Origin of the sequence: Rhodococcus sp. ZPP (assembly GCF_017656075.1) — a bacterium.
In the GTDB taxonomy this organism is placed as follows: domain Bacteria; phylum Actinomycetota; class Actinomycetes; order Mycobacteriales; family Mycobacteriaceae; genus Rhodococcus_F; species Rhodococcus_F oxybenzonivorans.
The window spans coordinates 6,138,987-6,254,329 of the sequence record NZ_CP058638.1 but is presented as its reverse complement, the minus strand read 5'-3'; the positions used below and the strand labels follow the sequence as shown (position 1 = coordinate 6,254,329).

The 115,343-nt window shown below is 66.4% G+C and carries 106 protein-coding genes, 2 tRNA genes, 1 other RNA gene and 3 pseudogenes (2 of these 112 cut by a window edge); 40 read left to right on the top strand and 72 right to left on the bottom strand.

The annotated features are described in order from the left end of the window. The 4 genes from serA to HYG77_RS28780 all read right to left on the bottom strand — a co-directional run. A protein-coding gene (serA, locus tag HYG77_RS28795) for a phosphoglycerate dehydrogenase (protein ID WP_109331034.1) crosses the window boundary here: on the bottom strand, window positions 1–475 show its beginning. It extends 1,121 nt beyond the left edge of the window; only the first 475 of its 1,596 coding nucleotides appear in the window; it begins with the start codon at window positions 473–475; the stop codon falls past the left edge of the window. Between the two features lie 224 nt (window positions 476–699). Beyond that, complete coding sequence (gene ilvC / locus HYG77_RS28790; protein ID WP_172652251.1) at window positions 700–1,701, bottom strand: ketol-acid reductoisomerase; 1,002 nt, start codon at window positions 1,699–1,701, stop codon at window positions 700–702. A gap of 50 nt (window positions 1,702–1,751) precedes the next feature. Continuing rightward, on the bottom strand, window positions 1,752–2,255 hold the full coding sequence (ilvN, locus tag HYG77_RS28785; protein ID WP_109331036.1) for an acetolactate synthase small subunit: 504 nt from the start codon (window positions 2,253–2,255) through the stop codon (window positions 1,752–1,754). Then, complete coding sequence (locus tag HYG77_RS28780) at window positions 2,252–4,195, bottom strand: acetolactate synthase large subunit (RefSeq protein WP_109331038.1); 1,944 nt, start codon at window positions 4,193–4,195, stop codon at window positions 2,252–2,254. Before HYG77_RS28780 ends, ilvN begins: the two co-directional genes overlap by 4 nt. A 266-nt stretch (window positions 4,196–4,461) precedes the next feature. On the opposite strand from HYG77_RS28780, the gene HYG77_RS28775 reads away from it, so the two are divergent. The 3 genes from HYG77_RS28775 to HYG77_RS28765 all read left to right on the top strand — a co-directional run bounded on the left by HYG77_RS28775 (window position 4,462) and on the right by HYG77_RS28765 (window position 8,700). Further along, window positions 4,462–4,953, top strand: a complete 492-nt coding sequence (locus tag HYG77_RS28775) for a PH domain-containing protein (protein WP_208963553.1) — start codon at window positions 4,462–4,464, stop codon at window positions 4,951–4,953. Window positions 4,954–5,005: 52 nt separating this feature from the next. Next, entirely contained in the window at window positions 5,006–6,850 is a 1,845-nt protein-coding gene (ilvD, locus tag HYG77_RS28770; RefSeq protein WP_208961318.1) for a dihydroxy-acid dehydratase, read from the top strand. A gap of 314 nt (window positions 6,851–7,164) precedes the next feature. Then, window positions 7,165–8,700, top strand: a complete 1,536-nt coding sequence (locus tag HYG77_RS28765) for an amino acid permease (RefSeq protein WP_109331044.1) — start codon at window positions 7,165–7,167, stop codon at window positions 8,698–8,700. Between the two features lie 75 nt (window positions 8,701–8,775). Here the strand turns inward: HYG77_RS28765 and HYG77_RS28760 are convergent, their stop codons facing one another. Continuing rightward, window positions 8,776–9,639 carry a DoxX family protein gene (locus HYG77_RS28760; RefSeq protein WP_109331046.1) on the bottom strand — a complete coding sequence of 288 codons (864 nt, stop codon included), beginning with the start codon at window positions 9,637–9,639 and terminating at the stop codon, window positions 8,776–8,778. Window positions 9,640–9,737: 98 nt separating this feature from the next. Here HYG77_RS28760 and HYG77_RS28755 point away from each other — a divergent pair, with 98 nt between their 5' ends. After that, a complete protein-coding gene (locus HYG77_RS28755) occupies window positions 9,738–10,892 on the top strand; it encodes a PQQ-dependent sugar dehydrogenase (RefSeq protein ID WP_109331047.1) in 1,155 nt (384 codons plus the stop codon). Window positions 10,893–11,033: 141 nt separating this feature from the next. On the opposite strand, the gene gatB is transcribed toward HYG77_RS28755, so the two are convergent. From gatB to HYG77_RS28735, 4 genes are all read right to left on the bottom strand, one after another. Further along, window positions 11,034–12,545, bottom strand: coding sequence for an Asp-tRNA(Asn)/Glu-tRNA(Gln) amidotransferase subunit GatB (gene gatB, locus HYG77_RS28750; RefSeq protein ID WP_208961317.1), 1,512 nt, complete (start codon window positions 12,543–12,545; stop codon window positions 11,034–11,036). Window positions 12,546–12,587: 42 nt separating this feature from the next. Then, window positions 12,588–13,619: an ATP-dependent 6-phosphofructokinase gene (locus HYG77_RS28745; protein WP_109331051.1), complete on the bottom strand. Its 1,032-nt coding sequence runs from the start codon at window positions 13,617–13,619 to the stop codon at window positions 12,588–12,590. A 132-nt stretch (window positions 13,620–13,751) separates the two neighbouring features. Beyond that, on the bottom strand, window positions 13,752–14,414 hold the full coding sequence (locus HYG77_RS28740; protein ID WP_109331053.1) for a response regulator transcription factor: 663 nt from the start codon (window positions 14,412–14,414) through the stop codon (window positions 13,752–13,754). A gap of 10 nt (window positions 14,415–14,424) precedes the next feature. Next, entirely contained in the window at window positions 14,425–15,594 is a 1,170-nt protein-coding gene (locus HYG77_RS28735) for a histidine kinase (protein WP_109331055.1), read from the bottom strand. A gap of 165 nt (window positions 15,595–15,759) precedes the next feature. On the opposite strand from HYG77_RS28735, the gene HYG77_RS28730 reads away from it, so the two are divergent. Both HYG77_RS28730 and HYG77_RS28725 read left to right on the top strand, forming a co-directional pair. Further along, entirely contained in the window at window positions 15,760–16,401 is a 642-nt protein-coding gene (locus HYG77_RS28730; RefSeq protein ID WP_208961316.1) for a hypothetical protein, read from the top strand. Next, window positions 16,398–17,855, top strand: coding sequence for an alpha/beta-hydrolase family protein (locus HYG77_RS28725; RefSeq protein ID WP_208961315.1), 1,458 nt, complete (start codon window positions 16,398–16,400; stop codon window positions 17,853–17,855). Before HYG77_RS28730 ends, HYG77_RS28725 begins: the two co-directional genes overlap by 4 nt. Here HYG77_RS28725 and gatA read toward each other — a convergent pair. Together gatA and gatC are read right to left on the bottom strand one after the other, a co-directional pair. After that, window positions 17,829–19,325: an Asp-tRNA(Asn)/Glu-tRNA(Gln) amidotransferase subunit GatA gene (gatA, locus tag HYG77_RS28720; protein ID WP_109331059.1), complete on the bottom strand. Its 1,497-nt coding sequence runs from the start codon at window positions 19,323–19,325 to the stop codon at window positions 17,829–17,831. The genes HYG77_RS28725 and gatA overlap by 27 nt on opposite strands. Next, window positions 19,322–19,621: an Asp-tRNA(Asn)/Glu-tRNA(Gln) amidotransferase subunit GatC gene (gene gatC / locus HYG77_RS28715; protein ID WP_109331061.1), complete on the bottom strand. Its 300-nt coding sequence runs from the start codon at window positions 19,619–19,621 to the stop codon at window positions 19,322–19,324. The genes gatA and gatC overlap by 4 nt, the downstream gene beginning before the upstream one ends. 349 nt (window positions 19,622–19,970) lie before the next feature. Between gatC and HYG77_RS28710 the strand changes: the two genes are divergently transcribed. Continuing rightward, on the top strand, window positions 19,971–20,621 hold the full coding sequence (locus tag HYG77_RS28710; protein ID WP_109335189.1) for an amino acid-binding protein: 651 nt from the start codon (window positions 19,971–19,973) through the stop codon (window positions 20,619–20,621). A gap of 21 nt (window positions 20,622–20,642) precedes the next feature. Here HYG77_RS28710 and HYG77_RS28705 read toward each other — a convergent pair whose 3' ends face one another. From HYG77_RS28705 to HYG77_RS28665, 9 genes are all read right to left on the bottom strand, one after another. After that, window positions 20,643–21,131 (bottom strand): GNAT family N-acetyltransferase, encoded by a 489-nt coding sequence (locus HYG77_RS28705; protein WP_109331063.1) that lies wholly within the window; start codon window positions 21,129–21,131, stop codon window positions 20,643–20,645. A gap of 57 nt (window positions 21,132–21,188) precedes the next feature. Further along, a complete protein-coding gene (gene ligA / locus HYG77_RS28700; RefSeq protein WP_109331064.1) occupies window positions 21,189–23,279 on the bottom strand; it encodes an NAD-dependent DNA ligase LigA in 2,091 nt (696 codons plus the stop codon). Window positions 23,280–23,320: 41 nt separating this feature from the next. Continuing rightward, window positions 23,321–24,343, bottom strand: a complete 1,023-nt coding sequence (locus HYG77_RS28695; RefSeq protein ID WP_208961314.1) for a methionine synthase — start codon at window positions 24,341–24,343, stop codon at window positions 23,321–23,323. Continuing rightward, window positions 24,340–25,434 carry a tRNA 2-thiouridine(34) synthase MnmA gene (gene mnmA / locus HYG77_RS28690; RefSeq protein WP_208961313.1) on the bottom strand — a complete coding sequence of 365 codons (1,095 nt, stop codon included), beginning with the start codon at window positions 25,432–25,434 and terminating at the stop codon, window positions 24,340–24,342. Before mnmA ends, HYG77_RS28695 begins: the two co-directional genes overlap by 4 nt. Continuing rightward, complete coding sequence (locus tag HYG77_RS28685; RefSeq protein ID WP_109331070.1) at window positions 25,434–26,654, bottom strand: cysteine desulfurase family protein; 1,221 nt, start codon at window positions 26,652–26,654, stop codon at window positions 25,434–25,436. The genes mnmA and HYG77_RS28685 overlap by 1 nt, the downstream gene beginning before the upstream one ends. A gap of 17 nt (window positions 26,655–26,671) precedes the next feature. Further along, a complete protein-coding gene (locus tag HYG77_RS28680; RefSeq protein WP_208961312.1) occupies window positions 26,672–27,592 on the bottom strand; it encodes a lysophospholipid acyltransferase family protein in 921 nt (306 codons plus the stop codon). Continuing rightward, window positions 27,589–28,422 (bottom strand): GNAT family N-acyltransferase, encoded by an 834-nt coding sequence (locus tag HYG77_RS28675; protein ID WP_159926063.1) that lies wholly within the window; start codon window positions 28,420–28,422, stop codon window positions 27,589–27,591. The genes HYG77_RS28680 and HYG77_RS28675 overlap by 4 nt, the downstream gene beginning before the upstream one ends. Window positions 28,423–28,556: 134 nt before the next feature. After that, the gene (locus tag HYG77_RS28670) at window positions 28,557–29,513 is read right to left on the bottom strand and encodes an electron transfer flavoprotein subunit alpha/FixB family protein (protein ID WP_109331078.1); all 957 of its coding nucleotides are present in this window, start codon (window positions 29,511–29,513) and stop codon (window positions 28,557–28,559) included. A 46-nt stretch (window positions 29,514–29,559) separates the two neighbouring features. Then, window positions 29,560–30,360 (bottom strand): electron transfer flavoprotein subunit beta/FixA family protein, encoded by an 801-nt coding sequence (locus HYG77_RS28665; protein WP_109331080.1) that lies wholly within the window; start codon window positions 30,358–30,360, stop codon window positions 29,560–29,562. 239 nt (window positions 30,361–30,599) lie between these two features. On the opposite strand from HYG77_RS28665, the gene HYG77_RS28660 reads away from it, so the two are divergent. Genes HYG77_RS28660 through HYG77_RS28650 form a run of 3 tightly spaced genes read left to right on the top strand, consistent with a single transcriptional unit; the run spans window position 30,600 to window position 34,260 of the window. After that, a complete protein-coding gene (locus tag HYG77_RS28660) occupies window positions 30,600–31,403 on the top strand; it encodes a class I SAM-dependent methyltransferase (RefSeq protein ID WP_208961311.1) in 804 nt (267 codons plus the stop codon). A 14-nt stretch (window positions 31,404–31,417) separates the two neighbouring features. Beyond that, entirely contained in the window at window positions 31,418–33,019 is a 1,602-nt protein-coding gene (locus HYG77_RS28655) for a glycoside hydrolase family 57 protein (protein ID WP_208963552.1), read from the top strand. Next, window positions 33,016–34,260, top strand: coding sequence for a glycosyltransferase family 4 protein (locus tag HYG77_RS28650; RefSeq protein WP_208961310.1), 1,245 nt, complete (start codon window positions 33,016–33,018; stop codon window positions 34,258–34,260). The genes HYG77_RS28655 and HYG77_RS28650 overlap by 4 nt, the downstream gene beginning before the upstream one ends. 57 nt (window positions 34,261–34,317) lie before the next feature. On the opposite strand, the gene HYG77_RS28645 is transcribed toward HYG77_RS28650, so the two are convergent. Both HYG77_RS28645 and HYG77_RS28640 read right to left on the bottom strand, forming a co-directional pair. Then, window positions 34,318–34,572, bottom strand: coding sequence for a DUF3253 domain-containing protein (locus HYG77_RS28645; protein ID WP_208961309.1), 255 nt, complete (start codon window positions 34,570–34,572; stop codon window positions 34,318–34,320). A gap of 21 nt (window positions 34,573–34,593) precedes the next feature. Next, entirely contained in the window at window positions 34,594–35,337 is a 744-nt protein-coding gene (locus tag HYG77_RS28640; RefSeq protein ID WP_109331088.1) for an acyltransferase, read from the bottom strand. Between the two features lie 139 nt (window positions 35,338–35,476). Between HYG77_RS28640 and HYG77_RS28635 the strand changes: the two genes are divergently transcribed. Next, a complete protein-coding gene (locus HYG77_RS28635; RefSeq protein ID WP_109331090.1) occupies window positions 35,477–36,784 on the top strand; it encodes a PQQ-binding-like beta-propeller repeat protein in 1,308 nt (435 codons plus the stop codon). A gap of 40 nt (window positions 36,785–36,824) precedes the next feature. On the opposite strand, the gene HYG77_RS28630 is transcribed toward HYG77_RS28635, so the two are convergent. The 5 genes from HYG77_RS28630 to HYG77_RS28610 form a co-directional block, all read right to left on the bottom strand. Beyond that, window positions 36,825–37,982, bottom strand: a complete 1,158-nt coding sequence (locus HYG77_RS28630) for a class I SAM-dependent methyltransferase (RefSeq protein WP_208961308.1) — start codon at window positions 37,980–37,982, stop codon at window positions 36,825–36,827. A gap of 1 nt (window position 37,983) precedes the next feature. After that, on the bottom strand, window positions 37,984–38,955 hold the full coding sequence (locus HYG77_RS28625) for a class I SAM-dependent methyltransferase (protein WP_109331093.1): 972 nt from the start codon (window positions 38,953–38,955) through the stop codon (window positions 37,984–37,986). Window positions 38,956–39,011: 56 nt separating this feature from the next. Continuing rightward, window positions 39,012–39,791, bottom strand: coding sequence for an enoyl-CoA hydratase-related protein (locus HYG77_RS28620; RefSeq protein WP_208961307.1), 780 nt, complete (start codon window positions 39,789–39,791; stop codon window positions 39,012–39,014). Window positions 39,792–39,802: 11 nt separating this feature from the next. Beyond that, on the bottom strand, window positions 39,803–40,693 hold the full coding sequence (locus tag HYG77_RS28615) for an NUDIX hydrolase (RefSeq protein ID WP_208961306.1): 891 nt from the start codon (window positions 40,691–40,693) through the stop codon (window positions 39,803–39,805). 73 nt (window positions 40,694–40,766) lie between these two features. After that, a complete protein-coding gene (locus HYG77_RS28610) occupies window positions 40,767–41,588 on the bottom strand; it encodes an ABC transporter ATP-binding protein (RefSeq protein WP_208961305.1) in 822 nt (273 codons plus the stop codon). A gap of 50 nt (window positions 41,589–41,638) precedes the next feature. Here HYG77_RS28610 and glgX point away from each other — a divergent pair. Beyond that, window positions 41,639–43,633 (top strand): annotated as a pseudogene (glgX, locus tag HYG77_RS28605) (glycogen debranching protein GlgX); the annotation flags it as partial. Between the two features lie 20 nt (window positions 43,634–43,653). Here the strand turns inward: glgX and HYG77_RS28600 are convergent. From HYG77_RS28600 to ctaD, 4 genes are all read right to left on the bottom strand, one after another. Further along, the gene (locus HYG77_RS28600; RefSeq protein WP_230989881.1) at window positions 43,654–44,355 is read right to left on the bottom strand and encodes a membrane protein; all 702 of its coding nucleotides are present in this window, start codon (window positions 44,353–44,355) and stop codon (window positions 43,654–43,656) included. Window positions 44,356–44,424: 69 nt separating this feature from the next. Continuing rightward, a complete protein-coding gene (locus HYG77_RS28595) occupies window positions 44,425–45,195 on the bottom strand; it encodes an aminoacyl-tRNA hydrolase (protein ID WP_208961303.1) in 771 nt (256 codons plus the stop codon). Next, window positions 45,192–46,412 carry a phosphoserine phosphatase SerB gene (gene serB / locus HYG77_RS28590; RefSeq protein ID WP_109331103.1) on the bottom strand — a complete coding sequence of 407 codons (1,221 nt, stop codon included), beginning with the start codon at window positions 46,410–46,412 and terminating at the stop codon, window positions 45,192–45,194. Before serB ends, HYG77_RS28595 begins: the two co-directional genes overlap by 4 nt. Before the next feature lie 163 nt (window positions 46,413–46,575). Then, on the bottom strand, window positions 46,576–48,366 hold the full coding sequence (gene ctaD / locus HYG77_RS28585; protein ID WP_208961302.1) for a cytochrome c oxidase subunit I: 1,791 nt from the start codon (window positions 48,364–48,366) through the stop codon (window positions 46,576–46,578). A gap of 299 nt (window positions 48,367–48,665) precedes the next feature. Between ctaD and HYG77_RS28580 the strand changes: the two genes are divergently transcribed. Genes HYG77_RS28580 through HYG77_RS28570 form a run of 3 tightly spaced genes read left to right on the top strand, consistent with a single transcriptional unit; the run spans window position 48,666 to window position 51,256 of the window. Continuing rightward, window positions 48,666–49,664 (top strand): iron-siderophore ABC transporter substrate-binding protein, encoded by a 999-nt coding sequence (locus HYG77_RS28580; protein ID WP_208961301.1) that lies wholly within the window; start codon window positions 48,666–48,668, stop codon window positions 49,662–49,664. Between the two features lie 35 nt (window positions 49,665–49,699). Next, window positions 49,700–50,773, top strand: a complete 1,074-nt coding sequence (locus HYG77_RS28575) for an ABC transporter substrate-binding protein (RefSeq protein ID WP_208961300.1) — start codon at window positions 49,700–49,702, stop codon at window positions 50,771–50,773. A 9-nt stretch (window positions 50,774–50,782) separates the two neighbouring features. Then, the gene (locus HYG77_RS28570; protein WP_208961299.1) at window positions 50,783–51,256 is read left to right on the top strand and encodes an NUDIX domain-containing protein; all 474 of its coding nucleotides are present in this window, start codon (window positions 50,783–50,785) and stop codon (window positions 51,254–51,256) included. 96 nt (window positions 51,257–51,352) lie between these two features. On the opposite strand, the gene nrdF is transcribed toward HYG77_RS28570, so the two are convergent. From nrdF to HYG77_RS28550, 4 genes are all read right to left on the bottom strand, one after another. Further along, the gene (gene nrdF / locus HYG77_RS28565) at window positions 51,353–52,318 is read right to left on the bottom strand and encodes a class 1b ribonucleoside-diphosphate reductase subunit beta (protein WP_015890191.1); all 966 of its coding nucleotides are present in this window, start codon (window positions 52,316–52,318) and stop codon (window positions 51,353–51,355) included. Window positions 52,319–52,395: 77 nt separating this feature from the next. Continuing rightward, window positions 52,396–54,477: a class 1b ribonucleoside-diphosphate reductase subunit alpha gene (gene nrdE / locus HYG77_RS28560; protein WP_230990246.1), complete on the bottom strand. Its 2,082-nt coding sequence runs from the start codon at window positions 54,475–54,477 to the stop codon at window positions 52,396–52,398. 59 nt (window positions 54,478–54,536) lie between these two features. Continuing rightward, window positions 54,537–55,013, bottom strand: a complete 477-nt coding sequence (nrdI, locus tag HYG77_RS28555) for a class Ib ribonucleoside-diphosphate reductase assembly flavoprotein NrdI (RefSeq protein WP_159926029.1) — start codon at window positions 55,011–55,013, stop codon at window positions 54,537–54,539. 88 nt (window positions 55,014–55,101) lie between these two features. Further along, a complete protein-coding gene (locus HYG77_RS28550; protein ID WP_109335193.1) occupies window positions 55,102–55,335 on the bottom strand; it encodes a redoxin NrdH in 234 nt (77 codons plus the stop codon). Between the two features lie 540 nt (window positions 55,336–55,875). On the opposite strand from HYG77_RS28550, the gene HYG77_RS28545 reads away from it, so the two are divergent. Continuing rightward, complete coding sequence (locus tag HYG77_RS28545) at window positions 55,876–56,709, top strand: siderophore-interacting protein (RefSeq protein WP_208961298.1); 834 nt, start codon at window positions 55,876–55,878, stop codon at window positions 56,707–56,709. 22 nt (window positions 56,710–56,731) lie between these two features. On the opposite strand, the gene HYG77_RS28540 is transcribed toward HYG77_RS28545, so the two are convergent. Further along, on the bottom strand, window positions 56,732–57,295 hold the full coding sequence (locus HYG77_RS28540; RefSeq protein WP_109331117.1) for an NAD(P)H-dependent oxidoreductase: 564 nt from the start codon (window positions 57,293–57,295) through the stop codon (window positions 56,732–56,734). Between the two features lie 100 nt (window positions 57,296–57,395). Between HYG77_RS28540 and HYG77_RS28535 the strand changes: the two genes are divergently transcribed. Further along, window positions 57,396–57,995: a TetR/AcrR family transcriptional regulator gene (locus HYG77_RS28535; RefSeq protein ID WP_109331118.1), complete on the top strand. Its 600-nt coding sequence runs from the start codon at window positions 57,396–57,398 to the stop codon at window positions 57,993–57,995. Window positions 57,996–57,998: 3 nt separating this feature from the next. Here the strand turns inward: HYG77_RS28535 and HYG77_RS28530 are convergent, their stop codons facing one another. Then, complete coding sequence (locus tag HYG77_RS28530; protein WP_208961297.1) at window positions 57,999–58,550, bottom strand: nucleosidase; 552 nt, start codon at window positions 58,548–58,550, stop codon at window positions 57,999–58,001. Window positions 58,551–58,615: 65 nt separating this feature from the next. Here HYG77_RS28530 and nadE point away from each other — a divergent pair, with 65 nt between their 5' ends. Both nadE and HYG77_RS28520 read left to right on the top strand, forming a co-directional pair. Then, entirely contained in the window at window positions 58,616–59,455 is an 840-nt protein-coding gene (gene nadE / locus HYG77_RS28525) for an ammonia-dependent NAD(+) synthetase (RefSeq protein ID WP_208961296.1), read from the top strand. A gap of 4 nt (window positions 59,456–59,459) precedes the next feature. Next, window positions 59,460–60,239 carry an NAD(P)H-binding protein gene (locus HYG77_RS28520; RefSeq protein ID WP_208961295.1) on the top strand — a complete coding sequence of 260 codons (780 nt, stop codon included), beginning with the start codon at window positions 59,460–59,462 and terminating at the stop codon, window positions 60,237–60,239. A 26-nt stretch (window positions 60,240–60,265) separates the two neighbouring features. On the opposite strand, the gene HYG77_RS28515 is transcribed toward HYG77_RS28520, so the two are convergent. Both HYG77_RS28515 and moaA read right to left on the bottom strand, forming a co-directional pair. Further along, window positions 60,266–60,526, bottom strand: a complete 261-nt coding sequence (locus HYG77_RS28515; protein WP_109331130.1) for a MoaD/ThiS family protein — start codon at window positions 60,524–60,526, stop codon at window positions 60,266–60,268. Then, entirely contained in the window at window positions 60,519–61,574 is a 1,056-nt protein-coding gene (gene moaA / locus HYG77_RS28510) for a GTP 3',8-cyclase MoaA (RefSeq protein ID WP_208961294.1), read from the bottom strand. The genes HYG77_RS28515 and moaA overlap by 8 nt, the downstream gene beginning before the upstream one ends. Before the next feature lie 98 nt (window positions 61,575–61,672). Here moaA and glp point away from each other — a divergent pair, with 98 nt between their 5' ends. From glp to HYG77_RS28490, 4 genes are all read left to right on the top strand, one after another. After that, window positions 61,673–62,857 carry a gephyrin-like molybdotransferase Glp gene (glp, locus tag HYG77_RS28505; protein ID WP_208961293.1) on the top strand — a complete coding sequence of 395 codons (1,185 nt, stop codon included), beginning with the start codon at window positions 61,673–61,675 and terminating at the stop codon, window positions 62,855–62,857. Next, a complete protein-coding gene (gene moaCB / locus HYG77_RS28500) occupies window positions 62,854–63,825 on the top strand; it encodes a bifunctional molybdenum cofactor biosynthesis protein MoaC/MoaB (protein ID WP_109331133.1) in 972 nt (323 codons plus the stop codon). The genes glp and moaCB overlap by 4 nt, the downstream gene beginning before the upstream one ends. Further along, window positions 63,818–64,231, top strand: a complete 414-nt coding sequence (locus tag HYG77_RS28495; protein ID WP_109331134.1) for a molybdenum cofactor biosynthesis protein MoaE — start codon at window positions 63,818–63,820, stop codon at window positions 64,229–64,231. The genes moaCB and HYG77_RS28495 overlap by 8 nt, the downstream gene beginning before the upstream one ends. Window positions 64,232–64,492: 261 nt before the next feature. Further along, window positions 64,493–65,923, top strand: coding sequence for a DEAD/DEAH box helicase (locus tag HYG77_RS28490; protein WP_204164770.1), 1,431 nt, complete (start codon window positions 64,493–64,495; stop codon window positions 65,921–65,923). On the opposite strand, the gene bluB is transcribed toward HYG77_RS28490, so the two are convergent. The 3 genes from bluB to HYG77_RS28475 form a co-directional block, all read right to left on the bottom strand. Further along, window positions 65,920–66,537 carry a 5,6-dimethylbenzimidazole synthase gene (bluB, locus tag HYG77_RS28485; RefSeq protein WP_208963551.1) on the bottom strand — a complete coding sequence of 206 codons (618 nt, stop codon included), beginning with the start codon at window positions 66,535–66,537 and terminating at the stop codon, window positions 65,920–65,922. The two genes, HYG77_RS28490 and bluB, sit on opposite strands and share 4 nt — an antisense overlap. A 38-nt stretch (window positions 66,538–66,575) precedes the next feature. Next, window positions 66,576–67,625 carry a GTP-binding protein gene (locus tag HYG77_RS28480; protein ID WP_208961292.1) on the bottom strand — a complete coding sequence of 350 codons (1,050 nt, stop codon included), beginning with the start codon at window positions 67,623–67,625 and terminating at the stop codon, window positions 66,576–66,578. Window positions 67,626–67,691: 66 nt separating this feature from the next. Then, complete coding sequence (locus HYG77_RS28475) at window positions 67,692–68,531, bottom strand: alpha/beta hydrolase (RefSeq protein ID WP_208961291.1); 840 nt, start codon at window positions 68,529–68,531, stop codon at window positions 67,692–67,694. Between the two features lie 74 nt (window positions 68,532–68,605). On the opposite strand from HYG77_RS28475, the gene HYG77_RS28470 reads away from it, so the two are divergent. Next, a complete protein-coding gene (locus tag HYG77_RS28470; protein ID WP_208961290.1) occupies window positions 68,606–69,121 on the top strand; it encodes a MarR family transcriptional regulator in 516 nt (171 codons plus the stop codon). On the opposite strand, the gene HYG77_RS28465 is transcribed toward HYG77_RS28470, so the two are convergent. After that, the gene (locus HYG77_RS28465) at window positions 69,061–69,546 is read right to left on the bottom strand and encodes an acyltransferase (RefSeq protein WP_109331142.1); all 486 of its coding nucleotides are present in this window, start codon (window positions 69,544–69,546) and stop codon (window positions 69,061–69,063) included. The two genes, HYG77_RS28470 and HYG77_RS28465, sit on opposite strands and share 61 nt — an antisense overlap. A gap of 157 nt (window positions 69,547–69,703) precedes the next feature. Between HYG77_RS28465 and HYG77_RS28460 the strand changes: the two genes are divergently transcribed. Next, a complete protein-coding gene (locus HYG77_RS28460; protein ID WP_109335195.1) occupies window positions 69,704–70,069 on the top strand; it encodes a PAS domain S-box protein in 366 nt (121 codons plus the stop codon). A 244-nt stretch (window positions 70,070–70,313) separates the two neighbouring features. Here the strand turns inward: HYG77_RS28460 and HYG77_RS28455 are convergent, their stop codons facing one another. The 17 genes from HYG77_RS28455 to prfB form a co-directional block, all read right to left on the bottom strand. Further along, the gene (locus tag HYG77_RS28455; protein WP_109331143.1) at window positions 70,314–70,520 is read right to left on the bottom strand and encodes a hypothetical protein; all 207 of its coding nucleotides are present in this window, start codon (window positions 70,518–70,520) and stop codon (window positions 70,314–70,316) included. Window positions 70,521–70,576: 56 nt separating this feature from the next. Next, window positions 70,577–70,903 (bottom strand): hypothetical protein, encoded by a 327-nt coding sequence (locus HYG77_RS28450; protein ID WP_244373293.1) that lies wholly within the window; start codon window positions 70,901–70,903, stop codon window positions 70,577–70,579. A gap of 923 nt (window positions 70,904–71,826) precedes the next feature. Beyond that, window positions 71,827–71,899, bottom strand: a tRNA-Ala gene (locus HYG77_RS28445). A 163-nt stretch (window positions 71,900–72,062) separates the two neighbouring features. Next, complete coding sequence (locus HYG77_RS28440) at window positions 72,063–72,794, bottom strand: DsbA family protein (RefSeq protein ID WP_208961289.1); 732 nt, start codon at window positions 72,792–72,794, stop codon at window positions 72,063–72,065. A gap of 41 nt (window positions 72,795–72,835) precedes the next feature. After that, complete coding sequence (locus HYG77_RS28435) at window positions 72,836–73,324, bottom strand: MauE/DoxX family redox-associated membrane protein (protein ID WP_208961288.1); 489 nt, start codon at window positions 73,322–73,324, stop codon at window positions 72,836–72,838. A 26-nt stretch (window positions 73,325–73,350) separates the two neighbouring features. Then, entirely contained in the window at window positions 73,351–74,577 is a 1,227-nt protein-coding gene (locus HYG77_RS28430; RefSeq protein WP_109331147.1) for an MFS transporter, read from the bottom strand. Between the two features lie 66 nt (window positions 74,578–74,643). Then, a complete protein-coding gene (pgm, locus tag HYG77_RS28425; RefSeq protein ID WP_109331148.1) occupies window positions 74,644–76,275 on the bottom strand; it encodes a phosphoglucomutase (alpha-D-glucose-1,6-bisphosphate-dependent) in 1,632 nt (543 codons plus the stop codon). A gap of 74 nt (window positions 76,276–76,349) precedes the next feature. Continuing rightward, window positions 76,350–76,694, bottom strand: coding sequence for a fluoride efflux transporter CrcB (gene crcB, locus HYG77_RS28420; protein WP_109331149.1), 345 nt, complete (start codon window positions 76,692–76,694; stop codon window positions 76,350–76,352). Continuing rightward, a complete protein-coding gene (locus HYG77_RS28415) occupies window positions 76,691–77,056 on the bottom strand; it encodes a CrcB family protein (protein WP_208961287.1) in 366 nt (121 codons plus the stop codon). The genes crcB and HYG77_RS28415 overlap by 4 nt, the downstream gene beginning before the upstream one ends. Before the next feature lie 66 nt (window positions 77,057–77,122). Continuing rightward, window positions 77,123–77,494, bottom strand: a transfer-messenger RNA (tmRNA) gene (gene ssrA, locus HYG77_RS28410). 92 nt (window positions 77,495–77,586) lie between these two features. Then, window positions 77,587–78,441 carry a DMT family transporter gene (locus HYG77_RS28405; RefSeq protein WP_109331151.1) on the bottom strand — a complete coding sequence of 285 codons (855 nt, stop codon included), beginning with the start codon at window positions 78,439–78,441 and terminating at the stop codon, window positions 77,587–77,589. Between the two features lie 8 nt (window positions 78,442–78,449). Then, entirely contained in the window at window positions 78,450–78,923 is a 474-nt protein-coding gene (smpB, locus tag HYG77_RS28400; RefSeq protein ID WP_109331155.1) for an SsrA-binding protein SmpB, read from the bottom strand. Window positions 78,924–78,996: 73 nt separating this feature from the next. Next, complete coding sequence (gene ftsX / locus HYG77_RS28395; RefSeq protein WP_109331156.1) at window positions 78,997–79,902, bottom strand: permease-like cell division protein FtsX; 906 nt, start codon at window positions 79,900–79,902, stop codon at window positions 78,997–78,999. A 63-nt stretch (window positions 79,903–79,965) separates the two neighbouring features. Next, window positions 79,966–80,655 (bottom strand): cell division ATP-binding protein FtsE, encoded by a 690-nt coding sequence (ftsE, locus tag HYG77_RS28390; protein ID WP_109331159.1) that lies wholly within the window; start codon window positions 80,653–80,655, stop codon window positions 79,966–79,968. 55 nt (window positions 80,656–80,710) lie between these two features. Beyond that, a complete protein-coding gene (locus HYG77_RS28385) occupies window positions 80,711–81,181 on the bottom strand; it encodes a hypothetical protein (protein ID WP_208961286.1) in 471 nt (156 codons plus the stop codon). Further along, the gene (locus HYG77_RS28380; RefSeq protein ID WP_109331161.1) at window positions 81,178–82,074 is read right to left on the bottom strand and encodes a mechanosensitive ion channel family protein; all 897 of its coding nucleotides are present in this window, start codon (window positions 82,072–82,074) and stop codon (window positions 81,178–81,180) included. Before HYG77_RS28380 ends, HYG77_RS28385 begins: the two co-directional genes overlap by 4 nt. A gap of 6 nt (window positions 82,075–82,080) precedes the next feature. Then, window positions 82,081–83,187 carry a peptide chain release factor 2 gene (gene prfB, locus HYG77_RS28375; RefSeq protein WP_109331164.1) on the bottom strand — a complete coding sequence of 369 codons (1,107 nt, stop codon included), beginning with the start codon at window positions 83,185–83,187 and terminating at the stop codon, window positions 82,081–82,083. A gap of 160 nt (window positions 83,188–83,347) precedes the next feature. On the opposite strand from prfB, the pseudogene HYG77_RS28370 reads away from it, so the two are divergent. The 5 genes and pseudogenes from HYG77_RS28370 to HYG77_RS28350 all read left to right on the top strand — a co-directional run. Next, a pseudogene (locus HYG77_RS28370) lies at window positions 83,348–83,497 on the top strand (carbonic anhydrase); the annotation flags it as partial. Window positions 83,498–83,532: 35 nt separating this feature from the next. Further along, a complete protein-coding gene (gene hisN / locus HYG77_RS28365) occupies window positions 83,533–84,336 on the top strand; it encodes a histidinol-phosphatase (protein WP_208961285.1) in 804 nt (267 codons plus the stop codon). Between the two features lie 153 nt (window positions 84,337–84,489). Then, window positions 84,490–85,902, top strand: coding sequence for an acyl-CoA dehydrogenase family protein (locus HYG77_RS28360; RefSeq protein WP_208961284.1), 1,413 nt, complete (start codon window positions 84,490–84,492; stop codon window positions 85,900–85,902). A gap of 29 nt (window positions 85,903–85,931) precedes the next feature. Then, entirely contained in the window at window positions 85,932–87,137 is a 1,206-nt protein-coding gene (locus HYG77_RS28355) for an acyl-CoA dehydrogenase family protein (protein ID WP_159925977.1), read from the top strand. Between the two features lie 167 nt (window positions 87,138–87,304). After that, complete coding sequence (locus HYG77_RS28350) at window positions 87,305–88,930, top strand: acyl-CoA synthetase (protein ID WP_208961283.1); 1,626 nt, start codon at window positions 87,305–87,307, stop codon at window positions 88,928–88,930. A gap of 71 nt (window positions 88,931–89,001) precedes the next feature. Here the strand turns inward: HYG77_RS28350 and HYG77_RS28345 are convergent. Both HYG77_RS28345 and HYG77_RS28340 read right to left on the bottom strand, forming a co-directional pair. Continuing rightward, a tRNA-Met gene (locus HYG77_RS28345) sits at window positions 89,002–89,078 on the bottom strand. Between the two features lie 91 nt (window positions 89,079–89,169). Further along, the gene (locus HYG77_RS28340) at window positions 89,170–89,625 is read right to left on the bottom strand and encodes an SRPBCC family protein (RefSeq protein WP_208961282.1); all 456 of its coding nucleotides are present in this window, start codon (window positions 89,623–89,625) and stop codon (window positions 89,170–89,172) included. Window positions 89,626–90,008: 383 nt separating this feature from the next. Between HYG77_RS28340 and HYG77_RS28335 the strand changes: the two are divergent. Both HYG77_RS28335 and HYG77_RS28330 read left to right on the top strand, forming a co-directional pair. After that, window positions 90,009–90,338: pseudogene (locus tag HYG77_RS28335) on the top strand (transglycosylase family protein); the annotation flags it as partial. 477 nt (window positions 90,339–90,815) lie between these two features. Then, complete coding sequence (locus HYG77_RS28330) at window positions 90,816–91,364, top strand: transglycosylase family protein (RefSeq protein WP_208961281.1); 549 nt, start codon at window positions 90,816–90,818, stop codon at window positions 91,362–91,364. A gap of 73 nt (window positions 91,365–91,437) precedes the next feature. Here HYG77_RS28330 and HYG77_RS28325 read toward each other — a convergent pair whose 3' ends face one another. Beyond that, the gene (locus tag HYG77_RS28325; protein ID WP_204164771.1) at window positions 91,438–94,416 is read right to left on the bottom strand and encodes a UPF0182 family protein; all 2,979 of its coding nucleotides are present in this window, start codon (window positions 94,414–94,416) and stop codon (window positions 91,438–91,440) included. A gap of 161 nt (window positions 94,417–94,577) precedes the next feature. Here HYG77_RS28325 and HYG77_RS28320 point away from each other — a divergent pair, with 161 nt between their 5' ends. Continuing rightward, entirely contained in the window at window positions 94,578–95,183 is a 606-nt protein-coding gene (locus tag HYG77_RS28320) for a PPA1309 family protein (RefSeq protein WP_159925965.1), read from the top strand. Between the two features lie 38 nt (window positions 95,184–95,221). On the opposite strand, the gene HYG77_RS28315 is transcribed toward HYG77_RS28320, so the two are convergent. After that, a complete protein-coding gene (locus tag HYG77_RS28315; RefSeq protein WP_208961280.1) occupies window positions 95,222–96,244 on the bottom strand; it encodes a PDZ domain-containing protein in 1,023 nt (340 codons plus the stop codon). Window positions 96,245–96,357: 113 nt separating this feature from the next. Here HYG77_RS28315 and HYG77_RS28310 point away from each other — a divergent pair, with 113 nt between their 5' ends. The 3 genes from HYG77_RS28310 to HYG77_RS28300 all read left to right on the top strand — a co-directional run bounded on the left by HYG77_RS28310 (window position 96,358) and on the right by HYG77_RS28300 (window position 100,147). Continuing rightward, a complete protein-coding gene (locus tag HYG77_RS28310; protein ID WP_109331186.1) occupies window positions 96,358–97,785 on the top strand; it encodes a zinc-dependent metalloprotease in 1,428 nt (475 codons plus the stop codon). Between the two features lie 120 nt (window positions 97,786–97,905). Beyond that, a complete protein-coding gene (locus tag HYG77_RS28305; RefSeq protein ID WP_109331187.1) occupies window positions 97,906–98,799 on the top strand; it encodes a hypothetical protein in 894 nt (297 codons plus the stop codon). A gap of 7 nt (window positions 98,800–98,806) precedes the next feature. Continuing rightward, a complete protein-coding gene (locus tag HYG77_RS28300) occupies window positions 98,807–100,147 on the top strand; it encodes an AarF/UbiB family protein (RefSeq protein WP_208961279.1) in 1,341 nt (446 codons plus the stop codon). Between the two features lie 73 nt (window positions 100,148–100,220). On the opposite strand, the gene HYG77_RS28295 is transcribed toward HYG77_RS28300, so the two are convergent. Both HYG77_RS28295 and HYG77_RS28290 read right to left on the bottom strand, forming a co-directional pair. Then, window positions 100,221–100,541, bottom strand: coding sequence for a WhiB family transcriptional regulator (locus HYG77_RS28295; protein WP_269467591.1), 321 nt, complete (start codon window positions 100,539–100,541; stop codon window positions 100,221–100,223). A gap of 470 nt (window positions 100,542–101,011) precedes the next feature. Continuing rightward, a complete protein-coding gene (locus HYG77_RS28290) occupies window positions 101,012–103,147 on the bottom strand; it encodes an ATP-dependent DNA helicase UvrD2 (protein WP_208963550.1) in 2,136 nt (711 codons plus the stop codon). Window positions 103,148–103,227: 80 nt separating this feature from the next. Here HYG77_RS28290 and HYG77_RS28285 point away from each other — a divergent pair, with 80 nt between their 5' ends. Continuing rightward, the gene (locus tag HYG77_RS28285) at window positions 103,228–103,482 is read left to right on the top strand and encodes a mycoredoxin (RefSeq protein WP_109331191.1); all 255 of its coding nucleotides are present in this window, start codon (window positions 103,228–103,230) and stop codon (window positions 103,480–103,482) included. Here HYG77_RS28285 and nudC read toward each other — a convergent pair. Together nudC and HYG77_RS28275 are read right to left on the bottom strand one after the other, a co-directional pair. Next, window positions 103,479–104,393, bottom strand: a complete 915-nt coding sequence (gene nudC, locus HYG77_RS28280; RefSeq protein WP_208961278.1) for an NAD(+) diphosphatase — start codon at window positions 104,391–104,393, stop codon at window positions 103,479–103,481. The genes HYG77_RS28285 and nudC overlap by 4 nt on opposite strands. A gap of 19 nt (window positions 104,394–104,412) precedes the next feature. Then, window positions 104,413–105,480 (bottom strand): potassium channel family protein, encoded by a 1,068-nt coding sequence (locus HYG77_RS28275; protein WP_109331193.1) that lies wholly within the window; start codon window positions 105,478–105,480, stop codon window positions 104,413–104,415. Between the two features lie 193 nt (window positions 105,481–105,673). Here HYG77_RS28275 and HYG77_RS28270 point away from each other — a divergent pair, with 193 nt between their 5' ends. Further along, window positions 105,674–106,072 carry a hypothetical protein gene (locus HYG77_RS28270; RefSeq protein ID WP_208961277.1) on the top strand — a complete coding sequence of 133 codons (399 nt, stop codon included), beginning with the start codon at window positions 105,674–105,676 and terminating at the stop codon, window positions 106,070–106,072. Here the strand turns inward: HYG77_RS28270 and HYG77_RS28265 are convergent. After that, window positions 106,063–109,383 carry a UvrD-helicase domain-containing protein gene (locus HYG77_RS28265; RefSeq protein WP_208961276.1) on the bottom strand — a complete coding sequence of 1,107 codons (3,321 nt, stop codon included), beginning with the start codon at window positions 109,381–109,383 and terminating at the stop codon, window positions 106,063–106,065. The genes HYG77_RS28270 and HYG77_RS28265 overlap by 10 nt on opposite strands. Continuing rightward, entirely contained in the window at window positions 109,380–112,679 is a 3,300-nt protein-coding gene (locus HYG77_RS28260) for an ATP-dependent DNA helicase (RefSeq protein WP_208961275.1), read from the bottom strand. Before HYG77_RS28260 ends, HYG77_RS28265 begins: the two co-directional genes overlap by 4 nt. A gap of 63 nt (window positions 112,680–112,742) precedes the next feature. On the opposite strand from HYG77_RS28260, the gene HYG77_RS28255 reads away from it, so the two are divergent. Beyond that, window positions 112,743–113,519 carry an alpha/beta hydrolase gene (locus HYG77_RS28255; RefSeq protein WP_208961274.1) on the top strand — a complete coding sequence of 259 codons (777 nt, stop codon included), beginning with the start codon at window positions 112,743–112,745 and terminating at the stop codon, window positions 113,517–113,519. Then, window positions 113,519–113,815, top strand: a complete 297-nt coding sequence (locus HYG77_RS28250; protein ID WP_109331198.1) for an MGMT family protein — start codon at window positions 113,519–113,521, stop codon at window positions 113,813–113,815. The genes HYG77_RS28255 and HYG77_RS28250 overlap by 1 nt, the downstream gene beginning before the upstream one ends. An 8-nt stretch (window positions 113,816–113,823) precedes the next feature. On the opposite strand, the gene HYG77_RS28245 is transcribed toward HYG77_RS28250, so the two are convergent. Beyond that, window positions 113,824–115,074 carry a lipase family protein gene (locus HYG77_RS28245; protein WP_208961273.1) on the bottom strand — a complete coding sequence of 417 codons (1,251 nt, stop codon included), beginning with the start codon at window positions 115,072–115,074 and terminating at the stop codon, window positions 113,824–113,826. A gap of 145 nt (window positions 115,075–115,219) precedes the next feature. Continuing rightward, a protein-coding gene (locus HYG77_RS28240; RefSeq protein ID WP_208961272.1) for a PLP-dependent aminotransferase family protein crosses the window boundary here: on the bottom strand, window positions 115,220–115,343 show its end. Its footprint extends 1,322 nt past the window's final position; the window shows 124 of its 1,446 coding nt (coding positions 1,323–1,446); its start codon lies beyond the right edge, outside the window; it ends in the stop codon at window positions 115,220–115,222.

Below are 115,343 nucleotides of genomic sequence, written 5' to 3'. Positions count from 1 at the left end.
AGAGCTGACCGATCCGGCCGAGCCCGACGACGCCGACGGTCTTGCCGAAGATTTCGACACCGTTGAACTTGCTGCGCTTCCACTCACGGTCACGCAGGGTGGAATCGGCTGCGGGGATCTGGCGGGCCGCGGCGAGCATCAGCGCGACAGCGTGCTCGGCTGCAGTGTGAATATTGGACGTCGGCGCGTTGACCACCATGACACCGCGCTCGGTGGCGGCCGGGACGTCGACGTTGTCGAGCCCGACACCGGCGCGGGCGACGATCTTCAGCTTGGTACCGGCGGCGAGCACCTCGGCGTCGACGGTGGTGGCGGAGCGGACGAGGATCGCATCGGCCTCGGGCACCGCCGCGAGCAGGGCCGGGCGATCAGGTCCATCGACCCAACGCACCTCCACACCGTCGCCCAATGCCTCGACGGTGGACGGCGCGAGCTTGTCGGCGATCAGAACAACAGGACGGCCTGGCTGGCTCACGTGCAAACTCCCTGATTAGGTGGGTGTGGAGGTGTTTTAACCACACACAGCTTAGTCCGCCCTCACCGGGAATCCGCATCCCGGTAGGCAATACCACATAGTGGACGCCCGCGACACCGGAAACGGTCCGATACGACGCCGGCCCAACGCCACACCCGGGTGCTCTGTCGAGACCGAGGTGACATTGGGCCGGCGTCGTGCGCGCAACGGTAAAGCGATGAAACCTAAGCGGTTTCGGTGATCGGCCGGTCGACCCAGCTCATCAGGTCGCGCAGCTTCTTGCCGGTGACCTCGATCGGGTGCTCGGCGTTGGCCTTGCGCAGGCCCTCGAGCTCGGTGTTGCCGTTCTCGACATTCGCGACGAGGCGGCGGGTGAACTCACCGGACTGGATGTCGGCGAGGATCGCCTTCATGCGCTCCTTGGTGCCGGCGTCGATGACGCGCGGGCCGGAGAGGTAGCCGCCGAACTCCGCGGTGTCGGACACCGAGTAGTTCATGCGGGCGATGCCGCCCTCGTACATGAGGTCGACGATGAGCTTGAGCTCGTGCAGCACCTCGAAGTACGCCATCTCGGGCGCGTAGCCGGCCTCGACCATGACCTCGAAACCGGTCTTGACCAGTTCCTCGGTGCCGCCGCAGAGCACTGCCTGCTCGCCGAAGAGGTCAGTCTCGGTCTCTTCCTTGAACGTGGTCTTGATGACGCCGGCCCGGGTGCCGCCGATGGCCTTGGCGTAGGACAGCGCGAGCGCCTGGCCCTCACCCTTGGGGTCCTGGTCGATCGCGATGAGCGCGGGAACACCCTTGCCGTCGACGAACTGACGGCGAACCAGGTGGCCGGGTCCCTTCGGGGCGACCATGCCGACCGTGACGAACTCCGGGGCCTTGATCAGGTCGAAGTGAATGTTGAGGCCGTGTCCGAAGAACAGCGCGTCGCCGTCCTTCAGGTTGGGCTCGATGTCGTTCGTGAAGATCGACGCCTGAGCGGTGTCGGGTGCGAGCACCATGATCACGTCGGCCCACTCGGACACCTCGGCCGGCGTGCCGACCGTCAGGCCCTGCTCCTCGGCCTTGGCGCGCGACTTCGAGCCTTCCTTCAGACCGATGCGGACATCGACGCCCGAATCGCGCAGGCTCAGCGAGTGCGCGTGGCCCTGGCTTCCGTATCCGATCACAGCGACCTTACGGCCCTGGATGATCGACAGATCGGCATCGTCGTCGTAGAACATCTCGACTGCCACAGTTCAACCTCTTTCTTGGAATTTGCGTATCTAAAGTACTAGCGAGTGGCCGTGATGGACTTCGGCCCCCGTCCCACGGCCACGACCCCGGACTGCACGATCTCCCGGATGCCGTACGGATCGAGCATCCGCAACAATGCATCCAGCTTGGATCGCGTTCCTGTCGCCTCGATCGTGACCGACTCCGGGGAGACGTCGATCACCTTGGCGCGGAACAGATTCACTGTCTCGATCACCTGAGTGCGCACGCTGGCGTCGGCACGCACCTTGATGAGCAGCAACTCGCGGGCGACGGAGGCGTCACCGTCCTGCTCGACGATCTTGATGACGTTGATCAGCTTGTTGAGCTGCTTCGTCACCTGCTCGAGCGGGAACTCGTCGACGGTCACGACGATGGTCATACGCGAGATCTCGGGGATCTCGGTGCCGCCGACGGCGAGCGACTCGATGTTGAATCCACGACGGGAGAACAGCGCGGCCACCCTGGCCAGCACGCCCGGCTTGTCCTCGACGAGAACACTGAGGGTGTGGCTGGTGCTCACTGATCTTCCTTCCCGGCCGCTGTGGCCGCGCCCGAACGCTGTTCGCGTTCCATGGCCTCGTGAATGACTGCGGGCTCCGCCGCGGCCTCGTCGTCGTCGAACAGCGGGCGGATGCCCCGAGCCGCCATGATCTCGTCGTTGCTGGTGCCCGCTGCGACCATGGGCCACACCTGGGCGTCGGCGCCGACGATGAAGTCGATCACCACCGGCCGGTCGTTGATGGACTGCGCCTCACGGATCGCCGCCTCGACGTCCTCCTCGCGCTCGACCCGGATTCCGTGACACCCCAACGCTTCTGCGAGCTTGACGAAGTCGGGGATGCGGATCGCACCGTGCGTACCGAGGTTGGTGTTGGAGTAGCGCTCGTCATAGAAGAGCGTCTGCCACTGGCGAACCATGCCGAGGTTGCCGTTGTTGATGAGCGCAACCTTGATCGGGATGCCCTCGAGCGCGCACGTCGCAAGTTCCTGATTGGTCATCTGGAAGCAGCCGTCGCCGTCGATGGCCCACACCTCGGTGTCCGGCTTGCCCATCTTCGCGCCCATGGCGGCAGGCACGGCGTAGCCCATCGTGCCGAGCCCGCCGGAGTTCAGCCACGTACGGGGCTTCTCGTAGTTGACGAACTGCGCAGCCCACATCTGGTGCTGTCCGACTCCGGCGCAGTAGATCGCGTCGGGACCGGCGAGCTTGCCGACCGCCTGGATGACGAACTCGGGAGACAACGCGCCGTCCGAGGGGCGGTCGTAGCTGAGCGGGTACGTCCGTCGGATCCCGTCGAGATACGCCCACCACTCGGTGAGGTCGAGAGTCGTCCCGGTCGCCCGGTCCGCCTTGATGGCCTCGATCAGCTCGACGATGACCTCTTTGCAGTCGCCCACGATCGGAACGTCCGCGTACCGGTTCTTCCCGATCTCGGCCGGGTCGATGTCGGCGTGGATGACCTTGGCGTCGGGCGCGAACGAGTCGAGCTGACCGGTGACGCGGTCGTCGAACCGCGCGCCCAGGGTGATCAGCAGATCACTGCGCTGCAAGGCGGCCACGGCCGCGACTGTGCCGTGCATGCCGGGCATGCCGCAGTTCAGGGTGTGACTGTCCGGGAACGCACCGCGCGCCATGAGGGTGGTGACCACCGGGATACCGGTCAGCTCGGCGAGCTCGAGCAGTTCGGGTGAGGACTCCGACTTGATCACACCGCCACCGACATACAGCACCGGCTGCTTGGAGTCGGCGATCAGGCGCGCTGCCTCACGGACCTGCTTGCCGTGCGGCTTGGTGACGGGACGGTAGCCGGGCAACCGCATCTCCGGCGGCCACGAGAACGTCGTCTGCGCCTGCAGGACGTCCTTCGGGATGTCGACGAGTACCGCACCGGGGCGCCCACTCGACGCGAGATAGAAGGCTTCCGCGATGATCCGCGGGATGTCGACGCCGTCGGTGATGAGGAAGTTGTGCTTGGTGATCGGCATCGTGATGCCGGAGATGTCGGCTTCCTGAAAGGCGTCGGTTCCGATCAGGCTGCGGCCCACCTGGCCGGTGATCGCCACGACCGGAACAGAGTCCATCTGAGCGTCCGCCAGTGGCGTGACCAGGTTGGTGGCACCCGGGCCGGACGTCGCCATGCAGACACCGACCTTGCCGGTCGCCTGGGCGTACCCGGTGGCGGCATGGCCTGCACCCTGCTCATGACGAACGAGGACGTGCCGGACCTTCTTCGAGTCGAAGAGAGGGTCGTAGACAGGCAGAACCGCACCACCCGGAATACCGAATACAGTGTCGACCTCGAGCTCCTCGAGGGCTCGGACCACGGACTGGGCGCCGCTGACCCGCTCTGGGGCGAGTTGGCGGCGGCTACCGGTCTGCGTCGCGGCGGCCGCGGTCGTAGGGCTGGCAGCCCCCGACTTGCGCGGCGTGGGTTGAGGCCGTGCGGTTGGTGCGCTCACTGGGAAATCCTCTGATTCTGGCTCCGGGCAACAAAAAACCCCCGTCAGCGAATGCTGTACGAGGGTGGCGCGTCGTTTCTGGCGAGTTGAAGAAATCGACTCAGGCGACGACGCGCCGGCCGATTACGAGCAACTCATTCTGTTTCACGCGCTCGACGGTAGGCGCGCTAATGGTGAACAGTCAACTTGGTGAGTCGGCCGTCCCAGAATGTGAGATACGTCGGCTGCGGTGCGAAGATGTAGAGGTGTCAACTCCGCAGCAGCCCGTGCCACCAGAGTCATCATCCCACACGACTGACATCCCCAAGCAGGTCATCCGAATTTCGCCACTCGCCTATATCGGATGCGCCTTTCTGCTCTTCGCCGTCTCGTTCCCCATCTTCGGTTGGCCGGCCGCCTTCGGGTGGCTCGTCGTGGCCCCGATCCTCGCCGCGGCGTGGGTCGCCCGGGTTCGGACCACCGTCACACCCGAGGGACTTCACGTGCGAAGACTGGTCGGCGGGCGGGCCCTCTCGTGGTCGGAGATCACCGGATTCCGCTTCCCGAAACGCGGCTGGGCGCGCGCCACGTTGACCGACGGCGGCGAGGTGGCTCTCCCTGTCGTCACCTTCGATCGTCTTCCCCAGCTCGCCGCGGCGAGCGGTGGACGGATCCCGGACCCCTACGCGGCGGCCGCGGCGGACGCGGAGCAGGCGCCAGACCCGACCTCCGACGGTGAAGACCCGGACAAGAACCAGCCGCGCACTGACGGCGGATAACGCGCGAGTAGCGTTGATCAGTACTTCCGTACGCTGACTAAGGAATACGCTCATGCCCCCGCTGAGGTCCCGAACCACCACCGCAGGACGAAATGCCGCCGGCGCCCGCGCGCTGTGGCGTGCCACCGGAATGACCGACTCCGACTTCGGTAAGCCGATCGTCGCGATTGCGAACTCCTACACCCAGTTCGTCCCCGGGCACGTCCATCTCAAGAACGTGGGTGACATCGTCGCCGACGCCGTGCGCGCTGCCGGTGGGGTACCTCGCGAGTTCCACACGATCGCCGTCGACGACGGAATCGCCATGGGACACGGCGGCATGCTCTACTCCCTCCCCAGCAGGGAAATCATCGCCGACTCCGTCGAGTACATGGTCAACGCCCACACCGCCGACGCACTCGTGTGCATCTCGAACTGCGACAAGATCACTCCGGGCATGCTCAATGCCGCACTGCGGCTGAACGTTCCCACGGTCTTCGTCTCGGGTGGGCCCATGGAAGCCGGCAAGGCGGTGGTCGTGAACGGTGTGGCCCAGGCTCCGACCGACCTCATCACCGCCATCTCGGCGAGCGCGAGCGACGAGGTCGACGACGAAGGGCTCGCCGAGGTCGAGCGCAGTGCCTGCCCGACCTGTGGGTCCTGTTCGGGCATGTTCACCGCCAACTCGATGAACTGCCTCACCGAGGCACTCGGACTCGCGTTGCCCGGCAACGGTTCCACACTGGCCACCCACGAGGCCCGGCGCGCGCTCTTCACCCGCGCGGGCACCACCGTCGTCGAAGCAGCCCTGCGCTATTACAAGGAGGACGACGAGTCGGTCCTGCCGCGCAACATCGCGACGCCCGCCGCGTTCCGCAATGCGATGGCCCTCGATGTCGCGATGGGTGGTTCCACCAACACGGTGCTGCACACCCTCGCCGCCGCCCAGGAGGGCGAGGTGTACGACTTCGATCTCGACAAGATCGACGAGATCAGCCGCAAGGTGCCGTGCCTGTCCAAGGTTTCACCCAACTCGGACTACCACATGGAAGACGTGCACCGAGCGGGTGGAATTCCCGCGATTCTCGGAGAACTCCGCCGGGCCGGGCTGCTCGAAAGCGACGTCTCGACCGTGCACACCAAGAGCTTCGACGAGTGGCTCGACACGTGGGACATCCGGTCGGGCAAGGCTTCCGACGAGGCCGTCGAGCTCTTCCATGCCGCACCCGGTGGTGTCCGCACCACCGAGCCGTTCTCGACGAACAACCGCTGGTCGTCACTCGACACGGACGCCGCGAACGGCTGCATCCGCGACTTCGAGCACAAGCACACGGTCGAGGGCGGTCTGGCCGTGCTCCGCGGCAACATCGCCGTCGACGGCGCGGTCATCAAGACGGCGGGAATCGACGAAGACCTGTTCCACTTCCAGGGGCCCGCGCGCGTCGTGGAGTCGCAGGAAGAGGCGGTGTCGGTGATCCTCGGTAAGAAGATTCAGCCCGGTGAGGTCCTCGTCGTGCGCTACGAGGGTCCCGCCGGCGGGCCGGGCATGCAGGAGATGCTGCACCCCACGGCATTCCTCAAGGGTTCCGGCCTCGGGAAGAAGTGCGCGCTGATCACCGACGGCCGGTTCTCCGGTGGTTCCTCCGGACTGTCCATCGGCCACATCTCCCCCGAGGCCGCCAGCGGCGGCGCCATCGGCCTCGTGGAGGACGGCGATCAGATCCTCATCGACATCGCGACCCGCACGCTGAAGCTCCTCGTCGACGACGAGGTGCTCGCCGAGCGCCGGGCGAAGATGGAGTCGTCCGAACGTCCGTGGCAGCCGGTGAACCGCGAACGCACGGTCACTACCGCACTGCGCGCCTACGCGGCGTTGGCGACCTCCGCCGACAAGGGAGCGGTGCGCCAGGTCCCCTGACCGACGATCTATTCGGGTGCACGATGCCGGGCACCGCTGCGGAGCTTCCTTCGCCGCGGTGCCCGGTTTCTTTCTGCCTCGGCGAGAGCCGATCCGCCGTGACGTGACCGCAATCACGAGGTAGTCAACTCGCTCAGAGCCTGAGCCGCTCGCACGACCTCCACTGACCATTCTGATCAGTTACCGGCCCGCTCCTTGCACACGGCGCTCAGTAGTGGTTCCCTCAGTTGGCCGATGAGACCTACATCACATCGGCGCACAGCCACCATCCTCCGGCCCACGAGGCCACCGGGAACACAACCTAGGAGCGACACATGCCAGGAGTCGGCATATGGCGAACGAAATCCGTCGAGCAATCGATCGCGGACACCGACGAGCCTGACACTCGGCTGCGGAGGGAATTGACCGCCAAGGATCTCACCGTCTTCGGCGTGGCTGTCGTGATCGGTGCCGGCATCTTCACGCTCACGGCCCGCACCGCAGGCAACGTCGCCGGGCCGTCCATCTCGCTCGCTTTCGTACTCGCCGCCATCGCGTGCGGGCTCGCCGCGCTGTGTTACGCCGAGTTCGCGTCCACCGTTCCGGTGGCCGGAAGCGCATACACCTTCTCGTACGCCACCTTCGGCGAATTCGTCGCCTGGATCATCGGCTGGGACCTCATCCTCGAATTTGCGCTCGCGTCGGCCGTGGTGGGCAAAGGCTGGTCGCTGTATCTGGGCAACGCGCTCGGCTTCAGCGGCGCCACCACAGCGCATCTCGGGCCGATCGACTTCGACTGGGGTGCGCTGATCATCGTCGGCGCCATCACCGCCGTGCTCGCCATCGGCACCAAGGTCTCCTCCCGCGTCTCTGCGATCATCACGGCCATCAAGATCGCCGTCGTTCTTCTCGTCATCGCGGTGGGCGTCTTCTACATCAAGAAGGAGAACTACGCGCCCTACATTCCGCCCGCCGAGGGTGCGTCGAGTACTGCGCAGGGCGTGCACCAGACCCTGTTCTCCTTCCTCACCGGCGCCGACGGCAGCAGTTACGGCTGGTACGGCCTGCTCGCCGCGGCCAGCCTCGTGTTCTTCGCCTTCATCGGGTTCGATGTCGTCGCCACCACTGCCGAGGAAACCAAGAACCCGCAGAAGGCTCTGCCCCGCGGCATCCTGGGCTCCCTTGCCATCGTCACCGTCCTCTACGTCGCCGTTACCCTCGTCCTCACCGGCATGGTCAAGTACACCGATCTGAAGACCGGGAGTCCGCTGGTCGGTGACAGCAGTGCCACTCTCGCCACCGCTTTCGAGGCACACGGCATCACCTGGGCGCAGACGGCCATCAACTTCGGCGGCCTCGCCGGCCTGACCACAGTGGTCATGGTCATGATGCTCGGACAGACCCGAGTGCTCTTCGCGATGTCTCGGGACGGATTGATGCCACGCGGGCTTGCCAAGACGGGCACCAAGGGGACGCCCGTTCGGATCACCCTGATCGTCGGGGCGGTCGTGGCTTTCCTCGCCGCGTTCTTCCCCATGGGCACGCTGGAAGAGATGGTGAACATCGGCACGCTGTTCGCGTTCGTGCTGGTATGCATCGGTGTGATCATTCTTCGCCGCACGCGGCCCGACCTGCCGCGTGGTTTCCGCGTCCCGCTGGTTCCGCTGGTTCCGATCCTCGCCGTCGCCGCCTGCGGATGGCTGATGCTCAATCTCTCGGTGGAGACGTGGATCCGGTTCGTCGGGTGGATGGCACTCGGTGTGCTGATCTACTTCGCCTACGGCCGGCGCAAGTCCGTCCTGGGCCGGCGTCTCGCCGCCGAGGCGGAGCCGCCGGAAGAGGAGAAGCTCCCCGAGTTCGCCCAGAACTGATTCGCACAGAACTGACCTGAGAGACACGACTCCGCCGCACCTCCATGAGGAGGTGCGGCGGAGTCGCCTGCGAAGTCAGATGAGCGGGTTGGCCCCGTTGAGAAAGATCCAGGTGCAGACGCCGGCAGCGACACCCAGGATCAGCGCGACGAACGAACCGATGAACGGACGGGTCGCCCAACCCCGGCGACCGTCGAGAGAGATACGACCGGGCCCGGTGAGAATGATGACTCCGGCGCACACACCGAGCAGGGTCTCGTACTCGGTTCCCGCAGGCGCGAAGTACTCGAGGCCCGGTTCCGCCGTCTGGCGGAACGCCCACGCGTTGATCATGACCGCGAGAACCGAAGCAGCGGCCAGTGGCGTCACCAGTCCGAGGATCAGCAACGCCCCACCGGCGACCTCACCGACAGCGCCCAGGATCGCAAGGAGCTTCGCCTGCTGGAATCCGGAGTTCGCCAGCATCTCCTCGAACCCGTCGAGACCCGGGCCGTTCCATATCCCCGTCAACTTCTGCAGTCCGTGCACCAGAGCCGTGCCGCCCACTGCCAGGCGCAGTGCGAGCAACCCGAGGTCCAGGGTTCCGCGACCGATTTTCACGTCACCGTCGCCCGCCGTCCCGACCGCGGTCGTACCCGGCGATGCGGCCGCTGCGGCGGAAGTGCCGCCGAGAACCTCCGTCGGCTGATCCGATCCGAACGACCCCGAGTCCCGGTAGGCGGGGATCTGCTCGGTCGGCAGACCCGCGCCCCGCGCGTCGCCGAAATCCAGTTCGTCGTCGGTGTGCGGAAGCGTGCGTCCCCCGGAACCCGCCGCCGGCGTGGCCGTCGGAAAACGCTCCGTCGGAGAGTCGTACGGGCTGGAGACCTTACCGTAGTCCGGTGAGGCGCCGTGGTCCGAGGCACCGGGGTCCGGCGACTCGCTGGGATCTTTCCGCATGTCAGTCACACCGTCCAGGGTAGGTCGGCGCAGGGAACATCGCGGGGAAGCAGGTGCGGCGTGGCGGTGACGCCGCACCCTTCCGTAACGTTTCACTCATGATGGTGGGTGGGCTGAGCCGCAGGACGACCGGCAGATCGACATGGATGGTGTCCGTGCTGTGTGTCACCGCGTTGCTCGCAGCAGGCTGTGCGAAGTTCGACGATTCGGCGTCCTCACCGTTCAGCCCCGAACCTTCCGAGGCGTCGGGTGCCGAGGTAGAGCCCGAGAGTCCGCCTCCGTCCACCACCACACCCCCACCGCCCAGCGGGCCGCTCGGACCGTGCCAGGATCCGGACCCCAGTGTGATCGCCACCTGTCTCGACACCACGGGCGGGCTCGTCGTCCTTCCCGACGCAGCCACCGCGCTGGTCGCAGAACGACGCACCGGACGCATCCTCGAGGTCGCGCAGGGCCGCCAGCCCAGAGAGATAGCGCACATCGACGTCGACGCCAGTTCCGACGGCGGACTTCTCGATATCGCCCTGTCACCGAGCTTCGTCGAGGACAACTTGATCTACGCCTACATCTCGACTCCCACCGACAACCGGGTGGTGCGCGTGGCACCGGGCGATACGGCCAAGGAAGTGCTCGGCGGGATACCACGGGGGAATGTCGGCAATGCCGGTTCACTCGAATTCTCCGGCGACGACCTCATGGTGCTCACCGGAAACGCCGGCAACCCGGCCGCCGCGTCCGATCCCGCCTCTCTCGCGGGCAAGCTGTTGAAGGTGACCGCGCTGACACCCGCCCCGACCCCCGCACAGCCTCGCCCGCAGGTCGTCCTGTCCGGCATCGGGACCGCCGGTGGGGTGTGCGTCGACCCCGGTGTGGCGGTCTGGGTCACCGACCGCACCCCCCTCGAGGATCGCCTGCAGCGCGTGAGTGCAGACGGTGCCGTGTCCTCCCCGGTGTGGACGTGGCCGGAGCGCCCCGGAGTGGGCGGCTGCGTGGCCGCGCAGGATGTCGTCGCGGTGTCGCTGAGCACGGCCAAGGCGATGTCGGCGCTCGCCGCCGACCCGAGCACCGGAGCGGTCACCACTGCCCCGGGCGTCATCGTCCAGGACCGGTACGGCCAGCTCGGTGGGGCCGCCCTCGGGCCGGACGGGCTGATCTGGGTCAGCACGGTGAACAAGACAGCCGGTCAGCCCGGCCCCAACGACGACCGTGTGATCAAGATGCCGTTGCCCTCAGGCGGCGGCGGGTTCGACTGATCGGCTCCGCTCCGCCCCGCGTGCACCCCTGCACACATGCACGAACGGGACGTTCGTTCGGTTGAACCGAACGAACGTCCCGTTCGTGCACCGGCGGGGTGTGGCTGACTCGCCCGCGGAGACCAGCGCAACAGTAAGGGTCTAGCTGCACGCCTCGATGACGAGTTCCTTGACGCGTGCGGGATCTGCCTGACCCCGCGTCGCCTTCATCACGTCGCCGACGATCTTGCCTGCAGCGGCCACCTTTCCGCCGCGAATCTTGTCGGCGATATCAGGGTTGGCTGCCAAGGCCTCGTCGACGGCCGCCTTCAACTTGGTGTCGTCCCGCTCGACCACGAATTCCGGATGGTTTGCGACAACCTGCTTGGGGTCGCCCTCGCCGTCGAGGACGCGGTCGACCACCTGGCGCGCCACCTTGTTGTTCAGTGTGCCGTTGTCGATGAGCGCGACCACCTCGGCCACCTGCGCCGGGGTGATCGGCAGGGCCGTCAACTCCACGCCGCGGGTGTTGGCCTGCTGGGCGAGGTACGACACCCACCACGACCGTGCGGCTTCCGGGGAGGCTCCGGCCTCGGCCGTGGCGATCACGAGGTCGAGGGCACCTGCGTTCACGAGGTCGCGCATCACCTCGTCGGAAACACCCCAGTCGGCCTGGATCCGGGCCCGACGGACCCACGGCAACTCCGGCAGTGTGCCGCGGAGTTCCTCGATCCATTCGGCGCTGGGAGCTACGGGCTCGAGGTCGGGTTCCGGGAAATAGCGGTAGTCCTCGGCGGTCTCCTTGCGCCTGCCCGGCGAGGTGGTGCCGTCCGCCTCCTGGAAGTGGCGTGTTTCCTGGATCACCGCACCCCCCGACTCCAGCACGGCGGCCTGACGGCGCATCTCGTACCGGACCGCCACCTCGACGCTCTTGAGGGAGTTGACGTTCTTCGTCTCGGTCCGGGTTCCCAGTTCGGTAGCACCGATCGGCATCAGCGACACGTTGGAGTCGCAGCGCATCGAGCCCTGGTCCATGCGCACGTCCGACACCTTCAGCGACTTCAGCAGATCACGCAGAGCGGTGACGTAGGCGCGGGCCACCTCGGGCGCTCGCGCACCGGCACCGCTGATGGTCTTGGTCACGATCTCGACCAGCGGCACGCCCGCCCTGTTGTAGTCGAGCAGCGAGTGGCTTGCTCCGTGGATACGGCCGGTCGCGCCACCGACGTGCAGCGACTTCCCCGTGTCCTCTTCCATGTGTGCACGCTCGATCTCGACGCGCCAGGTGGTGCCGTCGTCGAGAACGACGTCGAGGTAACCGTCGGTGGCGATCGGCTCGTCGTATTGCGAGATCTGATAGTTCTTCGGCTGGTCCGGGTAGAAATAGTTCTTCCGCGCGAAACGGCCCCACGGCGTGATCGAGCAGTTCAGCGCCAGACCGATCCGGATCGCGGACTCCACCGCCGCCTCGTTGACCACCGGCAACGACCCCGGCAGGCCCAGGCACACCGGGCATACCTGCGTGTTCGGCTCCGCACCGAACTCGGTGGGACACGGGCAGAACATCTTGGTGTTGGTGCCGAGCTCTACGTGCACCTCCATGCCGAGAACAGGCTCGTACTTGGCGAGCACATCGTCGTAGTCGAGGAGGGCCGGCGCGTCGACAGCAGTCATGCAGAAGAGTTTATGCGCCTGCTCGTGTGCCGAAAAACGCGGTCAGCCGAAAAAGGCGGCTGCCTCGTCGTACCGCTCGCGCGGCACGGTCTTGAGGTGACGGGTGGCGTCGGTGAGCGCCACCAATTCGATCGACGTGCCATGCAGGGCGACCATCTGCCCGAAGTCTCCGCGGTGGACCGCGTCCGTGGCGTGCACCCCGAAGCGGGTGGCGAGTACCCGGTCGTACGGGGTGGGAGTGCCGCCCCGCTGCACGTGCCCGAGAACCGTTGTCCGTACTTCCTTGCCGATGCGGCGCTCGATCTCGGCGCCGAGCTGCTGCGCGACACCGGTGAATCGTTTGTGCCCGAACTCGTCGATGCCGCCTTCGCGCAGCGTCATCGACTCGGGGGTGGGTGCCGCACCCTCGGCGACGACACAGATGAAGTGGGAGTCGCCCCGCTGGAACCGCTTCTTCACCATGTCGCACACCTCAGCGACGTCGAACGGCACCTCGGGAACGAGGGTGAGGTGAGCGCCCGTCGCCAGACCCGAGTGCAGCGCGATCCAGCCGGCGTGTCTGCCCATCACCTCCACCAGCATGACCCGTTGGTGCGACTCTGCCGTGGTGTGCAACCGGTCGATCGCATCCGTCGCGATGGACAGCGCGGTGTCGAAGCCGAACGTCACGTCGGTGCAGTCGATGTCGTTGTCGATGGTCTTCGGAACCCCGATGACCGGGACACCGCTTTCTGCCAACCATCCTGCGGCAGTGAGCGTTCCCTCACCTCCGATCGGAATGAGGGCGTCGATCCCGTTGTCGTCGAGGGTCTGCCGGATCTGGTCCAGTCCGGCTTTCAATTTGTCCGGGTTCACCCGGGCCGTTCCGAGGATCGTGCCGCCGCGGGTGAGGATGCGGTCGATCCGGTCGTCGTTGGACAACGGAACCTTGCGATCCTCGAGCAGGCCGCGCCACCCGTCCCGGAATCCGACCACCGAGCTGCGGTACCGACCGTCGGCAGTGCGCACCACCGCCCTGATCACCGCATTGAGTCCGGGGCAGTCGCCGCCGCCGGTCAGGATCCCGATCCGCATCCAAGCACCCCTCGTTCTCCCGTTGCGGCGCCGCGCCCCGGAGGGACGGCATCTCGTGTGGTGATGGTGGTTCTCCTTATCCATCTTGCCGCTCCGGCGCCGTGAGAGCACCTCGGACCGCCGGGTTCTTTTTCAGCCCGGTGTGACGAGGCCACTCTCGTAGGCGAGTACCACGGCCTGTGCGCGGTCGCGGAGATCGAGCTTGGACAGCACCTTTCCGACGTGCGTCTTGACGGTCTGCTCGGCGACGAACAGGCGGTCGGCTATCTCGGTGTTGGACATCCCGCGGGCGATGAGTTCGAGAACCTCCCGCTCGCGCGGGGTCAGCGCCGACAGCGCAGCGGGTTTACGACGGGTAGTGCTGCGGCGGCTGGTCACGTCGGCGATGAGACGCCTGGTGACGGTCGGCGCCAGAAGTGCCTCCCCATCGGCGACGACGCGGACCGCACGAACCAGTTCTTCGGCGGGCGCATCTTTGAGCATGAAACCGCTGGCTCCGATGCTGAGTGCTTCGTAGACATAGTCGTCGACGTCGAAGGTGGTGAGCATCAGCACACGCACCGGGGGGTCGAATCCGGCCGACAGGATCAGGCGCGCCGCATCGAGGCCGTTCATCTCCGGCATCCGGACATCCATGAGCACCACGTCGGGACGCAGACGTTTGACCTCGGTCACCGCCACCGCCCCGTCCGGTGCGTCGCCGATCACGCTGATGTCGGGCTGTGAGGAGAGGAGGGCGCCGAAGCCCTGACGGACCATGGCTTGATCGTCTGCGATGAACACGGTGATGGCCACGCCCGTCAGCCTAGGCTGACGCGGCCGCAAACTCGGCGTGCACCTCGAATCCACCGTTGTCGTGCATCCGGGTGGTGAGCACTCCCCCGACGGCCTGCGCACGCTCGCGCATGCCGATGATTCCGTTGCCTCCGGTGGATTCGTGCCTGGTCAGCGCGGATGCGAGACTCCGTTTCGCCGGACCGTTGACCACGGCAAGCGACACGATCGGAGATTGGTACGTGATCTTCACCTCGACCGCCGCACCCGATGCGTGCCGCGCGGTATTGGCCAGTGACTCCTGCAGGATGCGATACATCACCAATCCGACCGACTCGGACACGAGTGTCTGATCACCGGACACAGTCCAGGTGACCGGAATCCCGGCCCGCCGACTGCCCTCGAGCAACTCTCCGATCTGGTCCACCCCCGGCTGCGGGGCGTGCTCGGCGAGCTGGCCGTCGCTCCGCAAGACGCCGAGCAGTCCGCGCACCTCGTTCAGTGCGGCGCGCCCGGCGGCGCCGATCGACTCGAATTCCGCGCGGGTCTCGGCCGACACGTTCGCGATGCGGTAGGGAGCGCTCTGCGCCTGCACGACGACCATCGACATGTGATGTGCGACAACGTCATGCAGGTCGCGGGCGATGCGCGCCTTCTCCTCGAGAATCGTGCGACGGGTGCGTTCGAGCTCGCTCAACTCCTCCTGCCGGGCGAGTTGCCTGCGGGAGAGCACGAGCCAGCGGATCAGCAGGCCGAAGACGACGATCGCCGTGAGCCCGACGGCCCAGCCGCGGCCGTTGGTGCCGGGAGTGTCGGCAAGGAAGAGGAGCACCGTCGAGATCCACGCGACACCGACCACGGGAATCGCCGCCCGCATACTCACAGCCGCCAGGAGTGCGAGGATCACCAGGATATGGACTACCTGCCAGGGATAGTCGTAACCCTCCTGCAGTCCGAAGACTCGCGGAATGACCAGAGCCGACACTGCAGAGACAGCCCACCCGAGTGCAGGGTTGGCGCGGATCAGAACGAAGGGGAACGCTGCGAGCGCCGCAACGAACGGCTGAATCGGTGGGCTGACCTGGTGCGTCAATTGCAGTGTCGGCCACGCGACAGCGAAGAGAATCGCTGTGACCGAGACAATTGCCACGTTGAGCCACTGACCTCGAGCAACGCTCCGGATTCGCGTCTTCTTGTCCACACGTCGAGCGTAGGAGCTGCCTTCGCAGCGCGTCCTCACTCCGCGGGCCGAGGTACTTCTAGTACCGAGGTATGAGATTTCAGCCGACTGGTCCTCCGAAGCCAGGAATCGAACCGGACTCCGGTGTGATGTGGCTGCGTAACGCTTGTTCATACCGTCGTCCTCATGCGAACGACGGGGACACGGAGAACTACGTGGGCAGCGGTGGCCTGTGCCGCAACGGCACTTCTGACCACAACCGGGTTTTCCGGCACCGGGACCGCGGGCACACCCCGGGCGGAGAACACCGCCGCATCGGACGCGGTACGCACGCTCACCTCCGCCGAGGAGTTCGGCGAAGCGTCCATCCCCGAGGACTTCGAATCCGTCATGGGGTACACACCCCAGCGCGTCGAGGGAATGCTCGCCGACCCGGACGGCGACTGCTCGTCCCCGGTTCCGCTGCCGGTCGAATTCGTTGCGTCGTGCAAGGCCCACGACCTCGGATACGACCTCCTCCGTTACGCCTCCCGGTCCGGGAACGACCTCGAGCCGTGGGCCCGACAGAGCCTGGACGCACAGCTCGATCGACGCATGCACGCGGCCTGTGACACGCGCGTCGACGAACGGGCCCGCGCATCCTGCTCCGTCATGGCGAACATCGCGGCCACTGCCGTCACGGGAAACAGCTGGCGCCAGGGATATTCCGCGCCCGTCACGGAGTCCGGAGTCAAGTACGGGCTCGCAGGCGGTCTCGGTGTGACGCTTCTCGCGGGCGCCGTCTGGTCCCTCCGCCGCCGTCCGGAACCCGAGGGAGCCGTCGCATGAGCACGACCATCGTTTTGAGCACCCGACCTCCCGGGGACTACGGCAGCCCGGTACCGGCATCTGCGCTGCGCCGGGCCCTCGCCACGACGATTCCGGTATCGGCACTTCCTCGGGCGTCCTCCACGATCGTCGTCACTCTCTGCGTACTCGCCTCTCTCACACCGTCATTGCTCCCTCGAAGCGCCCTGACGCAGGCCCTGTTCACCGGGGTCCTCGCTGCGACGGGGCTCGGGATGCTCGTCCTCGCTCGTCGGCTGCGACAGGTGCTCACCCGCTCCTCCGGCTCCCGGGTACCACGGGAATCCGTTCGACTCCTCGCCTTGCTCGGCGCGATGGTCACCACCACCTGGGCGATGGTCGCGGCCGATCACTGGCAGGACTCCCTCCGACAGGTGATGGGGATGAGCAGCGTCGGCCCGGGCCACTGGATGCAGGTACTCCTCGGAGCCGTAACGACCTTCGTGGTCGTGGTCGTCGCCGGTGCGACCGTCTCCTCGGTGGCCCACCGTCTCGGCTGGATCGGCAGTGCTACGACGGCCGTCGTTCTCGCGACCGGTCTGCAACTGGTCGCCGGGCCCGCGGTATGGGAGATGATGTCGCGTTCCTACAGCGATTCCAATGACGTGGTCGACGTCTCGCTGCAGCGTCCAATGTCCGCCGCACGAGCGGGGAGCTCCGAGTCCGTCGTCAGCTGGGAGTCGCTCGGGCGGCAGGGACGTCGCTTCGTGGCGGCCGGTGAACAGTCCGGGAGTATCCGCACCTACGTCGGGATGAACTCGGCACCGGACGTGAAGTCCCGTGCGGCGCTGGCAGTCTCGGAACTCAAGAGGGCCGGTGGATTCGCCCGCTCGGCCATCGTCGTCACCGTCCCCACCGGCTCCGGCTGGATCGACGAGAACGCGGCGGAAGGATTCGAGGACCGCTTCGACGACGACGTCGCGATAGTCGGGCTCCAATATTCCTACGCACCGAGTTGGATCACCTTCGTCTTCGGCCGTTCGGCGGCCGACGAATCGGCGGCAGCCTTGTTCGATGCGGTCGCCGATCGCATCACGGCACTACCCGATGCGATCCGTCCCGCTCTCTACGTCTACGGTCAGAGCCTCGGATCCGTCGGCGGGAGCGCGCAATTCGCCGACGCGGCAGACCTCGGTCGGCGAGCATGCGGGGCGCTGTGGGCCGGACCGCCCGCCGGGTCCGTGATGACCGACGGCGCAACGGTTCTGGCCAACACGTCCGATCCCGTCGTGTGGTGGTCACCCGACCTGATCCTGCGCCGGCCCGATCTGTCACGGGCCGTGGCCGATGCTCCTGTCCCACAGTGGATTCCCGGCCTGACGTTCCTCCAGGCGAGCGTCGACCTGCTGTCGGCGCTGAATTTCCCCGCCGGGCACGGGCATCGCTACGGGAAGGAACAGGGCACCGCCCTACCCGACTGCGACCTCACTCGGTGATTCGAGGGGACCACGAGCAGCTTCGAACGCCGCACCCACCCGGTAGAGCCGCTCGTCGGCCAGCGCCGGCGCCATGATCTGCAACCCGACCGGGAGACCGTCGTCCGCCGACAGCCCGGACGGAACGGACATGGCGCAGTGGCCCGCGAGATTGGTAGGCAGGGTGCACAGGTCCGACAGATACATCGCGAGTGGATCGCCGACCTTCTCCCCCAGCTTCCAGGCCGTGAACGGACTGGTGGGCGACACGAGGACATCGACCTTCTCATAGGCCCTGTCGAAGTCGCGGGAGATGAGAGTCCGGACCTTGAGCGCCTGGCCGTAGTACGCGTCGTAGTACCCCGCCGAGAGTGCGTAGGTACCGATCATGATGCGACGCTTGACCTCCGGGCCGAAGCCCGCGGCACGGGTAGCTGCCATCACCTGATCCGCGCTCATGTCACCCTCGTCGATCCGCAGTCCGTAACGCATGGCATCGAACCGGGCGAGATTGGAGGACACCTCACTCGGGAGGATCAGGTAGTACGCCGCGAGCGCGTATTCGAAGTTGGGACACGACACTTCGACGACCTCGGCACCCAGTTCGGTGAGCTGTGCCACGGCAGCGTCGAACGAGGACAGGACGCCGGGCTGGTAGCTGTCGGAGTGCAGTTCCTTGACTACGCCGACCTTCACACCCCGCAGGTTGCCGCCCGCGCCCTCCCGCGCCGCGGCGACCACCGGGCGGACCGGCGCATCGATGGAGGTGGAGTCGCGCGGATCGTGCCCGGCGATCACCTCGTGCAGCAGGGCGGTGTCGAGAACTGTGCGACCACAGGGCCCACCCTGGTCCAGCGACGACGCACAGGCGACCAGGCCGAAACGGGACACCGTGCCGTAGGTCGGCTTGGTGCCCACCGTCGCGGTGAGGGCGGCGGGCTGACGGATCGATCCACCGGTGTCGGTACCGATCGCGAGCGGAGCCTGCCGGGATGCGAGCGCCGCGGCGCTGCCGCCACCCGAGCCACCCGGGACGCGTGTTGTGTCCCACGGGTTGCGGGTGGGGCCGTACGCGGAGTTCTCGGTGGACGAGCCCATGGCGAACTCGTCGAGGTTGGTCTTGCCGAGGATCGGGATTCCGGCGGCGCGGAGCTTGCTCGTGAGAGTCGCGTCGTAGGGGGCCACCCAGTTCTCGAGGACCTTCGAGGCACACGTGGTGGGCATGTCGGTGGTCGTGAAGATGTCTTTGAGCGCCAACGGAACTCCCGCCAACGGCGAAACAGGAGCCTCACCGGCCGTGAGTGCGCCGTCCACCTCCTTCGCCGAAACGAGGGCCTGCTCCCCCGCAACGTGCAGGAAGGCTCCGAGTCCGCCGTCGACCTCCGCGATGCGGTCGAGATGTGCCTGGGTGACCTCGACGGACGACACCTCACGGCTGTGAATCTTCGACGCCAGTTCTGCCGCGTCGAGTGTGGTCAGTTCGGCGCTCATTCGCCCTCTCCGAGAATCTGCGGGACGGCGAAGCGATCCTGTTCGACAGCGGGCGCGCCGGACAGCGCCTGCTCCGGGGTGAGCCCGGGAACGATCACATCCGGACGGGTCACGTTGGTGACCGCGTTCGGGTTCGCCATCGGCTGGACGTCTTCTGCGGGAACCTCGGTGACCACCTTCACGTGGCTGAGAATCGAGTCCAGCTGACCCGCGAACTCGTCGAGTTCGGCGTCGGTCAGGGCGAGTCGAGACAGCCGCGCGAGGTGCGCGACCTCGTCACGGGAGATGGCAGGCACCGCGGGGCCCCTTTCAGGTCGGACGTACACAATGTCCTTCCCAGCCTAGAGCGTGGCCGGATCAGCCGTGCAGCCAGCGCCGCTTCCCGACGGTCGGGAAGGGTGGGGAACCACGAAGACCACGACCGGTGTGGTGGTGACGGGCCCAGGTTTCGAGTCGACATGTTTCGCGAATGAGGCGATTCGGTATCGGGGGTGTCAACTAATCGAGCGCGACCAGCAACTCCCGCGCAGCCGGTCCCCGAAGGCGGAGGGGGGACCGCATACTCGGAACCGAAAGTGCAAGGATGGTCGTGACGGGGGTCGCAGGTAGCACTCCCGCGTTTATCTCGTGGTGAAAGGGACGCACGTGTCGTATCTGCTTCGCGTCCAGCTCCCCGACCGACCAGGTAGCCTCGGCTCGCTCGCCGTCGCCCTCGGTTCGGTGGGCGCTGACATTCTGTCGCTCGACGTTGTGGAGCGGGGTGCAGGATTCGCCATCGACGACCTCGTGGTCGATGTCGAGCCGGGGTCCCTCCCCGACACCCTGATCACCGCCGCCGAGGCCCTCCCCGACGTCACCATCGATTCCATTCGTCCCTACGCCGGAATACTCGACACCCACCGCGAACTCGAGTTGATCGATCAGGTGGCCACCGCGGCGGACGACCGTCTGCAGGTTCTGGTCGACGGCGCTCCGCGGGTGCTGCGCGTCGGCTGGTCCGTGGTCGCGGACCTGGGACCGCGGGGCGCTTACCGCGTGGTCGGCAGTTCCGGAGCTCCGGAAACCCATGCCACGGACATCCCGTGGATGCCCCTCGAGAAGCCGACGGCGCTGGACGGTGAGGGTGACTGGGTACCGCGGGTGTGGCGCGATATGAACACCACCCTGGCCGCGGCCCCACTCGGCGCCACCGGCCGCGTGCTGATGCTGGGCCGGCCCGGGGGTCCGGAGTTCCGCCCTTCGGAAGTCGCGCGGCTGGGATATCTGGCCGGCATCATCGCAACCGTGCTGGGCTGAGGGCCTGACCCGCGGCCTGCCTCACACCAGTTCGCGGACCAGGACGGTCAACTCCACGCCGGGTACCGGATGCCAATTCCGTTCGGCCACAGGAACAAATCCGTTGCGGTCGTAGATGCGCCGGGCAGCTTCCATCGACGGCTGCGTCGACATCACAACGGCGCGGTCGCCCCGGTCGTAGGCGGTGTCCAGTACGTGCCGCACCAACGCCGAACCGACGCCGGAGCCGCGCGCGTCCGGCGACACCGCGAGCATGCGGAACTCGAGTTCGCCCGGCTGTGCCACATCCGCGTAGGGCGACGTCGGATCCGCGATCGTGACGGAGCCGACGACCCGGCCGTCGATGACGGCAACCCGGACATCCGCCTTCTCCACACGTCCGGCCGTATCACGCAGGCGTTCGGTGTACGGATCGTGCGCTTCGACGAATCCGCCGCCGACGTACGCGATCACCGTCAGGTCGCCGACGACCTCGTACTCGTCCGGGGTCACATCCCGTATTTCGATCATGTCCAGAACTATGGCAGTACACCTCACGGTGCCCAAAAAACGGGAGTGAGGAACCGGTCACATCTCCGAATCGGCCACAGCCTCCGGCCCACCTTCGAGCAGTCGCCGGAATCCGTCCTCGTCGAGAACAGCAACACCGAGTTCGACGGCCTTGTCATGCTTCGAGCCCGGTGATTCCCCGACCACCACATAGGCCGTCTTCTTCGACACCGAACCCGCGGCCTTGCCGCCTCGGACGAGGATGGCTTCCTTGGCCTGATCACGCGAGAACGTCTCGAGTGATCCGGTCACCACGATCGACAAGCCTTCGAGGTTGCGCGGGATCGATTCGTCACGTTCATCTTCCATGCGCACCCCGGCCGCCGCCCACTTCTCGACGATCTGCAGATGCCAGTCGACTCCGAACCATTCCGCGACCGCGGCGGCGATGGTGCCGCCCACGCCGTCAACTGCCGCCAACTCCTCGACAGAACTCTGGCGGATCCGATCGAGCGAACCGAACTCGCCGGCAAGCGCACGGGCAGCCGTGGGTCCCACATGACGAATCGACAATGCCACGAGCACCCGCCACAGCGGTTTGTCCTTCGCGGAGTCGAGGTTGTCGAGGAGCCGCCGGCCGTTGGCGGAGAGAGCCCCCGCCTTGGTTCGGAAGATCGACGTCTTCAGGAGATCGTCCTCCGTGATCGAGAACAGGTCACCCTCGTCCTCGATCGCCCCGGCCTCGAGCAGCCCCGTCGCGGCCTCGTAACCGAGCACCTCGATGTCGAACGCGCCGCGGCCCGCGACGTGGAAGACCCGCTCGCGGAGCTGCGCGGGACAGTAGCGCTGATTGGGGCAGCGGATGTCGGCATCCCCCTCCTTGGCCGGGGCCAGGAGGGTGCCGCACTCGGGGCAGTGCGTCGGCATGACGAACTCGTGCTCGTCGCCAGTACGCACGTCGACGACGGGGCCCAGAACCTCTGGGATGACGTCACCAGCCTTGCGGATCACCACGGTGTCACCGATCAGGACACCCTTGCGCTTGACCTCGGAGCCGTTGTGCAGGGTGGCGAGTGACACGGTGGAACCGGCGACGGTGACCGGTTCCATGTAGGCGAAAGGTGTAACCCGTCCCGTCCGCCCCACATTGACCCGGATGTCGAGGAGCTTGGTGGTGGCTTCCTCGGGCGGGTATTTGTACGCGATCGCCCACCGCGGGGCTCGCGAGGTGGAACCGAGCCGGCGTTGCAGCAACATCTCGTCGACCTTCACCACCAGTCCGTCGATTTCGTGCTCGACGTCGTGCCGGTGTTCGCCCCAGTACTGGACCTTCGCCACCACCGCGTCGGCGCCCACGACACGGGAGGTGTGTGAGGAGACGGGCAGACCCCACGCGGCCAGCGCCGTGTAGGCGTCGTACTGCGAGACGGGCTCGAACCCTTCGATCCGGCCGAAACCGTGACAGATCATTCCGAGACGGCGACGGGCAGTGACCGCGGGATTCTTCTGCCGCAGCGAGCCGGCTGCGGAGTTGCGGGGATTCGCGAAGGGCGCCTTGCCTTCGTCGACGAGCGCGGCGTTGAGAGCCGCGAAATCCTCGAGCCGGAAGAACACCTCGCCGCGCACCTCGAGCAAGGCGGGAACCGGGTATTCGTCTGTGCCGGTGAGTCTTTCCGGAATATCGTCGATCGTGCGTGCGTTGAGTGTGACGTCCTCGCCCGTGCGCCCGTCACCGCGAGTGGCTGCGCGCACGAGTCGGCCGTTCTCGTACACGAGGTTGAGTGCGACGCCGTCGATCTTCACCTCGCAGAGGTAGGGCAGATCGGCGCCCGCCTCCTGTTCCACCCGGCTGATCCAGGTGCGCAACTCGTCGGTGGCGAACACGTTGTCGAGACTGAGCATGCGCTCGAGGTGGTCGACGGAGGTGAAATCGGTCGCGAAGCCGCCGCCGACGAGTTGGGTCGGCGAGTCGGGGGTGCGCAGGTCCGGGTATTGGTTCTCGAGGTCGTTCAACTGTCCGAGCAGCGCATCGAACTCACCGTCGGAAATGACGGGCGCGTCGCGGACGTAGTAGCGGAACTGATGCTGCCGCACTTCCTCGGCCAGTTCGTTCCACCGCTCCCGTACGTCGCCGGGGGCGGGTGTCGGGGCTTCGGTCGATTCAGTCACGTCCGAAGATTAACCGGTCGGGCCGACAGCCAACCCGCGAGTCACAGTGATTCGGGGTCGTCGGTGAACGCACTACTCACTTCAGTGCTCAGACGCAGGGCCTCACGACTCCACTGCTCGTCTGCTCCGGCGAGCCCACATGCCGGCGTGACCGCCACCTGGGTGCGCAGTGTCGTGCGGGGAAAGCCGAGTCGGTCGATCAGCGTCACGGCCGGTGCGGCGAGGTCACGCCACGTGGTGGGGATCGACGGCGCCACGCTGGGGATCAATCCGAGAGCCAGCTCCTTCCCGGCGTCGAGCAGTTCCCCGATGCCGTCCAGATCGGCTGCTGTCAGCTGCGCCACGTCCAGGCCGACTGCTCGTGCCGTACTGCGCCGCAGCAGGTCGGTGGGTATCCCCGCGGCGCAGCAGTGCACCATCGTGACACCACCGGAGCCGGTGAGAGCCGCCTCGAGCACCGCGAGGGCCTCCGGCTCGGGCAGCGCGCGAACCGTCTCGAGACGGGTCCGGCCGGACAACGTGCCAGCCAGCACCGCAGGCAACCGCGGTTCGTCGAACTGGATCAGGACCTGCGCACCGAGACGCCGGGTTACCTCGGCGGCATGCCGGGCCACACCCTCGCCCAGCGACTCGGCGAAGTCCCGCACCGCGCCCGGATCGGTGAGGACGCGGCGGCCCGTGCCGAACTCCACTTCCGCGGCCAAGGTGAGCGGTCCGACCGCCTGCACTTTCACCACATGGTCGGCGCCGACCAGACCGGCTGTCTCCCAGGCTTCTTCGAGCGCGTCGAGGTCCTGGTTCAGCAGGTCGGTGGCCCGCTTGGCCACCGAACCTCTCCGCGAGACCACCCGGTACGCCGTCGTGGATACGTCCAGCTGCAGATCGACGAGAAGTGCGCTCGCACGGCCGATCATGTCTGCTCCGAGCCCCCGCGCGGGCAACTCCACCAGGTGGGGAAGCCTGCCCAGTTCACCGAGAACGATCGTGGCGGCTTCGCGTGCATCGGTTCCGGGCCACGAGCCGACGCCGGTGACGGCACCGGCCAGCGAAACAGTGTGTGTCACTGCGCGGTCGGACGGGAGTCGGTACCCGAGATCGTTCCACTGCCGAGGACGATGTCGCCCGCCGGATCCGTTCGGTAGAGGACCACTGCCTGACCCTTGGCCACACCGGTGAGGGGTTCGCGCAGCGAAATGGCGATGCCGCCGTCGACTGCCTCGGCCACGGCCTCGGCCAGGCCGCCGTGCGCGCGTACCTGAACCGTGCACTCGATCGGCGCGTCCGGCACCCGGCCCGACGTCCAGACGGCTCGCTCGGCGCTGATCGTGTGCACCTCGAGGTTGCGAGCAGAACCCACCCGGACGGTGCCCGTCTCCGGCTCGATCGCCGTGACGTACCGCGGCTGTCCGTCCGCTGCGGGACCCTGGACGCCGAGACCCTTGCGCTGGCCGATGGTAAAGCCATGTACGCCTTCATGTTCCGCGAGAACTTCACCCGAGTCGGCGTCGACCACACTTCCCGGGCGCACACCGATCCGCGCGCCGAGGAACGCCCTGGTGTCGCCGGAGGGGATGAAGCAGATGTCGTGGCTGTCGGGCTTGTTCGCCACGGCCAGACCCCGCTCGGCCGCCTCCGCCCGGATCTGCTCTTTCGGGGTGTCACCTACCGGGAACATCGCCCGGGACAACTGCTCGGCGGTGAGCACACCGAGAACGTAGGACTGGTCCTTGTCGGCATCGACAGCGCGCCGGAGCACCCCGTCGTGAAGCTGCGCATAGTGACCCGTGGCCACTGCGTCGAACCCGAGTGCGATGGCGCGGTCCGCCAGCGCCGCGAACTTGATCTTCTCGTTGCAGCGCAGGCAGGGGTTGGGTGTCTCACCGGCGGCGTAGGACGCCACGAAGTCGTCGATCACGTCTTCCTTGAAGCGATCGGCGAAATCCCAGACGTAGAAAGGGATTCCGAGAACGTCCGCCGCACGCCTGGCATCACCGGCGTCCTCTTTGGAGCAGCACCCCCGCGATCCGGTCCGCAAGGTTCCCGGTTCGGCGGACAACGCAAGGTGCACACCGACCACGTCATGCCCTGCAGCCACAGCCCGGGCCGCAGCGACGGCGGAGTCGACTCCGCCACTCATGGCCGCCAGTACTCGCATCAACGATTCCCTCCACGCGCTCCGACACCGGCGAGCCCCGCGGCGCGGGCTCGCTCCACTACTTGCGGCAGCGCCGCGATCAACGCTTCCACGTCTCCCGCCGTCGACGTGTGCCCCAACGAGAACCGCAGCGAACCCCGCGCGGTGGCCGGGTCCACACCCATCGCCGTCAGGACGTGACTCGGGCGAGCCACGCCCGCCGTACACGCCGATCCGGTGGAGCACTCGATTCCCGCTGCGTCGAGCAACATCAGCAGGGAATCACCCTCACAGCCGGGGAAAGTGAAATGGGCGTTGCCGGGCAGGCGTGCAGCACCGACCGGCCCGTTCGACACGGCGTCGGGAAGAATTTCCTGCACTCGGGTGATCAGCTGGTCCCGCAGGACGGTCAACTCCTCGGCGCGCGCGTCGAGGTTCGCGGTGGCGTGCCGCAATGCCGCTGCCATCCCGACGACACCGGCCGTGTCCGGGGTACCCGAACGCACGTCGCGCTCGTGACCGCCGCCGTGCAGTAACGGAACGCATGCCACCTGCCGTCCGAGCAGCAGTGCACCGACTCCCTGCGGGCCGCCCACCTTGTGCGCGGCGATACTGAGCGCGGAGAGACCGCTCGCGGTGAAATCGACGGGCAGATGGGTGACGGCCTGGACCGCGTCGCTGTGCATGGGAATTTCGAACTCCGCCGCGACCGCTGCCAGTTCGGCGATCGGCATGATCGTGCCGACCTCGTTGTTGGCCCACATGATCGTGACCAGTGCGGTTTCGTCGGCATGGCGGGCTAATTCGTCGCGCAGCACGTGCGGGGACACCCGACCGCGTTCGTCGACCGGAAGCCACGAAACCTGGGCGCCTTCGTGCTGCTCGAGCCACTCCACCGCGTCGAGGACGGCATGATGCTCGACGGAACTCGTGATGATCCGCACCCGGGCGGGATCGGCGTCGCGGCGGGCCCAGAAGATGCCTTTGACCGCCAGGTTGTCACTTTCTGTTCCGCCGGAGGTGAAGATCACCTCGGACGGACGGGCCCCGAGGTCGGCCGCGATCGATTCGCGCGCCTCCTCGATACGCCGACGGGCGGCACGCCCCGAGCCGTGCAGCGAGGACGCATTGCCCACGGTCGAGAAGACGTCGGTCATCGCCTGGACGGCCGCGGGCACCATGGGAGTGGTAGCTGCGTGGTCCAGGTAGACAGGGCTGTCGGCACTGCGGGCAGAGGTCATGACCCGACCAGGATAACTCAGGCGATCAGGCGCTCTTCCGTCTCGATCCGGGTATCGGCCCGCTGGGCGGGCTCCCGCGTCGGATCGAGGATGTCGTGCGCTGCGAGATCGATGGGCTCGGAACCCCGCACGGCGCGCTCACAGCGGGCGGCAAGATCTCGGCGCGACTCTCCCGGGTACTCGATCGGCGCCAGCCGGACTTCGGCGACGACGCCTTTGTGCCGAATGATTCGCCGAATCGACCCGCCGATGGTCTCCTCACCCACGAAGCACGGCCCGGTGGTCAATTCTCCCCCGCGCATCGTGTACCGCAGGGACACCGGCTGCACCGGGCACTCCGCGTCGATCGCCGCCTGGAACAGCGCCGGGCGGAAACCTCCGTACGCGCGCCCGCACCACGTCGTCCCCTCCGGGAAGGCGGCCACCCTTTCGCCGTCCCGCAGTCGTGTCGCTGTTGCGGCCACGGTGCCCGGCAGCGCCCGCAGGTCGTGCCGGTCGATCGGGACGATCCGCATCCGCCGCGCGAGCGACCCCAGGATCGGCCAGTCGAGAAGGTCTCCCCGCGCAACGAAGCTCGCCGGGTGAAGAGCACTGAGAACCAGGACGTCGGTCCAGGAGACGTGACCCGCCACCACCAGGATGCCACCCTCGTGCCGCCGCTTCCCGCGGTGATCGACCACCTCGAGCCGCAGGCCCACACACCGCAGCAGCATTGCCGCGTACCGGCGTTGAAGACCGGTCCGCCACGTCTGTGGCATCACGCACCCGGCCGTCAGCAGCGGCGCGGTCACCAGGGCGGAGGCTACGAGGAACCAACGGATCGCGACGACAAGAGCCGAGACTCCCGGCGCCTCCGGGGGCAGGCATCCGCTGCCGCACGGACTCGACGGCATCCAGGCGTGGACGGGAACCGGCGTCTCGCTCGAGGTGGTGCTCATGCCTGGGTCCCGGTTTCGAGGTACGCCGATGCCGAACGCAGCCGTTCGAGGTAACGCTCGTTCGCGTGATGCAGTCCCTGCAGCGCGACGAAGTCGGCGACACCGAATTCCGGGTCGTGCGCCGGCTCCCCGCACACCTTCGCGCCCAGACGGAGGTACCCCCGCAGCAACGGGGGCAGCGAAGGCCGGGCAGGTGGCTCGATCTCGTCGAGGGATCGGCCGGCCACGCGGACCGGGTTGCGGGGAACGACCCGGGCCGCAGGGTCGTTGCCGTGCTTGCTCAGGAGCAGATCTCGCACGCCGCGCACGTTGGAGCCGGCCGGGACATCGGGATGCTCCTGCATGGGCACGGACACGCAGCCCATCACCCAGTCGTAGCCGGTCAGCTGCAGGTAGTGGAGAATTCCGGACCACATCAGGCTCAGTACCGAGCCGGAACGGTGGTCGGGGTCGACGCACGCCCTGCCCATCTCCACGATCCGATTGCCTCGCGGGTCCAGGGCCGAGATGTCGAACTCGGTGGCCGTGTAATAGCCACCGGCCTGCGCGGCGGCATCCGGCGGAAGCATGCGGTAGCAGCCGACGAATTCGCCGGTGGCCTCGTGGCGGACGAGTAGATGGTCACAGAATTCGTCGAATCGGTCGGCCTCGAGCCCAGTGGTGGTGGCGGGAACCGAGAAACCCGGCTCCGCGGCGAACACGCGGTAACGCAGCCGCTGGGCCGCCACCCGATGCTCGCGGTCGGAGGAGACTACGAGGGAGTACCGGGGTGGAACTACAACGGTATCGGCGGTGTCACTCGCTGCGCGAAGAACAGACGAAGTTGTCATGGCGCAGGTTTACCGAGCAGGGGCGGCGGCGGGGCATCGACGAGGTGTCGTGTCGATGCAGTCGGGGTGAACGGTATAGATACGACAGCGGCCCCGCTCCCTCGAGGGGAACGGGGCCGCCGACAAGGCGATTTCTAGCCCTTGTGGGTCTTGACAGCCTCGGTGAGCTGCGGAGCCACGTTGAACAGGTCGCCGACGATGCCGAAGTCGGCGATCTCGAAGATCGGCGCTTCCTCGTCCTTGTTCACGGCGACGATGGTCTTCGAGGTCTGCATACCTGCGCGGTGCTGGATGGCACCGGAGATGCCGAGCGCGATGTACAGCTGCGGGGAGACCGTCTTGCCGGTCTGACCGACCTGGAACTGGCCCGGGTAGTAGCCGGAGTCCACGGCGGCACGCGAGGCGCCCACCGCGGCGCCGAGCGAATCGGCGAGCTCCTCGACGACGGAGAACTTGTCCGCGCTGCCGACGCCACGGCCACCGGAGACGACGACGGTCGCCTCGGTGAGCTCGGGCCGGTCGCCGCCGACGATCGGATCACGCGAGGTGATCTTGACGACGCCCTCGTCCTGCGCGGGAACCTCGACCTCGACCTTTTCGCCCGCGCCTGCCTCCGGCTTCGCCTCGATGGCACCCGGACGCACCGAGATGACCGGGACGTCACCGTTGGCCTTCGCTTCGACGGTGAACGCGCCACCGAAGATGGAGTGCACAGCGCTGCCGTCGGACTTCACGTCGACGACGTCGCAGAGCAGGCCGGACCCGATGCGGGCGGCGAGACGTCCGGAGACCTCTTTGCCTTCGATGCTCGCGGCGGTGATGACCGCGGCCGGGGCAGCGGACTCGACGAGCGACGCGAGGACGTCGACCTTCGGGGTCACCAGATAGCCCTCGATGTCATCCGACTCGGCGACATAGATCTTGGCTGCGCCCGCAGCCGCGAGTGCGTCGGCGAGCTTGTCCGCGGTACCGGCGGGACCGGTGACCACTGCGGCCGGCTCACCGAGCGCGCGAGCGGCCGTGATCAGTTCGGTGCTGACCTTCTTCAGTGCACCCTCTGCGTGCTCGACGAGCACCAGTACTTCTGCCATGTCTAACTCTCCCTGTATATGTCTGCTGGTCTGTGGAGGGCGCGGATCAGATGATCTTCTGGCCGACGAGGTATGCGGCGATCTTGCTGCCGCCGTCGCCCTCGTCGACGATGCGCTCACCAGCGGTACGCGGGGGCTTGGGCGTCGAGGCGGTGACGGTGGTGCCCGCGTTCGCGACACCGACGGTCTCCGGGTCCACCCCGAGGTCGGCCAGGGTGTAGGTGATGACTTCCTTCTTCTTCGCGGCCATGATGCCCTTGAAGGAGGGGAAACGGGGCTCGTTGATCTTCTCGGTGACGCTCACGATGGCAGGCAGGTTCGCCTCGAGGCCGAACACACCCTCGTCGGTCTCCCGCTCACCGGTCGCGACACCGTCGGCAACCGTGAGCTTGCGCAGCTGCGTGAGCTGCGGGATGCCCAGGTATTCGGCGATGATCGCGGGAATCGCGCCCATCCGGCCGTCGGTGGCCTCGTTGCCGGCGATGATCAGGTCGGCGGGCTCGTCGTTCTCGAACGTGATCTGTCCGAGAGCGGCCGCAAGCGTCCACGCCGTCTGGATCGCGTCGGAACCGTGGAGTGCGGGGTCATTGATGTGCACAGCCTTGTCGGCACCCATGGACAGGGCCTTGCGGATGGCGTCGGTGGCGCGGTCCGGACCTGCGGACAACACGGTCACCTCGCCGCCCTGCGCTTCCTTGATGAGAAGCGCCTCTTCGACGGCCCGCTCGTTGATCTCGTCGAGCACGGCGTCGGCGGCCTCGCGGTCAAGCGTGTAGTCACCGTCGGTCAGCTTGCGCTCGGACCATGTGTCGGGGACCTGCTTGATCAAAACAACGATGTTCGTCATGGGTCTTCGTCGACCTCCTGTGTGTACTTGCCTGGTTATCGCGAGTTGCTCCGCATGAGCGGAGCTCTCGTCTTCGTATGTCCTCGCACAATTGCTCTGCGACAGATTACCTCACGCTAAGTTACCCGCTGGTAACTTGCGTGAAAGCCTCGTTCACCATAAGCCTGAACATCACTTTCGGTGCTGTGATGTGGACCACCTGGACGAGCGACCTCGTCGGTGGCACTAATCTCGCACCGGTGAGCGAATCATTTGTCGGCGACCGCGAGAACGCACCGCTGCCCGCAACCGGAGACGAGCAACTGCCCCTCACGGGCGAGCGGACCGTGCCCGGCATCCCCGAGGAGAACTACTGGTTCCGGCGTCACGAGGTGGTCTACCGCGACCTCCTGCCCCGCTGCGCCGGCCGGACCGTCCTCGAAGCAGGATCGGGAGAAGGCTACGGCGCCAACATGATTGCCGACGTGGCGAAGCGCGTCACCGGGCTCGACTACGACATTTCCGCAGTCGAACACGTTCGGGCCCGGTACCCCCGGGTCGAGATGTTGCACGGCAACCTGGCCGAGCTTCCCCTCGACGATGCCTCGGTGGACGCCGTCGTCAATTTTCAGGTAATCGAACATCTCTGGGATCAAGCGCAGTTTCTGCGGGAGTGCTTCCGCGTGTTGACGCCGGGCGGCGAACTTCTCGTCAGCACCCCCAACCGAATTACGTTCTCGCCCGGTCGGGACACACCGCTCAACCCTTTCCACACCCGTGAACTCGACGCCACCGAGTTGACCGAGCTGCTCGAGGAAGCGGGGTTCACGGTGTCGCTGATGACCGGCGTCCACCACGGTGAACGGCTGAAGGCCCTCGACGCCAAGCACGGTGGTTCGTTCATCGGCGCCCAGATCGACCGGGCCCTCGCGGGCGAACCCTGGCCACCGGAACTCACCCGTGACGTCGAGGGCATCACGGTCGACGACTTCGTCTTGCGCGAGGGCAACATCGACGACAGCCTCGACCTCGTAGCCGTCGCGGTGAAGGATCCCGTGCAGTGACCGATTCCACACGAATGGGGGGCGTGGGAAGCGGGACGCGCCCGCCCGACCACACGGAGCCGGGCATGTTCTGCCTGGTTCTGCACTCGCACCTGCCCTGGCTCGCCCATCACGGCCGCTGGCCCGTCGGAGAGGAGTGGCTGTACCAGTCGTGGGCCGCGTCGTACCTTCCCCTCACGGCCATGTTGCGGCGACTGTCCGACGAAGGCCGCTCCCACCTCCTGACTCTGGGGATCACCCCGGTCCTCGCCGCACAACTCGATGATCCGCACTGCCTGTCGGGCATGCATCACTGGCTGGGGAATTGGCAGATCCGAGCTCACGAAGCTGCCGGAATGCCCGATGCCGCACACCGCGATCTCGGCGCCCGGGAGCACCGCGCCTCCGCCGATGCCCTCACCGATTTCGAACTGCGGTGGCGGCACGGCGGCTCGCCCGTCCTACGCGATCTTCTCGATCGGGAAGCCTTCGAGCTTCTCGGCGGCCCCCTCGCGCACCCGTTCCAGCCGCTGCTCGAGCCACGACTGCGCGAATTCTCCTTGAGGGAAGGACTCGCCGACGCGAAGAACAGGTGGAACACCACACCCACGGGCATCTGGGGTCCCGAATGCGCCTACACCCCGGGCATGGAGATCGGCTACGCCGAGGCGGGGGTCACCCACTTCATGGTCGACGGTCCCGCCCTGCGCGGGGACACCTCCCTCGGCCGGCCGGTCCGAGACTCCGACGTGGTCGCGTTCGGCCGCGACCTGCAGGTCAGTTACCGGGTGTGGTCGCCGAAGTCGGGTTACCCCGGCCATGGCGCCTACCGGGACTTCCACACCTACGACCATGCCACCGGACTGAAGCCCGCCCGGGTCACCGGCCGCACGGTGGACTCGGCGGACAAGGCGCCGTACGACCCGGAACTGGCGTCCGCCGCCGTCGACCGGCACGTCGCCGACTTCGTTTCCACGGTCCGCAGGCGACTGCGCGGAGAGGCCGAGCGAATCGGGCGCCCAGCGGTCGTCGTTGCGGCCTTCGATACCGAGTTGTTCGGGCACTGGTGGCACGAAGGGCCCGAGTGGCTCGAGAAGGTGCTGCGCGCTCTCCCCGAGGCGGGAATCCGGGTCGGCACCCTCGAGGACGCCCGCACCCAGGGATACGTCGGTGCGCCGGTCCCCCTGGAGAACTCGTCGTGGGGGTCCGGCAAGGACTGGCGGGTGTGGGCGGGCGAGAAGGTGTCCGATCTGGTGGCACTCAACTCGGAGGTGGTCGCGGCCGCACTGGACACGGTCGACAAAGCCCGTAGCCTCGGTTCTGCACCCGGAAGACCCGAACTCCGCAACCGCGTCAACGATCAGATTCTGCGAGAGGCACTCATGACGGTGTCGAGCGACTGGGCATTCATGGTCAGCAAGGACTCTGCGGCGGAGTATGCGCGCGACCGGGCACACAAGCACGCGCACGCGATGCGCGAGATCGCGGCCGCGGTGGCTGCGGGCAACGACGCGTCGGCGGCGCGCCTCGCGGCCGGATGGAACGCGGCCGACGGCCTGTTCCCCTGTCTGGACGCCCGGCGCCTGCCTGCCCGTTCCGCAGCATCGGCGGTCGGCGTCTCGGGAGTGGCCTCGTGAAGATCCTCATCGTGTCGTGGGAGTACCCGCCGGTGGTCGTGGGCGGCCTCGGCCGCCACGTGCACCACCTCGCGACCGCTCTTGCCGCCGCCGGCCACGAGGTGGTGGTGCTGTCGCGGCGGCCGTCGGGAACCGATGCGTCCACGCACCCCGCCGTCACCCACATCGAAGAAGGCGTACTCGTCGTCGCCGTCGCCGAGGATCCGCCGCATTTCGTGTTCGGCGAGGACATGCTGGCGTGGACACTTGCGATGGGGCATGCCATGGTGCGGGCCGGCGTCGCCCTGCACAAGCCGGGTGTCGGAGAAGGCTGGCAGCCCGACGTGGTGCATGCCCACGACTGGCTGGTGGCACATCCGGCCATCGCACTCGCCGAATTCTACGATGTGCCTTTGGTATCCACGTTGCACGCCACCGAAGCCGGCCGCCACAGCGGCTGGGTGTCGGGCCGCATCAACCGTCAGGTGCATTCGGTCGAATGGTGGCTGGCCAACGACTCCGATGCGCTGATCACCTGCTCGGCATCGATGCAGGACGAGGTGACCACCCTGTACGGTCCTCAGCTCCCGCCGATCACTGTGATACGCAACGGGATCGACGTGACCACGTGGAATTTCCGTCGGCGCGCGCCGCGATCGGGTCCACCCAAACTGTTGTTCGTCGGCCGCCTCGAGTACGAGAAGGGGGTGCAGGATGCGATCGCCGCGCTTCCCCGTATCCGCCGGAGTCACCCGGGGACCACGCTGTCGATCGCGGGTGAGGGCACCCAGTTCACCTGGCTCTATCAGCAGGCCCGCACTCACCGCGTTGCCCGTGCCGTCAACTTCCTCGGCAATCTCGACCACTCCGAACTGCTGAGCTGGCTCCACGGCGCCGATGCGATCGTGCTGCCCAGCCGTTACGAGCCGTTCGGCATCATCGCGCTCGAGGCTGCCGCCTCCGGAACTCCGCTGGTGACGTCTACTGCCGGTGGTCTCGGCGAGGCGGTCGTAGACGGAGTGACCGGCATGTCCTTCCTCCCCGGCGATGTCACGGGACTCACCTCCGCGGTTCGGGAGGTCCTCGACGATCCCGCGGCGGCGCAGCAACGAGCAGTGGCCGCCCGCGACCGCCTCACCGCGGATTTCGACTGGCACACAGTGGCCGAGGACACGGCACACGTTTACGCCGGTGCCAAACGCCGCGTGCGACATCCCTTGGCGCGCCCGGTTATTCCCGAGCGCCCCCTACCCGGACGCTGAGTCGCGAGGGCGAATGTACCGCCGGACGCCTCCAGCGCGCCGAACGGTACATTCGCCTCACTCACGGACACGGCGAATCCGGATCGGACCGCGCACCGAGTCCGGATCCACCACCGCACCCCTCTGGGTGATCTCGACTTCACCTGCCGCGACAAGGCGTCGGGCGGCCTGCCGCACCGGCTCCATGAGAGGTCGCCACTCGTCGGGGGCGATCGCGCGGGCCACGTCCGACGGGCAGATACTCGAATCCGCCGCCCGCGCATACAGCAGCTCGCGGATACGATCCTCGAGTTCGCGGTCCGAGACGCCCATGGGTCGACTATGCCACCCGGCTCAGCCCTCCCGGGCGGCCTTCTTGCGGGCAATGTCCTCGAGTGCGGCGATGTACTTGGCCCGCTCCTCGGCGCCGGCCTCCCACTCGGCCCTGCGATTCTTCACGGCCTTCGCGGGCGATCCCACTGCGATGCTGAAATCAGGGATGTCGCCCTTGACGACGGCGTGGGCGCCGAGCACGCAACCGCGTCCCACCCGGGTGTTGCGGAGCACCGTGACCTTCGCGGCCACCCAGGTATCGGGACCGATGCGTACCGGGCCCTTCACAATGCCCTGATCCTTGATGGGCACGTTGATGTCGTCCATGCGGTGATCGAAGTCGGTGATGTAGCACCAGTCGGCGACGAGCGTGGACGCTCCGATCTCGATGTCGAGGTACGTGTTGACCACATTGTCCTTGCCGAACACCACCTTGTCGCCGATGCGCAGCGACCCCTCGTGGCACCGGATCGCGTTGCCGTCACCGATGTGGACCCAGCGACCGATTTCGAGGCGGGACAGATCCGGAGTCGAGTGGATCTCCACGCGCTTGCCGAGGAACACCATGCCCCGCAGGATCACGTGCGGGTTGGCGAGCTTGAACTTGGCCAGCCGGTAGTACCGCACCAGGTACCACGGGGTGTACGCCTTGTTCGCCAGCACCCAGCGCAGCGAGTCGAGGGTCAGGAAGCGGGCCTGCTCGCTGTCCTTCCGCCGGGATCCCTTCCACCTCGTACGCAACGGTGCGCCCCACATGCTCGTCATAGCCCGTCAGCCTACGTTCACCCGCCGGAGCCGTGCGCGGGTGTGTCCGGACACCGACACCGTTCGGGGTGTGCCGATCGTGCGTGCCTCGGCGGGATAGTCTCTGGGCCGAGCGTTTGTCGAAAACTGAGGAGATGTAATGCGGCGGGTCCTACGTTCGTCAGTACTGGCGCTGGCGACGATCTCGGCTGTCGTCCTCAGCGGCTGCGGGGGCGGGGCGCACGTCGACGACATCTTCTCCGCGGGCGGGTGGCCGGGGATGCATGCGGACGCCCGCAACAGTGACACCAGTCCGGTGACAGGGTCGCGCGACATCTCACTCGCGTGGTCGCGGCCCCTCGGTGGGCCGGTGGCGAACTACGCATCCGTGGCGGCAAGCGGCCAGATCTTCCTCACCGCTCGCACCGAGAAGGGGTGCAATCTCTTCTCCTTCCAGATGGAGAGCGGCCGCAAACGCTGGTGCCGCCAGCTTGCCCCCGGAGTCGTGGCGTCCACCCCGGTGGTCGACGGCGCCGCCAATGTCTACGTGGGCGAGAACGGGGCCATGAACTCGTTCAACGAACACGGCCAGTTACGTTGGCGCACACCGGTGGTCGGAACCCCGCTGTCGGCACAGTTCACAGGCGACGGCAACCTCCTGTTCATCACCCAGCTCGGGCAGATCAGCGTGCTCGATCCGCAGACCGGGCAGAAAGTGGTGGCGTCGTACGACCTCATCCCGCCGCCGTCCGTCGCCGACGGCGCGAACGTGGACATCCTTCCCGACGACAAGGGCCTCAGCGGCTGCTTCTTCGGCTCCCCCGACTGCCCGGTGGCCAACATGCCGGCCATCGACCTGGCGTCCGGCACGTTCTACTTCACGTTCTATGCGCCCGGCGCGACCGAGGCCGACCTCGTCGCGATGAAATACTCCGGCGGCGACAATCCCACGATCAGCCAGGAATGGTCCAGCGACACCCTGCCGGGGGGCAGCGCATCGAGCCCCGATCTGTCGGCTGACGGTTCCGTCGTCTACATCAACGACAACTGGGGCACGGTGTGGGCGATCGACGCTGCGACCGGTGATCCGAAGTGGAGTTACGACATCGGGTACGCCGCAGCAGGTAGCCCGTCGACGTCCGCGGACGGTCTGATCATTCCCGCGGGCGGACTCGACGGCCACCTCCTCGCACTGCAGGACAAGGGCGACCACGCCGAACTCGTTTGGGAGCGCAAGGATCTACGGCATTTGGGAGTCCCCGCCCAGACGGCCGGATCCACCGGCTACTCGGTGGTCCGCGAGGGTGTCGACGGACTGGCGGTGCTCACGTTCGACACCTCCACCGGCGAAACGCTCGATCAGGACACCCTGCCGGGGGCGAAGGGATTCACCGTCGGCACGTCCATCGGCCCTGAGGGTGAGGTCCTCACTCCGACTCTGCTCGGGGAGCTGTTCGTCCTCCGCTGACCCCGTGAGTACTTATTAACGTCCGGCGGTTAATAAGTACTCACGGGCGCGAAGCGCAGATGAAGGCGACGCCCGATCGGCCGATCCGCGTGATCACCACACTGAGTGAGCGGCTTCCGCGGAGCTTCAACTTGGGACGCAGCACGGCCGGATCGACGTCGACGCCGCGCACGAGGATCTCCGCCGCACCGCAGTCGTGGCGGGCGAGCTCCTGCCGCAGCGACTTCTCCGAATATTTCACCTGCTCGAGTATTCGAAAGCCCCGCACGCCCGCGGGAACCGAATCGCCCGTGAGATAAGCGATCCGAGGATCGAGCTGCCACAGTCCGTGCCGGGCGGCGTAGTGCCGCACCAAACCCGCCCGGACAACAGCCCCGTCAGGATCGACGATCCACTCCCCCGGCGCGCGTTCGGGGATGTCGTCGTCCTCGGCGTCCGTCACCGTCCACACCGCGCCTCCGGAGTCGAGGACGCTTGCCCGGCGAGTGACTCCGGCGCCCGACAGTCCGGCCGACCACAGGCACGCCTCACGGACGCCACCGTCGAGGGACACGACCTCGACCTCGCCTTCCCAGTCGAGCCGATCGAAAGCGAGGCCGGGAGCGCATTTCACCGCGAGATCACGGCCTCGGTACGCGTCGATGAGGTCGGGTAGTGGCGGCTCGAGAGCAGCGGGATCATGTGTGCGCCTGCCACCCGACCGCCGCGCCGGATCTGCGAGCACGACGGTGTCGCGGGTACACGGCACCAATGCGTCTGCGCGCACGATCGCCGCAGCGGGCACATTGTGCCGGGCCATGCGCAGCCGGACGGGATCGATGTCGCTGCCGACCACCGTATCGGCCGTCCCGATGACAGCAGCGAGTTCCGCACCGATCGAGCAGGTCACGTCGTGAACGTTCCGCTCTGCCAGGCGCCTCGCGCGGTGGGCTGCCACGGCACGCGGAGTCGCCTGTTGCAGTGCATCATCGGTGAAGAGCCAGTGCTCGCTGCCGGGCAACTTGGCCGAGGCCTTGCGCCGCAACAGCACCGTCTCCACCAGCATGGCTACCCGAGAGCCGAAACGCGAACGCGCCCGGCCGATATCGGCCAGGTGCGTCGACGTGGTCAACGCAAGTTCGTCTACCTCGGCGAGAGCTGCTGCGCCTGCAGCACTCTGCAGGAACTCCACGTCTTCGGGAGTGAACGCATAGCCCAATTCAGTTGCCGGGCTTCACGCCGGTGATCATGACGTTGTAGAAGAAACCGCGCGGCACCACATGGCGGAGGATCTTCTCGTCGACCCAGCTGAGCGTCTTCCATCCGGTGAACGCGAAACGGCCCCAGCCCCAGCCCAACTTCTCCGGCGGAACAGCGGCCTCGAAGGTGCGGACGGGCCACCCGAGCAGGGCGGCTGCGAATTCCTCGGTGGCGGCGTGCACCTGCGCGGCGCCCGCGGACTCGGCGATCTTCTCGAGATCACTCGGATCGAACGTGTGGAGATCGACGACGGCTTCCAGTGCCGCAGCGCGGGAGGATTCGTCCAGTTCCGCCTGCGGGCGACGCCAATCGGCAAGGAAGGGCAGCTTGGTGACACGCGTCGTGGTCTCCCAGGTGACGCGTCCGAGCCAGCGGGCGTAGAAGTTGCCGATGGTGGTGGGCTCGCCGGCGAACACGAAGCGCCCACCGGGCTTCAGCACCCGCAGTACCTCGCGGAGCGACTGCTCCACATCCGGGATGTGATGTAGCACAGCGTGCCCGACCACGAGGTCGAACGTGTTGTCTTCGTACGGAATCGTTTCGGCGTCGGCGACACGACCGTCGACGGGCAACCCGAGACCCTCGGCGTTGCGCAATGCCACCTTGACCATGCCTGGCGAGAGGTCGGTCACCGAACCGGTCTTCGCGACCCCGCCCTGCATCAGATTGAGAAGGAAGAAGCCGGTCCCGCAGCCCAGTTCCAGCGCCCGCTCGTACGGAAGGGGCTGATCTCCCGCGACGGCGTCGAAGCGGCCCCGCGCGTAGTCGATGCACCGCTCATCGTACGAGATGGACCACTTCTCGTCGTACGTCTCGGCTTCCCAGTCGTGGTAGAGCACCTGGGCGAGTTTGGTGTCCTTCAGCGCCGCCTCGACCTCTTCGGCGGTGGCGTGCGGATGAGGAGCGGGGTCGTCGTGGGCGCTAGCAGTCATGCGGCAAATCCTACTCGCTGGTAAGAGTGAACAGGTTCTAGTTTTCCGGGCTCAGACTACTCGCCGGCGAACTGAGCCTTGCCAGGGCCGTTCTCGATGAACGATTCCATCCCGATCTTGCGGTCCTGGGTGGCGAACAGGGACGCGAACAGCTGGCGCTCGACCGCCAGTCCGCTGTGCAGGTCGACGTCCAATCCCTGGTCGATGGCGGCTTTCGCCGCGGCCAGCGCGCGGCCGGCGCCCGTCGTGAACTGGGACGCCCATCGTCGAGCTGCCTCGTACACGTCGTCGGGCGCCACCACCTCGTCGACCAGACCGATCGCCAGCGCCTCGTCGGCGTTGACGAAGCGCCCGGTGAACACCAGGTCTTTCGCTTTCGAGGGACCGATCAGCCGAGCGAGACGCTGAGTGCCGCCACCACCGGGAATGATACCGAGAAGGATCTCGGGGACACCGAGCTTGGCGTTGTCGCCGGCGATCCGCCGGTCCGCCGAGAGTGCGACCTCCAGGCCGCCGCCGAGCGCGTACCCCGTGATCGCGGCGACGGTCGGCTTGGGAATCTCCGAGACCGCGGCCAGGTCCGATTGCAGATCGGTGATGACATCGGTCATCTGGCCGAAGCTCATCTCGGCCATCTCCTTGACGTCGGCGCCTGCGGCGAACACCTTCTCTCCGCCGTACACGATCACTGCCTTGACGTCGGGGTGCACTGTCGCTTCCCGTGCGGCGGCCCGCAACTCCTGTTGCACCTGCCGATTCAGTGCATTCATCGGGGGACGCGCGAGTCGAATGGTGCCGATGCCTTCGGAAACCTCGAGAGTGACGAATTCAGCCATGAGGCAAGAGGCTACTTGCTCCGCTCGGCCGACTCGGCGCGACCCGGCGGTGTCCGCTTCCGTCCCCGCACCGACCACGGGTGCGGGCCTGCCTCGTAATAACCGTCCTGCCCGGGAAACTCGACCCGAATCGTTTCCTCGTCCGTGATGAGGGTCGGCAGGATCACCGGGATCTCCGGCTCCGCGGCGAGGACCTCTGCCACCGAATCGAAGTTCTGCAATGCCGTCAGCTGACTCCACGTGGGTGGGAGCAGGACGCTGCCGCCCCCCTTCCATGCGTCCAGGGCCGCCGCGGGGCTCAGCCAGGTCACTTCCTCGGCTTCGGACGTGGCCCCGTCCGCGATCTGCCCGTCGGGAGCCGCCGCGACGAAGAACCGGGTGTCGTAACGCCGCCCTTCGCCGATCGGCGTGATCCAATTCGCCCAGGGGCGCAGGAGGTCGGCTCTGAGCACGAGTTCCTCGCGCGCCAGGAACTCACCGAAGGAAAGTTCACGTCGTTCGAGCGCAATGCGCGCGTGCGCGTAGTGCGACGTGTCGGCCACTACCGTGTCCGTGCTTCCGCCCGCGAGCAGCACCCCACATTCCTCGAAAGTTTCACGTACCGCCGCGCACACCAGAGCCTTCGCCCGGGCGGGATCGGTGGAGAAGCGTTCGGCCCACCACTCGACGGGAGGTCCGGCCCACTGCACCTCCGCCACGGCATCCGACGGGTCGACACCACCTCCCGGAAACACCGTCATACCTCCGGCGAACGCCATGCCCTTGACGCGGCGCAGGAGGAATACCTCGATGCCGCCCCCCGCGAGTTCCGGTGTTGCATCCCTGATCAGGATGACCGTCGACGCGTCCTTCGGTGACACGTCGTCGGCGTCGACTGCCGCCTGTTCTTGCTTCGAGACCATGATCTTGGAACCTACGCCTCCGGTGATGTGCGTCGCACCGGCACCCCACTGGAACAGGTGCCCGTTTCGACCCTCACGCCCGGTGGGCGCCCGGGACCCGGCTGCGCCGCGCGAAGTACCGTCCATCGACCTTGTCGAGGCTGATGGACTGGCTGAAGGCCTCACTGAGGTTCTCCGACGTGATCACGTCGTCGAGCAGACCCTGCGACACCACGCGGCCCTCGTTCAGGAGCAGCGCGTGGGTGAAGCCGGGTGGGATCTCCTCGACGTGGTGGGTGATGAGAACGGTTGCGGGAGCGTCGGGATCTGCGGCCAGGTCGGTCAGTCGCGCGACGAGTTCCTCTCGCCCGCCGAGGTCGAGTCCGGCGGCGGGTTCGTCGAGGAGGAGAAGTTCGGGGTCGGTCATCAGCGCACGGGCGATGAGCACGCGCTTGCGTTCCCCCTCGGACAGGGTGCCGTAGCTGCGATGGGCCAGGTGCTCGGCCCCGAGACTTTCGAGCATCTCGACCGCCCGCTCGGTATCCATGTCTTCGTACCGCTCCCGCCAGCGACCGAGTACGGCGTAGCCGGCGGACACGACGAGATCGCTCACCACCTCCTCGGCAGGCACCCGGTTCGCCAGCGCCGACGACGACAGCCCGATTCGCGGTCGTAGCTCGTTGATGTCGACTCGCCCGAGCCGTTCCCCCAGAAGGTGTGCGCTACCGCTCGTCGGATGCAGTTCGGCAGCCGCGATGCGGAGCAACGACGTCTTGCCGGCTCCGTTCGGGCCGAGGACCACCCATCGCTCGTCGAGCTCCACTTTCCAGGACACCGGCCCCACGAGAGTGTTACCCCCGCGCCGGAGGAGGACGTCGTCGAAATCGATGAGGAGATCAGGATCAGGTTGAGGCACGGATCCATCTTCCCGCACATCTTCGGCGCATTCGCGGCAGGATCAGTTACGTGTCGTCTCACATCGATTCACGTGCCGGCGAGAGAGCGTCGTTCCCGCCGAGCCTGCGCCTGCCCGGATCGCCGTTTCCCCTGGGAGCACACGTGCGAGGCACCGGCACCCAGTTCTCGGTCCACGCTCCGGACGCGGACCTGGTACAGGTGTGCCTGATTTCTCCGGACGGTGCGGAGACACGAATCGACCTCGTGCAGCGGACCTACGGAATCTGGCACGGGGTGGTCGACGGCGTCGGTCCCGGCCAGCGCTACGGCTACCGGGTGCACGGAGAGTGGAACCCGCGCGCGGGAGTCCGGATGAACCCGGCCAAACTCCTCGTAGATCCGTGGGCGAAACGCATTACCGGCGGGACCGGCGACCACCGTGCCCTCATCTCGCATGCCGGAGACCCGTTCGGCGAACCTTCGCCGCTCGACAGCCTCGGCCACGCGCCGCTGTCCGTGGTCACGCCCGCCGTCCCCCGGACCACCGGTCCCAGGATCGAAAGGCCCTGGGAGGAAACCGTCCTCTACGAACTGCACCTCGGCGCGTACACCGCCCGACATCGGGGCGTCCCTCCCCAGTACCGCGGCACGTATCTGGGGCTGGCAGAGCCCGCCGTCATCGGTCACCTCGTTCGACTCGGGGTGACCGCGGTCGAGCTACTTCCGGTACATGCACACCTGACCGAACAGACGGTGCGTGAACGGGGAATGCGTAACCACTGGGGCTATTCGACAGCGTCGTTTTTCGCGCCCCATCCCGGCTACGCGGCAGTGGCCGGCGAGGAGATCGCCGAATTCCACACCATGGTCGACGCCCTGCACGCTGCCGGAATCGAGGTGATCCTCGACGTCGTCTACAACCACACGTGCGAAGAGGGCGTCGACGGGATCAGCCTCAGCTGGCGTGGTCTCGACGCCCCGGGTTACTACCTTCTCGATGCCGACGGCCGCGACGTCGACCTCACCGGATGCGGCAACACGGTGGACGCGCACTCCCCCATCGTCGTCCGGATGATCTGCGACAGCCTTCGGTACTGGGCAAACGAAATGGGGGTCGACGGCTTCCGTTTCGACCTGGCCTCCGCCCTCGGCCGACCCGGAGGAGGCCGATTCGACTCTCGCGCTTCGGTGTTCTCCGCCATCACCGCGGACCCTGTTCTGTCCCGCTGCAAACTCATCGCCGAACCCTGGGACGCCACCTCCGATGGATACCGGGTCGGGCACTTCGGCGCCCAGTGGTCGGAGTGGAACGACCGATACCGCGATACTGTCCGCCGCTTCTGGAACGGCAACACCGGCGTTCGCGAACTGGCCTCCAGAGTGGCCGGCTCGGAGGACCTGTTCCACAGTCGCCGGCCCTGGGCCTCCATCAACTTCGTGACCGCACACGACGGCTTCACCGCGGCGGACCTCGTCGCGTACCGGCGCAAGCACAACGATGCCAACGGGGAGGACAACCGGGACGGCGCCGACCACAACGACTCCGTCAACCACGGCGTGGAAGGCCCCACGGACGACCCGTCGATCACCGACGCCCGCAAGCGTCATGTCCGCGCTCTGCTGGCCACCCTCGCCCTCTCCACGGGCACCCCGATGTTCACGGCAGGCGACGAATTCGGCCATTCGCTGGGCGGGAACAACAACGCGTACTGTGTCCCCGCCGACACTGCTCGCGAGGATTCCTGGGCGCTCGACTGGAGCACCGGTGACCGGACGCTCACCGCGTTCGTCACGCGCGCTCTCGATCTGCGCCGCGCGTCCCCCGCACTGCGGCAACCGGAATTCTTCGAAGGACGGCATACTCCCACCGGTCACCCGGACCTCGTGTGGTTCGGTGCCGACGGTGCGGAGATGGACGACGATGCGTGGCACGACGACTCACGCCGCACCCTGCAGGCATGGATCGACGGATCCGACATCCGATCCCACACCGAGGACGGATTTCAGCTCACCGACGACAATTGGCTCCTCGTCTTCCACTCCGGCGGACCGGTCGAGGTGGCATTGGGCAGCCCCGACTGGTTCTACGGAATCCTGCTCGCCGAATTCGATTCCAACTCCCCTGACGGCGCGCCGGAACCGGGTGGCCCCATTTCGGGAGACTCGACGATCAGACTGTCCGGACCCGGACTGCTCGTCTTCCGAGCGGTCGGATAGAGACCGCCGGCGCGCATCATCAACTGGATCAGCGGACCGATCCCCAGTGCGTAGACCACGGTCCCCACTCCCACGGTGCCGCCGAGCAGCCACCCGGTCACCAGCACCGCAACTTCGATCGACGTCCGAATGAGGCGCACGGACAATCCGGTTCGTCGAACCAAACCGGTCATCAGTCCGTCCCGCGGTCCCGTACCCATACCGGCACCGATGTACAGCACGGTCGCCAGAGCGTTGAGCACGACACCACCGACCATCATCGCCACCTGCACGGCCGGCGACCCGACGGGCCGGAGAAACACCAGTGAAGTGTCCACGGACACCGCGATGACCACAACGTTGGCGATCGTGCCGAATCCCGGCTTCTGACGCAGGGGAATCCAGAGCAGCAGAACACCGGCACCGGTGAGGGCGGTCACGGCACCGAAACTGAGCGACGTACGGCCCGCGACGCCCTGATGGAATACATCCCACGGATCGAGGCCGAGGCCGGCGGTGATCATCATGGCCATCGAGAAGCCGTACAACCAGAGTCCGGCGAAGAGCGTGATCACACGTCGAGCGAGCATGGGGGCCAGTGTTCCCCGATTGTTCCCGGCGCCCCATAGCCAAGCCGCGGGCACTGGACCCGCCGCGGCTCACAGGGCGGCGATCACCGTCACGGATCCGGGAGCCACCTCGGTGAAACCGGCATCGCGCACCGCGACCGCACGCCCCGCGGACTCGAGCTCGCGCAACGCCGTCCACCTCGCCGCATCGGCGTCACGGACGGCGCAGCGGTAACCCGTATCCGCCCAGTGCCTCGCAGCTTCGACGCTCATCGCTCCCGCGAGCAGCATCGACGCGTGGCCCACTTGTGCGGCGGCCTTCCCGACGGTCATGTCCAGGGTCGCGTCGATCCACAGCACGGGTGTCCCGCCGGGCGCCGGGCCGGGGTCGTCGTGCTCGAGGTCGGTTCCGCCGATCTGCAGCTTCTTGATGCGCGGGTCGAGCGCACCGACCGCGACGGGGACGAGTGCCCGCGCCTCGGCGCCGTCGACCTCAACGGTGATGCCGTCCACATCCTGCGCGGCGCGCCACTGGGCACCGCGAGCCCGGCGCGACACCTTGCGGATGCGAGACCCCACCCATGCGAGGTAGTCGGAGCGCCAGGGGCCCGGTTGCCCGTCTGCATCGACGCCGACCCGTGGGTCGAGGCACAGCGCCACCGACGCCGTCGCGGCCGCCGCCAGCACCGCACTACGCGCAGGCGGGTTCGACTTCGGGATGTGCAAGACGATCGGCATCGCGAGCACCAGGGCAGGATCCTCGGGATCGGACCGTCCACCGTAACCGGCCGCGAGGACCGCGTGGCGTGCCTCCCACAGCGCGGCGTCGCCGGCGATCGCGGCTGCACACGGTTCCGTCACGACAGGGGAACTCGTCTCACCACGCCGTCCACGGCGTCGGCGGCCTCGACCTCGTCCCGAGTGACGCCGAGGATGAACAGTACGGCGTCGAGGAAGGGATGCGAGAGCGCCGTGTCGGCGACCTCACGCAACGCCGGCTTCGCGTTGAAGGCGATACCGAGACCGGCGGCATTGAGCATGTCGATGTCGTTGGCGCCGTCACCGACCGCGACCGTCTGCTCCATCGGCACGCCCACCTGGGCAGCGAACTTACGCAGCGCTGTGGCCTTTGCGGCCCGGTCGACGATGTCACCCACGACTCGTCCGGTGAGCTTGCCGTCCACAATTTCGAGAGTATTGGCTTGAACGAAGTCGAGCTCCAGTTCGTGAGCGAGCCCCTCGATCACCTGACGGAAGCCACCCGACACCACCCCGCAGTGGAATCCGAGGCGTCGCAACGTGCGAATGGTGGTCCGGGCACCCGGCGTCAGTTCGAGGCCCTCGGCGACGTCGTCGATCACGGAGGCGTCGAGACCGGCGAGCGTCGCGACCCGCTGGTGCAGCGACTCGGTGAAGTCGATCTCGCCGCGCATCGCCGATTCGGTGACCGCACGGACTTCGTCCTCGACCCCGGCCCGCGCTGCGAGCATCTCGATGACCTCGCCTTGGACCAGGGTCGAGTCGACGTCGAAGACGATGAGCCGCTTCGCGCGGCGCGCAAGCCCACCCCGCTCGACCGCGATGTCGACGCTTTCCGCCACAGCAACCTCGGCCAGCACCGTACGCAGCCGCTTGTCCACCGCCGCCGTCGCGGGAGCACTGACGAGGAGCTCGAGACCGGTCACCGGATAATCGGCGACGCCGCGGATGGAGTCGATGTTGACACTCAGCTTCGCCATCTCACGAGCGACCGATCGCAGGGCCCGCGCGGACACCGGAGAACCGAGAATGACCACCGCGTGCGTGGACAGCGACTGCCGGCCGGGGTCCGCCCCGATCTCGACATCCACCGACATCCCGACGGTGGCCATCGCCTCCTCCAGTTCCTCCTGGAGGGCTTCCCCGTCCTCCGGGCACGCCACGAGCACGCCGAGGGTCAGGCGGCCACGGATCACCACCTGTTCCACATCGAGCAGGCTCACGTCGTGGCGGGAGAGCGCCGCGAAGAGCACCGATGTGACACCGGGGCGGTCGGGCCCCGTGACGGTCACCAGGACAGTCGTGTCAGCTGCGCCCACTACGAACTCCGTTCGTGTTACTCACGCTGGAAAGAACTCCGTTCGTCTCACGTGCGCAGAAGCACGGAAGGTCGTCGTGCTCGCGCAGCTTGTCCGGCACCCATTGTGCCAAGGGAAAGGCCCCGCCCGATGGTGGGGCGGGGCCTTTCGGCAACGATCTGTATCAGCGGCCGGAGTCGGTGCCGGGTTCGCCTTCACCTCTCACGGTGAGCGGTGCGTGGCGTTCCTCCTCCAGGACCGTGCTGGCGTGCTTGCCGCCGTGCCCGGGTCCGACGTGCGCTTCTGCCTTCATCCGCTCCACCATGTGCGGGTAGTGCAGCTCGAACGCGGGACGCTCGGAGCGGATGCGCGGCAGTTCCGTGAAGTTGTGGCGCGGCGGCGGGCAGGTGGTGGCCCACTCGAGCGAGTTGCCGTAACCCCACGGGTCGTCGACGGTGACGACCTCGCCGTACCGGTAGCTCTTGAAGACGTTCCAGATGAACGGGAGCGTCGAGGCACCGAGGACGAAGGCGAAGATGGTCGAGAACGAGTTCAGCATGGTGAACCCGTCGGACGGCAGGTAGTCGGCGTACCGGCGCGGCATACCTTCGGCCCCGAGCCAGTGCTGCACCAGGAACGTGCCGTGGAAGCCGATGAACGTGGTCCAGAAGTGCCACTTGCCGAGGCGTTCGTCCATCATCCGCCCGGTCATCTTCGGGAACCAGAAGTAGATGCCGGCGTAGGTGGCGAACACGACCGTGCCGAAGACCACGTAGTGGAAGTGGGCGACCACGAAGTAGCTGTCGGTGACGTGGAAGTCGAGCGGCGGGCTGGCCAGGATGACGCCGGAGAGGCCACCGAAGAGGAAGGTGATCAGGAACCCGACGGAGAACAGCATCGGCGACTCGAAGGTCAATTGCCCCTTCCACATGGTGCCGATCCAGTTGAAGATCTTCACACCCGTCGGCACCGCGATCAGGAAGGTCATGAACGAGAAGTACGGCAGCAGCACCGCGCCCGTGGCGTACATGTGGTGCGCCCACACGGCGATCGACAGGGCAGCAATCGCGATCGTCGCGTACACCAGACCGCTGTAGCCGAAGATCGGCTTACGGCTGAAGACCGGGAAGATTTCCGAGACGATGCCGAAGAACGGCAGCGCGATGATGTACACCTCGGGGTGACCGAAGAACCAGAACAGGTGCTGCCACAGCAGAACACCGCCGGTAGCCGGATCGAAGATGTGGCCGCCGAGGTGACGGTCGACGAACAGACCCAGCAGCGCGGCCGTCAGCAGCGGGAACGCCAGCAGGATCAGGATGCTGGTGATGAAGATGTTCCAGGTGAAGATCGGCATACGGAACATGGTCATACCCGGGGCGCGCAGGCAGATCACCGTGGTGATCATGTTGACGCCACCGAGGATGGTGCCGAGGCCACCGACCGCGAGGCCCATGATCCACAGGTCGGCACCGACACCCGGGGAGTGCAGGGCACTGGTGAGCGGCGTGTACGCCGTCCAGCCGAAGTCGGCCGCGCCGCCCGGAGTGATGAAGCCGGCGGTCGCGATGATGGCGCCGAACAGGTACAGCCAGTAGCTGAAGGCGTTCAGACGCGGGAACGCAACGTCGGGTGCACCGATCTGGAGCGGCAGGATGTAGTTGGCGAAGCCGAAGACGATCGGGGTCGCGTACAGCAGCAGCATGATCGTGCCGTGCATGGTGAACAGCTGGTTGAACTGCTCGTTCGACAAGAACTGCATACCGGGCACAGCGAGCTCGGCACGCATCATCAGGGCCATCAGACCGCCGATGAGGAAGAAGATGATCGAGGTCGTCAAATACATGATCCCGAGCACCTTGGGGTCGGTGGTCGTGATCATTTTGAAGATGAACGAGCCCTTGGGTCCCTGCCGCGGCGGGTAAGGCCTGGCTGCAGCTATCGCGGGGACTGGCTGGGGCGCTACGGCAGTCACTGATCCTCCTGAATGCGCGTCCGTCCCCGGGCTGCGAGGCGAACGGTCTCTGGCTTGCGCTCATCGAATCGTAGACGGTGCCCCGAGCGGCCTCGGACTCGGTCCTACCTCCTGTCGTACTTACCCCGGCTCAGCGCCCACGGGGGTATCGCCGACCAGCGGATTGTCTGCAGGAGCGTGCTCTTTCTCACCCGAGACGGCGTGTCGCGGATGTCGGCGGGAGGGACAGGGAGACCACCAGGATTCGGGCTTTTCCGGTGCTAAGGTTTCGCTCACCTAACTTCTACCAGGAGCTTCAAGTGAACATTCTTTCCCGACGCCGCGCCGTGGCCGCCGTCGTCGCTCTCGCGGCCGCGGTCGCCGTCACGTCCTGTTCCAGCAGCGACGACGCGTCCTCCACGTCCGACGCCGCCGCATCGGCGCAGTTCCCCCGCACGGTCGAACACTTCCGCGGCAGCACCGAGATTCCCGCGGCACCGCAGCGGGTCGTGGCCCTCGACAACAGCTTCACCGATGCCGTACTCCTCCTCGAGACGCCGCTCGTCGGGTATGTCGACTACCGGGACCCCGGGCTGCCCGACTACCTCGGCAGCACCCGCGACGAGTACGCAGCCGAAGCCGAGTCGGTGGGCACGGTGAGCACCGCGAGCCTCGAGAAGATCGCCGCACTGCAGCCGGACCTCATCATCTCGGCCGAGGTTCGCGACGGGAAGAACTACGAACAGCTGTCGGCCATTGCGCCGACCATCTTCACCGAGACGACCGGTCCCACGTGGAAGGAGAACATCCGTCTCGTCGGTCAGGCGCTCGGCAAGGAAGAGCTCGTCAACGAGAAGATCGCCGCCTACGAGTCGCGCGCCGCGGCCGTCGGTTCCGCCATCAACACCAAGGCGTCGAACCCGGTGGTATCGGTGATCCGATTCGCCGGTGAACCCACCGCCCGCCTCTATCGCACCACCTCCTTCAGCGGCATCGTGCTCGAGGATGCGGGCATTGCCCGGCCCGCCAGCCAGGGACCGGACCCCGCCGACCCGACCAGCATCATGCAGTCGATCAGTCCGGAGTTGCTCAGCGAGGCCGACGGCAACGTGATCTTCGTCAGCACCTGGCAGGATCCGGCGGGAAAGAGCGCCGAAGCCGCCCGCCCCTTCCTCGAAAGCCCGCTGTGGCAGACGCTGCAGGGCCGCAAGGTCGACGTCGACGACGCCCGCTGGATGTCGCCCGTCAGCATCCAGGGCGCGCACCTGATTCTCGACGACCTGTCGGACACGTTCGAGGTCGACAAGCACAGCGGCTAACCTGAACGCGCCCGCTCACACAGGAAGTCGCCGCATTGTCCCTTCGTAGGTTTTCGACCGTCCGCCGCGCGTCCATCGGTCTCGTTGCCGGTGTCGCCGCCTTCGCTCTCGCCGGCTGCTCCCAACCGGCCGACGACGACCCCGCGTCCTCGATAGTCCGGACCACGACGAAGATTGCGGGCGCGGCGGTGGTCGGCATCGAGAGGGACACCACGACGGCGTGCCCGGAGCCCGCACCAGTCGACCCGGAGCTGTCGGGGTCGACGACGCATCGGGTGGTCCATACGACGGGCACGAGTGAGGTGCCCGCCGATCCGCAGCGAATCGTGGTACTCGACAGTGCCGCGCTGGACGCGGTATGCGCACTCGGTCTGTGGGAACGCGTCGTCGGCGCCGCCACGAGCGGCGACGGCGACTCCCCACAGCCGGGGTACCTCGGCACGGGCATCTCCGAACTTCCGAGTGTCGGGCCGGCCGGCGCACCGGACGTCGCCCGGATCGCGCAGGCGGCACCGGATGTGATCCTCGGTTCGAGTCCGGCCACCGGCGCACTGTACGGCGAGCTCTCCCCCATCGCGCCCACCGTGTTCGTCGGTTCCGACCCCGTGTACTGGAAAACGCAGTTCCTCCTCGCGGGCAACGCCCTCGGCCGGGCCGATGCCGCCGCAGCCGCGCTCGAGCGATACCAGGCGGACGCGAAGCAACTCGGCATCGATATCGACGCCGCACAAACCCAGGCCTCCGTCGTGCGTTTCGACGCCGACAGTCTGGAGGTGGAGGGACCGGCGGCGTTCGCCGGTCAGGTACTCACCGACGCGGGAGTCCGTAGGCCCGCCTACCAGAACCTCGACGGTGCGGTGACCGAATCGATCGACGATGCCGAACTCGACCGCGCCGAAGGCGATCTCATCTACGCAGTCCTCGTCGGCAAGGACGGCACCGAGCATGCCGAGGACGTCATGTCCGGGCAAGCGTGGAAAGACCTCGGGGCCGCCGCCGACAGCCGCGTGTTCGCCGTCGAGGGCGAGGTCTGGAACGGCAACGGCCTGGTGGCCGCGCGGGCTGTGCTGACCGATCTCCGGAACACCCTGAACGGATACGCCGGCTAGGAGAACTTTGTGCCCGTCCCGGAGTTCGTGGCTGCACTACGCAGGCATGTCGGACACGCGCCGCTGTGGTTGTCGGGAGTGAGCGTCGTCGTCCGCGACGACGACGGGCGGCTACTGCTGACCCGCCGCGCCGACAACGGCCGGTGGGCGGTGGTGTCGGGCGTTCTCGAACCCGGTGAGGAACCCGGGCCCGCGGCGCTCCGGGAAGTACGCGAAGAGACCGGCGTCGACGCGGAACTGGAGCGCATCACCAGCGTCGATGTGACCGGACCCATCACCTATCCCAACGGCGATGTCGCGCAGTACCTCGACGTGTGCTTCCTCGCGCGATACGTCGGCGGAGCCGCGGCGGTGTCCGACGACGAGAACCTCGAGGTGGCATGGTTTTCCCCGGAGGCAGTGCCGTCCGACCTCACCCCGTCTTCGCGACTGCGACTCGAGAAAGCGCTGCAGGACGTGCCGGAGGCGTGGTTCCAGCGCTGAATGCAGTTCGCCCAATGCCGCACCGGTGCAGTCGAACTGCGCCGGTGCGGCATTGGGCGAAGCTGTCGGGGCGTTAGAAATCCCGAGCGGGTCGCTTTAAAAATCCCAGTCTTCGTCTTCGGTGTTGACGGCCTTACCGATGACGTAGGAGCTGCCGGAGCCGGAGAAGAAGTCGTGGTTCTCGTCGGCGTTGGGTGAGAGCGCGGACAGGATGGCCGGATTGACGTCCGTCTCGTCCTTCGGGAACAGACCCTCGTAGCCGAGGTTCATCAACGCTTTGTTGGCGTTGTACCGCAGGAACTTCTTGACGTCCTCGGTGAGACCGACCTCGTCGTAGAGGTCCTGGGTGTAGTCGACCTCGTTGTCGTAGAGCTCGAAGAGCAGCTCGAACGTGTAGTTCTTGAGGTCGTCGCGCTCGGCCTCGGTGAGCTGCTCGAGACCCTTCTGGTACTTGTAGCCGATGTAGTACCCGTGTACGGCCTCGTCACGGATGATGAGGCGGATGAGGTCGGCGGTGTTGGTGAGCTTGGCGCGCGACGACCAGTACATCGGCAGGTAGAAGCCCGAGTAGAACAGGAAGCTCTCGAGCAGGGTGGACGCCACCTTGCGCTTGAGCGGCTCGTCGCCCTGGTAGTAGTCCATGACGATCTCGGCCTTGCGCTGCAGGTTCGGGTTCTCCTCGGACCAGCGGAAGGCGTCGTCGATGTCGCGGGTGGAGCACAGCGTCGAGAAGATCGAGCTGTAGCTCTTGGCGTGCACCGACTCCATGAACGCGATGTTGGTGTACACCGCCTCCTCGTGCGGGGTGATCGCATCGGGGATGAGGCTGACCGCACCCACGGTGCCCTGAATGGTGTCGAGGAGCGTCAGCCCCGTGAACACCCGCATCGTGAGCTGCTTCTCCTGCGCCGTGAGCGTGCCCCACGACGGAATGTCGTTGGACACCGGGACCTTTTCGGGCAGCCAGAAGTTGCCGACGAGGCGGTCCCACACCTCGGCGTCCTTCTCGTCCTGGACGCGGTTCCAGTTGATCGCGGATACGCGACTCACCAGCTTGACCATTGAATCCTCACTTCGTTCGGCTGTGAGTACTTATTAACCGCCGCCGGTTAATAAGTACTCACGGGCGGCGGAGCCGCCTACAGCATGCAGGAAACGCAACCTTCGACCTCGGTGCCTTCGAGGGCCATCTGACGCAGACGGATGTAGTACAGCGTCTTGATCCCCTTGCGCCACGCGTAGATCTGCGCCTTGTTGATGTCGCGGGTGGTGGCGGTGTCCTTGAAGAACAACGTCAGCGACAACCCCTGGTCCACGTGCTGGGTGGCCGCGGCGTAGGTGTCGATGATCTTCTCGTAGCCGATCTCGTACGCGTCTTGGTAGTACTCCAGGTTGTCGTTGGTCAAGTATGGCGCCGGGTAGTAGACGCGGCCGATCTTGCCTTCTTTGCGGATCTCGATCTTCGACGCCACCGGGTGAATGGAGCTGGTGGAGTAGTTGATGTAGGAGATCGACCCGGTGGGCGGGACGGCCTGGAGGTTCTGGTTGTAGATGCCGTGCTTCTGCACCGACGCCTTCAGCTCACGCCAGTCGTCCTGGGTGGGGATGTGCACACCGGAGTCGGCGAAGAGTTGACGCACCTTGTCCGTCTTCGGCTCCCACACCTGATCGGTGTACTTGTCGAAGTACTCGCCGGACGCGTACTGCGACTGCGGGAAGCCCTTGAAGTACGTTCCCCGCTCGATGGCAATCCGGTTGGACGCCTGCAGCGCATGGAACACCACGGTGTAGAAGTAGATGTTCGTGAAGTCGATGCCCTCGTCGGAGCCGTAGTAGATCCGCTCGCGCGCCAGGTACCCGTGCAGATTCATCTGGCCGAGCCCGATGGCGTGAGAGTCGTTGTTGCCCTCCTCGATCGACGGCACCGAGTAGATGTGCGTCTGATCGGACACCGCGGTCAGTCCGCGAATCGCCACCTCGATGGTCCGCGCGAAGTCCGGCGAGTCCATCGTCTTGGCAATGTTCAGCGACCCGAGGTTGCAAGAGATGTCCTTGCCCACCTTGCTGTACGAGAGGTCGTCGTTGAACAGCGACGGCGTCGACACCTGCAGGATTTCGGAGCACAGGTTGGAGTGCGTGATCTTGCCTTCGATGGGGTTGGCCCGGTTCACCGTGTCCTCGAACATGATGTACGGGTAGCCCGACTCGAACTGCAGCTCCGCGATGGTCTGGAAGAACTCGCGCGCCTTGATCTTCGACTTCCGGATCCGCTTGTCGTCGACCATTTCGTAGTACTTCTCGGTGACGTTGATGTCCGCGAACGGAACGCCGTAGATGCGTTCGACGTCGTACGGCGAGAACAAATACATGTCCTCGTTCTTCTTCGCCAGCTCGAAGGTGATGTCCGGGATGACCACGCCGAGGGACAGCGTCTTGATGCGGATCTTCTCGTCGGCGTTCTCACGCTTGGTGTCGAGGAACCGGTAGATGTCCGGATGGTGGGCGTGCAGGTACACCGCGCCCGCACCCTGACGCGCCCCGAGCTGGTTGGCGTAGGAGAAGGAGTCTTCGAGGAGCTTCATGATGGGGATGACACCCGAGCTCTGGTTCTCGATTCGCTTGATCGGGGCGCCGTGTTCACGAACATTGGTGAGCAGCAACGCGACTCCGCCGCCGCGCTTGGACAGCTGCAGGGCGGAGTTGATCGAGCGGCCGATCGACTCCATGTTGTCCTCGATGCGGAGGAGGAAGCAGGAGACGGGTTCACCGCGCTGCTTCTTGCCGGAGTTGAGGAACGTGGGGGTGGCGGGCTGGAAGCGTCCGGCGATGATCTCGTCGACCAGCTTGGTGGCCAGGTCCTCGTCACCTGCTGCAAGGGTGAGCGCCACCATGCACACTCGGTCCTCGAACCGCTCGAGGTAGCGCTTTCCGTCGAACGTCTTGAGCGTGTACGAGGTGTAGTACTTGAAGGCGCCCAGGAAGGTCGGGAAGCGGAACTTCTTGGAATACGCGTGGTCGATCAGAAACTTCACGAAGGCACGCGAGTACTGGTCGAGCACCTCGGGCTCGTAGTAATTCTCCTCGACGAGATAATCGAGCTTCTCGTCGAGGTTGTGGAAGAACACCGTGTTCTGGTTGACATGCTGCAGGAAGTACTGGCGGGCCGCGGCGACATCCTTGTCGAACTGGATTTCGCCGTTCGGCCCGTACAAGTTGAGCATCGCGTTGAGCGCGTGGTAGTCGAGACCGTTCGTCGAGTCCCCACCGCGCGCGTCACGCTCTACGCTCCCCGCATCGATGGTGTCTGTGATGGTCGGCGCCACAGCTCCTGCTCCTTGTCGTCTAAGTGTTCCCAGAATTCACCCAGACCGACCTTCACCCGTTCGACGTCCTCGGCTGTGCCCATGAGTTCGAAGCGGTAGAGGTAGGGAACGTGACACTTCTGAGAAATGATGTTTCCTGCAAAGCAATAGGACTCACCGAAATTGGTGTTTCCCGCCGCGATCACGGCTCGGATCAGCGACCTGTTGTGTGGATTGTTGAGAAATCGGATGACGGGCTTCGGAACGTAACTGGTGTCCCTGCCCATCGCAGTGGTCCCGCCGCCGTACGTGGGGAGGATCAAGACGTAGGGCTCGTGCACCTCGAAGGTGCCGTCGCGGTCGTGGATGGGTATGCGCGTCGCAGGCACCCCGAGCCGCTGAACGAATCGGTGCGTGTTCTCCGAGGCGCTGGAGAAGTACACCAGCGAAGTCATCGGTACTCACCATCTCGAGTGGAACTGTCGGTCAGTGCTGCTCCGGAATCGGTTCGCTCTCGCTCGCGGAGGGTGCGATCGTGTCGCTTCAAGCAGCATTTGCCGAGAGGGTCTTGATGCGATCGGGCCGGAAGCCCGACCAGTGCTCGTCACCGGCTACGACCACAGGCGCCTGCAGGTATCCCAGCGCCATCACGTAGTCCCGGGCTTCGGCGTCTTCGGTGATGTCGACGACGGCGTAGTCGATACCCTCCTTGTCGAGGGCCCGGTAGGTGGCATTGCACTGAACGCAAGCGGGCTTGGTGTAGACGGTGATGCTCATGAAGTCCCTCTTTCCACTGCCGAAAATGGAGCTGACGAAGTGTGTGTTCAGCACCCGAGATCTCCCCTGATCGAGAGGACGGTCACCCCAGCGGAGGGGTTCACCGAGCCGATTCCCGTAGTGGTCTCTCAGTGCTCAAGACACTACACCTAGTGGCCGACAGAAACACTTAACCCGAGATGTTGTGAGTCACATCGATGAAATTCCCTGGTCGACTTCCGCTGGACGGCAAATTTCGTCATCCCGTCGGCGTGTCGCGCATCACTTTTTCGGCGAGCCTCGGAACGCTCCCGCCGGCAAGGTTCGTACACCCGAGGCTCGAGGAGCCTACGTCACCTGTGAGCAGGCTCCAGCATTCCCCAGCGCACCCCGAGCAGTGGACTGTAGCGGCCCTCATTTCAACCGGATTCCACTCGACCCGGTCGGCGGACGGCGGCCTTCGGCCGAGACCCGACTCCCCCGCCGCCGCGTGCACCTGGCGCCCCGCCTCCACCGCTGCTTGCCGGCCGGTAACTGCCTGCCTCCCGGTACCGTGACCGGATGCCCGTGCACTCCTCCGAGCAACCCGACCGCTGGGCGCCCGTCGTCCGCACGGAGCGGGTGACGCCGAACATGCAGAGGATCACCCTGTCGGGTGGTGATCTGACGGAATTCGAATCGAGTGGCGTGCCCGACGAGCGCGTATTGCTCGCATTTCCGCCCGGTGGTGCGGACCAGAGGAGCTTCACCGTCCGCCGCTGGGACCCGTCGGCCTGCGAGATGGACATCGATTTCGCCGTCCACGCGGGCGGCGCTGCGATTCGGTGGGCGCTACAGGCGTCGCCCGGCGAGGTTCTGGGGTTCTCGGCCGCCGCCGGCTGGTATTCACCGCCCAGCGATACGGCATGGCAACTTCTCGTCGCGGACATGACCGGTTTACCTGCCGTCGGCCGGATCGTGGAGGAATTGCCCGGTTCGGCGCACGTGCACGTGATCGCCGAGATCACGGCCGCCGAGGATCGGCAGCAGTTCACCACCGAGGCCGACGTGACGGTCAGCTGGTTGCACGGCAGCGGCAACGGCACCGGACGCAGCAGGCTGGCGGAGGCTGCACGCACCTGGCCGCGACCCTCCGAGCCGGGATACGTGTGGTTCGCGGGCGAAGCGCGTACATCCCGAGACGTACGCCACCGGCTGCGCCACGAATTGGGCTGGCCGGCGAATCGATATGACGTCATGGGTTATTGGCGCGCAAACAAGGAGGAATGGGTCGCGCGCTACGAGACGGTCCGTGAGCAGATAGAAGCCGCCAGGGACTCTGCCCTGGCGGCCGGTGAAGACTTCGACGCGGTGCGGGACGCCGTCGACGCAGCCCTCGAGAGATCCGGGCTGTAGCGACGGCGGTCCCGCGAGCGACTCAGGCGTCGACGAGCTGCTTGGTGGCGTCCACGAGGCTGGTCACGACATCGGCGACCTGCTGTGCGACCTCGGCGTTCTCCCGCGGGTGGCGGTCACCGAACTTGTCGATCGTGCCGCCGATGGCGAGCGTGACGTCCTCGAGCACCTTGCCGCCGGCGATACGGACGGCCTTGCGGGTGTCTTCGTGGGCCCACTGTGCGCCGTTGCCGCTGGGGGACGCGCTGATGACGGCGACCGGCTTGTCCTTGACGGCGCCGGTTCCGTACGGACGGGAGATCCAGTCGATGGCGTTCTTGAGCACGGCGGGAATCGTGCCGTTGTACTCGGGGGTGAGGATGAGAAGCGCATCGGCGCGGCCGGCGGCGTCACGCAACGCCTCGACGGCGGGGAGCGAACCTGCGACGTCGATGTCCTCGTTGTAGAAGGGCACCTCACCGAGCCCTTCGAACACGGTGACGTCGGTCCCTGCCGGAGAAACCGAGACTGCCGTCTCGGCGAGCTGGCGGTTGACCGACGCGGCGCGCAGGCTGCCGACGAGTACGAGAATGTTGGTCTTCGACATGTCAATTTCCTTCGATGGTGCGGTGGGCGACTCGGGAACAGGTATATCAACTAAACGGACCGTGGTCCACTTACATTCCCCGCGCGGTAGGATTGGCGCCGTGACCCGCCTCCTCCTTCCCCAGATCGGGGTCGAACCGCCCGAACGGTGTGATGCCGCACGTAATCGGCGGCTACTGCTCGATGCTGCGGCCCTCTTGGTGTCCGAGCGGGGCGTCGACGCGGTGACGATGGACGCCGTCGCCTGCAAGGCCGGTGTGGGCAAGGGCACAGTGTTCCGCCGGTTCGGAAGCCGATCGGGACTCATGCTCGCCCTCCTCGACCATTCCGAGCGCGAACTCCAGCAGGCGTTCATGTTCGGACCCCCACCCCTGGGGCCGGGCGCCGATCCGGTCGAACGGCTCATCGCCTACGGCCGAGCGCGCATCGCCACCGTCGAGGTCGAGGGCGAGGTCCGGCGGGCCGCGGAGAATTCTCCGGGCACCCGTTTCTCCGCGCCGGCTCGCGCAGTGTCGGTTACGCACGTCGTGTCGCTGCTCCGCGAGGCGGGCGTCGAAGGAGATCACGAACTGCTGGCGTGCTCGCTCCTCGCACCCCTCGAGGCGACGCTCGTACTGCACGAGATCCGCGACCTCGGGATGTCGACCGAGCGCCTCGAGGCTGCCTGGGAGGATCTCGTCAGGCGTGTCACCCGCGCCTGACGCTCACAGGGCGCGCAGCCACAGCGCCAATTCCCTGGCGCTCGCGTCGATGCGCGCCGGCCAGTCGAGCGCCGAGTCGTCAGCCGCATCGCTCACGTGCTTGACGAGGCGGCATTGTGCACCGACCTGCGCGCACGCGTAGGCGACGGCGAAACCTTCCATGTCGACGAGATCGGCCCGCTCCGCGAGCACGTCGCGCACCCCCGCGTCCGATACGAAGACGTCCCCCGTTGCCAGCACCGAGCCGTCCCCCTCCGGCATCTCGAGCCGGTCCGCGACCTCGTGCCCCAAGGCCCGGATGGCGTCGCCGCTGATGTCGTGGTTGAGCACGGTCGACGGCGTGAAGAGGCCACTGTGGTGTTCGTGCAGGGCCCCCGCGGTGCCGATGTTGACCACCAGCGGTTTCTGCGACGACGGGTAGTCGCCGAGCGCTTTCGCGACGGCCACCGCGGCGCTCACCTTGCCGATGCCCGTGATCAGCACGTCGAACTCCGGTGGGACGTGCACCGCCTCCGCCTTGGTGGCGCTGACGACGAGGATGTCCGATCTGCTCATGCGCGGAACCGTACCGGGCCTTCCCCATCCTGCGTCCCACGTGCCCACTCGCTACAGTTTCTGACATGGCGAATCTACGTGCGCAGATACTCGAGGAACTCGGTGCCCAGCCCACCATCGACGCGGCGAAAGAAATTCGCACCCGCGTCCAGTTCCTGAAGGAGTACCTCCTGTCGACGCCCGCGAAGGGGTTCGTCCTGGGCATCAGCGGCGGCCAGGACAGCACTCTCGTCGGGCGTCTCGCTCAACTCGCGGCGAGCGAACTGCGCGAGGAGGGACACGAGGCCGAGTTCGTCGCCGTCCGTCTTCCCTACGGCACCCAGGCGGACGAGTCGGACGCACAGATCGCGCTGAAGTTCATCCAGCCCGACCGGTCGGTGTCGGTCAACGTCAAACCCGGCGCCGACGCCACTGCCAAGGAATCGGCCTCAGCCCTGCGAGGCATCCTCGGCAATGGCGGCGAACTGCGCGACTTCGTCCGCGGCAACATCAAGGCCCGAGAGCGCATGGTCATCCAGTACTCGATCGCGGGGCAACTCGGCTACCTCGTACTCGGTACCGACCATGCAGCTGAAGCGATTACCGGGTTCTTCACCAAGTACGGCGACGGTGGCGTGGACCTCACTCCCCTGACCGGCCTCTCCAAGCGTCAGGGCGGCGCCCTGCTCCGCGAACTGGGGGCACCGGAGACCACCTGGAAGAAGGTGCCCACCGCCGATCTCGAGGACGACCGTCCGGCGCTCCCCGACGAGGAGGCGCTCGGTCTGACGTACACGCAGATCGACGACTACCTCGAGGGCAAGGACGTTTCCCGGGAGGTCGCCGAGAAGCTGGAGACCATGTACCTGAACACGCGTCACAAGCGCACGGTCCCCGTCACACCTCTCGACACCTGGTGGCGGTGATCCGGTGACCCTCGTTCTGGTCGCGGGCGGTACCGGTACAGCGGGTAGGCAACTCGTCAAGGAGTTACTTGCCCGCGGGCACTCGGTCCGTGTCCTCACCCGGCACGGTGGTGCACCGGGCACCGAGATCGTCCATGTCCACGGCGACTTGGTGGCGGGCGAGGGGCTCGCAGAGGCGCTGGACGGGGTCGACGTGGTGGTGGACACGACCGACGGCAAGACCCGCCGCACTCGGGCCGTGCTGGACGAGGGCGCCAGCAATCTGCTGGCGACAGCGGACGGTGCGGGTGTGCGACGCGCGGTCCTGCTGTCCATCGTGAACGTCGACCGCGGCGAGTTCGCCTACTATCAGGCCAAACGACGGCAGGAACGGGTCTACGAGAGCTCGCCGCTCGACACAGTCGTCGTGCGCGCCACCCAGTTTCACGACTTCATTCCCATGGTCGCGAAGCCGCCGAGTCATGTCGGGGTGATTCCGGCGTTCGCGAGAACGCGATTCCAGTCGATCGACACCCGCGATGTCGCGCGGGCGCTGGCGGACGCCGCTCTGGCGACCGAGACGGCGTCCGAAAATCTCATCACCATCGGCGGCCCGGAAGTCCGCACGGCCCGTGACCTCGTCGTCGCATGGAAGAAAGCCACGGGGACGCACGGACTCGTCATCGACGTGCCCCTGCCGGGAGCACTGGGTTCCTTCCTGAGGTCAGGGCACAACCTGGCTCCGGGGAAAGAGTTCGGGTCGATCACCTTCGACCGGTGGCTGGCCGACACGACGACGGCCTGAGCGGCTCCCGGCGTGCTGTAAATCCTCTAGCCTCCCGCGAACGGCGGCAGGACGTCCACCTGGTGTCCGGCGGTGCGCGTGAGGTCGCGCGTGAGCTCTGAATCGACGAGGAAGGCCGCCACCGACAGAACCCGCTCCATATCGGCTCCGTACTTGGCGACGAGGGCGATCTTCACCTGACCGAGTGGGGCGTCCGTCGGCAGATCGAGGGTTTCCTTCGTACAACCGGCGGCGTCGGCGGCCGCCGCGAAATACCGCACCGAAATGCCTGTCACCGTGTCAACCACCGATAGCTCCCATACTGCGCTGCGGCGGCGCGAATCCGTCCGCATTGATTCCGTGTCCCGCCCACTTGTTCCACATCGCGCCACGCCACAACTGGGCCAGGTCCTCGTCGCCGGCACCGGAACGCAGTGCTCCCCGCAGGTCGACCTCCTGGTCACTGAACAGGCACGACCGTACCGTTCCCTCGGCGGTCAGACGGGTTCGGTCGCAGTCGGAGCAGAACGAGCGGGTGACCGACGCGATAATCCCCACGGTGGCCGGACCACCGTTCACCAACCACTCCTCCGCCGGTGCGGACGCGTCCTCCCTGCCGTGTTCCACGAGGGTGAACCGCTCACCCAGAACCGACAGCAACCGGTCGGCGGACACCATCTGCTCACGAGCCCACTCGTGGTCCGCGTCGAGGGGCATCTCCTCGATGAAGCGGAGCGCAATCCCTTCGGTCAGGCACCATTCGAGGAGATCCGCCGCCCCCGTCAGTGTCTCGGGCATCAGAACTGCGTTCACCTTGAGCGGCGCCAGGCCTGCATCAGCCGCGGCCCGGATCCCGGCGATCACCGAAGGCAACCGATCGCGTCGCGTGAGCCTGGCGAAGTGCTTCCTGTCGATCGAGTCGAGGGAGACGTTGACGCGCGTGAGGCCGGCGCGGGCGAGTGCAGCAGCCCGGTGTTCGAGCCCGACTGCGTTGGTGGTCATCGACAGCGGCACACCCGGAACCCGTTCGGCGCACCCGGCGATCATGGCTTCGAGGTCGGCGCGCATCAGCGGCTCACCACCGGTGAACCGGACCTCCCGGACCCCGAGCTGATGCACCGCGATACCCACCAACCGGACGATTTCCTCAGCCGTGAGTAGATTCTGCGCCGGGATGGCGGGCAGGCCTTGCTCCGGCATGCAATAGGTGCAGCGCAACGAGCATTTCTCGGTGATCGACACCCGAAGGTCGCGCGCTACCCGACCGAATCTGTCGACGAGGTGCCCCACGTCGGGGCGGCCCGCGAGCGAGACGGCCGACCGCACGGTGGGAATACCCATCTCCACCATTGTCATCGCGTTGCCTTTCCCCGCATTGGTCCAGTATGCCGTGAGGCGGTGATCCGTGCCGCACCGCCGTGCATAGGATTGGTAACCATGGCCGGAGGAACGTCGTGACCACGCGGACGGTGGAGCAGCATGCTCAGCACGTCGCCGAACTTCTCGCACCGCTCCATACGCGCCCCGGCGAGGAGATTCCACTCGGTGAGGCACTGGGACGCGCCCTCGCCGCCGACGTCCATTCACCCGTCGATCTGCCCCTGTTCCGGAACTCCCAGATGGACGGCTACGCCGTCGACGCCGCATCCATCACGACGGTCCCTGTGATGCTGCCCGTGCGCGGGGTGATCGCGGCCGGGCCGGCCGAACCCGTCACGCACCTTCCCGGCACGGCCTACCGAATCATGACCGGAGCACCGGTTCCGCCGGGCGCCGACGCGATCGTCCCCGTCGAGGACACAGTCACCTCGGATGGCGAGGTGCGGATCGAAAAAACCCGCTCGGCCGGGGAATTCGTGCGCGAACGTGGCAGCGACGTCCGGGCGGGGACCCTTCTCCTCGCCGCGGGCAGCCTTCTCGCTGCCCGTCACATCGCCGTGCTCGCCGCTGTCGGGCTGCAGCGCGTATCGGTGCGCCCGCGGCCGCGTGTCGCGGTGATCACCACCGGCGCCGAACTCGTCGACGCGGGAAGCGCACTGCGTCCCGGCCAGATCTACGATTCGAACGGCATCGCACTGGCGTCGAGTGCACGAGCCAACGGTGCAGAGGTGGTCTCCATCGCCCGTAGCACCGACGACCCCGCCGAGTTCCGCACCCTGCTCGCCGAGGCGGTCCTCACCGCCGATGTGGTGCTGACTTCCGGCGGTGTATCGATGGGCGACTTCGAGGTGGTGAAGGAAACGCTGTCCCCGCTGGGCGCTCAATTCGCTCACGTGGCCATGCAGCCGGGCGGGCCGCAGGGGACAGCCGTGGTCAACGGCGTCCCGGTATTGAATTTCCCGGGCAATCCGGTGAGTACCCTCGTCTCCTTCGAGATCTTCGCCCGTCCGGACATTCGCCGCGCAGCGGGCCTTCCTCCCACGGAAGCCGTGGAGGGGCCGCTCGCGGCGCCGCTCACCTCCGTCCGAGGTAAGCGGCAGTTCCTCCGCGCCCGCCGCACCGACACCGGGGTAGAACTCGTCGCCGGTCCGGGCTCACATCTTGTCGCAGCGATGGCGTGGGCGGATGTCCTCGTCGATGTTCCCGCCGAAGTCACCGCACTCGACGCCGGCCAACTCGTGAAGGTGATTCCCCTATGAGCGATTTGACGCACCTCGACGGCGAGGGTCGTGCACGCATGGTCGATGTGAGCGCGAAAGCCGATACCACCCGGACTGCCGTGGCGGAAGGACGACTCGTCACGACCCCCGAGGTCATTGCGCTCGTCCGGGCCGACGATCTCCCCAAGGCAGATGTACTCGCGACTGCCCGGATTGCGGGTATCTCGGGTGCTAAGAAGACGTCCGAGCTCATTCCGTTGTGCCATCAGCTTGCGCTCTCGTCGGTCAAGGTGGAGTTCGGATTCGCCGACGATGCCATCACGATCGAGGCGACAGCGAAGACGAAAGGGCCGACCGGCGTCGAAATGGAGGCACTGACCGCGGTTGCCGTGGCCGGGCTGACTCTGCACGACATGGTGAAGGCCGTCGATCCCGCTGCCACCCTGGACGGTGTCCGCTTGCTCACGAAGGACGGCGGCAAGCGCGGGCACTGGACCCGGGAGCCGGCAACCGACTCGGCATCACCGAGAGGGCGCACTGCCGCGGTCCTGGTCGCCTCCACAGGCGGCGCCGCGGGCACGCGGGAAGACACGACCGGTCCGGCCATCACCGCCTGGCTAGACGAACGCGGGTTCCGGACACGCGGCCCCCTGGTCTACGCCGACGCCGAGATCGCGGCCGGCCTCGCCGACGCGCTGTCCGGCAACCCCGCACTGGTCATCACCACCGGCGGGACGGGTGTCTCCCCCACCGACGCCACTCCCGAAGCCACCCGGGCCGTACTCGACCGCGAACTGCCCGGCATCGCGGATGCCATCCGCAATCGGGGAACGACGGTGACTCCGCATGCGTCACTGAGCCGGGGACTCGCCGGTGTGTCGAACGGCACAGTGATAGTGAATCTGCCGGGTTCACCGGGCGGAGTGAAGGATGGACTTGCGGTGCTCGACCCCATCGTCGATCACCTTCTCGCACAGATCGCCGGTGGAGGTATGCACGATGAGTGACGTTCTTGCCCAGATTTCGGACCTGCCCCTGGACGCGGCCGTGGTCGATGCGGCCGTGGCGGGACCGGAACACGGCGCGGTAGTGGTCTTCACCGGGGTGGTACGTAATCACGATGCCGGACAATCCGTTTCGGCACTCGAGTATCAGGCGCATCCCGATGCCGAGCGCTTTCTCCGCACGTGTTGTGAGGAGGTTGCGTCGTCGACGGGACTGCCTGTTGCCGCGGTCCACCGGGTGGGTGCGCTGACCGTCGGGGACCTGGCGCTCGTGGCTGCCGTGGCCGCACCGCACCGGGCCGAGGCGTTCGCGGCCTGCGCCGAACTCGTCGAACGGATCAAGCACGAGGTACCCATCTGGAAGCGGCAGCATTTCGCCGACGGCGCGTCCGAATGGGTGGGACTGTGAGTCCTGAGTCGGACCGGCGTCGCATCACCGGGTAGACTCGGCGGCACTAGGTGACCATGACGGTCACCCAGCGTCGTAGAACGCATTCAGTTCGGGAACGTCCGAATCCTGTTGGGTGTGCACACGCGTGTGCATCCGCTCTTCTTACGGCGAAGAAGCTTGCCGACCGGCAACGCCGCCAACCTGTGCTCGAGCTCCGACGGGATCGCTTTTCCGTGTCGGCCCTCCGGGCACAACCCTGTGCCCGAAAGGCTCTGACACTTGTCTGACACGACGACACCCGACACCACCTTCGCCGCTCTCGGCGTCCGCGAACCGCTCGTGCGGGTGCTCTCCTCGCAGGGCATCACCGCGCCCTTCCCCATCCAGGTCGACACCCTCCCCGACACGCTGTCGGGCCGCGACGTGCTCGGCCGGGGCAAGACGGGCAGCGGTAAGACGCTCGCCTTCTCCATCCCGATGGTGTCCCGCCTCGCCGGTGAGTTGTCGGGCGGAAAGCGTCGGCCCGGCCACCCCGTCGGTCTGATCCTGGCCCCCACCCGCGAGCTGGCCACCCAGATCACTGCCACACTCGAACCGCTGGCGCAGGCGTACGACCTGAAGGTCACCACCATCTTCGGTGGCGTCTCCCAGAACCGCCAGGTGTCGGCGCTCAAGGCAGGTGTCGACATCGTCGTCGCATGCCCCGGCCGCCTCGAAGACCTGATGAAGCAAAGGTTCGTGAGCCTCGACGCCGTCGAGATCACCGTGCTCGACGAGGCCGACCACATGGCCGACCTCGGCTTTCTGCCCGTCGTCACGCGCATCCTCTCCGCCACGCCGCAGCAGGGCCAGCGACTGCTGTTCTCGGCCACGCTGGACAACGGTGTCGACAAGCTCGTCAAGCGGTTCCTGAAGAACGAGGTCCTGCACTCGGTCGACGAGGCGAACTCACCCGTCGCGGCCATGACGCACCATGTATTCGACGTCGACAGCCCCGAGACCAAGCGCAAGCTGGTCGAGAAGCTTGCGTCGGGCACCGGACGCCGAATCCTGTTCATGCGCACCAAGCATCAGGCGCGGAAGCTGGCGCGTCAGCTCACCGAAGCGGGTATCCCGTCGGTGGATCTGCACGGCAATCTGTCGCAGGCCGCCCGCGACCGCAACCTGGCCTCGTTCTCGGCCGGTGAGGCGCGCGTGCTGGTGGCCACCGACGTGGCGGCGCGAGGCGTCCACGTCGACGATGTGGAACTGGTCGTGCACGTCGATCCGCCCGCCGAGCACAAGGCTTACCTGCACCGTTCGGGCAGAACCGCACGCGCAGGCAGCGCCGGCGACGTCGTCACCGTCGTACTGCCCGAGCAGCGCAAGGATCTGTCCATCCTCATGCGGAAGGCAGCGATCAAAGTCACTCCCGTCCGCAGCACCGCGGACTCCGCCCACGTTCTCGAACTCGTCGGTGACCTCGCACCACATGTGACGCCGGCACCGAAGGCCACGCCGGTGTCCAGCACCGGCGGACGCACTCAGCGGCCCGGCGGTGGCCAAGGCGGCCAGGGTGGACGAGGCGGCCAGGGCGGACGCGCCCACGGTCAGGGCGGCGGCGCTCGTCGCTCCCGTTCCGGCGCTGCGGGCAGGCCACGGGCGGCGTCGTCCACGGGCGGCGGAACTCGTACCGCGTCGGCCGGCGCGTCACGCCGCCGTCAAGGCTAGAACTCGTCGAGGTGGATGGCGTCGGCCAATGGCCGGCGCCCCCGCCACCCGAAGCGCTCGAGGTCGGGTACCTGCTGGAACTCGGCGACGTGTCCCACACACAACCAGGCGATGGGACGCACCGGCTCGGGAATCCCCAGCAATTCGGTGAGATAGGGCTCGTCGTAAAAGGACACCCAGCCCACTCCGATGTTCTCGGCGGCGGCCGCGAGCCACAGATTCTGAATCGCCAGCACGGCTGAGAACAGGCCGGTGTCGTCGACCGTGTGCCTGCCGAGAATGTGCTCGCCGCCGCGACTGCGGTCATAGGTGACGACGACGCCCATGCCACTCTCACGTATTCCTTCGATCTTGATCGGATCGAACGTCGTCCTGCGATCGTCGGGTAGCGATTCGGCGAACCTTCTGCGAGCATCGGCAACGTGCTCGGCGAACACGTCGAGAGTCTCCGGCCTGCGCACGACAACGAAATCCCACGGCTGCGTGTTGCCGACGCTGGGGGCGCTGTGCGCTGCCCCCAGGATGCGGTTCAGAACCTCCTCCGGTACCGGCTCCCCCGTGAACTCCGCTCGCACATCCCGTCGGCGGCGAATCGCCTCATACACGGACAGCATCGGTTCGGGATACGACGGCGTGCTACACGCGGGCTCGGTCACGCCGTCACGGTATAGCGGTGCACCCCCAGCATCGCGCCGGGGTCGACATCTTCGCCCTCGGACACGATGCAGTCCTCGAGGCCCGCGCGGACCTTCTCCGGTTCGATGTCCGCACCGATGAGGACCAATTGCGTCGTGCGTTCCTCCCCCGATTCCCAGCGCGTGGAGGTGAACCGGATATGTGGCCCCACCGTCTGCACCTCGAACTTGCGCGACTGCCCCGGTACCGCGAAGTGCACGAATCCCTTGATGCGATAGATGCCGACGGGCCGGCTTTCGAGGAAATCGACCAATCGCCGTGGATCGATCGGATCGGCCGACGCGAAATCGACTGACTCGTACGACGAATGCAGGTGGTCGTGACCGCCACACCCCTCGTCGCAGTGCTCGTGCTGATCCAGCAACAGCCGATCGAGCGTGAGCTGTTCACCGGGGGCCGGATCGCGTCCCGGCTCCTGATCGAAGAGCAGTGTGGGCTCCATGCGCCCGTGCGCGGTCGCGAGAATCGGGGCACGATCGTTGTAGTCGCGGACCAGCTGCTTCACCGCACCGAGTCGTGGTTCGTCGATCCGGTCGGTCTTGTTGAGTACGACGAGGTCGGCCAGGGTCACGTGCTTCCCGAGATCAGGATGCCGGGCGGACGTTTCCTCGAACTGCTCACCGTCGACCATCACCACCAGCCCCCCGTACACGACGTGCGGATTCCTGCTGCCGAGTACGAGCCGAATCATGTTGCGCGGCTCGGCAAGCCCGCTGGCCTCGACGATCACCACATCGATCTGTGAAGTTGGATTCGCCAGACGATCGAGCATGTCGTCCATGTCGCTGACGTCGACGGCGCAGCACATGCACCCGTTGCTCAGAGACACCATCGAATCGACCTGCCCGGCCACCATCATCGAATCGATGTTCACGGCTCCGAAGTCGTTGACAATGACACCCACGCGGACACCGCGATTGTTGCGCAGGACATGATTGAGCAGGGTGGTCTTACCGGAACCGAGGAATCCAGCGACGATGACCACCGGAATCCGCTTCTTCGCCAACTGCCCCGACCTCCATGGATTTCGATGAGCCACCGGGCGCTTATGGTAGCGCCCGGCCGAACGATCTCAGCTCACCGCGCCGACTATCGCCGCGCCGATGGCGGCGGGCACCATCGGCATCGTGTGGTGAGTGGCTCCCTCGATTGTCGTGACCGTCGCCGAGGGAAGCCTGTGCCGGATCGTGGCCGCCACCGCCACCGCGTCGTGCGCGCGGCTACTTCCTGCCAGCAGCACGGTGGTCGGGATGGTCATCCGGGCGAATGCGGCAGGCTTCGGACGGCGCGGAACCACGACCTTCGCGCCGGCGAAGGCAACCGCCCCGAGGGCGGCCACCTCGAGCCATCGCTCGTCCAGGCCGACGCCACCTGTCTCCCAGCGGATCAGCGCGCGTTGACGCTCCACAGTGGGACGAAGCAGCAGCGGTGCGGCCCGAAGCAGGTAGCGGGTGCTCAGTCCCGCAAAACACGATGTCGGGTCGAGCAGCACCACACTGTCGACGTTTCCGCGTCCGCTCGACGTGTATCCGAGGGCGATCATCGCCCCGTAGGAATGTCCGACGAGTGAGGTCGATTCCAGACCTAACCCATCCAGTACCTCATCGAGCCAGGTGAACAAGTCGCTCGTGCTGCGCAACGGGGTGCCATCGCTTACGCTCCGCCCGGCGTCCTGCATGATGTCGACGGCATAGACGCGATGGCGACGCGCCAGGATCTCGACGTTGGCCGCCCAGACCGTGGAAGTCGCTCCGCCTCCGGGCAGGAGAAGCAGTGGTGCGCCCGATTCGGGACCGCACACGTTCACCCGAGTGATGCCGTAGGCCGTCGGCACGTCGACCGGTGTAGCCACCACCGGCCAACTGCCCAGCAGGACGTCGTATGCGCGATAGAAGTCATCGAGTTTCGCCACAGCGCCTCCTCCATTTATCTCGATGATCGAGATATTATCTCCTCGGCCGCGCTCCGGCAGTACATTCAGGTCTCGTGAATCTCGACGAAAGCGCTCAGACAGTGCACAAGCTGCGCGCTCTCGCGGTGGAGCTGAATCTGCTCGGCGCCGAGTTCGCCCAGCTGCACGGACTGCACACCACCGACCTCCGGGCACTTATCAGCCTCCTGGACGCCGGTCGCGCAGATATCGCTGCAACCCCGGGTTGGCTCGGCGACCGCCTCGGGATCAATTCGGCATCCGTCACTGCACTTCTCGACCGCATGGAGAAGGCCGGGCTCGTCCGTCGCACGCCGGACGCCGAGGACCGGCGCCGCTCCCGAATCACGGTCACTGCCACAGCGATAAACCTCGGTGAAACCTTCTTCGGCCCGCTCATCAACCGGACGACAACCATCCTCGAGGGGTTCGACCCCTCGGAGCGACAGACTATTTCACGATTCCTCGACGGCATGAACGCCGCTGTCGCCGTCGAACGACAAGTGGCCGTTCAGCCGAGCGAAGACTCGGTGTCGAGATCGCGGACGCGTCGGGCGGGTGAGCCGACGTAGAGTCCGTTCGGCGCGCAGTCGCGGGTGACTACCGCTCCTGCACCGACGACACAACCTTCGCCGACCGTTACTCCGGGCAGGATGATGGCCCCTGCGCCGATCCAGCAGCCGTCACCGACCACGATGGGAAGGTCTACCGCCGCCCCGCACCGCCCCGACACCGGACCCAGCCGATGTGTGCTGGTAATGAACTGGACGCGGTGACCGACCGCCACTTGCCGGCCGAGCGTGATGGATGCGGTGCCATCGAACAGCACGCCGCGGTTGATGAAGGTACCGAGACCCAGACTGACATCTTTGCTGCCGAAATAGCATCCTGAGTAGATTCCGGCACCCCACACCTTCGCCCCGGCAGCCAGCAACAAGAGAATCCGCAGCCAGACCGGCACAAATGCGGACGATTGGACGATCGTGACGAAGCGCACCCGCCAACCCTAGCCAGTGATCGCGCCCCGCGCTGGATGGCCATCTGCTCGGTCGGCACAAATGCGACTCGGTAACGGATCCGACACAGAGCCCGATGATGTTCCCGAGACCCGAGGGGGGCGAGTGGCACAACTCGATAGCGAAGGATTCGCTGCCATGCTCGAATCAATCCCGCATGCGATCAGCGTCCACGACAAGAACCGCCGGGTCATCTTCCGCAACTCGGCCTGCGCCGCTCTGATCGGCGCCGGCGTCGACGAGTTCGACAGTCTCCGGCACGAACAACTCTTCCATCCCGACGACAGCGACCTGTGGAGCGAGATGCTCGCCCGCTCCCTGGGCTGTGAGAGGGCAAGTGCGACGGCACACCTGCGTATCCGTCACCGCAATGACCATTGGCTCTGGGTTCACGTCGCGGTGTCCGCCTTCGACGTGGGCGATGAGACGTTGATCGTCCTCGTTCTCCAGGATCAATCCGACACCATCTGGGGCAACCCGCGGTCCGCCAAGCAGAGAATCTGACACACCTACCGACCCTGACAGGTCGGCCGACTGCAACAAGGCGGGGTGCGGATCGTGGCACCACACCGTCGGCAGAAATGAGTGCGATGCCCACCATTCTTCGACGTGCCGCAGTCGCACACTTCCCACCCGACAAGGCAGGTGTTGGCACCGAGCAGGTGCCCGTTGGGGCAACGCCGTGGGGCGAACTCGGTCCGGCGCGTCACAGAACCGAATCTACACGTTCGTCGAACGTATGTTCTATTTACATGTAATTGCCCGGAGCCCCCGCACTGCCATCGGCGCGCTCCACCAGGAACCAACTTCCCGGCGCATAGACCAGTTCCCGGTCTTCGCGGACGATGACGAGCGCACCACTGTCATGGATGCTGTAGGTGTCGTCGCCGCTGAAGTCGGTGACGGCGAAGTCTGCCAGTTGGTCGAACGACCGATGTGTCACGGTGAAAGTCATACTGCCAGTGTCCCACTGCGACAACGTGCCGACCCGAGATCGCCGACGCAGCCACTTCACATGTGGGGCAGGGCGGCAGCGAGAAAGACGATTCCGACCGCGATTCCGAAGGCACCGGTGAGTATGCCGATCAGAGCCTCCAGGGATGTCGACTCGTCCACCTCGACCGACGGATTTCGAGATGCGACGATGCCCGTCGCTATGGCTCCGGCGCCGAGGAGAATGCCGAAGCCGAACATCCAGAACATCACAATCGACAGCGCGCCGAGCATCACCGAGACGTCGCTGCAATAGGCGCCGAGAGGCCGCTTCGACGTCATCAGCCATGGCAGGTGGCCGCGCCGGCGATCGGACGAGGGAGACGGTGACGTAGTCATGGTCATGGTTGCGTTAGATCCTCTCCGTGCAGACGTACGGGGACAGTGACGGGGCGCGCGATCGACTCAGCGACTCACCGATGCGCCGTTGCGCGTGATCCGACCGCGACTGCCCTCAGCTAAGCGTCGGTGACCGAGCGGGACTGCGGACCGCGCACGAAGTGAAGCACAGCAATCCACCTTCCGGGTTCGATCCACAAGCGCCTGCCACCTGGTCGGACGCCGCATCACTGCGCATCAAGAATTTAGCACTCTCCTACATTGAGTGCCAATTCAGAGGAGGTTCGCAGCGGCAGCTCACAGACTGCCCGTACTGGTTACTTTGTCGTTACCGATCGGTAGCGCTGGCACGCGACCGATGTGAGTGCTAATTTCCGAGATGCACAGGCATCCGTGTCCGTCGCCGTGGCGGGCACGCCGGGTAATGGGGAGGTGCGCAGCTGTGCGGTACCGCAAGCACGGATCATCCGACGTGAAAGACCGACGCGACCATCGAACAGCGCATACCGATGAGTGTGTGCGCTGGCCGGATCCGAGTCCACTGAACAGCTGGTGGGAACGCGTCGTGTGGGGTGATCGGAGCGTGACATGAGCGGTGGAACTGTCCGCTCGCGCCCCCGCGCGTGGGACTTCCGTTGCGACCACTGCGATCACACGTACCGCGCCCTGGCTGACAGTCGAACCGCTGCCCGCTGCACAGCCCGGTTGAACGGCTGGGTAACGGACGGCACGACTCTCTGCCCGGGATGCGCCGTCGTCGCCGCCGTCGAACAACAGCTTCTGCTGCCCGGGAAGGCAACGGGCTAGTCGCCGGCCAGGTTCGACTGCCCGACCGGCCACAGCGGACGAAAACCATGGGAAATGCATGTGGTCACGCACATGAAGAAGTCCCCCACCATGCGATGCATGGTGGGGGACTTCTCAGTGGGTGGAGCTAAGGGGACTCGAACCCCTGACCCCCACACTGCCAGTGTGGTGCGCTACCAGCTGCGCCATAGCCCCGTATTCAGTTCTTTCTCTCGCACCAGGAATGACTTCCGCGTGCTCGAAGAAAGTTACACCATCGTCGACCTGGCCAACAAATCGCCTGCTCAGAGGCGCTTCGCGCCCGTGCGCCTCTGTGGTTGCCGGGACATCCAGAAAGGCGCACGGGCGGAGGAGCCGTCTACAGCTGGGAGACCCAGTTCTCGTTGGAGAGCGCGTCGATGACGGTGCCGTCCTGAACCACTGCCGGGGTGCCCGTTGCGCCGCTCGCGCTCAGAGCTTGACGGCCGGCCTCCGCATCGATCGCAGCCTGGTCGACCTTCGCGCCGGTGGTGATGCACTGCGCGGCCTCGTCGGACGCTCCGGCGTCGCGGGCCATCTGCGCCAGTTCCTCGTTGGAGTGGTCGGAATCGCCGTTCTCCGCCGGTTGGTTCTCGGGCGCGAACAGGGCAGCGTGGAAATCCGAGTACACCGACGCGTCACCGGTCGCCGCAACGCACTGTGACGCCGCGACAGCGCGCGTGGAGTAGTCACCGCTGGCCGACAACCGATTGAGGAAGTTCAGAATGTGGTAGCGGACAGCCACTTTCCCGTCGTCGACGGCCTTGGCCAGTTCCTGCCCGTTCTTGTTCTCCAACTCGGCGCAGTAGGGACACATCGGGTCCTCGAACAGATCGATCGTGGTGGCTGCGTCGGGACGCCCGAGGAGCACCACGCCGTTGTCCTCGACCGACACCCGGACCTCGGAGTTCTGCACTCCCCCGTAACCGTCGTTGCGCGGCTTGCTTCGGTTGTTCTGCCAGATCACGCCGCCTATCACGAGGGCTGCGATGACGAGTACGGCGAGCCCACCGAGGATGTAGGTGGACCGGCTGGACTCCGGCTGCGGGGTGTACTTGTTCTTCGAGCTCACGTGGATGCAGTCCTTCGATGTCGGATCGATTTACCAGGTGCTTACTCTGCCATCGTCGGCTGAGGGGCCACTGAGAAAGGCGCCCGCGACGCGAGCCCCAGCGCGAACGGAGTACGGGGGAACACGATCAACCAGGCCGCCAGCGCGAGGAATCCGATGTCCCGCAGGATTTCCTTGGTGTAGTCCCAGCCATCGACGTCGGCCGCTCCCCCTCCGCCGAAACAACCGCAGTCGATGGACAGGCCACGCGCCCACACCGAAATGATGACGCCGACGAGGACGAGCAGGAGGGCCGCCGACACCACCGCCGTGGCCCGGACCCCGAGCCCGATCAGAAGCAGTAGTCCGAGGGCGATTTCGAAGAACGGTAGGGCGTTGGCAACGGGACGGACGAGGTCTTCCGGGAGCAGTTGGTAGGCGCGAACCGCGACGATCGTTTGTGCGGGATCTGCCACCTTGAGCGCGCCGGAGACTAGCCAGACGGCGGCGAGGGACACGCGGGCGACGAGGGAGACGATACTGATCCACACCGAAACGAGAGTACAGACGTCGCCGGTCAGAGCGCTTTGACCGACACCTTCGGGGCCGGCTTGTTCGGCACCAGCAACCAGCCTGCTGCGGCGACGAGCATCACACCACCTGTAACGGCAAAGGAGACTGCGTAGGACAGGTGCTGGGCGAGTAGACCGGCGCCGACCGGACCGAGAACGCCGCCCACGTCGGCCACCATTTGGAACGTGGCGAGCACAGGCCCGCCACGCGACTTCGCACCTACGACGTCCGCCACGGCCGCCTGCTGGGCGGGACTCATGATGCCGGACCCGATACCCGCGACACCGGAGAGCACGAGGAAAACGACGAGATCCTCGCTGAGTCCCATGCCGACGGTGCTCGCCCCGCATACCAGGAGGCCGAGCACGACGAACAGCTTCCTGCCGTAGGTGTCGGAAAGCCGTCCCGACACGATGAGGACCAGAGCGTTGCCGACGGCGAACACGGCGAGTGCGATTCCGGCGAGCGCTTCCTCGCGGTGGAGCGCCTCGACGACGAACAGCGGGACCATCGCGACCCGTACGCCGAAGATGACCCCACCGAAGGCGAAGTTGGATCCGAGCGCGGCGCGGTACACGGACGATCTCAAAGCCTCCCGCAAGGTCATGGCGGCCCCCGCAGCGGTGGCGTCCGGTGCGGTGAGATGCGACCCCTTGAGGCTGATGAAAACGACTGCGGCGGCGATGACGAGGGCGATGGCGTAGATGACGAACGGGACACGCAGACCGAATCCGACGAGCAGCCCGCCGACGAGCGGTCCGCTGATCGAGCCCAGCAGGAAACTCGTGGCATACAACCCGGATACCCGGCCGCGACTGTCGACCGGTGCGATCCGGATGACGAGACCCATCGCGGACACGGTGAACATCGTCGAGCCGATCCCGCCCAGTGCGCGGAAAATCAACAGCTGCCAGTAGTCACCTGCCACCGCGCAGGCCGCCGTGGACGCCGCAACGATCAACAGACCGGTGATGTAGACCGGGCGCTCCCCCAACTTCTGCACCAGCCGCCCACTGAGCGGGGCGAACACCAGCCGCATGAAGGCGAAGGACGAGATCACGACCGTCGCGGCCGTCACGCTGACGTCGAAGCTGCGCGCAAACTGCGGCAGCGCCGGCGCGACGATGCCGAAACCCAGTGCGATGACGAAGCTGGCCGACACCAGCACCCAGATTTCCGAGGGAAGTCGGGGTTTGGTCCCGGAGAGCGGCCCAGCTTCACGAGTGTTCATCGGGAATCGATGCTATGTGCAGCCGCCGACACAGAGACACTCACCCCGGGTCGCCTCGGCGCGGGGTCACCGCAGTGCGTCGGCCACCAGTTCCTTGGCGGCCGCCTGCACCTGTGCGAGATGCTCGGGACCTTCGAACGATTCCGCGTAGATCTTGTACACGTCCTCGGTCCCCGACGGCCGGGCCGCGAACCACGCGTTGGCCGTGGTGACCTTCAACCCGCCGAGCGGTGCCCCGTTTCCCGGAGCAGTCGTCAGGGTCGCGGTGATGGGCTCCCCCGCGAGTTCGGTTGCTGTCACCTGTTCCGGCGACAGCTTGGCCAGGACTGCTTTCTGCTCCCGCGTCGCGGGCGCATCGATACGGGCATACGCCGGACTGCCGAACTTCTCTGCCAGCTCCCCGTAACGAACCGATGGTGTCTTACCGGTGACCGCCGTGATTTCCGAGGCGAGCAGCGCGAGGATGATGCCGTCCTTGTCGGTGCTCCACACCCGGCCGTCGTGTCGCAGGAACGACGCCCCCGCGCTCTCCTCCCCGCCGAATCCGAGTGATCCCTCGAGAAGTCCGGGGACGAACCACTTGAAACCCACCGGGACCTCGAGCAGGTCGCGGCCGAGGCTGTCGACCACCCGGTCGATCATCGACGAACTGACGAGTGTCTTGCCCACCCGCACCGCCGGACCCCACCCCGGCCGGTGGGCGAACAGGTAGTCGATGGCTACGGCGAGATAGTGGTTGGGGTTCATCAGTCCGCCGTCGGGAGTGACGATTCCGTGCCGGTCCGCGTCGGCATCGTTGCCCGTGGCGATGTCGAAGCGGTCCCGTGCTCCGATCAGGGACGCCATGGCATCCGGGGACGAGCAGTCCATACGAATCTTGCCGTCGGTATCGAGAGTCATGAAGCGCCAGGTGGGGTCCACGAGCGGGTTCACGACTTCGAGATGGAGATGGTGCGTGTCGGCGATGGCACCCCAGTAGTCGACACTCGCACCGCCCAGCGGATCGGCTCCGATCCGCACTCCCTCGCGGCGAATGGCATCGAGGTCGAGCACGCTCGGTAGGTCGTCGACGTAGAAGCGGAGGAAGTCGTATCGCTCGGCGCGCTGGATGGCCCGCTCCGCGGACGCACGCTTGACTCCCGACAGATCGCGGCGCAGTAATTCGTTCGCGCGGTCGGCGATGATCGTTGTCGCCTCGGAACCAGCGGGACCCCCGTGTGGTGGGTTGTACTTGAATCCGCCATCGCGCGGCGGATTGTGCGAGGGCGTCACCACGATCCCGTCCGCCTCGGACTCGGGACGGCTGCTGTTGTACCGCAGGATGGCGTGGCTGACGGCGGGGGTCGGCGTGTAGCGGTCCCGTGAATCGATGAGCACCGTCACGTCATTGGCGGTCAGCACTTCGAGTGCCGACATCCAGGCGGGTTCGGACAGCGCGTGCGTATCGCGACCCAGGAACAGCGGACCGTCGATACCCTGCGACGCCCGGTATTCGACGATGGCCTGCGTCGTGGCGAGGATGTGGGCCTCGTTGAACGCCGAGTCGAGGCTCGATCCGCGATGCCCGGAAGTCCCGAACAGCACCTGCTGCAAGGGATTTTCGGGATCGGGCACACGGCTGTAGTACGCAGTGACCAGATGCGCAATGTCCACCAGATCCTCCGGCAGTGCCACCTGACCCGCCCTGTCGTGCGCCACGAGACCTCCTCCACATCGACGATGCCGTACTCGACTATCGGTCCCATCCTGCACCCTCGCGGCACAGTCCGCGATCAATACGTCCATCGGAAGCCGAGCCAGGCGGCGCCCAATCCGGCGCCGACGCTGGCAACCACGTAAAGGAGCGAGGTCACGGTGCGCCGGATACGCGCGAGCCCGACCGACTCGACTGCGAAGGTGGAATAGGTGGTGAGACCACCGCAGAAACCGGTGCCGAACAACGCGAACAGCTGCGCAGACATCGCTGCGCCCGACACCATTCCGAGGATCAGGCAACCGCTGATGTTCACCACGAACGTGGCGACGGGAAAGCTGCGGTACGGCACCACATAGCGCGCAGCGAGGTAGCGGACGGCGGATCCGAGCCCACCACCGAGGGCAACGAGGAGCAGGGTCATACGAGCGCTCCACGAGCCCGGCGATGGCGGTGGCCGACGAGCATGCCCAGTCGTGCCGCCAGGAGGGCAGGCAGCAGAGTAGCCGTCACATACAGCACGGCGCGTCCGGCATCCTCCCCCACGGCATCGACGGCAAAGGTCGAGAACGTGGTGAATCCGCCGAGGACACCGACCCCGAGGAACAACCGCAACGGTCGGTCCGGCCCGAGCATCTCGGCGAGGTACCCGAGCAGCAACGAACCGACGACGTTGATGGCCAGAATGGTCCAGATACCGGGCCACTGCTGGGCCAGTATGAACCGTACGGTGGCTCCGAGCGCTCCTCCCGCGGCGACCACGAGGACGGATTTCGACACGGGCACCGGCGTTCCTTCCCTCGCGGACACGATTCGGGCCGGACACCTGGTGTGGTGTCCGGCCCGGATTCGGGGTGGAGCTGCCGGGAATTGAACCCGGGTCCTACGCAGCAAAGCTAGGGCTTCTCCGTGTGCAGTTTGCTATGCCTCTACTTGGATCTCCCAGTCTCGCAAACAAGCCAGGATGACGATCCCAGTCGCTGTGAGTTGTCCCGTTCGGCTCCGCGACCGAGCCGAACGGTAAAGCCCTCTAGCTGATGCCAGTACCCGGGCCGAGGGCGAACCCGGACTGACAGACACGCAGTCGCTACTTAGGCAGCGAGTGCGTAGTCGCGCTGATTGGAATCGGCGCTTATATGTTTGCAGCGACGCTTACGGTGGTCTCTTGCCTGCACCGACACGCTTCCCCTACCTCAACGTACGCAGTCGAAACCGTTCAGCCCCGTACGTCCCCCACGACTCTCGGGGGGCCACCCAGTGTAACGCGAACCCGGCGCGGTTTCATCCCACTTGTCTGCAGCGGCGTGTGGGCGGTCTCAACTGGCGACGGCGATCATCCCGACGGCCGCCAGAGCCAGCAGCATTCCGGCCTGTTGCACCTTGCTCACCCGTTCGCCGAGCATCACCATGGCCAGCAGCACGGTCGCTGCGGGGTACAGCGATCCGATCACACTGACCAGGGAGAGCAAGCCGCCCTGGAATGCGTAGAGCATTGCGGCGTTGGCCGCGACATCGAGGAAACTGACGTAGACGGCGAGCTTCATCGGCTCTCCGTGTGGCAGAAGGAAATGACCGGACGCCAGCGCCACCACCCACACCACGGCTGTGGCGGCGGCGCGCGACACGGCCAGGGGCCACAACCCGCCCTCGGCACCGATCTGGTGCAGCGCCACGAACGCGATGGCGAAGGCGACACCGGAACCGACGGTCAGCAGCGCGACGGACTTCGTGAACGTGAGCACTCGCCCACCCGCCACCTCGCCGGCCGTCTCGTCGGGTGACTCTCGGCTGACCAGCACTACGGCGACGAGCGCGACAGCAATCCCGGCGTACGCAATCGATCCGGGCCGTTCCCCGAAGGCAAGACCGACGAGAACAGGGATGCCTGCCACCAGGACGGCAGTCAACGGCGACACCACCGACATCGGGCCTGCTGCCAGCGCTAGATAGAACCACCACACGGCGACACCGCCGGCCACGCCGGAGACCGCGCCCCACAACAGGGACGAGGTGGTGAACGTGCCCGCCACGAACGGCGCGATCACCAGCACGATCAACAGCGACAGCGGATACGAGACGATGACCACCCGCAGTGCAGCCACCCGCCGAGAGGCCACTCCACCGACGAAATCGCTCACGCCGTAGCCGATGGCAGCGACCAGCGCGAGCAGGACGCCGGTCAGCGCATTCCCTTGACTCGTCGTCCGAGTTCGCGGGTCACCTCACGTTCGGCGGTGCGCTTGGCCAAATCCTGACGCTTGTCGTAATCCTGTTTACCCTTCGCGAGCGCAAGTTCCACCTTCACCTTGCCGTCCGAGAAGTACATCGACAGAGGCACGAGGGTCTGATTACCCTCTCTCGTCTTCCCGACGAGGTGATCGATCTCACGCTTGTGTAGCAACAGCTTCCGGGTGCGCCGTGGCGCGTGGTTGGTCCACGTGCCCTGGGTGTACTCGGGAATGTGGAGCGATCGCAACCACACCTCGCCGTTGTCGACGGTGGCGAATGCGTCGACGAGCGACGCCTTTCCCTCGCGCAGGCTCTTCACCTCGGTTCCCACGAGTGCGATGCCCGCTTCGTAGGTGTCGATGATGGCGTAGTTGTGACGCGCCTTGCGGTTGGTCGCAATGACCTTGCGGCCCTTTTCCTTCACGTTCCGGGCCTTTCAGTCCGCGATGTTCATGAGCAGTTCGTTGTCTCCAGCATAGGAGAGGGAGCAAACCGAATTATTCGCGCACATACAAGCGCAACGTCACGTAGGCGGTGACCGCCGCCATGCCCACACCGACCAGCAGGAGCACGGGTGAGACGAACAGCACGTCGCTGTTGGAGATCCGGGCGACAATGTTCGCCTCGTACACATCGGCAAGCACGTCGTCGATGAACATGTTCTTCGCGGTGAACAGGCCCACGATGGCGAGTACGGCACCGATCACCGCCGCGACCACCGCCTCGAGGAGGAACGGCAACTGCGTGTACCACCGGGTAGCGCCCACCAACCGCATGATCCCGACCTCCGTCCGCCGGGTGAACGCCGCGATCTGCACCATGTTCGCGATGAGAAGCACAGCGGCGACCGCCTGCACGACGGCGATCGCGAACGCCGCATTGCGCACCCCGTTGAGGACGCTGAAGAGACGCTCGACCAGTTCACGTTGGTTGAGCACGCTCTCGACCCCGGGACGGGTACCGAACTGGTCGTTGATCACTCCGAACCGTTCGGGGTCGCTCAGCTTGACCTTGAACGACGCCGGGAAGCTGTCGGGGCTGACCAGTGCAGCGAGCTCGGGCTGATCCTTGAACACCCGCTCCGTCGCGTCCTTCACGGCATCGTCCCGGTTGAGGTACTCCACCGATACCACCGACGGGGTGTCGTCGAGTTCCGCGCGTAGCGAACGGCAGATCTCCGCCTCGCAGCCAGGGTCCGAGGTGGAGATGTCGTCCGTGAGGAAGATCTGCACCTCCACCCGGTCGAGGAAAATCTGCTGTGTCTTGCCCGCCATCTGCACCACGAGGAGTCCGCTTCCGAACAGCCCGAGGGAGATCGCGGTGGTGAGGATCATCGCGATCGTCATGGTGACGTTGCGACGGAGTCCGGTGAGGAGCTCACTGACAATGAAACTGGCACGCATCGGTAATCGGAGTCCTTCGTCGAATGGCTTGCGGACGGGCGGGCGTCGAGGGAGGGCGGGCGGCTAACGCCCCACGCCGTAGACACCTCGGGCTTCGTCCCGCACCACTCTTCCCAGGTCCAGTTCGACCACTCGACGACGCATCGAGTCGACGATGTGATGATCGTGCGTCGCCATCACCACGGTCGTGCCCGTGCGGTTGATCCTCTCGAGCAACAACATGATGTCCTGGCTGGTCTCCGGGTCGAGGTTGCCGGTGGGCTCGTCGCACAGCAACACCAACGGCCGATTCACGAACGCCCGCGCAATCGCGACGCGCTGCTGCTCACCACCGGAAAGTTCGGTCGGCAAACGGTCCGCCTTGCCCGACAGACCCACCATCTCGAGTACCTCAGGAACCGTGCGCGCGATCATCGCCCGCGGCTTTCCGATCACCTCCAGAGCGAAGGCGACGTTCTCCGACACCGTCTTCTTCTGCAGAAGCCGGAAATCCTGAAACACCACGCCCATGCTCTGCCGCAACTTGGGCACCCGCCGAGCCGACAGCTTGTTGACGTGGAAGTCGGCGATGTGAATGTCGCCCGAGGTCGGTGACTCCTCCTTGAGGAGCAGACGCATGAAGGTCGACTTGCCCGAGCCCGACGGGCCGATGAGGAAGACGAACTCACCCTTGTCCACTTCGACGCTCACCTTGTCCAGGGCGGGTCTCGTGGAGGTCTTGTACGACTTCGACACATTCTCGACGCTGATCACGAGGAGCCAGTCTAGACGTTATCGAACAGTGACCAAGTGAAGCGCAGGCCGAGCGTCATGGTCCCGTCTGCGAGCTGGGCGCGGTCGGGACCGGGGACATCGTCGTCGGCGTCCCGGGTGCAGCCGGAGCGGGGAAGAATTGCGGCAATCCGAACGGCTGCGTGGTCGTGGTCGGCTGCGTGCTCTGCGACGGCATCGTCAACCCAGGCGTGGATTGGGGCGTCGGCTCGGTAGTGGTCGACTCCGTCGTCTCGGTGGTCTCGGTCGGGGTGTCGACCGTCGACGACGGCAGTGATGTCACCGGAACCTGTTCCTCACTGGGCACGGGAGTGGTGATGGTCGGGGCCGGCGGAGGTGCCTGTCCAGCGTCCTCGGCGGGATTGAGCGAGGTGTACAGGGTGTACAGCGCCACCCACAGCAAGCACAGCACCAGCGTCGACGTCCGTACCCGTCCGCCGAACAGCTTCGACGGAAGGACATGCGAGTGCAGGATCCGATCGAGTCCGCGCCTCGGTTCTTCACTCATACCGCGTCCTCCCCCACCCGGACGGTCTGCAGGTCCGGGGACACGGTGATCCCCTGCCTGCGCATCGCGCTGGCGACGCGCACCCGGAGAGCCCGCCCGACCTGGAATTGCTTACCCGGAAGGGTCCGGGCGACCATACGAACGCTCACCTCGTCGACGGTCAGGCGTTCGACACCCATCACCGTCGGCTCGTCGAGCAGCAGCTTCTTCAGTCCGCGATCCGCATATGCCTCGACGCCGACCTGGTGCAGTACTTCGTTGACCTGGTTGATGTCGGCGGCCGCGGGCACCGGAACGTCGATCACGGCGCGCGCCCAATCCTTCGACAGGTTGATCGCCTTGACGATCTGTCCGTTGGGGACGGTGATGACTTCGCCGTCGGTGTTCCGCATGCGCGTCACACGCAGCGTCACGTCCTCGATGACACCTTCGGCATCGTCCGAGGACCCGGTGACGGCGAGCCGGACGGTGTCACCGAAGCCGTACTGGCGTTCGGTGATGATGAAGAATCCGGCGAGGATGTCCTGGACCACACGCTGCGCGCCGAAACCCAGCGCCGCACCGAGAACGGTGGCCGGCGCCACGAGACTGCCGATCGGCAAGCTGAGCTGATCGAGCACCTTCATGGTGGCGATGACATAGATGATGGTGATGACCACCCAGGTGATCACCTGAGCCACCGAGTGTCTGTGCTTGGTGGTCTCGGATCGGACCAGGGCGTCGCCCTGCATGTAACTGTTGTCGATGCGGTCGGTGATCTTCTCGCCGCCCCAGCTGACGAGTCTGGCCATCAACAGGGCACCGAGCACCGTCAACGACACGGCCAGCCCTGTGGAGCTGAGCCAGTCGAGGAGATTCCGGGTGGGAGCGAACATGGTTGCGGTGATCTCCATAGGCGTCTAGGCCTGGTTCTCGCGCATCCGCCAACGGATGCCGGACTCCAGGAATCCGTCGATGTCGCCGTCGAGGACGGCCGACGGGTTGTTGACCTCGTACTCGGTACGCAGGTCCTTCACCATCTGGTAGGGGTGCAGCACGTAGGAACGCATCTGATTGCCCCACGAACTGCCGCCGTCGCCCTTCAATGCATCCATCTCCGCGCGCTCCTCCTTCCGCTTGACCTCGAGCAACTTCGCCTGCAGGACGCGCATCGCCGACACCTTGTTCTGCAGCTGCGACTTCTCGTTCTGACAGGTGACGACGATTCCCGTCGGAATGTGCGTCAGGCGCACCGCCGAGTCGGTGGTGTTGACCGACTGCCCACCCGGACCGGAGGAGCGGTAGACGTCGACGCGGACGTCGTTCTCGTTCACGTCGATGTGGTCGGTGGTCTCGACGACCGGCAGGACTTCCACCTCGGCGAAGGATGTCTGCCGACGCCCCTGGTTGTCGAAGGGGCTGATCCGCACGAGGCGGTGGGTGCCCATTTCCACCGACAGGGTGCCGTAGGTATAGGGCGCCTTGATCGCGAACGTCGCGCTCTTGATTCCGGCCTCCTCGGCATACGAGGTGTCGTAGACCTCGACCCCGTAGCCGTGCTTCTCCGCCCACCGAATGTACATACGCATCAGCATCTCGGCCCAGTCTGCGGCATCGATACCTCCTGCGCCGGATCGAATGTTGACCAGCGCGTCACGCTGGTCGTATTCGCCGGACAACATGGTTTTGACTTCCATGGCCTCGATGTCGGCCCGCAGCGACTCCCGCTCGGCATCGGCGTCGGCGAGCGCCTCGGCACCCGCATCCTCCTCCGCGAGCTCGTAGAGAAGAGGAAGGTCGTCGAGCCGCTGGCGCAGCTCCTCGACGCGGCGCAGTTCGGCCTGCGAGTGCGAGAGCTGGCTGGTGACCTGCTGTGCATGCTCCTGGTCGTTCCACAGGTCAGGGTCGGCCGCCTGGTGTTCGAGTTCGTCGATGCGGCGACGCAGCTCCTCCACATCCAGGACCGATTCGACGGTACGGAGGGTGGTGTCGAGCTCGCCTAGTTCTGCAGATACGTCGGGATGCACGGTGTTCAAGGTTACCGGGTAATTCTGCGGGCGATTTCACCCCCGCGCGCAACGGCAGTCACCCCTTCCGATCAGCCGACGTCGAACCCTTGCGGTCGCCGACGTGCCAGGCGTTCGATGCACGGGTGCGCACATGCCTGTGCGTTCCCCATTCCGCAGTTCCCCCGAGGCATTCTCGGGCCTCGACGAGGACGTCCGGCAGTCGCTGCGCCGGATCGAGTCGAGTCCCTTCATCACGGCCACCACCTCACTACGCGGATTCGTGTTCGACGTGGCCACGGGAAAGCTCAGGGAAGTTACGAGCGCCTGAAGCGGGGCGGGCGCCGCCGAGTAATCTGTGCGACCGTGACCGACCTCGACGCCGACCTCCAGCTCGCACTCCACATTGCAGACGAGGCGGACGCGATCACCACGGCCCGGTTCGGCGCTCTCGATCTCGCGGTCGACGACAAACCCGACCTGACTCCGGTGTCCGACGCCGATCTGGCGGTGGAGCGGGCGGTCCGGTCGACGCTCGAATCGGAGCGCCCGGGCGATGCCGTGCTGGGTGAAGAATTCGGCGGCGACGCCCAATTCTCGGGGCGTCAGTGGGTGGTGGACCCGATCGACGGGACCAAGAACTTCGTCCGCGGCGTTCCCGTGTGGGCAACTCTCGTCGCCCTCCTCGACGACGGAGTGCCCGTCGTGGGCGTGGTCAGCGCTCCTGCACTGGCTCGCCGATGGTGGGCAGCCGCGGGCGCCGGCGCCTGGGCCTCGTTCGGAGGGGCCGCGCCGAGCCGTATTTCCGTCTCCGCCGTGGACCGACTCGAATCGGCGAGTCTCACGTTCTCGAGCCTGTCGGGGTGGAGAGATCTCGGCATCCGCGAGCAGTTCCTCTCCCTCACCGACGACGTCTGGCGGGTCCGTGGCTTCGGCGACTTCTTCTCCTATTGTCTGCTCGCCGAGGGCGCCGTCGACATCGCCGCGGAACCCGAGGTCTCGCTGTGGGACCTCGCTCCGCTGGATGTACTGATCCGGGAGGCGGGCGGGCGCTTCACCGACCTCACCGGTGCTGACGGACCGCACGGCGGAAGCGCGGTGGCCACGAACGGCCGGCTGCACGACGAGGTGCTCGACCGCCTACGAAAGCCCCACCTGCACGCGCACTGACGTCGCCGAACGGCGAACGGCCCGGCCTGGAACTTCAGGCCGGGCCGTTCGCCGTTCAGGGGCCTGACGCCCGGAACTTACTCAATAGTAGACACCAACCTTACTGCTGAGTAAGATAGCTGGTGTCCACGCCCGAACACCGAGAAACAGCTGGTGATCATGAGCAAGCAAGACACAGTTGCCCCCCACGACAGCGGAAAGCGGAAGCCCCGCGACACGTCCGCGGTCGGACTCAACCCCGTCAGGCGCGACGCCATGGGTGCCGCGATGCGAGTGTTGACGAAGATCACGGGTTCCGATCTGGCAGAGAAGTACAACTTGCGTCAGACGATCGATCGGGTGACCTACGAAGGCACGAAGACGGGTTTCCGAACCCTCGGTGCCGCCACCCGCGGTTTCAAGAAGGTGTCCGGCGGGGGCGCGCCGAAACGGCTCCCCGACAATCCGAGCGCTGCAGCGGGCTATTTCGACCTGACCCCGACCGACGAGCAGCAGATGATCGTCGAGACGGTGCGGGAGTTCGCCGCCGAGATCCTGCGCCCTGCCGGCCACGACGCCGACGCGGCCGCGGCCGCCCCGGCCGATCTCGTGAAGCGCGCCGCCGAACTCGGTATCACCCTGATCAACGTCCCGGAGGAACTCGACGGCGCGGCCAGTGAGCGCGGAGCCGTCACCAACTCGCTCGTCGCCGAGACCTTGGCGCACGGAGACATGGGCCTCGCGCTTCCGATCCTCGCTCCCAGTGGCGTCGCGGTAGCCCTGACGCAATGGGGTACCGACGCCCAGCAGAAGACGTACCTGCCCTCGTTCACCGGCGAGCAGGTTCCCAATGCCGCCGTCGTCGTGAACGAACCACGGGCGCTGTTCGATCCGTTCGCATTGCAGACCAAGGCGGTCCGCTCGCCGAGTGGATACCGGCTCAACGGAGTGAAGAGCCTGGTTCCGGCTGCCGCAACATCCGAATTGTTCATCGTGGCAGCAGAACTTGACGGCAAGCCGTCCTTCTTCATCGTCGAGGCCGACTCCAAGGGACTCGTAGTCGAAGCCGATCCGAGCATGGGTCTGCGCGCCGCCGGACTCGGCCGCCTCGAGCTGACCGATGTCGCGGTGCCGGAGTCGGCGCTGCTCGGAGACGGTGACGCCGATGTGCGAAAGGCCGAGTACGCGGACGCCATCCGCCTCGCCCGCCTCGGTTGGGCATCGCTCGCGGTGGGCACCAGCCAGGCCGTGCTCGACTATGTCATCCCGTACGTGAACGAGCGGGTGGCGTTCGGCGAGCCGATCAGCAACCGTCAGGCAGTGGCCTTCATGGTCGCCAACATCGGTATCGAGCTCGACGGAATGCGTCTGGTCACGCTGCGTGGTGCTTCACGGGCGGAACAGGGCCTCTCGTTCGCCCGCGAATCGGCACTCGCCCGGAAGCTCGCTTCCGAGAAGGGAATGCAGATCGGCCTCGACGGCGTGCAGTTGCTCGGCGGCCACGGCTACACGAAGGAACACCCCGTGGAACGCTGGTACCGCGACCTTCGCGCCATCGGTGTTGCCGAAGGCATCGTCCTGATCTGAGCGGCCGGATTCGAACTAAGGAAACAGTCATGATCAACCTCGAACTTCCCAAGAAGCTCAAAGCCTCCGCGAACCAGGCACATCAGGTCGCTGCGGAGATCTTCCGGCCTATCTCGCGCAAGTACGACCTCGCCGAGCACGCCTACCCCAAGGAACTCGACACCATGGCCGCCATGGTGGAGGGGCTCAACGACTCCGGCAAGGGTGCCGCAGGCGCTGCCCTCGGGCGCGGTGACGAGCCCAAGGTCATCGGAAACGTCAACGGGGGCAACATGTCCTCGCTGATGAACGTGATCGAGACCTGCTGGGGCGACGTGGGACTCACACTCGCCATTCCGTACCAGGGGCTCGGCAACTCTGCGATCGCCGCGGTCGCCACCGACGAGCAGCTCGAGCGGTTCGGCAAGGTGTGGGCCTCGATGGCCATCACCGAACCGGGCTTCGGTTCGGACTCCGCCGCGGTCACCACCACGGCGGTGCTCGACGGCGACGAGTACGTCCTGAACGGTGAGAAGATCTTCGTCACCGCCGGTGAACGTTCCACGCACATCGTCGTATGGGCCACGGTCGACAAGACCAAGGGCCGGGCAGCGATCAAATCGTTCGTCGTCCCCCGGGATGCACCGGGACTGAGCGTCGCGCGTCTCGAGCACAAACTGGGGATCAAGGCGTCCGACACCGCGGTATTACTGTTGCAGGACTGCCGGATTCCGAAGGACAACCTCCTCGGTACGCCTGAGGTGAACGTCGAGAAGGGTTTTGCCGGCGTCATGCAGACGTTCGACAACACCCGTCCGATCGTCGCCGGCATGGCCGTGGGACTCGGCCGCGCTGCACTCGAGGAACTGCGCCACATCCTCACCGACGCGGGAGTCGAGATCTCCTACGACACCCCGGCATACAACCAGCACGCGGCCGCCGCAGAATTCCTGCAGCTCGAGGCCGACTGGGAAGCTGCCTACCTGCTGGCGCTGCGCGCCACGTGGATGGCCGATAACAAGAAGCCGAACTCACTCGAAGCGTCCATGTCGAAGGCCAAGGCCGGTCGCACCGGAACAGCGATAACCGTGAAGGCCGTCGAACTTGCCGGCACGTGGGGATACTCCGAGCGTCCGCTTCTCGAGAAGTGGGCTCGCGACTCGAAGATCCTCGACATCTTCGAGGGCACACAGCAGATTCAGCAGCTGATCGTGGCCCGCCGCCTGCTGGGGAAGTCGTCTGCCGAATTGAAGTAGCAGACCAGGACTAGTTTCAACGAGGGGTGTAGCCCCCGCTGCGGTCACCTGCGGCGGGGGCTTCTTCGTGTCCGAAATCCGGTGACCAGGACCGCCGTATCGGCAGTACACGACACCGACCGTCCTCTAGTCTGAACGTGACATCCGTCACGCCGGAAGGGGCATCCATGCCAGCTCAGCACCTTCTCACCAAGATCGCGGACACCGCGGGAGCCGTTCGGGTGATGAACCGCTCCGGCCTCGTGCCGTTCCCCCGGGTCGACCAGGGCATTCGTTCCCTCCTGGCAGTCCGGAAATACGGCCCGTTCGCGGGTCCGGTGCACGCTCACGCCGAGGCCCGACTCGACGCGGTGGCGTTGATCGACGAGCGCGGGCCACTCACCTATATCGACATCGACGAGCAGTCGAACGCCCTGGTGCGCGCGTGGCAGGCAGAGGGCATCACCCCAGGGTCCGTCATGGGATGTATGTGCCGCAATCACCGCGGCCTGGTACTCACCATGCTCGCGGCCGCCAAGAACGGCACCCGCCTGGTACTGATGAACACCGGTTTCGCACGGCCGCAGCTCGTCGACGTGGCCGCCCGCGAGCAGATCGAAGCGTTCGTCTACGACGACGAATTCCGACAGGTCGCCGAGACACTCCCCGATGACGTCACCTCGTACCGATCGTGGGCAGAAGACGGCTCCGCGTCGCAGGTGCGCACCCTCGACGACCTGATCGACGGCGTCGATCGCGGCCCCGTCCCGGCCCCTTCCACCGAAGGTGGTTTCGTTCTCCTCACCAGCGGCACCACCGGAACGCCGAAAGGTGCGCCGCGGGGCCACACCTCGCCGCTGGCGTCCGCCCAATTCCTCGACCGGGTTCCCCTGCGGCGCGGGCAGACGATGATGATGGCCGCGCCCGCGTTCCACGGAACGGGCGTCTCGCAGTTCGCGCTCGCGCTCGCCCTCGGCCAAACGGTGGTCATGCACCGAAAGTTCGACCCGGAGAACACGATCCGCCTGGTGGAGAAGCACCGTTGTGACGTTCTCGTCGTTGTTCCCACCATGTTGCAGCGCATCATCGACCTCGGCCCGGACACCCTGGCGAAGTACGACACCTCGAGCCTGACCATCATCTTCGCGGCCGGGTCGTCGCTGTCCCCCGATCTGTGCAAACGGACCACCGCAGCGTTCGGACACGTTCTGCACAACCTTTACGGGTCCACCGAGGTCGCCGTTGCCACCGTGGCGACACCCGCCGACCTCGCGTTGGCCCCCGGCACCGCCGGCCGTCCGCCCGTCACCTGCCACGTGGAACTGTACGACGAAGCGGGACAACGGATCACCGAGCCGGAAACGGTCGGACGAATATTCGTGGCCAGTGGGCTCAGCTTCTCCGGTTACACCGACGGCCGCGACAAGGAACGGATCAACGGCCTGCTCTCGACCGGCGACGTGGGCCACTTCGACCGCAACGGACTGCTCTTCGTCGACGGCCGCGACGACGACATGATCGTGTCCGGTGGCGAGAACGTCTACCCCCTCGAAGTCGAGAATCTCCTCGCAGACAGGGAAGACGTGATCGAGGCAGCCGTCATCGGTGTCGAAGATGCCGATTTCGGGCATCGGCTCCGGGCATTCGTCGTCCCTGCGCCGGGGTCCGCGAAGGATGCCGAGGAGATGAAGGCATACATCAAGTCGAATCTCGCCCGGTACAAGGTTCCGCGCGACATCGTGTTCATCGACGAACTCCCCCGCAACGCCACCGGCAAACTGCTCCGTAGGGCGCTCATCGAGATGGAGCCCTAATCGCAGACACACAGAGCGCAGCCATACATAACGAAGAACGGCGCCCTGGAATCCAGGACGCCGTTCTTCAGTGGTAGCGGGGACAGGATTTGAACCTGCGACCTCTGGGTTATGAGCCCAGCGAGCTACCGAGCTGCTCCACCCCGCGCTGCATGAACAAAGTTACACGAGCGAACGAACGGAAAGCAAATCGCCTCGACGGCCGCCCCCGAGGGATCGCCGGCGGGCCGAGCAGGCGATCACGAATTGCCGGGTTCGGCTTCCAGAATGCCCTTCAGGCGGGCGAGATCCTTGTTGTTGGCTCGGCGCATGGCGCGGGACAACACCGGCGCGCCGATCCTGGCGAACCCTGACGGCTCCCCGCGGTTGCGCAGGGTCATTCTCGTCTTCCCGTCGGCTACGTCTTCCCATTCATAGATCGTTTCCATCGGGAAGGGACCCTCAGCGGTGCGCATCACGAGGCGCGTGCCCGGTACGTGCTCGACGACCTCGTAGGTGTACACGAGACGTCGCCCCAAGAACTCGGCGACGAAGGCGAACTCGGCGCCCGTCTCCACAGGGCCCCCGCAATCACCCTTCACCTCGGTGATATTCGCGTACCACGCGGTCGCATTTCCCGGGTTCGACGCGTACGCCGCGACCTCGTGTCGTGGTCGCGCAATCGTGGCCTGAGTCTCGACGTCCACAGCGGCCATGCAGCTCTCCCATCGGCTACTTTCCAGCACCACAACCGTGACAGGCGTTACCGGAACGTTATGATGCTCGTCACATTCTAGCGAATTTCTGTAACGGTCTCCGTGACCATTTCTCACCTTCCGACCTGCGGAAACCCCAACCATACGTCCCACTATTTGGACGGGCGTCACAAAAGACGACCCCGTGACCATTCCGTGATCGACGCGTACGTTCGTTGCCAGCCCGAAACTACCGGGCAACGCCGACCCGCCGCAGCTCGACCTGCCCCCGCGGATTCGGAATCCCGACACCTCGAGGGGCAGGGACGAAAACCGACCAGGGTCGGCACACCAGCCGACACGTGACGTACTTCGTCAGCACATTGCGGAGAGGAAACAGACTTATGACCAACACCAGCATCGTCAAGCGGACCATGGGCGCGATCGCACTCGCCGGAGCAGTCGTCGGCGTGCCGCTCGGACTGAGCACCGGTACGGCATCAGCCGCCTCCGGCAACTGGGACGCAGTCGCACAATGCGAGAGCGGCGGCAACTGGGCCATCAACACCGGAAACGGCTACTACGGCGGACTCCAGTTCTCTCAGAGCACCTGGGAGGCCAACGGCGGCAGCGGCACCGCTTCCAACGCCTCGCGCGAAGAGCAGATTCGGGTGGCCGAGAATGTTCTGGCAACTCAAGGCCCGGGCGCCTGGCCGGTCTGCGGTCAGTACCTCTGATCCGCTGACCGCGATCGAACGATGCCCTGCGTGCAGTACGGCTGCGCGCAGGGCACTCTCGCGTCGCGCGCGTGCTCGAAGGCTGCCGGACAACGGAATTCGCGGACACGCTGACGTGAGCTACTCCACAATAATGTCGTGATCCGCACCACATAACGCGAAGGTAACGACGCGGCTCCGAATTGGTCTCGCCGCGCGTCTACCAGCAGATACGCCGGAATTCCCGGCTTGGTGCTGTACCCGCGTACCACAAAATCGCCGGGTGAATCGGCGGCAAAGCTCCCGTACGGTCGCTCTCGGCCCGAAACAACCGGGCACAAGCCGACCCGCCGCTGCCAGCTCTGCCCCGCGGGTTCGGTAATCCCCGAAACCTTCGAGGGGCAGGGACGTGGCAACCGGTACACGTGCCGGGAACGACGAGAACGTCGCCCGCAGGCCGGCCACGCCAGCAAGCGCGGAGAGGATTTACCCCACATGACCAATTCCACCTTCAGCAAGCGTGCCCTCGGCTGGATCGCCGTCACCGGTGCTGTCGTCGCCGTCCCGCTCGGACTGAGCACCGGCACCGCCTCGGCTGCTTCCCACAACTGGGACGGTGTCGCGCAGTGTGAGAGCGGCGGCAACTGGGGCATCAACACCGGAAACGGTTACTACGGCGGACTCCAGTTCTCCCAGAGCACCTGGGAGGCCAACGGCGGCACCGGCACGGCGTCCAACGCCAGCAAGGCCGAACAGATCCGCGTCGCCGAGAACGTCCTCCAGACCCAGGGCCCCGGAGCATGGCCGACCTGCGGTCAGTACCTGACCACCGGTGGTGGCGACGTCGCCGAGGCCCCGGCCCCGGCCCCTGCCCCCGAGCCCACCCCGGCGCCGGCACCGGTCACCGAGGTGCCCGCACCGGCTCAGCCGATCGCCCAGCAAGGGATCGACTCCGCTCGTCAGCTCGCCGAGCAGAACGGCTTCGGACAGCAGTTCCAGCAGCTGATCGATGCGAACCCGCAGCTGATCGCCGCGTTGCGCTGATCGACCAGTACACGACGAGGCCCTGTCATCCGCTCGGATGACAGGGCCTCGTCGTTCGTACTTGTCGTGAGGCTTACTTGGGGATGGCCTCGTAGGCGGCAACCGCCCGCTGTACGCGAGCGAGGGCGTCGCCGTATGCGGCGAAGTCACCGCTGCGCTGAGCCGCAGTCAGAGCATCCAGCGACGCATCCAGCTCGGCGACGGCGGCCGCAACGTTCGACGACGGCGGCGGCGCGGGTGCCGCGGGTGCGGGCGCCCCGCCCTGGCTCGCCGGCGGCGTGCCCCCGTCGGGGTCGGGGGGTGTGCCTTCCTGCGCGCTGGGCGCCGTTGCCACCGCACCGGTGCCCGCACCGAAGACCTGGTCGAGAGCCTGGGCCAACGTGGGGGCGTAGCCGACGCGAACGCTGTTACTCGGCGGTGGCTCGCGGTAGCTCACGAGCACCCGTGACAGCTGCGGGAACGTGGACGTGTTCTGGCCGGTCGAACTCCGCTCCGTATACATCGGCTCGACGTACAGGATCCCGCCGTCGGCGATGGGCAACGTCAGTAGGTTGCCGTACTGAATCTTGTTCGAACGCTCGAGCAGAGTTCGTTCCGAAGCCACCCGCGGATCGGAAATCATCGAGTTCTGTGTCTGCTGCGGACCCTGGGTCTGCGTATCCGTCGGCAACTGGAGCACGGTGAACTTGCCGTAGTCCTCCGGATCCGATTTGACCGACAGATAGGCAGACAGGAACTCGCGACTGTAACCCACCATCGCACTGGTCAGGTTGAACGACGGTTTCCCGGTTTCGGGGTCGCCCACGAGGACGTAGTACGGCGGCTGATTGGCGCTCGTGTCGATCGTGGGATCACTCGGCACCGACCAGAAGGCGTTGTTCGTGAAGAATTCCTTGGGGTCGTCGACGTGGTACTTGGCCAGCATTTCGCGCTGAACCTTGAAGAGGTCCTCGGGGTAACGGAAGTGCGCGCCCAGTTCCTCGGGAATCGAGTCCTTGGCTTCCACTGCCCCGGGGAACACTCCCATCCAGGCATCGAGGACGGGATCGTTGTCGTCCACCTGGTACAGCTTGACGGTTCCGTCGTACGCGTCGACGGTGGCCTTCACAGAGTTCCGGATGTACGAGACCTCTTTCCGCGGAAGCAATCGGCCTGTGTTCTGGTCGATACTGTCCTCGACGAGTCCGTCGAGGGAGCTGCGCTGCGCGTACGGGTAGTTCTCCAACGTGGTGTAGGCGTCGACGATCCACACGATCTTCCCGTCGATGACCGCCGGGTACGAATCCCCGTCGGCCGTGAGCCACGGTGCCACATGCGTGACACGCTCGCGGGGATCACGGTTGAAGATGATCTTCGAATCCGAGCCGATAGCACCCGAGAACAGGATGTTGCGTTCCGTGTACTTGGCTGCAAAGGCCAGCCTGTTGAACCAGTTCCCGATGGGAACACCCCCGGCCCCGGTGTAGCGGTACCGCGCCTGGTCGGTGTCGTACTCGCGAGGATCGGAACCGTTTGCACCACCGACGATGGCGTAGTCGGCATCGGTGTCCGCGATGACTTCGCCGTAGTAGATACGCGGCTGTTCGACCGGGATGACCTGGTTCCCGGCCTGCTGCGACGCGATGTCGCTGACCATGTACACCGGGTAGCCACTGTTACTGTTGGCCGCTTCCTCGGCGGATTCGCCCGCGGCGGCGTTGACCCGGTTGGCCGGTGCCGCGACCAGTCCGTTGCCGTGGGTGTAGACGGTGTGCTTGTTGATCCAGTCCGTCTGGTTGCCTGTGAGGCTCTTCGACGACAGTTCACGCGCCGCGACGATGTAGTCACGCACTTCGCCGTCGATGTCGTACCGATCGATGTCGAGCGACGGCGGGAAGCCGTAGAAGTTCTTGAGCTGCTGCTGCTGCGTGAACGTGCGGGACAGGATGTTGGGATCGAGCAGGCGCGTGTTCGCGATGGTGGACACGTCTGCCGGTACGTCTCGTGGCGGCTGTGTGCCGTACCCCTGATAGTCCTTGTACTCGACCTTGTCGTCGGTGATGCCGTACGCCTGCCGGGTGGCCGCGATGTTGCGTTCGATGTACGCGCTCTCCTTGTCGGCCGCGTTGGGACGCACCGAGAACTGCTCCACGACCAGCGGCCACACGGCCCCGACCAGAATGGACGACAGCACGAGGAGCGCGGTAGCCATGGCCGGGATACGGAGGTCACGCAGAACGATCGCGGCGAAGAAGGCGCCGGCACAGATCACCGCGATGGCGAGCAAGATCAGCTTCGCCTGCAGCACTGCATTCATGTCCGTGTAGCTACCGCCGGTGAAGGTGGGTTCCTTACGACTGCTCGACAGAAGTGAATATCGATCGAACCAGTAGGCGACCGCCTTGAGCAGGATGAAGGTACCGGCGAGCACGGCCAGCTGGACACGGGCTGCGTTGGTGAGCGCACCTCCCCGGCCGGCCAACTTGAGCCCACCGAAGATGTAGTGCGTCACCAGACTTGCGAAGAAGGCGAGCAGCACTGCGACGAACAGCCAGTTGAGAACGAAACGATAGAACGGCAGATCGAACGTGTAGAAACCGACGTCCAGGCCGAACTCGGGATCGGTGACCCCGAACGCGCCACCGTTCATGAACAACTGCACGGTGACCCAGCTCGACTGCGCGATCAGCCCGGCAAGAAGGCCTACAGCGATCGGAATGGCCAACCCGAACAGGCGCAGACGCGTCATCACGGTGGTCCGGTACCGCGCCACCGGATCACTCGGCCCCGAGACCGGGACGAACACGGGACGCGACCGGTACGCGAGCAGCAGTGCCAGCCAGACGATTCCGCCGACAACCAGGCCGACCACGAGGAAGAGAAGGAGCCGGGTGACGAGCACCTTGGTGAAGACGCCGCGGAAGCCGACTTCACCGAACCACAACCAGTCCGTGTAGGTCGTGATCAGCCGAGGGCCCACCAGCAGCAGGGCAGCGGCGACAAGCGCCAGCACCAGCAGCACTCGACTGCGTTTGGACAAGGACGGTAATCCTGCGGGGGGCCGCATGCCCACGTGCCACACTCCAACGACTCGGCGACGCTGACGCGCCGCGATCAACTGCACCGTTCTGCCGTCCACACCCGACTGCGTGGGCGTGACCGTTTCGTCCCACTCTACGTAACAACGGGCGGACGCGACCGCCGGTCCTCCTCGGAGGGTGCGAAGATGAGTCCGTGAGTGAAGAGAATGTGAACCCGGAGTCGGACGCCCTTGCCCGTTGTGTGCGCGAGGTCGTCGAATTCGTCGATGCAGGAGGGTGGGATCAGCCCCCGCAGATGTTCGCACTCGTCCCGACCGAGCTTCTCGCCGCCGCCGAACCCAGCCTGCTCGACCAGCTGGCCGACGGTGCGGAATTGACTCCCATAGAACAGGATCCGTTTCCCGACGACATTTCCGGCGGGTCACGCGCTCTCGACGAGTTCCTCGCCACCACCAGTTGGCCGGAATCGGTGGCGGGATGCGCGCTGGTGCAGGAAATCGTCATTCTGCCGCCCGAGGCGGAATCCGACCTCGACGAGGCACTGGTACCCCTGCTGTCCGATCGGGACGCCGCCGACGACGCCGCGCGGGCCGCCGCCGAGTCCCATCCCGACCGTCGATCCGCCCGATTGATCGCAGCGGTACTGCGAGACGGACCGTCGCTGTGCCTGATGCAGTTGCGACCCGACGAGGACGCCGATCCCTACGCGCCGATCGAGCTGCTGACATACGAGAATCTGGCACCGAATCTCGTCAGCGCCCTGTACGCCACCCTCGATGCAGCCGAGGACGACGACTAGGCCGGCCCCGGTCTCAGCGACGACCAGCCGGGCCGGTCTCAGCAGTGGGGCGCGTCGGCTCCGGAGTTGACGGCCGCGAGTGCGTCGACCGCCCCGTCGAGGTTCTCGACCTTTACCAACCGCAGCCCGTCGGGCGCACCCTGTCGCGCCTCGTCGCAGTTCATCGCGGGAACGAGGAACGTCTCGGCGCCTGCCTCGCTCGCGGCGATCAGCTTGTACTTGATGCCGCCGATCGGCCCGACGTCTCCGTCGGAGTCGATCGTGCCGGTGCCCGCAACGAACTTGCCGCCGTTCAGTTCACCCGGGCTGAGTTTGTCGATCAGCGCGAGCGCGAACATCAGTCCCGCCGACGGGCCGCCGACGTCGGCGAGATTGAAGTCGACGGTGAACGGGACGTCCGGCGACTCCTCCGGAGTGATGCCCAGATAGCCTTTCGATCCGTCGTCCGGGCGCGCGCCCAGGACCACCGGGACGAAAGTTTCGACGCCGTCGCGCACCACCACGACCGGCACCTCCGTCTGCGGCGCAGTGTCGGCCACGGCTTGCTGGACGTCACCTACCGTGGACACCGGTGTGCCCGCGACACTGACGAGCCTGTCGCCCTGCTTCAGGATGTCCCTGGACGGGCCGTCCTCGCCGACCTTGGCGATCTCGAGCGCCACCGGCTTGTCGAGAAAATGAAGGGCTGCCAGTTCGGCGCTGTTCTCGGACTGCTGGAAGTCTGCGTCGTTTTCCTGCTTCACTTCGTCCTTCGACTTGTCCGGCGGGTACACCTCTTCGCGGGGAACGATTCCCTGGCGCCCGCTGGCCCACAGGCCGAAAGCCTCGAACACGTTGAGGTTGTCGCGCACTGCCACGGTGGTCATGTTGAGGTGTCCGGTGGTGTCGTCCACCTCGGCCCCCTCGATGGCGACCACCTCTTCGCCGTCCACTTCGCCGAGCGTGTTGAAGGTCGGGCCGGGACCGAGGGCCACATAGGGCACCGTGATGACCGTTCCGAGCACTCCGAGCACCACGATCGGGGCAAGGGCAGCCAGGAGTGTCACTATCCGTCGATTCACCTGGACCAGGGTAGAGCGCGCAGCCGCCGTCACCCCGCGCGACCGCGGGCGTGTTCGCCGTCAGCGGGACGCGGAGAGGGACCCCGGGACTGTCGGCCTTGTACCGTTGAGTCATGAGCAATATGCCGTTCGGCTTCTCGAACTCCGACGACGATCCCGACCGTGACAAGGACAAGGGAGACCAGTCCGGGCCCGACAGCGCCAAGAATGCGGGCGGCCCCGGGGACTTCGGTTTCGGGGCGGGTGGTTTCCCCTCGGGTGATTTCGATCCGGCGGCCCTCGGCCAGATGCTCACCCAGTTCGGTCAGATGCTGAGCGGCATGGGGTCGTCGATGGGTTCGGGCGAGCAGACCGGTCCGGTCAACTACGAGATCGCGAAGAAGCTCGCGCGCCAGCAGATGGGGTCGGTCACACCGATCACCAAGGGTAATTCGGAGGCGATCGCCGACGCGTCGCGCTTGGCCGAACTGTGGCTGGATGCGGCGACGACCCTGCCTGCCGGAGCGACGAGAACCGTCGCGTGGACGCCCAACGACTGGCTCGACAACACCCTCGACACGTGGAAGCGGCTGTGTGATCCCGTCGCCGAGAAAGTGTCGGGAATGTGGGTGCAGGGGTTGCCCGAAGAGGCGAAGCAGATGGCCGGGCCCATGCTCGGCATGATGAGCCAGATGGGGGGTCTCGCGTTCGGGTCACAGTTGGGCCAGGCTCTCGGCCAGCTGTCGAAAGAGGTGCTGACCTCCACCGACATCGGGTTGCCCCTCGGCCCGGCCGGTACCGGAGCACTTCTTCCCGCCGCCGTGGAAAGGTTCAGCAAGGGCCTCGAACAGCCCGACCGCGAGATTCTCGTCTTCCTCGCCGCCCGGGAGGCCGCCTACCAGCGCCTTTACAGCCATGTCCCGTGGCTGCGGCAACGACTCCTCGCCACCGTCGAGGAGTATGCGCGCGGAATCACCATGGACTTCTCCGCCATCGAAGACATGGCGAAGGGACTCGACCCGTCCGCACTGACCGACCCCTCGCAGCTCGAGAACATCCTCCAGCAAGGCGCATTCGAACCGCAGACCACACCGGAGCAGAAACAGGCCCTCGAGCGTCTCGAAACGCTCCTCGCCCTCATCGAGGGGTGGGTCGAGGTTGTCGTGTCTGCCGCACTGAACGACCGCCTGCCCGGAGTCGCGGCGTTGAGCGAGACACTCCGGCGCCGACGTGCCAGCGGTGGACCGGCAGAGCAGACATTCGCGACCCTCGTCGGTCTCGAACTACGCCCCCGCAAGGTGCGCGAGGCTGCCCAGCTCTGGCGCCGTCTCACCTCGGAGTCCACCATCGACGCCCGCGACGGTGTCTGGGCTCACCCCGACTTGCTGCCGGACTCGTCCGACCTCGACAATCCCGGCATGTTCGTCGATCGCGTCCTCGGCGGTGGGGAGAGGGGAAACTTCGACGATCCGATGGCGCAGCTCGAGGCGACCGAAGCGCGCGAGCGAGCCGAGGAAGCCGAGCGCGGCGATTCCGGCGCGGGCGACGAACCGACCTCCTGAAAGTCGCCGTGTCCGAAATTTCGGTGCGGCCGAGAGTTGGCAGGTCAGCCGCCGTTTCGTCCTGTGGATAACCGTCGTCGGACCGGTAGGGGCGCGGATGCGTCGTGACACGCTCTGCGTGTGACCGTCCAGCATCCGCGTCCCATCGGCCCCACTCTCGACCCTCGCATCGCGGTACTGACCCGCCCCGACGGCCGCGTCCAGTTCGGCTGGGATCCCGAGCGTGCCCTGATCCTCGAGCCGCCGCCCGGAATCCTCACTGAGCAACTCCTGGCAATTCTCCGACTACTCGACGGCAAGACCTCCCGACCGCACGTGCTCTGGACGGCGGTCGAAAGCGGTATGTCGCCCACCGACTTCTCGAAGCTTCTCGGGGACCTCGACAGGGCAGGACTGCTCGACGTCACGGACTCCCCCGACGCCGCCGAGACCCATACGGTTCGGGTGCACGGTCGCGGACCGCTCTCGGACGCAGTCTCGGCGGGACTGACCGACGCCGGCATCCGCGTCTCGCGGTCGTCCCGCTATTCCGCAGAAGGCGACGTGCGACGGTGGAACGCCACCTGCGCCGTGCTCGCCGACGATCTGGTTGCCGAGCCGCGACTGGTCGCCGATCTCGTGCGCAGCGGGATCCCCCACCTCCCCGTGCGGGTACGTGACGGGCGAGGAGTCGTAGGTCCGCTCGTTCTCCCCGGTCACACCAGCTGTCTCCGCTGCGCTGATCTGCTTCGCTCGGCCTACGACCAGGACTGGCCGCATCTGGCCGCACAACTCCTCGGGACGGTGGGGCACGCAAGCCCCGCGGTCATCATGGCGACCACTGCCGTGGCGCTGGGGCAACTCGAGGTCGTCCTGTCCTCTCCTCGAGGGCACGCACCTGCCAGCCTCGACGCGACCCTCGAGATCGACCTCGGCGCTCACCGACTGGTCACCCGAAGATGGCCGAGGCAGGTGACCTGCAGCTGTGCGTACCTGGCACCCGCTGTGGGCGAATCGAGCCGTCTTCCGTCATGATGGTGGAGTGTCCGACATCCCCCGCAGGAGTTCTGCCCGCACCGCCAAACTCGCGAGCATTCCCTTGGGGATCGCCGGTCGTGCCGCCGTCGGGTTCGGCAGGAAGCTGACCGGCGGCGACCGGGTGGAGATCGACGCGCAGCTGAGCGCACGGGCAGCGGAGCAGTTGTTCGCCGTACTCGGTGAACTCAAGGGCGGGGCCATGAAGCTCGGTCAAGCCCTCAGTGTGATGGAGGCGGCGATCCCCGAGGAGTTCGCCGAGCCCTACCGGGAGTCGCTCAACAAACTTCAGGCGCAGGCTCCTCCCCTTCCTGCACGCGCTGTGCACAGAATGCTGGACCAGCAGCTCGGTACCAAATGGCGTGAGCGGTTCATGTCCTTCGACGACACGCCGACCGCCTCGGCCAGCATCGGGCAGGTACATCGCGCCGTGTGGGCCGACGGCCGGGACGTCGCCGTCAAGGTGCAGTATCCGGGGGCCGACGAAGCCCTGCGAGCAGACCTCAAGACCCTCGGACGTTTCGCGGGTCTCTTTGCGTCGGTGATGCCCGGCGTCGACGTGCGTCCCGTCATCGACGAGTTCACTGCCCGCACCGAAGAGGAACTCGACTACCGCATCGAGGCGAACAATCAGCGCCGGTTCGCCAAGGTCTACGACGGCGATCCGCAGTTCGCGGTCCCGCACGTCGTCGCAAGCTCCCCCAAGGTGGTGGTGAGCGAGTGGATGACCGCGAAGCCGCTCTCGGCCATCATCGCCGACGGAACACCCGAGGAACGCAACACTGCGGGCGCTCTGCTGGCCGAATTCCACTTCGCCTCCCCTGCGCGGGTCGGACTGCTGCATTGTGATCCCCATCCGGGAAACTTCATGTTGCACAGCGACGGTCGGCTCGGCGTCATCGACTTCGGTGCTGCCGCACCCTTTCCCGACGGCCTGCCTCCCGTCCTCGGCACGATGGTGCGTCTGGCACTGCACGAGCAGTTCGACGAGCTGACGGAGTTGCTGCACGCCAACGGATTCGTTCTTCCCGGTCGGACCGTAACCGACAAGGAGATCGCTGACTACCTGCGTCCGCTGACGGATCCGATTCGGACCGAATCCTTCCACTTCACCCGTGCCTGGCTACAGAAGGCTGCCGGCACCGCAACGGACTTCAACAGCGCACAGTTTCGGACTGCCCGGGCCCTGAGTCTGCCACCCGAGTACCTCATGATTTTCCGAGTCCTCGTCGGCTCGGTGGGTATCTGCGCTCAGCTCGATGCGTACGCACCCTATATGGCGATCCTCACGCGGTGGCTTCCCGGATTCGACGATACGCAGGAGGGCGACGGCACCACCGTCCGCTGAACGACGTCAGGCGTCCGCCCAGACAACTCGTGCGAGTTCCCGGGCGGACGCCGTTGTCCATGCACTCGACTGGTCAGGCACACACCAGAGTCTGCGCCTTGCGCGGGCGGCCGCGGGGGCGCTTACGGGCGACCACGACTCCCTGATCGAAAATTTCGCCGCCCCAGACTCCCCACGGCTCGCCCCGATCGAGCGCTGCATCCAGGCAGCGCAACCGGATCGGGCACGACGCGCACAGCGCCTTGGCCTGCTCCAGCTGGGTGGGGGAATCCGCGAACCACAGGTCCGGATCGTCGGCCCGGCAGGGCAGATCCCGTCGGGTGGAAACAATGTCAACAAATCCGCTTGTGGCGGTTGAGGTTTCGGATACCCCTCGGCATGTCACGGTAGACACGTCGTTCTCCTCTGCTCTCAGTGCGTCGGTCGTTTGTCGGTTCGATGTACAAGGTGCGAACCAGAGCCGAGGCTGCGAGCGAGGAAAGTGCTCGAACTACAAAGGCCACGGTCCGCGATGCGGGTCCGTGGCCTTGGAAAGACGGTGGGAGTGTTCTAGCGAGGAATTCCTCGACAACTCCGCGACACGGACTCGGCTGCTGCTGCGGGACGACGACGGGATGCCGACCAGGCAATTGCCGGTGCCGCCTCCGTCGCGCTCATGCCGAGCAACGCAGAGGTGGCAGCGACTGCCGTCTTGTGTACGGAGTAGAACTTCATGTCGGGGCCACCTCCATTTCTTGTCGAACCGATGTGAACTGCACGAGTCCCCCCGTGCGCTGAAACCACAGTAGGCAAAATTCCATATCCGCACAACCTATTTTTGACCTGCGGCGATGCGCCTTTTGTTTGCCTGCGGACGGAGAGTCGTCATGGCGATCCGCTCGACCTGATCACACCGAGCACATCCTCACCGAACTGTTCGAGCTTCTTGGCGCCGATCCCGGGGATCGCGACAAGTCCCCGGTCGTCCTGCGGGCGCTGTTCGGCGAGCGCCGTCAGCGTGTTGTCGCTGAACACCACATACGCGGGCACCTTCAACTCCCTGGACTTCTCGAGCCGCCACGACCTCAGCGAATCGAGCAGTTCCACATCCACATTCGACGGGCAACCTTCACACCGTCCGAGCATCGTGGCCGTGGTACCGATCAGTGGCTTTCCGCACAGTCGGCACCGTGGACGCTTCTTCGCATTCTGGGGTGGAGCGGCGATGCGCGACGCCGGCGAGTCTTCCGGAATCAGCCCGTGCAGGAACCGGGAACGCCGACGGCTCTTGCGGCCGCCCTCGTTGCGGGAGAGCGCCCAGGACATCTGCAGGTGTTCGCGCGCACGGGTGACCCCGACATAGAGAAGCCTGCGCTCCTCCTCGATCGCGGCCTCGTCGGGGGCCGAGTTGGCATCGCCCAGCACGTGCTGAATGGGCAAGGTGCCGTCCGTCAGACCTACCAGGAACACCGCATCCCACTCGAGTCCCTTCGCGGCATGCAACGACGCCAGCGTGACGCCCTGTACCACCGGTGGGTGCCGCGCCTCCGCGCGAAGGCCGAGTTCGCGGAGCAGTCCGTCGAGCGTCAGATCGGGATCCTGCGCCAGCTGTTCCTCCGTGAGAGCGACGAGCGCGGACAGCGAGGACCATCGCTCGCGGGCCTGCGCACCCGAAGGTTCCGTGTCGGTCAAACCCAACGGCACCAGCACGGCACGCACCAGGGTGACGAGGTCGGCACCCACCGCATCGGGCAGGTCGTCGCGACCGGCCGCCTGACGCAGTGCCGATACGGCCTGACGAACTTCGGTCCGCGTGAAAAAGCCCTCGCCGCCGCGGACCTGATAGGGGATGTCGAGCTTGGTCAGGGCCTGCTCGTGCACCTCGGACTGGGCGTTGATCCGGTACAGCACCGCGATCTCCGCGGCAGGCGTTCCGCGGGCGATGAGCCGCTTGATCGCACGGGCCACCCCGGCGGCCTCGGCAGGCTCGTCGTCGAACTCCGCGAAAGTCGGTTCGGGCCCCGACTTCCGCTGGCCGATCAACTGCAACCGCGTACCAGCGATCCTGCCCCGCGCCGCGCCGATCACCCGGTTGGCCATCGAGACCACCTCGGGGGTCGACCGGTAGTCGCGCTCGAGGCGGACAACGGTGGCTTCGGGGAACCGTCGCGAGAAGTCGAGCAGATAGTTGGGCGTGGCGCCCGTGAACGAGTAGATGGTCTGGTTGGCATCGCCGACGACCGTGAGATCGTCCCGCTCACCGAGCCATGCATCGAGCACCCGCTGCTGCAGTGGCGTCACGTCCTGGTACTCGTCGACCACGAAGCACCGGTACCGGTCCCGGAACTCCTCTGCTACCGCCGAATGCTCCTCCAGGGCGGCCGCGGTGTGCAGCAGGAGGTCGTCGAAGTCGAGCAGCATCGCATCCTGGCCTCGAGCCTTGAGTTGCTCGTAACCGTGATACACCTCGGCCACTTTGGCGGCGTCGGCAGGCGCCTCGCGGTGCACCTTCGCCACCGCACGCGGATAGTCCTCCGGCGCGATCAGTGACGCCTTGGACCATTCGATCTCACTTGCCAGGTCCCGAACATTCTCGGTACTGGTGGACAACCCAACCCGGCCGGCCGCAGCGGAGACCACCGCGAACTTTCGGTCCAGCAGCCGCCATTCGGTGTCTCCGACCACCTGCGGCCAGAAGTACCTCAGCTGGCGCAGTGCGGCCGCGTGGAAGGTGCGCGCCTGCACCTGGGTGCCGCCGTCACCTATTCCGAGGCTCCTCAGCCTGCCTCGCATCTCCCCCGCAGCCCGGGCCGTGAACGTGACCGCCAGTACCTGTCCCGCCGCGACGTGTCCGCTGGCGACGAGGTGGGCGATCCTTCGGGTGATGGTCCGCGTCTTTCCCGTGCCCGCGCCCGCCAGCACGCAGACCGGACCACGAGGCGCGAGGACGGCCGCGGACTGTTCGGGATCGAGGCCGGTACTCGTCACCTCGGGGGCACCTGCTGACATGGCGTCCATCATGGCAGGGACAACCGACACCCCGCGCAGCGGTGGAAGAGCCGCATGGGAACACTTCACTCGGCCGTGGTGTTATATGCGCCGTGACTGCTACAGACAACAAGGCCCTGACCATCTACTCCACCACCTGGTGTGGCTACTGCCGCCGCTTGAAGAAGCAGCTGGACGAGTCCGGCATCGGCTATGTGGAGATCGACATCGAGGAGGATCCGGCTTCGGCCGAGTTCGTCGGTAGCGTGAACGGTGGCAACCACGTCGTCCCCACGGTCAAGTTCGCCGACGGCAGCACCGCGACCAACCCGTCCCTGTCCCAGGTCAAGAAGGCACTCGGGGTCTAGGCCTTCGCCCCGTCTGCCCCCACCCAGGATTCGATCATTCCGCGGGCAATGGAAATCGAGCCGGGGAGCAGCAGGGGTGCGTCGGCGTCGGATGCCCAGTCACCGAACTCGAGTGCATTGCGCACCTCCTCGCGGGTGAACCAGCGAGCCTCGGCGATCTCGCCGTCCGCGAAGATCAACGCGGCGTCGGGATCGCCGACGGCCGAGAATCCGATCATCACCGACCGCGGAAACGGCCACGGCTGACTACCGAGATACTGCACGTCGCGGACCTCGAGACCCACTTCTTCCTTGATCTCGCGCATCACACACGTCTCGAGCGACTCTCCCGCCTCGACGAATCCGGCGAGAATCGAGAACCGGCGCGGCGGCCACGTGGGTTGCCGTGCCAGTAGCACCCGGTCTCCGTCGTCGTGGACGAGGCAGATGACGGCGGGATCGGTGCGCGGAAACTCCTCGTGCCCGGTGCTGGTCGAAATTCGTGACCAACCCGACATCGTCGGTTCCGACGCAACGCCGTCGAGGGCGCTGAAACCGGCACTGTCGTGCCAGTTCAACATCGCGATCGCGCCGGTCAGCACGCCGGCATCCGCATCGTCGAGCGTTCCGCCCAGCACGCGAAGGTCGGCCAACTCGCCGGTCATGGCCTGCACGCGCACCGCCCAGACATGCCGGTCCTTGCGGATGCCCAGGAAAACCGCACCGCGGACGGGTTCCGGACCGAGCTCGGTTGCCGCTCCGAACACGAGGCCGTCGTCGTCGACACGGACCTGACCGCGATGATTGACCCGCAGAAGTACCGCGTCCTGCCATCCCGTTCGCAGGGCGTCGGTGTCCGAACGCAATTCTTCGGCGCGGCCGACCGCGGAGCGCGACAGGAGCGGGGTTTCGTTCAACCGGAATGCAGTCACACGTCGACAGTACTGCCGGTCAGTTAGCGACCCTACGGATGTACAGCAACCGATCGTTCTCCTCCACCGAATCGACCTCCGGGGAGCCGACCCGCACCAGTCGCCCGTCCCGGACGACACCGAGGACGATGTCGGCGAGATGCCGCGGTGAACCGCCGATCTCGTCGCGTTCCACTGCTCGTTCGGCGATCGCGAAGCCGGCCTCCGGAGTCAGCAGATCCTCCATCATCTCGACGACACTGGGAGTGGTCGTCGCGATGCCGAGCAGCCGGCCCGCGGTCTCGGAGGAGACCACCACCGAGTCGGCGCCCGACTGCCGCAGCAGGTGGGTGTTCTCCGACTCTCGAATGGCCGCGACGATCTTCGCTTGCGGCGCGATCTCGCGTGCCGTCAGGGTGACGAGAACGGCGGTGTCGTCGCGGTTGGCCGCCACGATGATGGCCGCCGCATTCTGGGCCCCCGCCAACCGCAGGACATCGGACTTGGTGGCGGAACCGTGGACGGTGACCAGCCCTTTGCTTGCCGCCGATTCGAGGACCGCCTGATCGGTGTCGACGACGACGATGTCCGACGGGGTGACCCCGTCGCCGAGCATCGCGTCGATTGCGGTGCGCCCCTTTGTTCCGTAACCGATCACGACCGTGTGGTTGCGCACGTGCTGCCTCCAGCGCTGGATTTTGAACGCCTGCCGGGAACTCTCCGTGAGAGCGGAGAGTGTCGTACCGACCAGGACGATGAGGAAGAAGATTCGAAGGGGTGTGATGAGCAGAACGTTGATCAGTCGCGCCGACGGCGTGAACGGGGTGATGTCGCCGTACCCCGTCGTCGACAACGACACCGTGGCGTAATAGACGCAATCGAGCAGGGACAACTCGTTGTCCTGGGCGTCGCGATACCCGGCGCGATCGATGTAGACGATCAGGACGGCCAGGGCCAGAGCGGCGAGAGCGATCGCCACTCGGCGGTAGATCGCCCGCGCAGGACTGGTCTGCAACTGGGGAATCCTGAGGACACCCACCAGTGCGAAGTCCGGCCGGTCCGTCAAGGTGTCCGACCTGTTCAATCTCGCACGTAGCCTACCGGCCATATATTCGTCTCCACTGGGCACAGAACTCCGACATCGGCTGGCAGCCTAACCCCGATTCTCCTCGAAGGGACACAGCGGCGTCTCGCTCAATCGTCACAGCGGCGTCTCGCTCAATCGACACAGCGGCGTCTCGCTCAATCGTCACAGCGGCGTCTCGCTGTCGTGACGGGAGTGATTCGGGCAAGCTGTCGTCATGCAACGCGTCAACACCCTTTCCCGGACCGGCCGCACGCCCGCGCTCCGACTCGCCGCCCTGCTTCTCGGCATGGGCGTGCTTCACTTCGTCACCCCCAAGTTCTTCGACGCGATCGTTCCCGAGCGACTCCCAGGCGACCCGCGGACGTACACCTACGCGTCCGGTGTGGCCGAACTGACGGTGGGTGCGGCACTTGTGGTACCGAGAACCCGCCGGCTCGGCGGCGGACTGGCCGCGCTTCTCTTCCTTGCGGTCTATCCGGCCAACATCTCGATGGCCGTCGACTGGCTGAAGAGCACCGAGATGTCGCGCCTGCAGAAAACTGGTGTGCTGCTGCGCCTTCCGTTGCAGATCCCGTTGGTCACCGAGGCCCTGAAGGTGCGCCGTCAGGCCTGACGCGCTTCCTCGTCCGCGCCGGCGGTGCGGACGAGGCCGGCAAGAGCGTCGGCGTCCGGCAGGGTGTCCGGCGCGATCGTGCGGCCTGTGCGGACGTAGTGGAACGCGGCCCGCACACGCTCCAGGGGTACGTCCATCAGCTCGGCCCAGGCAAGCCGATACGCGGCGAGCTGCATCACCACCGCCTTCTCCTTGTCGGCACTCGGCTCCGCTCCGGTCTTCCAGTCGATCACCGTCCACCCGCCGTCCGGGTCCGCGAACACCGCATCGATCCGCCCACGCAGAACTGTCCCTGCCACCGCCGTCTCGAACGGAACCTCCACCTCGATGGGACTGCGATGAGCCCACGACGAACGTAGGAATGCGTCCTGCAACGTCACCAGGTCCGTGTCCGGTCCTGCATCGGTGTCGGCCGCGCCCGGGAGCTCGTCGAGGTCGAGCAGCCGGGTGGCCCCGAACCGGCGCTCTACCCAGGCGTGGAACGCGGTTCCTCGCCGTGCCAGCGGGTTCGGCGGGTACGGAAGTGGCCTGCGTAACCGCGCAGCCAGCGCATCCGGGTCCGCCTCGAGTTCGACCAGCTGACTCACCGACAGCTGCGCAGGCAAGACCACTTCGAGGCGAGCCTGCGCGCGGGCTTCGCGTTCAGCGAGGAGCGCGTCGACGTCGGCCGCCCAGTTCTCGGGGTCTTCTTCGTCTTCCAGGGATGCATCACCGATTTCGGTCAGCGCCGCGAGCACCAGGGAAGCACCGTGTTCGACCGACTCCCGTCGCAGTCCCAGCGGGTCCGGCGGCCACGCTGCCGCTTTGGGGGTTCGGGTGAGAGGATTCTGCGTCTCGGGGTCGGGTGCGGGCGCCCATACGTCCACGGCGCCGAGACCCTCGTGTGCCTCGTCTGCGATCAAGTCGCGGAGTTCGGTGAGGAACTCGGACGGGCCCTTCGGTTCGCTGCCCGACTCCGCCCAGTGATGACCGGAAGCGAACAGCACCCGCTCCGTCCGCGTGAGCGCAACGTAGAAGAGCCGGCGATCCTCGTCGAGCTTGCGCGCCGAGAGGGCCGCCTTGTGCGACTTGACGGCATCCTCGAGATCCTTACGGCTGTACAAGTTTTCGAGATCGAGAACCGGTACGCCGTCTGCGGATTCTCCCGTCCGCGCGCGGTCGCCACGCAACGACGGCGGCAATTCACCGAGGGCGCCGAGCCAGGTTCCGGTCGCGGTCCGTGACGGGAACACGCCTGCGGTGAGATGGGGCACCGCCACCACTTCCCATTCGAGCCCCTTCGCCGAGTGCACCGTGAGCACCTGGACGCGGTGCGGATCGACCTCCACTTCGCCGGGCGCCAATCCCTTTTCGACGGATTCGGCCGCGGAAAGGAACGCGAGCAATCCGGTGATGGTGGCCGAGGACCGGCTGGCGTATCCGGCAACGACATCCGCGAAGGCGTCCAGGTGTTCGCGCCCTGCGCCTGTTCCCGCACCAGTGCGGGTCCGGGCCTGAGCCTCGATGCCGATGCCGAGTACCCGTTCCACCTCGGCCACGAGTTCGGTGAGGGGCTGCCCGATCCGCTCACGCAGGGATGCCAGCTCGGCTGCGACTGCGGTGATGCGCGCGTACCCCACCGGTGAATATCGTTCGGCTGGTCCGGGATCCGCCAACGCGTCCGCGAGCCCGGCCTGCTCGGCCTGTTCGCCGGGCAATGCGCCCTCGACCGCCTCCGCCAGTGCCGAGGAGTCGGTGACGGCGCCGGCGGTGCCGTATCCGGTTCCGATGGCAAGCTCCCTCGCTCGCCGGGACAACGCCGTCAGGTCTGCAGCCCCGATCTGCCACCGCGCCCCCGTCAACAACCGGACCGCAGCGCTGCCTGCCATGGGATCGGCGACCACGCGCAGCATCGCGATCACGTCGGCCACCTCGGGAGTGTGCAACAGACCGCCCAGCCCCACCACCTCGACGGGAAGTCCGCGCGAGCGCAGCACCTCCGCGATCGGCGCGGCGTCGGCGTTGCGCCGGATCAGCACCGCCGCAGTCGGTGGATCCTCTCCCCTGCTCGAGGCCTGCGCGTACTGCTCCGCGATACGGTCGGCAACCCACGCGCGTTCCTCGGCCACGTCGCCGGTCAACGCGAGCCGCACATCGCCCGGAACAGCATGCGGCCGCGCCCGCAGCGTACTGACCTGCACTCCCCGCTCCCGCAGCGGCGCCGAGACCAGGTTGGCGAGCGCCAGCGCCTCGGGCGGATTCCGCCAACTGGTCAGCAATTCCAGTGTCGGCGCCGGTGTGCCGTCGGGCAGCGGGAAGTCGGTGGCGAACCGCGGAAGGTTGGCCGCCGACGCGCCACGCCATCCGTAAATCGACTGCATCGGGTCACCGACCGCGGTGAGGGCGAGCCGCCCGTCGAGGCCGCCGCCGAACAATGACGACAGCAACACACGCTGGGAGTGCCCGGTGTCCTGGTACTCGTCGAGCAGCACCACCCGAAAGCGCGCACGCTCGGCGTGCCCCACCTCGGGGTGGTCCGATGCGACACGTGCCGCAAGCGACATCTGACTGCCGAAGTCGAGGGCGCCCTCCCGCCGGAGCGTCTCCGCCAGGCGGTGCACCAGCGGAAGAAGTTCCACCCGCCGATGCTGTGTGTCGAGAATGTCGAGCAATTCCTTACCCGGCCCGCCTCGCTGGCGTGGTCCTGCCGGCAGTGTGTGAACAAGCTTGTCGAGTTCGGTGTGCGCCTCCCGAAGATCCTCGGCTTCGACGAGGTGCTCTGCCAATTGTCCGGAAAGCGCCAGCACGGCCTCGGTGACCGACGCCGGATTCCGGTCGGTGTCGAGGTCGCCGTCCCACGAACTGACCACGCGATGAGCGAGCTGCCACAGTTCCGTTTCCGACAACAAGGTGGCCGACGGTTCGATGGGCAGTAACAGCCCGTGCTCGGACAGCAGCCGCCCGGCGTACGCGTGATAGGTGCTCACCTCCGGCTCACCAGCGAGGAGCTTGGACCTCAGCTCACCACTGGGATCGACCCGCCGAAGAAGATCCGAACCCGCCAGCCGGGCAAGCCTTTTCCGGATGCGACTGGTGAGCTGCTGAGCAGCCTTGCGGGTGAAGGTCAGGCCCAGCACCGCTTCCGGGTCGACGAATCCGTTGGCGACGAGCCACACCACCCGCGCCGCCATCGTCTCGGTCTTTCCGGCTCCGGCGCCGGCGACGACCAGCGTCGGCCCCAGCGGGGCGGCGATGACCGCCGCCTGTTCCGGTGTGGGTGGGTGCTGACCGAGTCCGATGGCGAGTTCCACCGGGTCGATGTGCGCTGTCATTCGGACGTCACCTGCCTGCCCTCGTCGTGCGCTGGGCAACTCGTCCGCACCGGGCAGTGCCGGCAACCGTCATTGACGCGGGCAAGGAACTGTGGCCCCCTCGTGGCGGCGGCCGCGGCGGAAATGACGGCCAGCCAGGTGTCGACGTCCTCGTCCGACAACGGCGCCTGCACACGTTGCGTAGCGCCCTCCTTCTTGTGCGGCTTGGCCACGAACACGAGTCGGGCCCCGCCGGGTTTCGACGCCGGTTCGCCCTCGATCGCACCGACGGCGGCCGCCACCTGGTACGCCGCGAGCTGCGCGTGTTGCTGCGCCTCCTCCTTGCTCACGGGCGCACGAGCGGTCTTGACGTCGACGATCACGGGCCTGCCCTCGGCGTCACGTTCGAGCCGGTCGATGCGTCCACGCAGTCGAATCGCCGGCGCACCCTCCTCCCTCGGCTCCAGCACACCGTCGACGGCGACCTCGACACCGACCTCGGTGAGCTCGGACCGTGTAGTGCCGAGCCATGCGGTGAACGTGGCCAGCATGTCCCGGGTCCGTGCGAGTTCCCGTCGCGAATACCACTGTGAACCGAGATCGATGGAGTCCCAGGCGTCTTCGAGGGCCCGTTCCACCTGATCCGCCGGTATGCGCCCGGCGAGCGCCTGCACCAGCGTGTGCACGAGCGTTCCCGCGATGGCATGCGTGTTGTCGCCGTCGGATCCGCCGTGGCGTTCGAGTAGCCAGCGCAGCGGGCAGGTATTGAGGAGGTCCACGGTGGACGGTGACAGCGACACCGGCCCGTCCTCCTCCGTCCACAACGCCACTGCGGTACTGGGCTCGGCCGTGCCGTACCACTGGTCCGGATGCGCGCCACGGACACCGGCCCGGGCGAGTCGGGCCAGTTGACGAGCGGCCCGGCGCTGCCGATCCGGGTCGTCTCGGGCCACGCGAGGATCACACACCACCCCCCGCAACTCGGCGACAAGTGCGGGCAGGGCAAGGACCCGGGTAGACGGATCCGTGACCGGTACCACCGCGTCCGCGACGTCCGCGCCCTCCGCTCCGACGAGTAGTTCGTCGACGAACCGGGAGTGAACGAGATCGGTGTCGCTCCCGGCAGAGTCGACGGCGGTCACCAGCAGACTCCGCCGTGCCCGACTGCATGCGACCAGGAAGAGACGGCGTTCTTCCGCGAGAAGCGGTGCGGTGCGCGACAGCCGATCGGCCGCCTCCGCAGTGCCGTCGGACACTCCACTGACGAGGTCGATCAGCGCCTCGGTTCCGAGCAGGCTTCCGCGCGTCCGCAGACTCGGCCACAACCCCTCCTGCACGCCTGCCACCGCCACCACCTCCCACTCACGCCCCGCCGCGGAATGCGCGCTCAGCACCGTCACCGCGTCACTCGGCACTACGGAAGCGGTTCGCGACGAACTCGGAATGGCCTGGCCGGTGAGATAGTCGACGAATCCGGCGAGCTGAGCGCGCGGCAACCGGTCGACATACCCCGCGGCGGCGTCGAACAGCGCGACCACGGCGTCGAGGTCGCGGTCTGCCTGCGCACCGATGGGGCCGCCCCGCGCCGACGCCGCCGCCCAACGTCGTTCCAGCCCCGTCGCCTGCCAGGCAGCCCACAGGACCTCCTCGACACCGCGTCCGCGGTCGAGCTGCGCACGCGCTTTGCGCAGTACGGACAACACTCTGTTGAGGGATGCCGCCTCCACATCGGTGAGCTTGGCGACGACCTTGCGGGTACTGCCGGTCTCCCCGGTCAGGATGAGGCGCAGCAACTCTGCCGAGTCGCGGTCACCGCCGGAGGCGAGTTCTGCGCGACGCAGACCGCGCCGGAGCCGTCGGAGAGCCACCGGTTCGGCCCCACCGATCGGTCCGGCGAGCAGAGCGAGCGCGTCCTCACCGGTGAATTCCTCACCCGACAACGCGCGGAGCACCAGCATCAGACCGGACACGCCGTGCCTGCGGGCCAGCGGCAACTCGGACGCGGGTGTGGTGACCGGTACTCCCGCACCGAGAAGCGCCCGCCGGAGCGGAGCCAGGGCACGGGGCACCGAGCGCACGATGACGGCCATGTCGGACCACGGGACCCCGTCGAGGAGATGCGCGCGGCGCAAGGTGTCGGCGATGACCGCGGCTTCCTTGGCGGGTGTGCTCAGTACGTGCACGGACGTTCGGCCGCCGTCGTTCGACGGAACCCACGTCCGGTGGGGCAGCCGGCCGGGCAGCCGGGAAGTGATGCGTGCCGACGTCGCCGCCACGTCGGAGGCGCTGCGGAAATTGAGTGGAAGAACGATCTGGCGCTCGTCACCCTTGTCCGCGAGCCCGATCAGGAATGCGGGATCCGCTCCACGGAAGCCGTAGATCGACTGGTCCGGATCGCCTGCGACGACGGTGGTCCGGGTGCCGGTGCCCACGAGGCGGACCAGCTCCGCCGCCTGGGGATCGAGGTGCTGGGCATCGTCGACCAGGAGGTGGCGCACGCGTGCACGTTCCGTCCGCAGGAGGTCGGGGTCGGTGGCGAAGGCCGTGAGTGCGGCGCCGATGAGCTCGGCGGCATCGAGAGCGGGGGCCGTGGCCTCGGGAGCCTCCACACCGACCGCCCCACGCAGCAGCATGCCGTGTTCGTATCGCGCGGCAAACTTTCCGGCAGCCACCCACTCGGGTCGCGAGTGCCGACGCCCCAGCGCGACGAGATCCTCCGGGCCGAGCCCACGTTCGCTCGCACGCAGCATGAGATCCCGCACCTCGACCGCGAATCCCCCCAGCCCCAGGGCGGGACGCAGCCGCTCCGGCCAGAGGTGGGCACCGTCGGCGATGTCGCCGTGCAGCATCTCGCGCAGCACCGCGTCGTGTTCGGCGCCCGTGATGAGGCGCGGCGGCGGGTTTCCGTGTGCTGCCGCCTGGAGTCGCAGGACTGCGAAGGCATAGGAGTGCACGGTCCGCACGAGTGGTTCGCGCGTGGCACGGGCACCGTGCTGTTCGCCCTGTCCGAGCAGCGCCGCGGTGATCTCCTCACGTAGACGGCCTGCCGCCCGCCGCGACTGGGTGAGGATCAGCACGTGTTCGGGATCTTCTCCACCGGTAATGCGGTCGACCGCCACGTCGACGAGAAGTGACGTCTTGCCCGTTCCCGGACCGCCGAGTACCTGCCAGGGATTCCAGCCCACACCCGGTGCCGCGGTGGCGAAGACCCGCTTCGTCGATTCGTCCCAGACCCGGGGTGCCTGCTCGGGCCGACGACGGTGCACGAGCCGGGCACGAGGAGCAGCCGTCCTGGTGCGCACCGTCGAATCCGTCATGCGGGCATTCCACCAGAACGGTCCGACATCTCGCCGGTCGGCCCGATCCGGCATCATGGATCCGTGTCAGCACTGCATACCTATCTGTTCGGCCCCGAAGACGGTCCCGAGATTCTTGCTCTGCACGGCGTGACCGGTCACGGCAAGCGCTGGCAGGCCCTGGCCGCCGACCACATCCCCGACGCGCGCTGGATCGCGCCCGACCTGCTCGGTCACGGCCGGTCCAGCTGGTCACCACCATGGAATTTCGAATCGCACGTCTCGTGCGTGATCGACACCTTGCGTACTCACGCACGGGGTCCGGTTCTGGTCGTGGGCCACTCGTTCGGCGGCGCGCTGGCTCTCCACCTCGCCCGGGCAGTCCCCGAACAGGTCCGGGGTCTCCTCCTGCTGGATCCGGCGATCGGGCTGGATCCCGAGAAGATGCGGTCGGCGGCGGACGACACGATCTCGTCGCCCGACTACACCGATGTCGACGAGGCACGTGCCGAGAAGGTCCACGGTTCCTGGGGTGAGGTGGACGCCGAGGTACTCGAAGCGGAGATCGCCGAGCACCTGATCACCCTCGCGAACGGCCGGGTCAACTGGCGAATGTCCGTACCGGCGCTCGTCGCGGCTTGGGGCGAACTGGCGCGTCCCGCCGTTCTTCCGCCGGCGAACCTGCCCACCGTCCTCGTCCAGGCGGCCAAGGTGCAGCCGCCGTATGTCACGCCCGAGTTCCGACGCGCCCTCACCGACCATCTGGGTGAACAGCTCACCGCCGTCGATCTCGACTGTGACCACATGGTCCCGCAGGCCCGGCCCGACGAGGTGGCTCAGCTCATCCGCACGCTTCTCTGATGCCCGCCACAACCGAGGAGCAGGTCGAACGCGTGCGCGAACTGGTCGCGTCGATCCCACCCGGCCGCGTGGCGACCTACGGCGACATCGCCACCGCTGCCGGGTTGTCGAGCCCACGGACGGTCGGCTGGATCATGCGCACCGATTCCGCGGATCTGCCCTGGCACCGGGTGCTGGGCGCCGGCGGTCGTCCGGCTGAGCATCTGGCGCGCCGCCAGATCGCGAAGCTCGAACTCGAAGGCGTGCCCGTGCGGGACGGCCGCGTAGATCTCGCGGCGGCACGCCACCGGTTCTGACGGACTGCTCAGCAGGTGCTGGGAGGGGGATCGCCGCGGAAGCGAGCGTCCATCCAATCCAGCCCCTGGAATACCCCGAGAGCGGCCGCGGACAGATGGTCGGGTGTCGGAGTGAGCAGTGTCTGCACGGGTGTTCCGGCTTCACAGTAGCGCCGGAGCGTGTTGTCGATGGAGTCCACCGGTATCAGGGCGTCGGTGGGGCTGTGCCATTCGAAGATCGGCGCCTTCGGCACGCCGGGATACAGCTCGACGCTGTTCTCGTCCATCACCTTCCAGGCTTCGGGGTTGTCCATGAAATTCTTGTTGTCGGTCATTTCCGTGGCGCTTCGGCCAACGCCGAACAGCATGATCTCGTTGGTGCACCCGTTGCCGATCATCTGCTTGAGCCAGCGGCCCTGAGCGTTGAGTTGGCCGCTGACGTCGATGCGGTCGGGATACTCACGTTCCAGCCCGAGCGCCGCGGCCATCGCAAGGCCGAAGGCAGGGTGGGGATTGGTACCCAGACCTTGTGCCATCTTCCCCAGATTCATCGGTGCACCACCGATGGCCGCACCGACGATGTCGAGTTCCGGCGCGTACGTGGGGGCCAGCGCCGCCGCCCAGGCGGTGGCCATTCCCCCACCGGAATATCCGCCCAGCCCGACCGGGCTGTTCGTGACCTGGAGTTCCGGCACCCGCTTCACGGCCCGGATCCCGTCGAGGGTGATCTGGCCACCCAGCTTCGCCGCGCCGTAGGCCATCCGCGGTCCCAGGTGATCGGGCAGCGAAACCGCCCACCCCCGTGCCAACGCGATGTTGAGGCCGGCAGCCTCACGAATCTGATGGAGCGGGTCGCTGGTGTACAGCTCGGTGACGATCTTGCACTTGTGCCCGAGCGAATTGATGATGTGCTGGTACGACACCAGTGGCCCGTCGGGGGCGTGATTCGCCGGGAGTACATAGGTGGTGTTGGCCGCGATGGGGTTCCCTTGCGAGTCGGTGGACCGGAAGAGCACCTCCCACATCGCGCTGCCGGGGAAGTAGTACGACGGCGGTAGCTGGCGCACTTTCAGGACATCGCCGGGCGCTCGCGCCGCGATGTCCGGCGTCGGCTGGTAGAACGGATCCGGGTCCGGGATGGGAAACGCGACGTCCGCCGCCGGGGGCGGCGGCAACAGCGGCTGCGCTGCACCGGTACCAGCACTTGCGAGGGTGAGGGCGAGGCCGGCAACGAGGACCGCGACTGCGGCGCCCAGAGATCGACGAATCAACGAGCACATGAGAAACCCCACAATCCGGCGAGCAGGTCAGCGGCCATCACTATGCCAGACAGTTGCGGAGGAGCCGCCGGTTTTCCGGGTACCGAACAGGTCTCTGACCGATACTCCGGTTCACAGGTATCTTTTTCCGGCCATGACCGGGCAGTCAGATTACGACCGTTGTCGCCGCGGACAGCGACGGTTCGCCCGACATCACCAGGGTGGCCAGCACGTCGACGGCGGCGGTCAACTCGGTGACCGGTCTGGTGAACGGGAGTCGCTGGTGGTCG

Coding starts and splice junctions, on each gene's coding strand:
- nrdI (WP_159926029.1), bottom strand. CDS start 55,013: ATGACTTCGCTGGTGTACTTCTCCAGCGCCTCGGAGAACACGCACCGA.
- HYG77_RS28655 (WP_208963552.1), top strand. CDS start 31,418: ATGGGGGGCGTGGGAAGCGGGACGCGCCCGCCCGACCACACGGAGCCG.
- HYG77_RS28270 (WP_208961277.1), top strand. CDS start 105,674: ATGCAACGCGTCAACACCCTTTCCCGGACCGGCCGCACGCCCGCGCTC.
- HYG77_RS28675 (WP_159926063.1), bottom strand. CDS start 28,422: ATGACAACTTCGTCTGTTCTTCGCGCAGCGAGTGACACCGCCGATACC.
- HYG77_RS28290 (WP_208963550.1), bottom strand. CDS start 103,147: ATGATGGACGCCATGTCAGCAGGTGCCCCCGAGGTGACGAGTACCGGC.
- nadE (WP_208961296.1), top strand. CDS start 58,616: ATGGCGAATCTACGTGCGCAGATACTCGAGGAACTCGGTGCCCAGCCC.
- gatB (WP_208961317.1), bottom strand. CDS start 12,545: ATGACTGCTGTCGACGCGCCGGCCCTCCTCGACTACGACGATGTGCTC.
- HYG77_RS28310 (WP_109331186.1), top strand. CDS start 96,358: ATGAGCAATATGCCGTTCGGCTTCTCGAACTCCGACGACGATCCCGAC.
- HYG77_RS28540 (WP_109331117.1), bottom strand. CDS start 57,295: ATGTCGAAGACCAACATTCTCGTACTCGTCGGCAGCCTGCGCGCCGCG.
- gatA (WP_109331059.1), bottom strand. CDS start 19,325: ATGAGCGCCGAACTGACCACACTCGACGCGGCAGAACTGGCGTCGAAG.
- HYG77_RS28550 (WP_109335193.1), bottom strand. CDS start 55,335: ATGAGCATCACCGTCTACACCAAGCCCGCTTGCGTTCAGTGCAATGCC.
- HYG77_RS28245 (WP_208961273.1), bottom strand. CDS start 115,074: ATGTGCTCGTTGATTCGTCGATCTCTGGGCGCCGCAGTCGCGGTCCTC.
- HYG77_RS28385 (WP_208961286.1), bottom strand. CDS start 81,181: ATGAGTGAAGAACCGAGGCGCGGACTCGATCGGATCCTGCACTCGCAT.
- HYG77_RS28685 (WP_109331070.1), bottom strand. CDS start 26,654: ATGACCTCTGCCCGCAGTGCCGACAGCCCTGTCTACCTGGACCACGCA.
- HYG77_RS28495 (WP_109331134.1), top strand. CDS start 63,818: ATGAGTGACGTTCTTGCCCAGATTTCGGACCTGCCCCTGGACGCGGCC.
- HYG77_RS28430 (WP_109331147.1), bottom strand. CDS start 74,577: ATGAACACTCGTGAAGCTGGGCCGCTCTCCGGGACCAAACCCCGACTT.
- mnmA (WP_208961313.1), bottom strand. CDS start 25,434: ATGCGAGTACTGGCGGCCATGAGTGGCGGAGTCGACTCCGCCGTCGCT.
- HYG77_RS28260 (WP_208961275.1), bottom strand. CDS start 112,679: ATGACGGATTCGACGGTGCGCACCAGGACGGCTGCTCCTCGTGCCCGG.
- HYG77_RS28640 (WP_109331088.1), bottom strand. CDS start 35,337: ATGACGAGCATGTGGGGCGCACCGTTGCGTACGAGGTGGAAGGGATCC.
- HYG77_RS28645 (WP_208961309.1), bottom strand. CDS start 34,572: ATGGGCGTCTCGGACCGCGAACTCGAGGATCGTATCCGCGAGCTGCTG.
- HYG77_RS28355 (WP_159925977.1), top strand. CDS start 85,932: ATGATCAACCTCGAACTTCCCAAGAAGCTCAAAGCCTCCGCGAACCAG.
- HYG77_RS28460 (WP_109335195.1), top strand. CDS start 69,704: ATGCTCGAATCAATCCCGCATGCGATCAGCGTCCACGACAAGAACCGC.
- HYG77_RS28250 (WP_109331198.1), top strand. CDS start 113,519: ATGCCCGCCACAACCGAGGAGCAGGTCGAACGCGTGCGCGAACTGGTC.
- moaCB (WP_109331133.1), top strand. CDS start 62,854: ATGAGCGATTTGACGCACCTCGACGGCGAGGGTCGTGCACGCATGGTC.
- HYG77_RS28340 (WP_208961282.1), bottom strand. CDS start 89,625: ATGGCCGCTGTGGACGTCGAGACTCAGGCCACGATTGCGCGACCACGA.
- HYG77_RS28670 (WP_109331078.1), bottom strand. CDS start 29,513: ATGGCAGAAGTACTGGTGCTCGTCGAGCACGCAGAGGGTGCACTGAAG.
- HYG77_RS28545 (WP_208961298.1), top strand. CDS start 55,876: ATGCCCGTGCACTCCTCCGAGCAACCCGACCGCTGGGCGCCCGTCGTC.
- HYG77_RS28450 (WP_244373293.1), bottom strand. CDS start 70,903: ATGACCATGACTACGTCACCGTCTCCCTCGTCCGATCGCCGGCGCGGC.
- HYG77_RS28730 (WP_208961316.1), top strand. CDS start 15,760: ATGCGAACGACGGGGACACGGAGAACTACGTGGGCAGCGGTGGCCTGT.
- HYG77_RS28625 (WP_109331093.1), bottom strand. CDS start 38,955: ATGACTGCTAGCGCCCACGACGACCCCGCTCCTCATCCGCACGCCACC.
- HYG77_RS28745 (WP_109331051.1), bottom strand. CDS start 13,619: ATGCGGATCGGGATCCTGACCGGCGGCGGCGACTGCCCCGGACTCAAT.
- HYG77_RS28765 (WP_109331044.1), top strand. CDS start 7,165: ATGCCAGGAGTCGGCATATGGCGAACGAAATCCGTCGAGCAATCGATC.
- HYG77_RS28665 (WP_109331080.1), bottom strand. CDS start 30,360: ATGACGAACATCGTTGTTTTGATCAAGCAGGTCCCCGACACATGGTCC.
- ilvD (WP_208961318.1), top strand. CDS start 5,006: ATGCCCCCGCTGAGGTCCCGAACCACCACCGCAGGACGAAATGCCGCC.
- HYG77_RS28760 (WP_109331046.1), bottom strand. CDS start 9,639: ATGCGGAAAGATCCCAGCGAGTCGCCGGACCCCGGTGCCTCGGACCAC.
- HYG77_RS28380 (WP_109331161.1), bottom strand. CDS start 82,074: ATGGAGATCACCGCAACCATGTTCGCTCCCACCCGGAATCTCCTCGAC.
- crcB (WP_109331149.1), bottom strand. CDS start 76,694: ATGACCCTGCTCCTCGTTGCCCTCGGTGGTGGGCTCGGATCCGCCGTC.
- HYG77_RS28330 (WP_208961281.1), top strand. CDS start 90,816: ATGACCAATTCCACCTTCAGCAAGCGTGCCCTCGGCTGGATCGCCGTC.
- bluB (WP_208963551.1), bottom strand. CDS start 66,537: ATGCTGTCCGTGTATGAGGCGATTCGCCGCCGACGGGATGTGCGAGCG.
- HYG77_RS28265 (WP_208961276.1), bottom strand. CDS start 109,383: ATGACAGCGCACATCGACCCGGTGGAACTCGCCATCGGACTCGGTCAG.
- HYG77_RS28615 (WP_208961306.1), bottom strand. CDS start 40,693: ATGGTCTCGAAGCAAGAACAGGCGGCAGTCGACGCCGACGACGTGTCA.
- nrdF (WP_015890191.1), bottom strand. CDS start 52,318: ATGGTCAAGCTGGTGAGTCGCGTATCCGCGATCAACTGGAACCGCGTC.
- ilvC (WP_172652251.1), bottom strand. CDS start 1,701: ATGTTCTACGACGACGATGCCGATCTGTCGATCATCCAGGGCCGTAAG.
- HYG77_RS28530 (WP_208961297.1), bottom strand. CDS start 58,550: ATGAGCAGATCGGACATCCTCGTCGTCAGCGCCACCAAGGCGGAGGCG.
- HYG77_RS28635 (WP_109331090.1), top strand. CDS start 35,477: ATGCGGCGGGTCCTACGTTCGTCAGTACTGGCGCTGGCGACGATCTCG.
- HYG77_RS28600 (WP_230989881.1), bottom strand. CDS start 44,355: ATGCTCGCTCGACGTGTGATCACGCTCTTCGCCGGACTCTGGTTGTAC.
- HYG77_RS28455 (WP_109331143.1), bottom strand. CDS start 70,520: ATGACTTTCACCGTGACACATCGGTCGTTCGACCAACTGGCAGACTTC.
- HYG77_RS28680 (WP_208961312.1), bottom strand. CDS start 27,592: ATGAGCACCACCTCGAGCGAGACGCCGGTTCCCGTCCACGCCTGGATG.
- HYG77_RS28725 (WP_208961315.1), top strand. CDS start 16,398: ATGAGCACGACCATCGTTTTGAGCACCCGACCTCCCGGGGACTACGGC.
- nrdE (WP_230990246.1), bottom strand. CDS start 54,477: ATGCTCAACTTGTACGGGCCGAACGGCGAAATCCAGTTCGACAAGGAT.
- HYG77_RS28705 (WP_109331063.1), bottom strand. CDS start 21,131: ATGATCGAAATACGGGATGTGACCCCGGACGAGTACGAGGTCGTCGGC.
- moaA (WP_208961294.1), bottom strand. CDS start 61,574: ATGACAATGGTGGAGATGGGTATTCCCACCGTGCGGTCGGCCGTCTCG.
- HYG77_RS28620 (WP_208961307.1), bottom strand. CDS start 39,791: ATGGCTGAATTCGTCACTCTCGAGGTTTCCGAAGGCATCGGCACCATT.
- HYG77_RS28275 (WP_109331193.1), bottom strand. CDS start 105,480: ATGGCCGGTAGGCTACGTGCGAGATTGAACAGGTCGGACACCTTGACG.
- HYG77_RS28755 (WP_109331047.1), top strand. CDS start 9,738: ATGATGGTGGGTGGGCTGAGCCGCAGGACGACCGGCAGATCGACATGG.
- HYG77_RS28350 (WP_208961283.1), top strand. CDS start 87,305: ATGCCAGCTCAGCACCTTCTCACCAAGATCGCGGACACCGCGGGAGCC.
- ftsX (WP_109331156.1), bottom strand. CDS start 79,902: ATGCGTGCCAGTTTCATTGTCAGTGAGCTCCTCACCGGACTCCGTCGC.